Origin of the sequence: Desulfosporosinus sp. Sb-LF, from assembly GCF_004766055.1 — a bacterium.
GTDB lineage: Bacteria > Bacillota > Desulfitobacteriia > Desulfitobacteriales > Desulfitobacteriaceae > Desulfosporosinus.
This window is the reverse complement of record NZ_SPQR01000003.1, coordinates 288,357-390,779: the sequence shown is the minus strand read 5'-3', so window position 1 is coordinate 390,779 and position 102,423 is coordinate 288,357. Positions and strand designations below refer to the sequence as shown.

87 protein-coding genes, 8 tRNA genes, 1 rRNA gene, 3 pseudogenes and 3 riboswitches (1 of these 102 cut by a window edge) are annotated in these 102,423 nt (G+C 42.8%); of the genes and pseudogenes, 71 read left to right on the top strand and 28 right to left on the bottom strand.

Features of this window, described 5'->3' with window-relative positions; translation table 11 throughout:
- The 15 genes from rrf to rbsB all read left to right on the top strand — a co-directional run.
- Positions 1 to 115 (top strand): 5S ribosomal RNA (rrf, locus tag E4K68_RS06470); the annotation flags it as partial.
- 152 nt (positions 116 to 267) lie between these two features.
- Positions 268 to 343 (top strand) — tRNA-Glu (locus E4K68_RS06465).
- Between the two features lie 94 nt (positions 344 to 437).
- A tRNA-Asp gene (locus tag E4K68_RS06460) sits at positions 438 to 513 on the top strand.
- Positions 514 to 539: 26 nt separating this feature from the next.
- Positions 540 to 623: transfer RNA gene (locus tag E4K68_RS06455), tRNA-Tyr, on the top strand.
- Positions 624 to 740: 117 nt separating this feature from the next.
- Positions 741 to 815 (top strand) — tRNA-Met (locus tag E4K68_RS06450).
- Positions 816 to 860: 45 nt separating this feature from the next.
- Positions 861 to 935, top strand: a tRNA-Gln gene (locus E4K68_RS06445).
- Positions 936 to 939: 4 nt separating this feature from the next.
- Positions 940 to 1,016: transfer RNA gene (locus tag E4K68_RS06440), tRNA-Lys, on the top strand.
- An 81-nt stretch (positions 1,017 to 1,097) separates the two neighbouring features.
- Positions 1,098 to 1,172, top strand: a tRNA-Cys gene (locus tag E4K68_RS06435).
- A 9-nt stretch (positions 1,173 to 1,181) separates the two neighbouring features.
- Positions 1,182 to 1,268, top strand: a tRNA-Leu gene (locus E4K68_RS06430).
- Positions 1,269 to 2,022: 754 nt separating this feature from the next.
- Positions 2,023 to 3,012, top strand: a complete 990-nt coding sequence (locus tag E4K68_RS06425) for a LacI family DNA-binding transcriptional regulator (RefSeq protein WP_135378117.1) — start codon at positions 2,023 to 2,025, stop codon at positions 3,010 to 3,012.
- 12 nt (positions 3,013 to 3,024) lie between these two features.
- A complete protein-coding gene (rbsK, locus tag E4K68_RS06420; RefSeq protein ID WP_135378116.1) occupies positions 3,025 to 3,975 on the top strand; it encodes a ribokinase in 951 nt (316 codons plus the stop codon).
- The gene (gene rbsD / locus E4K68_RS06415; RefSeq protein ID WP_135378115.1) at positions 3,947 to 4,342 is read left to right on the top strand and encodes a D-ribose pyranase; all 396 of its coding nucleotides are present in this window, start codon (positions 3,947 to 3,949) and stop codon (positions 4,340 to 4,342) included. The genes rbsK and rbsD overlap by 29 nt, the downstream gene beginning before the upstream one ends.
- A 23-nt stretch (positions 4,343 to 4,365) precedes the next feature.
- Complete coding sequence (locus E4K68_RS06410) at positions 4,366 to 5,862, top strand: sugar ABC transporter ATP-binding protein (RefSeq protein ID WP_135378114.1); 1,497 nt, start codon at positions 4,366 to 4,368, stop codon at positions 5,860 to 5,862.
- A complete protein-coding gene (gene rbsC / locus E4K68_RS06405; protein WP_135378113.1) occupies positions 5,855 to 6,793 on the top strand; it encodes a ribose ABC transporter permease in 939 nt (312 codons plus the stop codon). Before E4K68_RS06410 ends, rbsC begins: the two co-directional genes overlap by 8 nt.
- 195 nt (positions 6,794 to 6,988) lie before the next feature.
- Positions 6,989 to 7,933, top strand: coding sequence for a ribose ABC transporter substrate-binding protein RbsB (gene rbsB / locus E4K68_RS06400; protein WP_135378112.1), 945 nt, complete (start codon positions 6,989 to 6,991; stop codon positions 7,931 to 7,933).
- Positions 7,934 to 8,194: 261 nt separating this feature from the next.
- Here rbsB and E4K68_RS06395 read toward each other — a convergent pair whose 3' ends face one another.
- Both E4K68_RS06395 and E4K68_RS20290 read right to left on the bottom strand, forming a co-directional pair.
- Entirely contained in the window at positions 8,195 to 10,258 is a 2,064-nt protein-coding gene (locus E4K68_RS06395) for a methyl-accepting chemotaxis protein (RefSeq protein WP_135378111.1), read from the bottom strand.
- Between the two features lie 271 nt (positions 10,259 to 10,529).
- Positions 10,530 to 10,775: a hypothetical protein gene (locus E4K68_RS20290; protein WP_158291373.1), complete on the bottom strand. Its 246-nt coding sequence runs from the start codon at positions 10,773 to 10,775 to the stop codon at positions 10,530 to 10,532.
- A gap of 247 nt (positions 10,776 to 11,022) precedes the next feature.
- Here E4K68_RS20290 and E4K68_RS20285 point away from each other — a divergent pair, with 247 nt between their 5' ends.
- On the top strand, positions 11,023 to 11,241 hold the full coding sequence (locus tag E4K68_RS20285) for a hypothetical protein (RefSeq protein ID WP_158291372.1): 219 nt from the start codon (positions 11,023 to 11,025) through the stop codon (positions 11,239 to 11,241).
- Positions 11,242 to 11,255: 14 nt separating this feature from the next.
- On the opposite strand, the gene ilvA is transcribed toward E4K68_RS20285, so the two are convergent.
- A complete protein-coding gene (gene ilvA / locus E4K68_RS06385) occupies positions 11,256 to 12,467 on the bottom strand; it encodes a threonine ammonia-lyase (protein ID WP_135378110.1) in 1,212 nt (403 codons plus the stop codon).
- A 166-nt stretch (positions 12,468 to 12,633) separates the two neighbouring features.
- Here ilvA and E4K68_RS06380 point away from each other — a divergent pair, with 166 nt between their 5' ends.
- Positions 12,634 to 13,809, top strand: coding sequence for a metallophosphoesterase (locus tag E4K68_RS06380; RefSeq protein WP_348982839.1), 1,176 nt, complete (start codon positions 12,634 to 12,636; stop codon positions 13,807 to 13,809).
- Between the two features lie 146 nt (positions 13,810 to 13,955).
- Here E4K68_RS06380 and E4K68_RS06375 read toward each other — a convergent pair whose 3' ends face one another.
- The 12 genes from E4K68_RS06375 to E4K68_RS06320 all read right to left on the bottom strand — a co-directional run bounded on the left by E4K68_RS06375 (position 13,956) and on the right by E4K68_RS06320 (position 28,577).
- The gene (locus E4K68_RS06375; protein ID WP_135378109.1) at positions 13,956 to 15,152 is read right to left on the bottom strand and encodes an anaerobic nitric oxide reductase flavorubredoxin; all 1,197 of its coding nucleotides are present in this window, start codon (positions 15,150 to 15,152) and stop codon (positions 13,956 to 13,958) included.
- A gap of 52 nt (positions 15,153 to 15,204) precedes the next feature.
- Positions 15,205 to 16,410 (bottom strand): diguanylate cyclase, encoded by a 1,206-nt coding sequence (locus E4K68_RS06370; RefSeq protein ID WP_135378108.1) that lies wholly within the window; start codon positions 16,408 to 16,410, stop codon positions 15,205 to 15,207.
- Positions 16,411 to 16,585: 175 nt separating this feature from the next.
- Positions 16,586 to 17,659 (bottom strand): cytochrome c3 family protein, encoded by a 1,074-nt coding sequence (locus E4K68_RS06365; RefSeq protein WP_135378107.1) that lies wholly within the window; start codon positions 17,657 to 17,659, stop codon positions 16,586 to 16,588.
- A 39-nt stretch (positions 17,660 to 17,698) separates the two neighbouring features.
- Positions 17,699 to 18,226: a NapC/NirT family cytochrome c gene (locus tag E4K68_RS06360; RefSeq protein WP_135378106.1), complete on the bottom strand. Its 528-nt coding sequence runs from the start codon at positions 18,224 to 18,226 to the stop codon at positions 17,699 to 17,701.
- A 324-nt stretch (positions 18,227 to 18,550) separates the two neighbouring features.
- Positions 18,551 to 19,099, bottom strand: a complete 549-nt coding sequence (locus E4K68_RS06355; RefSeq protein WP_135378105.1) for a 4Fe-4S dicluster domain-containing protein — start codon at positions 19,097 to 19,099, stop codon at positions 18,551 to 18,553.
- A gap of 22 nt (positions 19,100 to 19,121) precedes the next feature.
- The gene (locus E4K68_RS06350; RefSeq protein ID WP_135378104.1) at positions 19,122 to 21,161 is read right to left on the bottom strand and encodes a molybdopterin-dependent oxidoreductase; all 2,040 of its coding nucleotides are present in this window, start codon (positions 21,159 to 21,161) and stop codon (positions 19,122 to 19,124) included.
- Between the two features lie 308 nt (positions 21,162 to 21,469).
- The gene (locus E4K68_RS06345) at positions 21,470 to 22,375 is read right to left on the bottom strand and encodes a DmsC/YnfH family molybdoenzyme membrane anchor subunit (protein ID WP_135378103.1); all 906 of its coding nucleotides are present in this window, start codon (positions 22,373 to 22,375) and stop codon (positions 21,470 to 21,472) included.
- Positions 22,376 to 22,378: 3 nt separating this feature from the next.
- Positions 22,379 to 22,945, bottom strand: coding sequence for a 4Fe-4S dicluster domain-containing protein (locus tag E4K68_RS06340; RefSeq protein ID WP_135378102.1), 567 nt, complete (start codon positions 22,943 to 22,945; stop codon positions 22,379 to 22,381).
- Positions 22,946 to 22,957: 12 nt separating this feature from the next.
- The gene (locus tag E4K68_RS06335) at positions 22,958 to 25,159 is read right to left on the bottom strand and encodes a molybdopterin-dependent oxidoreductase (RefSeq protein WP_135378101.1); all 2,202 of its coding nucleotides are present in this window, start codon (positions 25,157 to 25,159) and stop codon (positions 22,958 to 22,960) included.
- 18 nt (positions 25,160 to 25,177) lie between these two features.
- Positions 25,178 to 25,825, bottom strand: a complete 648-nt coding sequence (locus E4K68_RS06330; protein ID WP_135378100.1) for a molecular chaperone TorD family protein — start codon at positions 25,823 to 25,825, stop codon at positions 25,178 to 25,180.
- Positions 25,826 to 25,988: 163 nt separating this feature from the next.
- Positions 25,989 to 27,563 (bottom strand): helix-turn-helix domain-containing protein, encoded by a 1,575-nt coding sequence (locus E4K68_RS06325; RefSeq protein WP_135378099.1) that lies wholly within the window; start codon positions 27,561 to 27,563, stop codon positions 25,989 to 25,991.
- 585 nt (positions 27,564 to 28,148) lie between these two features.
- Positions 28,149 to 28,577: an ABC transporter permease subunit gene (locus E4K68_RS06320; RefSeq protein ID WP_243450278.1), complete on the bottom strand. Its 429-nt coding sequence runs from the start codon at positions 28,575 to 28,577 to the stop codon at positions 28,149 to 28,151.
- Between the two features lie 267 nt (positions 28,578 to 28,844).
- Between E4K68_RS06320 and E4K68_RS20975 the strand changes: the two are divergent.
- From E4K68_RS20975 to E4K68_RS06275, 10 genes and pseudogenes are all read left to right on the top strand, one after another.
- Positions 28,845 to 28,943, top strand: a pseudogene (locus E4K68_RS20975) (cob(I)yrinic acid a,c-diamide adenosyltransferase); the annotation flags it as partial.
- A 40-nt stretch (positions 28,944 to 28,983) separates the two neighbouring features.
- Entirely contained in the window at positions 28,984 to 29,064 is an 81-nt protein-coding gene (locus E4K68_RS21620; RefSeq protein ID WP_348982841.1) for a hypothetical protein, read from the top strand.
- A 443-nt stretch (positions 29,065 to 29,507) separates the two neighbouring features.
- Positions 29,508 to 30,059, top strand: coding sequence for a cob(I)yrinic acid a,c-diamide adenosyltransferase (locus tag E4K68_RS06310; RefSeq protein ID WP_135378098.1), 552 nt, complete (start codon positions 29,508 to 29,510; stop codon positions 30,057 to 30,059).
- Between the two features lie 74 nt (positions 30,060 to 30,133).
- Positions 30,134 to 31,816 (top strand): methylmalonyl-CoA mutase family protein, encoded by a 1,683-nt coding sequence (locus tag E4K68_RS06305; RefSeq protein WP_135378097.1) that lies wholly within the window; start codon positions 30,134 to 30,136, stop codon positions 31,814 to 31,816.
- Positions 31,817 to 31,896: 80 nt separating this feature from the next.
- Positions 31,897 to 32,301, top strand: a complete 405-nt coding sequence (locus E4K68_RS06300; protein WP_135378096.1) for a cobalamin B12-binding domain-containing protein — start codon at positions 31,897 to 31,899, stop codon at positions 32,299 to 32,301.
- A gap of 5 nt (positions 32,302 to 32,306) precedes the next feature.
- Positions 32,307 to 33,269, top strand: a complete 963-nt coding sequence (gene meaB, locus E4K68_RS06295; RefSeq protein ID WP_135378095.1) for a methylmalonyl Co-A mutase-associated GTPase MeaB — start codon at positions 32,307 to 32,309, stop codon at positions 33,267 to 33,269.
- A gap of 110 nt (positions 33,270 to 33,379) precedes the next feature.
- Positions 33,380 to 33,805, top strand: a complete 426-nt coding sequence (locus E4K68_RS06290) for a cobalamin-dependent protein (RefSeq protein ID WP_135378094.1) — start codon at positions 33,380 to 33,382, stop codon at positions 33,803 to 33,805.
- Positions 33,802 to 33,999, top strand: a complete 198-nt coding sequence (locus tag E4K68_RS06285; protein WP_135378093.1) for a hypothetical protein — start codon at positions 33,802 to 33,804, stop codon at positions 33,997 to 33,999. The genes E4K68_RS06290 and E4K68_RS06285 overlap by 4 nt, the downstream gene beginning before the upstream one ends.
- Before the next feature lie 347 nt (positions 34,000 to 34,346).
- Positions 34,347 to 36,443 (top strand): sigma-54-dependent Fis family transcriptional regulator, encoded by a 2,097-nt coding sequence (locus E4K68_RS06280; RefSeq protein ID WP_135378092.1) that lies wholly within the window; start codon positions 34,347 to 34,349, stop codon positions 36,441 to 36,443.
- Positions 36,444 to 36,503: 60 nt separating this feature from the next.
- The gene (locus E4K68_RS06275) at positions 36,504 to 37,001 is read left to right on the top strand and encodes a hypothetical protein (protein ID WP_135378091.1); all 498 of its coding nucleotides are present in this window, start codon (positions 36,504 to 36,506) and stop codon (positions 36,999 to 37,001) included.
- A gap of 260 nt (positions 37,002 to 37,261) precedes the next feature.
- Here E4K68_RS06275 and E4K68_RS21375 read toward each other — a convergent pair whose 3' ends face one another.
- A complete protein-coding gene (locus E4K68_RS21375; RefSeq protein ID WP_282432965.1) occupies positions 37,262 to 37,396 on the bottom strand; it encodes a hypothetical protein in 135 nt (44 codons plus the stop codon).
- Between the two features lie 38 nt (positions 37,397 to 37,434).
- A complete protein-coding gene (locus E4K68_RS20970; protein WP_243450277.1) occupies positions 37,435 to 37,932 on the bottom strand; it encodes a hypothetical protein in 498 nt (165 codons plus the stop codon).
- A 303-nt stretch (positions 37,933 to 38,235) separates the two neighbouring features.
- On the opposite strand from E4K68_RS20970, the gene E4K68_RS06265 reads away from it, so the two are divergent.
- Both E4K68_RS06265 and E4K68_RS06260 read left to right on the top strand, forming a co-directional pair.
- On the top strand, positions 38,236 to 40,449 hold the full coding sequence (locus E4K68_RS06265) for a cell wall-binding repeat-containing protein (protein ID WP_135378090.1): 2,214 nt from the start codon (positions 38,236 to 38,238) through the stop codon (positions 40,447 to 40,449).
- Positions 40,450 to 40,503: 54 nt separating this feature from the next.
- The gene (locus E4K68_RS06260) at positions 40,504 to 42,294 is read left to right on the top strand and encodes an adenylate/guanylate cyclase domain-containing protein (protein WP_135378089.1); all 1,791 of its coding nucleotides are present in this window, start codon (positions 40,504 to 40,506) and stop codon (positions 42,292 to 42,294) included.
- A 52-nt stretch (positions 42,295 to 42,346) separates the two neighbouring features.
- Here the strand turns inward: E4K68_RS06260 and E4K68_RS06255 are convergent, their stop codons facing one another.
- Complete coding sequence (locus E4K68_RS06255; RefSeq protein ID WP_135378088.1) at positions 42,347 to 43,483, bottom strand: HD domain-containing phosphohydrolase; 1,137 nt, start codon at positions 43,481 to 43,483, stop codon at positions 42,347 to 42,349.
- Positions 43,484 to 43,502: 19 nt separating this feature from the next.
- A complete protein-coding gene (locus E4K68_RS06250) occupies positions 43,503 to 43,865 on the bottom strand; it encodes a DUF3307 domain-containing protein (protein WP_199241699.1) in 363 nt (120 codons plus the stop codon).
- 494 nt (positions 43,866 to 44,359) lie between these two features.
- Here E4K68_RS06250 and E4K68_RS06245 point away from each other — a divergent pair, with 494 nt between their 5' ends.
- From E4K68_RS06245 to fdhF, 14 genes are all read left to right on the top strand, one after another.
- A complete protein-coding gene (locus E4K68_RS06245) occupies positions 44,360 to 45,520 on the top strand; it encodes an aminotransferase class I/II-fold pyridoxal phosphate-dependent enzyme (protein ID WP_135378087.1) in 1,161 nt (386 codons plus the stop codon).
- A gap of 277 nt (positions 45,521 to 45,797) precedes the next feature.
- Positions 45,798 to 47,141 (top strand): MATE family efflux transporter, encoded by a 1,344-nt coding sequence (locus E4K68_RS06240; RefSeq protein ID WP_135378086.1) that lies wholly within the window; start codon positions 45,798 to 45,800, stop codon positions 47,139 to 47,141.
- Between the two features lie 246 nt (positions 47,142 to 47,387).
- Positions 47,388 to 48,083, top strand: a complete 696-nt coding sequence (locus tag E4K68_RS06235; RefSeq protein WP_135378085.1) for a DUF2225 domain-containing protein — start codon at positions 47,388 to 47,390, stop codon at positions 48,081 to 48,083.
- A 192-nt stretch (positions 48,084 to 48,275) separates the two neighbouring features.
- Entirely contained in the window at positions 48,276 to 50,444 is a 2,169-nt protein-coding gene (locus E4K68_RS06230) for a Tex family protein (protein WP_135378084.1), read from the top strand.
- A gap of 363 nt (positions 50,445 to 50,807) precedes the next feature.
- Positions 50,808 to 51,773 (top strand): DMT family transporter, encoded by a 966-nt coding sequence (locus tag E4K68_RS06225; RefSeq protein WP_135378083.1) that lies wholly within the window; start codon positions 50,808 to 50,810, stop codon positions 51,771 to 51,773.
- Positions 51,730 to 52,935 carry an amidohydrolase gene (locus E4K68_RS06220; protein ID WP_135378138.1) on the top strand — a complete coding sequence of 402 codons (1,206 nt, stop codon included), beginning with the start codon at positions 51,730 to 51,732 and terminating at the stop codon, positions 52,933 to 52,935. The genes E4K68_RS06225 and E4K68_RS06220 overlap by 44 nt, the downstream gene beginning before the upstream one ends.
- Positions 52,936 to 53,427: 492 nt before the next feature.
- Positions 53,428 to 53,904, top strand: coding sequence for a tRNA (adenosine(37)-N6)-threonylcarbamoyltransferase complex ATPase subunit type 1 TsaE (tsaE, locus tag E4K68_RS06215; protein ID WP_135378082.1), 477 nt, complete (start codon positions 53,428 to 53,430; stop codon positions 53,902 to 53,904).
- Between the two features lie 270 nt (positions 53,905 to 54,174).
- A complete protein-coding gene (gene tsaB / locus E4K68_RS06210; protein ID WP_135378081.1) occupies positions 54,175 to 54,900 on the top strand; it encodes a tRNA (adenosine(37)-N6)-threonylcarbamoyltransferase complex dimerization subunit type 1 TsaB in 726 nt (241 codons plus the stop codon).
- On the top strand, positions 54,893 to 55,366 hold the full coding sequence (rimI, locus tag E4K68_RS06205) for a ribosomal protein S18-alanine N-acetyltransferase (RefSeq protein WP_135378080.1): 474 nt from the start codon (positions 54,893 to 54,895) through the stop codon (positions 55,364 to 55,366). Before tsaB ends, rimI begins: the two co-directional genes overlap by 8 nt.
- The gene (tsaD, locus tag E4K68_RS06200) at positions 55,363 to 56,391 is read left to right on the top strand and encodes a tRNA (adenosine(37)-N6)-threonylcarbamoyltransferase complex transferase subunit TsaD (protein ID WP_135378079.1); all 1,029 of its coding nucleotides are present in this window, start codon (positions 55,363 to 55,365) and stop codon (positions 56,389 to 56,391) included. Before rimI ends, tsaD begins: the two co-directional genes overlap by 4 nt.
- A 513-nt stretch (positions 56,392 to 56,904) precedes the next feature.
- Entirely contained in the window at positions 56,905 to 57,486 is a 582-nt protein-coding gene (locus E4K68_RS06195; RefSeq protein ID WP_135378078.1) for a 5-formyltetrahydrofolate cyclo-ligase, read from the top strand.
- A gap of 29 nt (positions 57,487 to 57,515) precedes the next feature.
- Positions 57,516 to 57,998, top strand: coding sequence for an NADH-quinone oxidoreductase subunit NuoE (nuoE, locus tag E4K68_RS06190; RefSeq protein WP_135378077.1), 483 nt, complete (start codon positions 57,516 to 57,518; stop codon positions 57,996 to 57,998).
- A gap of 12 nt (positions 57,999 to 58,010) precedes the next feature.
- The gene (nuoF, locus tag E4K68_RS06185) at positions 58,011 to 59,801 is read left to right on the top strand and encodes an NADH-quinone oxidoreductase subunit NuoF (protein ID WP_135378076.1); all 1,791 of its coding nucleotides are present in this window, start codon (positions 58,011 to 58,013) and stop codon (positions 59,799 to 59,801) included.
- A 56-nt stretch (positions 59,802 to 59,857) separates the two neighbouring features.
- Positions 59,858 to 62,539 (top strand): formate dehydrogenase subunit alpha, encoded by a 2,682-nt coding sequence (gene fdhF, locus E4K68_RS06180; protein WP_135378075.1) that lies wholly within the window; start codon positions 59,858 to 59,860, stop codon positions 62,537 to 62,539.
- Positions 62,540 to 62,605: 66 nt separating this feature from the next.
- Here fdhF and thiC (E4K68_RS06175) read toward each other — a convergent pair whose 3' ends face one another.
- Both thiC (E4K68_RS06175) and E4K68_RS06170 read right to left on the bottom strand, forming a co-directional pair.
- Positions 62,606 to 63,883 carry a phosphomethylpyrimidine synthase ThiC gene (thiC, locus tag E4K68_RS06175; RefSeq protein ID WP_135378074.1) on the bottom strand — a complete coding sequence of 426 codons (1,278 nt, stop codon included), beginning with the start codon at positions 63,881 to 63,883 and terminating at the stop codon, positions 62,606 to 62,608.
- Positions 63,883 to 64,226: pseudogene (locus E4K68_RS06170) on the bottom strand (thiamine phosphate synthase); the annotation flags it as partial. The gene thiC (E4K68_RS06175) and the pseudogene E4K68_RS06170, both read right to left, overlap by 1 nt.
- 147 nt (positions 64,227 to 64,373) lie before the next feature.
- Positions 64,374 to 64,474, bottom strand: a riboswitch (TPP riboswitch).
- Between the two features lie 370 nt (positions 64,475 to 64,844).
- Between E4K68_RS06170 and E4K68_RS06165 the strand changes: the two are divergent.
- The gene (locus tag E4K68_RS06165; RefSeq protein ID WP_348982838.1) at positions 64,845 to 65,453 is read left to right on the top strand and encodes a molybdenum cofactor guanylyltransferase; all 609 of its coding nucleotides are present in this window, start codon (positions 64,845 to 64,847) and stop codon (positions 65,451 to 65,453) included.
- Between the two features lie 76 nt (positions 65,454 to 65,529).
- Here E4K68_RS06165 and fdhD read toward each other — a convergent pair whose 3' ends face one another.
- Entirely contained in the window at positions 65,530 to 66,315 is a 786-nt protein-coding gene (gene fdhD / locus E4K68_RS06160) for a formate dehydrogenase accessory sulfurtransferase FdhD (protein WP_135378073.1), read from the bottom strand.
- Between the two features lie 146 nt (positions 66,316 to 66,461).
- Positions 66,462 to 66,595: riboswitch (molybdenum cofactor riboswitch) on the top strand.
- 73 nt (positions 66,596 to 66,668) lie between these two features.
- Here fdhD and moaA point away from each other — a divergent pair.
- The 9 genes from moaA (at position 66,669) to E4K68_RS06115 (ending at position 73,951) form a co-directional block, all read left to right on the top strand.
- Positions 66,669 to 67,640 carry a GTP 3',8-cyclase MoaA gene (gene moaA / locus E4K68_RS06155; RefSeq protein ID WP_135378072.1) on the top strand — a complete coding sequence of 324 codons (972 nt, stop codon included), beginning with the start codon at positions 66,669 to 66,671 and terminating at the stop codon, positions 67,638 to 67,640.
- A gap of 3 nt (positions 67,641 to 67,643) precedes the next feature.
- Positions 67,644 to 68,111 carry a cyclic pyranopterin monophosphate synthase MoaC gene (moaC, locus tag E4K68_RS06150; RefSeq protein ID WP_135378071.1) on the top strand — a complete coding sequence of 156 codons (468 nt, stop codon included), beginning with the start codon at positions 67,644 to 67,646 and terminating at the stop codon, positions 68,109 to 68,111.
- 138 nt (positions 68,112 to 68,249) lie between these two features.
- Positions 68,250 to 68,684, top strand: coding sequence for an MOSC domain-containing protein (locus E4K68_RS06145; RefSeq protein ID WP_135378070.1), 435 nt, complete (start codon positions 68,250 to 68,252; stop codon positions 68,682 to 68,684).
- Entirely contained in the window at positions 68,684 to 69,187 is a 504-nt protein-coding gene (gene mog / locus E4K68_RS06140; RefSeq protein WP_135378069.1) for a molybdopterin adenylyltransferase, read from the top strand. The genes E4K68_RS06145 and mog overlap by 1 nt, the downstream gene beginning before the upstream one ends.
- A gap of 351 nt (positions 69,188 to 69,538) precedes the next feature.
- Positions 69,539 to 70,366, top strand: a complete 828-nt coding sequence (locus tag E4K68_RS06135) for an NYN domain-containing protein (RefSeq protein ID WP_135378136.1) — start codon at positions 69,539 to 69,541, stop codon at positions 70,364 to 70,366.
- Between the two features lie 277 nt (positions 70,367 to 70,643).
- Positions 70,644 to 70,928 carry a co-chaperone GroES gene (groES, locus tag E4K68_RS06130; protein WP_135378068.1) on the top strand — a complete coding sequence of 95 codons (285 nt, stop codon included), beginning with the start codon at positions 70,644 to 70,646 and terminating at the stop codon, positions 70,926 to 70,928.
- A gap of 35 nt (positions 70,929 to 70,963) precedes the next feature.
- Positions 70,964 to 72,598, top strand: a complete 1,635-nt coding sequence (gene groL, locus E4K68_RS06125; RefSeq protein ID WP_135378067.1) for a chaperonin GroEL — start codon at positions 70,964 to 70,966, stop codon at positions 72,596 to 72,598.
- Between the two features lie 486 nt (positions 72,599 to 73,084).
- On the top strand, positions 73,085 to 73,354 hold the full coding sequence (locus E4K68_RS21615; protein ID WP_348982837.1) for a LysM domain-containing protein: 270 nt from the start codon (positions 73,085 to 73,087) through the stop codon (positions 73,352 to 73,354).
- Positions 73,355 to 73,681: 327 nt separating this feature from the next.
- On the top strand, positions 73,682 to 73,951 hold the full coding sequence (locus E4K68_RS06115) for a hypothetical protein (protein WP_199241698.1): 270 nt from the start codon (positions 73,682 to 73,684) through the stop codon (positions 73,949 to 73,951).
- 95 nt (positions 73,952 to 74,046) lie between these two features.
- Here the strand turns inward: E4K68_RS06115 and E4K68_RS06110 are convergent, their stop codons facing one another.
- Complete coding sequence (locus E4K68_RS06110) at positions 74,047 to 75,261, bottom strand: hypothetical protein (RefSeq protein ID WP_135378064.1); 1,215 nt, start codon at positions 75,259 to 75,261, stop codon at positions 74,047 to 74,049.
- A 333-nt stretch (positions 75,262 to 75,594) separates the two neighbouring features.
- On the opposite strand from E4K68_RS06110, the gene E4K68_RS20280 reads away from it, so the two are divergent.
- Complete coding sequence (locus E4K68_RS20280; RefSeq protein ID WP_158291370.1) at positions 75,595 to 75,762, top strand: hypothetical protein; 168 nt, start codon at positions 75,595 to 75,597, stop codon at positions 75,760 to 75,762.
- Between the two features lie 78 nt (positions 75,763 to 75,840).
- Here the strand turns inward: E4K68_RS20280 and E4K68_RS06105 are convergent, their stop codons facing one another.
- Positions 75,841 to 76,452: a hypothetical protein gene (locus E4K68_RS06105; RefSeq protein WP_135378063.1), complete on the bottom strand. Its 612-nt coding sequence runs from the start codon at positions 76,450 to 76,452 to the stop codon at positions 75,841 to 75,843.
- Between the two features lie 776 nt (positions 76,453 to 77,228).
- Positions 77,229 to 77,399 carry a DUF2892 domain-containing protein gene (locus tag E4K68_RS06095; protein ID WP_158291369.1) on the bottom strand — a complete coding sequence of 57 codons (171 nt, stop codon included), beginning with the start codon at positions 77,397 to 77,399 and terminating at the stop codon, positions 77,229 to 77,231.
- Positions 77,400 to 77,466: 67 nt separating this feature from the next.
- Between E4K68_RS06095 and E4K68_RS21610 the strand changes: the two are divergent.
- Positions 77,467 to 77,695 (top strand): annotated as a pseudogene (locus E4K68_RS21610) (single-stranded DNA-binding protein); the annotation flags it as partial.
- 250 nt (positions 77,696 to 77,945) lie between these two features.
- Positions 77,946 to 78,155, top strand: a complete 210-nt coding sequence (locus E4K68_RS06090; protein WP_135378061.1) for a hypothetical protein — start codon at positions 77,946 to 77,948, stop codon at positions 78,153 to 78,155.
- Positions 78,156 to 79,543: 1,388 nt separating this feature from the next.
- Here the strand turns inward: E4K68_RS06090 and E4K68_RS20590 are convergent.
- Positions 79,544 to 79,693: a hypothetical protein gene (locus tag E4K68_RS20590; protein ID WP_199241697.1), complete on the bottom strand. Its 150-nt coding sequence runs from the start codon at positions 79,691 to 79,693 to the stop codon at positions 79,544 to 79,546.
- A 347-nt stretch (positions 79,694 to 80,040) separates the two neighbouring features.
- Positions 80,041 to 80,508 (bottom strand): ferritin-like domain-containing protein, encoded by a 468-nt coding sequence (locus tag E4K68_RS06085; RefSeq protein WP_135378060.1) that lies wholly within the window; start codon positions 80,506 to 80,508, stop codon positions 80,041 to 80,043.
- Between the two features lie 205 nt (positions 80,509 to 80,713).
- On the opposite strand from E4K68_RS06085, the gene E4K68_RS06080 reads away from it, so the two are divergent.
- The 4 genes from E4K68_RS06080 to E4K68_RS06060 all read left to right on the top strand — a co-directional run bounded on the left by E4K68_RS06080 (position 80,714) and on the right by E4K68_RS06060 (position 84,989).
- On the top strand, positions 80,714 to 81,376 hold the full coding sequence (locus E4K68_RS06080) for a hypothetical protein (protein WP_135378059.1): 663 nt from the start codon (positions 80,714 to 80,716) through the stop codon (positions 81,374 to 81,376).
- Between the two features lie 181 nt (positions 81,377 to 81,557).
- A complete protein-coding gene (gene hpt, locus E4K68_RS06075; protein WP_135378058.1) occupies positions 81,558 to 82,100 on the top strand; it encodes a hypoxanthine phosphoribosyltransferase in 543 nt (180 codons plus the stop codon).
- A 54-nt stretch (positions 82,101 to 82,154) separates the two neighbouring features.
- Positions 82,155 to 83,687: a glutamine-hydrolyzing GMP synthase gene (guaA, locus tag E4K68_RS06070; RefSeq protein ID WP_135378057.1), complete on the top strand. Its 1,533-nt coding sequence runs from the start codon at positions 82,155 to 82,157 to the stop codon at positions 83,685 to 83,687.
- 486 nt (positions 83,688 to 84,173) lie between these two features.
- A complete protein-coding gene (locus tag E4K68_RS06060) occupies positions 84,174 to 84,989 on the top strand; it encodes a CorA family divalent cation transporter (protein ID WP_135378056.1) in 816 nt (271 codons plus the stop codon).
- 130 nt (positions 84,990 to 85,119) lie between these two features.
- Here E4K68_RS06060 and E4K68_RS06055 read toward each other — a convergent pair whose 3' ends face one another.
- Positions 85,120 to 85,623, bottom strand: a complete 504-nt coding sequence (locus tag E4K68_RS06055) for a type II toxin-antitoxin system HicB family antitoxin (RefSeq protein ID WP_135378055.1) — start codon at positions 85,621 to 85,623, stop codon at positions 85,120 to 85,122.
- Positions 85,624 to 86,058: 435 nt separating this feature from the next.
- Between E4K68_RS06055 and E4K68_RS06050 the strand changes: the two genes are divergently transcribed.
- The 11 genes from E4K68_RS06050 to bzaB all read left to right on the top strand — a co-directional run.
- Complete coding sequence (locus E4K68_RS06050) at positions 86,059 to 86,826, top strand: hypothetical protein (RefSeq protein ID WP_158291367.1); 768 nt, start codon at positions 86,059 to 86,061, stop codon at positions 86,824 to 86,826.
- A gap of 248 nt (positions 86,827 to 87,074) precedes the next feature.
- On the top strand, positions 87,075 to 88,766 hold the full coding sequence (locus tag E4K68_RS06045; protein ID WP_135378053.1) for a methyl-accepting chemotaxis protein: 1,692 nt from the start codon (positions 87,075 to 87,077) through the stop codon (positions 88,764 to 88,766).
- 23 nt (positions 88,767 to 88,789) lie between these two features.
- Complete coding sequence (locus tag E4K68_RS06040; protein WP_135378052.1) at positions 88,790 to 89,092, top strand: STAS domain-containing protein; 303 nt, start codon at positions 88,790 to 88,792, stop codon at positions 89,090 to 89,092.
- 165 nt (positions 89,093 to 89,257) lie between these two features.
- A complete protein-coding gene (locus tag E4K68_RS06035; protein WP_135378051.1) occupies positions 89,258 to 91,588 on the top strand; it encodes a PAS domain S-box protein in 2,331 nt (776 codons plus the stop codon).
- A 548-nt stretch (positions 91,589 to 92,136) separates the two neighbouring features.
- Positions 92,137 to 93,828 (top strand): methyl-accepting chemotaxis protein, encoded by a 1,692-nt coding sequence (locus E4K68_RS06030; protein ID WP_243450276.1) that lies wholly within the window; start codon positions 92,137 to 92,139, stop codon positions 93,826 to 93,828.
- A gap of 11 nt (positions 93,829 to 93,839) precedes the next feature.
- The gene (locus tag E4K68_RS06025; protein ID WP_135378049.1) at positions 93,840 to 94,142 is read left to right on the top strand and encodes an STAS domain-containing protein; all 303 of its coding nucleotides are present in this window, start codon (positions 93,840 to 93,842) and stop codon (positions 94,140 to 94,142) included.
- 243 nt (positions 94,143 to 94,385) lie between these two features.
- The gene (locus E4K68_RS06020) at positions 94,386 to 98,114 is read left to right on the top strand and encodes a PAS domain S-box protein (protein WP_135378048.1); all 3,729 of its coding nucleotides are present in this window, start codon (positions 94,386 to 94,388) and stop codon (positions 98,112 to 98,114) included.
- 151 nt (positions 98,115 to 98,265) lie between these two features.
- The gene (locus E4K68_RS06015; RefSeq protein ID WP_135378047.1) at positions 98,266 to 98,436 is read left to right on the top strand and encodes an aspartyl-phosphate phosphatase Spo0E family protein; all 171 of its coding nucleotides are present in this window, start codon (positions 98,266 to 98,268) and stop codon (positions 98,434 to 98,436) included.
- A gap of 82 nt (positions 98,437 to 98,518) precedes the next feature.
- On the top strand, positions 98,519 to 99,379 hold the full coding sequence (locus E4K68_RS06010; RefSeq protein ID WP_135378046.1) for a 3'-5' exonuclease: 861 nt from the start codon (positions 98,519 to 98,521) through the stop codon (positions 99,377 to 99,379).
- 172 nt (positions 99,380 to 99,551) lie between these two features.
- Positions 99,552 to 99,730: riboswitch (cobalamin riboswitch) on the top strand.
- 142 nt (positions 99,731 to 99,872) lie between these two features.
- Entirely contained in the window at positions 99,873 to 101,165 is a 1,293-nt protein-coding gene (thiC, locus tag E4K68_RS06005; protein WP_243450275.1) for a phosphomethylpyrimidine synthase ThiC, read from the top strand.
- A 117-nt stretch (positions 101,166 to 101,282) separates the two neighbouring features.
- Positions 101,283 to 102,423, top strand: partial view of a B12 lower ligand biosynthesis ThiC-like protein BzaB gene (gene bzaB / locus E4K68_RS06000; RefSeq protein WP_135378045.1) — the 5' portion only. 158 nt of this gene lie beyond the right edge of the window; the window shows 1,141 of its 1,299 coding nt (coding positions 1-1,141); the start codon lies at positions 101,283 to 101,285; the stop codon falls past the right edge of the window.

Here is a 102,423-nt window from a genome sequence, read left to right as displayed (position 1 = left end):
TGGTGATCATGCCGAAGGGGTTCCACCCGTTCCCATACCGAACACGGAAGTTAAGACCTTCAGGGCCAAGAATACTTGGGGCGCAGGCCCCTGGGAACGTAGGTCATCGCCGGGTAACAAGCAATAGGCGGCTACCCTTAAGGGTAGCTCCTTTTGTGTCTGTTTACCTTCTTAGAGAAATGCCTTACCATAATTTAATGTTTAATTATAGTAAGGTGCATGATGGGTTGGTTGTGCACATATCTAAGTATGTTGTGCTTGAATTAAGGCCCGTTGGTCAAGCGGTCTAAGACACCGCCCTTTCACGGCGGTTACACGGGTTCGAATCCCGTACGGGTCACCAATAAACTAGTGTGATTACTTCAGCTGGCAGAGCGCCTGCCTTAAAATCTAGATGTTGCCAGTTTGACCCTGTCATTGCCTAACAAAATGAGAATGGCCCCGTGGTGTAGTGGTTAACATGCCTGCCTGTCACGCAGGAGATCGTCGGTTCAAGTCCGATCGGGGTCGCCATAAAAAAATAGTTTCTATAACCGAATGGGTAGGTGGCCGAGTGGTTAAAGGCGACAGACTGTAAATCTGTTCCGCGAGGTACGATGGTTCGAATCCATCCCTGCCCACCATCTACGAAGTTGGATGTTCGAGGTTAGAAGAGTTCGAACCGAGAACTTAATTTTGATAAGAGGAACGCCAAGACGGTTCGAGCAACGGACATTGTACACAGCGCCTCGTATTATCATCGCGGGGTGGAGCAGTGGTAGCTCGTCGGGCTCATAACCCGAAGGTCGTCGGTTCAAATCCGGCCCCCGCAACCAAGGTATTGGGCCCTAGAGCAAATGCTCAGGCATAATATATATGATTGGGGTGTCGCCAAGCGGTAAGGCACCAGACTTTGACTCTGGCATTCGTAGGTTCGAATCCTCCCACCCCAGCCAAAACGGGCCATTAGCTCAGTCGGCTAGAGCACCTGACTTTTAATCAGGGTGTCCCGCGTTCGAGTCGCGGATGGCCCACCAAACAATATTTTGCGGGTGTAAGCAGCCACCTTGCCAAGGTAAAGTCGCGATTCCGAATCTCATCACCACTACAGCATTTCTGGCGGCATAGCCAAGTGGTAAGGCAGAGGTCTGCAAAACCTCTATTCCTCAGTTCAAATCTGAGTGCCGCCTCCAAACAATTTAGCCGATGTGGCGTAACTGGCAGACGCACGGGACTTAAAATCCCGCGGATTAACCCCCGTACCGGTTCGATTCCGGTCATCGGCACCATATAAGTTTGTAACTCAGTTGGTTCGAGTCCTCTCAAAACCACCATACATAAATATAGAAAATCTCGAAGTCCTTGAGTATAACGGATTACGAGGTTTTTATGTTTATACTGGGGATTGAATAATAAAACCTCGTAAGTACCTATTGTAAATAGTGGCTCATTTACTTGGAATTATTCATTTGCATTCTATGTATCCTGGGAAGTAAGAGAACCGTACTGTTATTTCCCCTGGCGCAAAGGCGATGAATTTCTAATTAATTTTGGGAAATAACATTGGGCTAAGAAAAGAGAGCTTTTGTACAGTACTGATGGTATCTGATACTAAAATAGTTTCTTAAGAAATGACGTTTTTCATTTCTTAAGAAACTATTTTTATGTTGGTATTATAAACTTAACAATACTATTTTCTTAAAAGTATTATTTATGAAATATAATTGTCTATTGGAATTATGTGGATTTATATTACATGTTATTTAAATGGTTATTATTGGGCAATCTAAAATCGGGAAAAGGGATTGACAGTGCATTCTGAAAAAGCTAAAATCGTAGTATAAAATGTAACCGTTTACATTATATACTTTAATCATAATATCTATAAAAACTTTATTAAGGCCTAAAGTTACCTAATGGTTCCTTATCAGAATAGGATTATGATGAAAATGTGGACAGTGAAAGTATTCTACAAGTAAGATATAGAATACAGGCGTATACAAATGTAACCGATTACAGAGAATAGATAGAGGGTGTTGTCCATTGGCAACGATTAGAGATGTTGCTCGTTTAGCGGGGGTATCTGTTGCTACAGTCTCCCGAGTGGTTAACAAAACGGACTCTGTGAATCCCGAGACCGCAAGACAAGTGCAGAAAGCAATTGAGCAGCTTCAATATGAGCCAAATGCTGTGGCTCGGGGCTTGGCAGGTAAGAAGATGGGGATTATTGCCTTGATTTTGCCGGATATCTTAAATCCTTTTTTTCCTGCTTTGGCCCGTGGGGTTGAAGATGTTGCTCATAAGAAGGGCCTTACGGTTATCTTAGGCAACTCAGATGATTTGGGCTTAAAAGAAAGTTCATATATTAAGGTTCTTAAGAAAAAGTATGTGGATGGCTTCATCATTGCTTCGAATACGATTCGTGAAGAGGATGTCGAAGCGTTAAGAAAAGAACGAATCCCGATTGTGTTGTTAGACAGAGGTTTGAATACTGCGGCTTGTGCAGTGATACGCTCAAATAACCGTGAAGGGGCGAAGCTTGCCGTTCAGCATCTAATAGAGCAGGGCTGTCAAAGAATTGCTCATATTTACGGACCGCCGGAATTCATCACGGCTCGAGAACGTTTGCTGGGATATGAGGAAATTGCCCGAGAATTAAGTGAGTATTCTCCCAGTCTGATGGTGCCCGGGCATTTTGCTGTTGAGGGTGGCCGAAAAGCTGTAGAAGAGCTTCTTTGTCGTCATCCTGATCTTGATGGAATTTTTGCCGGAAATGATCTCATGGCAGTAGGGGCTCTCAAAGCCTTGCATGAACGAGGGATTAGGGTCCCAGAACAGGTCAAAGTCTGCGGGTTCGATGGGATAGGTTTAACAGAAATTACTGAACCGGAATTGACGACCGTGGCGCAGCCAATTTATGAGATGGGAGGATTAGCTGCGCGTATTTTGTTAGACGAAATCGAGAGCGGTATCCGCCAGAATACGGTCATTGAATTGGATGTCACATTAATTCCTAGAAAATCAACCCAATAGGAGGAGACCTTTATGGACTTACGGCCCAAGATTGTCGTCATAGGTAGTTTGAATATGGATTTGGTGGTTAAGGCCTTGCGTGCTCCTGGGCGTGGAGAAACTGTGATGGGGGAAGAAATTCATTTCATTCCCGGCGGCAAAGGCGCAAACCAGGCGGTGGGCTTAGCCCGTTTAGGGGCTGAGACCGCAATGATTGGAGTGGTTGGCTCAGACGCTTTTGGTGAGGATCTTATGAAGGCTTTGCAGAAGGATGGAGTCAATACTTCGGGTGTTAAAGTACTCCCTTCAGAAGCCACAGGTGTTGCCTCGATTCTTCTAGCTGAGGAGGATAACAGTATTGTGGTGGTTCCAGGGGCGAACGCCCGGTGTTTACCCGAGGATTTGGACCGGTGTGAGGAGAAAATAGCCGAAGCGGATCTTGTTCTCTTGCAATTAGAGATTCCGCTGGTGACAGTGGAGTATGCGGTGAAGTTGGCAAGAAAACATAGGAAGGCCGTGATGCTTAACCCAGCCCCAGCTCAAAACCTTTCTCAGGGGCTACTCAGTAAGGTGGATTATTTAACCCCCAATCGTTCCGAACTGGCTTTGATCTCAGGAATGTCTGTAGAGTCTTCGATTGCCCAAGGGATTGAGCGATTACTGGATCTAGGAGTTTCGTGTTGTGTTACGACTCTGGGAGCGGAAGGAGTCGCTTTTAGAGAAAAGGGTGGCAGCTTGGCTAACGTTTCGGGTCATAAGGTCCCCGTAGTGGATACTACGGGAGCGGGAGATGCCTTTAATGCTGGTTTGGCCTTTGCTCTGGCGCAGAAGAAATCCATTCGGGAAGCCGTCGAATTAGCAGTTCAAGTTTCGGCTCTTGCCGTTACTAAATTTGGAGCTCAGGGCGGGATGCCAACGTTGGATGAGGTAGAAGAATTTTTTGGAGGGACCAAAAATGAAGAAAATTGGCATTTTGAACAGTGATATTTCCCGCGTGATTAGCGAGCTTGGGCATATGGACACTATCGTGATAGCAGATGCAGGTTTACCGATCCCGTCTCATGTTAAAAGAATTGATTTGGCTTTGAAAGAAGGAGTCCCGTCGTTCATTGAGACGGTTGGAACAGTTTTTCAGGAAATGTGTGTGGAAAAGGCTTATGTGGCTCAAGAAATGGGATCGGCAAGTGCTAGCAAAAAGGAAGAACTGATCGCAGTTCTACCCGATGTTAAGATCGAGGGCATTACGCATGAAGAGTTGAAAGCCTTAACTCACCAGGCCAAGGCTGTGATCCGCACAGGCGAGTTCACTGCCTATGCCAATGTCGTACTTGTGGCTGGCGTAATCTTCTAGGAATTTAAAGGAGGGATACAGGTATGGCGGATCTCTTGACGATGGAGGGCATCAGCAAGAGTTTCAGTGTAGTCAAGGTGTTAGAGGATGTTCAATTTTCGCTACGCCAAGGGGAAGTCCATGCCTTGATGGGAGAGAATGGAGCAGGTAAATCGACCCTGATGAAAATCCTTTCTGGAATTTATAGTAAGGATGCAGGCTCTATTCAGATTCACGGAACAGAATCCGTGGCTTCTTCACCTAAAAATGCTCAAGCTTTGGGAGTGGCTATCATTCATCAGGAACTTAACATGATCCCCGATTTATCTATAACGGAAAACATGTTCTTAGGACGTGAGTTCAAATGGGGTAGGACTGGATTCGTCAACTGGAACCGAATGAGTACAGAAGCTAAGAAGTATTTACAGCAACTTGGGATGGATTTGAACCCGGATATTCTAGTGGGGGAACTTTCCGTTGGACAGCAGCAAATGGTGGAAATCGCTAAAGCACTTTCCATGCATGCAAAAATTCTGGTTCTCGATGAACCGACGGCGGCTTTGACTAAACGAGAAATCGAAAAACTCTTCCAGCTCATTGCAAATTTGAAAACCCAAGGGGTGGGAATGATCTACATTTCCCATCGTATGGAAGAAATATTCCAGATCAGTGATCGGATTACTGTGTTGCGGGATGGACGTTATATAGGCACACGGGATACAAACGTCACAACGATGGATGAGTTAGTGCAGATGATGGTTGGTCGGGAAATCAAGGAACGTTTCCCTAAGGTGGAAACCGAGATTGGGGAAGAGCGTCTCCGGGTTGAAATGTTAAATCAAGAAGGAAAACTCTATGATATTAACTTGAGTGTGCGGTCAGGAGAAATCCTGGGAATTGCAGGCTTGATGGGAGCAGGTCGGTCAGAATTGGCCAAAGCTCTGTTTGGCGTAGGGAAGTTTCAAGGGAAGATCTTTGTGAATGGCCAACCCGTGATGATTGGAAATCCAGCGGATGCCATTAAGGCGGGTCTAGCGTTGATTACTGAAGACCGGAAAGGGGAAGGCCTTGTCCCCGATCTCTCGGTTCGGGAAAACTTCGCGTTGCCTAATTTGCGATCCCTGTCGCGATTTGGGTTTATCAGCCACCAGATGGAACAAAATTTTGTGGACGACAGTATTCAAAAGCTAAAGGTTAAAGTCCATCATTCCGGGCAATTGGTGAGCTCGTTAAGTGGAGGAAATCAGCAGAAAGTTGTGATTGGGAAGTGGCTAGCAACTAACCCTAAAGTTTTAATTCTGGATGAACCGACACGGGGTGTGGATATAGGGGCGAAACGAGAAATCTACGACTTAATGAATCAACTTGTTCAAAAAGGGGTTGCTATCATCATGATTTCCTCAGAACTACCGGAGGTACTCGGAATGAGTGATCGAGTCTTAGTCATGCATGAAGGACGAATCACGGGGGAATTTTCACGCGAAAACGCGACACAGGAAACGATTATGATGGCTGCTACAGGAGGGAAAAATCATGGCTAAAGTGCGGGAAAAAAGCGGGATTCTGCAGCGCATGGGGCCCCTTGTGGGTTTGATTCTCATCGTCACCATCTTATCCATTGTCAATTCAGACTTTCTGACCGTCGGTAATATCTTTAACGTCCTTCGCCAGGTTTCTATTAATGCTTTGATTGCCTTTGGGATGACGTTTGTTATTCTTACGGGAGGAATCGATCTTTCTGTCGGTTCGATCATTGCCCTTTCAAGTGCTTTTGCGGCAGGGATGATGGCCACAGGAATGAGCTCTTGGCTGGCGATCGGGGTAGGAGTGTTGTCTGGGACTTTGATGGGAACTGTAAATGGGGTCGTAATTGCTCGAGGAAAAGTCGCACCGTTTATTGCCACTTTAGCGACCATGACGATATTTCGTGGTTTAACGTTGGTTTATACGGGAGCGAAACCGATCACTGGCCTACCAGACGCTTTTGGCCTGATTGGACGAGGGTATCTCTTTCAAATCCCGATGCCCGTGATTTGGATGCTGGTGGCCTTTGGGGTACTCTATGTCATTTTGAAATTTACGTCCTTTGGCCGCCACGTTTTTGCCTTGGGGGGAAACGAAGAAGCGACCCGACTTTCCGGGATCAATACGAGTAGAGTCAAAGTGCTTGTTTATAGTATTAGTGGTCTGATGGCTTCTCTGAGCGGGATTATCTTGACCTCGCGTTTGAATTCCGCTCAACCAACTGCAGGAACATCTTATGAACTCGATGCGATTGCGGCTGTAGTATTGGGGGGTACGAGTCTTTCTGGAGGTAAAGGTTGGATTGTGGGGACCTTAATTGGTGCTATGATCATCGGGATTCTAGATAACGGATTGAATCTCATGAACGTTTCATCCTTTTACCAACAAGTCGTCAAAGGCGGGGTTATTTTGGTGGCTGTCTTACTGGATAGGTCGAAAGGGAAGTAATCAGATCCCGAGTAGATTGAGTTATTTGATGTTTTCCAACTGAAAAGAAAGACGATTTCTTCAGTTGTGGACATAGAGGTTCTTAAGAGGGGAGGATGCGATGATTCAGTAATGATTGTATACTGATAGTTTGCTGGTACTCATCAAAGAATACTTGGCGGCACTTGCCACCAATATATGGAAGGAAGATAAAGAATGAAGAGAAAAAATAGTGTATGGATGATGATCCTCGTGGTTCTTATGGCGGTTAGTCTCATTGGTTGCGGAACAACCCAATCTAATTTAGAAAAAAAGGATGCAGCTAGCACAGCCAAACCTTCAGCTAAAGTAACCATTGGTTTTTCGGTCTCAACGTTAAATAACCCCTTCTTTGTGTCACTCAAGGACGGTGCTGACAAAGCAGCTAAAGCCGCTGGCGCCGATCTACTGGTTGTGGATGCTGGTGATAATACCGCCAAGCAAATCAGTGATATTGAAGACTTGATTCAGAAAAAAGTGAGCGTCCTTCTTATTAACCCAACAGACAGTGCAGCAGTTGTCTCGGCCGTGGAATCGGCTAACAAAGCTAACATTCCTGTCATCACGGTTGACCGGGCTTCCAATGGGGGCAAAGTAGTTTCTCATATCGCATCAGATAACGTCAAAGGTGGAAGCATGGCTGCTGACTATATTATGAAAACCTTGGGTAACAAAGGGAACATTGTAGAGTTGCAAGGAATTGCTGGAACGTCAGCAGCTCGTGACCGGGGTCAAGGCTTCCATAAGGTCGTAGATGGCAAAGACGGAGTGAAGGTTGTAGCATCTCAACCTGCCGATTTTGATCGTGCTAAAGGATTGAAGGTAATGGAGAATATCCTTCAAGGAAATAAAGACATCCAAGCAGTGTTCGCCCACAATGATGAAATGGCTTTAGGAGCTCTCAGTGCTATTCAAGCAGCGGGCAAAAGCAATATTCTAGTGGTCGGTTTTGACGCTACAGATGATGCTGTGAAAGCCGTTAAAGACGGAAAGATGGCGGCTACAGTCGCGCAAAAACCCGATTTGATTGGTAAAACTGCGTTAGAAACCGCCCTGAAAGTAGCTAAAGGGGAGAAAGTTGACGCGAGTATTCCCGTTGAATTACAACTGATTACGAAGTAATAGAGAACAAGGTAAGAGGCCGGAGCAAGCGCTTCGGCCTCTTTTTTAATCACACTGCCAGAACCCAATACGAATTTATGCTGCTAACATAGATGCCAAACCGGGAAAGTCATGGATGTAATAAAAGTATTTCGCATAGCGACACGAAGTAATAGCTTACATATTCATTGAATATGCAAGCGAGTAAAGTTAGGTTAAGTTAAACGAGGTATGAATAAGAGCTACACACATGTGTAGCTCTTATTCATACCAATTTAGTATTTAATCGATTATAAATCTCGTTGTTTCTTCTTTTAATTTATTAGCACTCTCTATGGCCTTCAAAACCTGTTCCTTAACATCATTAGATTTGTTGTTTACCTCGGTAGCTCGATTTGCTATATCGGTAGTTCCGCTCGCACCTTCATTAGCTGCTTGAGCTACCCCATCAATGGCAGCTGAAATATTTTGTATAGAAGCCAGAAGTTGCACAGAGGTAGCACTGAATTCTGATACAAGCTCATCTACAAATTGAGCATCTTCGTTATATTTCTCTGCTACATCCAACATAACCTTATAATCATTATCTACATCGATAGACACGAAAGACAGCAGGCTATTAGAACTATTTGAGAGATTATCTACTGAGCTTGTTACTTTCGTAGTAACATCCTGTATTTGCATAACAGCGCCTTTTGATTGCTCTGCAAGTTTTCTTATTTCTTCTGAAACAACTGAGAATCCTCTTCCAGCTTCACCTGCTCTAGCAGCTTCAATAGCAGCATTTAATGCAAGCAAGTTGGTTTGTTCAGTTATCTGCATGATGGATTCTGTTAATAAATGTATTTGATTAACTACCTTGGATTCTATTATTGCCTGTTCCAACTTCTCTTTAGTATCTATAAATATGTCATAAGCTTTCTTTTGGGCGGCATCAACATTCTTCTTAGTATCTTCTGCTCTCTTTGTGATTTTCTTTGCTGAGACTGCACCTTGTTGAGACTTTTCTGCAATTAACCGAACAGCTTTTTCTATCTCCTGTGAAGTTGCTGACATCTCTTGGGATGCTGCAGAAGTTTCTTCCATACTTGCAGCCAACTCTTCTGTTGTAGCAGATATCTCTTCCAGACTCGTAGTTAGATTAGTAACGTTATTCATTACATCATGTACTTCTTCTTCTATAGTTGAAGATTCATTCTTAATACTATTTACTAATTGTTTTAAAGAATTTCTCATATCATTTATTGCATTAGTAATTGACCCTATTTCATCGTTTCTGGATAGGAACTTAGGGTCAACCTCTCGTGAAAAGTCTCCGCTTGCAACGACTTCTAAATATTCAGAGGATTTTATGATAGGTTTAGTAATTCTTTTTGTGGTGATTGTAATTAATATGATTGTAATGATCAGCATAATTACTGAAATACCTAGAACCATAAGGGATATTCTTCTAGAACCCTCTGTTAATTCGTTCTCTGACATTAATGATGCCAAAATCCAGTCGGTTCCGGAAACTTTATATGGATTAACTATATATTTTATTCCGTCAATAGTTACATCAAAAGACTTTAAGTCTTTTGACAATAGCTTGTCTAATCCCACAATCTTAATCTCGTCTATTTTTTTGAAGTTGTTTTTCGGATTATTTCCATCTGCTAAAATAACCCCTGTATTGTGGACTATCATCGAAAATCCTGTCTTACCAGTTTTCATAGAACTTAACATATTACTAATAACTGACTGCTGCACATCGATTCCTATTGTGCCAATCCGAGTTCCATTAGCATCATTAAAGGACCTAACATTGCTTGTAATCATTGCATTAGAAATACCATCAATGTAGGGTGCTGTTCTCACAATAGCCCCACTTCCGCTTAAGCCGGTTTTATACCAGTCTTTTTCAGGTGGATTAAATTTTTCTGGAATACTGGTTTCAGGCCACTGGAGATAAGAACCTTTTTCTGTTCCGAAATAGACGTACATTGTACCAGGATGAGTATCCGCATAATGTCTAAAGACTTCATAAATTTCTTGCTCTAATCCCCCATTTTTTGAGGGCGTCATTTCAGTTTTTTGACTATTATTTGCGTAAGACGTGATTCCACTGCTTGCTTTCATGATCAATGGGTTTGAAGCCATCATATTGATGTCTTTATCTATTTGATCATAAAAGATTTTAATAGATTTCTCCGCAATTTTCATCTGTTCGTTCGAATGATTATAGTAATCGTTTTTGGTCTGTTGAGTCACCTCGTAGCTAACTATACTACCTACTGTTGCAAGCGTAATTAAAATTATAATTACCGAAATTACTAAAAACTGTGTTTGAATACTCTTAAATTTCATTTCATAAAGTCCCCTCTGCTATAAATGATTGATGAAGTCATTATCGAGAATCTTTCCTTGGCGACTTGGCGAAAGTAATTATAAAGCGAAAGCCTAGGCTTTCGCTTTATAACGTAAATGACTAGGGTTTCGTTGCTTCATAGGTAGTAGGATCATGTGTGCGCTCATAGTGTGTGAAGAGGATCCTATCTAACCAAAAAAATTACATGGCGCTTGTACCATAATCATTATCTGAGGTAACACTTCGTTAACTCGATAAGGCCAACAGCCGTTAACGAAAGAAGGTAGTCGAAGTAACTTCCTTTATACCACTATCAAAATCCGAATACACTATCCCCAGCAACATCTCGTCTAAGCTAAAAGTTGCCACTAATAATCCTATGCTTATACTCTTTTTACAAAGGTTAGTTCCTACTTTTTGTAAATGTAATTGTGTTTTGTAATCCACGTCCATATGCTTTAAAATCTTTATTTTCTGATTTCTTACAACGACAACTGTACCTTCTAAGTAGTTCAAGCAATTCTATTATAAGATTATGTCTAACCCAGTGTAAAATACTTAGTAATTATACCCCCCATAAGTACCATTGAGGCGCGTTCTGCCATTAAGGTTCTTGGACTAAGGCAGTTTAAGGGCTATGTTCAGTGGCAATAATTATATTTTGCCACTGAACTGATAATTGTTGGAGATTCATTCCGCTAGATCCACCGCCTTGGAATGGTGAAAAACAATTAGACAGACGCCACTGGGTGAATCAATTTCAATGAGGTTGAGGAGATTAACGACTGCGCCTGCTGGAATAAAATTCGGAGTATGGTTCCTGGTAATGGACCACATTGACGACTTGGAGGAGTTCCTTGAAGTTCATTACTTACTTCTTGAATTGATAAGGGAGGGTCTCCCGCCACAGCTTAACAACAGTGTTTTTATTGTCAAGGCCTTTAAGAAATATATGGTTATTACTTCAAACAAAGGTTTGTAGTATTCCAATGCAACTCATACCTGAATTTTAACGTGGTAATAGTTTTTCTCAAGTAGTTGCTTAATCGTTTGCACTTGTTCTGCATCCGTGGTCTCTAATTCGAGTTCCACCTTAGCATAACTCACTGGAATATCTAGGGTTTCTCGCCTGTGTGTAACCGCAAGGACATTTGCGCCCATGCTGGCGATTAACTGCAGTAGTTGTGCTAGAGCCCCAGGACGGTCACTAATAACGGTGGTTAGGAAACATTTGCGTCCATTTTTTACAAGTCCCTTGTCGATTGTTCGGGCGAGAATGTTGACATCTACATTGCCACCGCTTAGTATCGCAACCATTTTGCGATTCTTATAATGGGAAAGGCAATTTATGATAGCTGCAACCGGAGCTGCACCGGCACCTTCTGCAACGACTTTGGCACTTTCTAAAAACAAAAGCATTGCACTGGCAATTTCGTCCTCGTCTACAGTTACTATTTCGTCAACATATTTTTTGACGAGTTCAAATGGTATAGCACCTGGCGTTTTAACAGCAATACCATCGGCAATGGTCGGAATTCCGTGGACTGTCATGATTCGGTTCTCCGAAATAGATTCCTGCATCGAAGGTATATTTTTACTTTGAACACCAACAATCTGGACGTCCGGTTTCAACGTTTTGAGTGCCAGGGAAACTCCTGAGATCAATCCACCGCCACCAATGGGTACTACGACGACTTCAACATCAGGCAGATCATCAAGGATTTCCAAAGCAATGGTTCCCTGACCGGCAATCACCAGTGGATCATTAAAGGGATGAATAAATGTTGCATGAGTCTCTTCTTGTATACGCTGGGCTTCCTCGTAAGCCTCGTCATAAACTTCACCGTGAAAAATAACCTCTGCGCCATAACGGCGTGTTGCTGTTGCTTTGGAGAGGGGAGCATATTTGGGCATGACTATGGTCGACTTGATGCCGAAGGCGGTAGCAGCTACGGCTACACCCTGGGCATGGTTGCCTGCAGACGAAGCAATCACGCCCTTTTGCTTTTCCTCCGCAGTCAAATGAGCAATCTTGTTGTACGCTCCTCTTAGCTTGAAGGAGCCTGTATGTTGGAGGTTTTCCATTTTTACAAAGACTTGGTTGTTACACATGGCGCTTATAATGGGGTTATATACTAACGTGGTTTTATAGGTAACTCCTTTTAATGTTTCTCTAGCCTTATATACATCTTCAAGAGAAATATCCATTCCGGTCTTTCCTTTCGTAGCAAACTATTTTTGACCTAGTTTGTTCATTCTTTGTAAGTTCTATGATTTCAGGACCAGATAATTGTGATTATTACGAGGTACGTGAAAAGAGGATTATTCTAACTTTAGGAGAACTTTCAACTGAATATAAAATTATTATTTGGAGGTGAAATTAATTCAGATGGTAACCCCTTTTTATATTTTGGTGGGTAGTGTTATTTTTCTGATTTATGGTGGACTTAACTATTACATTGGTTTGCGTGGGTGGCAGGCCTTATTTAACTTTGTCCCCTTTTTAAGTCCTAGAGTATTTTGGCTAGCTTTTTGGCTGTTGTCCTTATCCTATTTATTTAGCCGATTTAGTCAGAGGTTTCTACCTAAAGTTATATACGAAGGATTGACCCTAGTAGGGGCTTATTGGCTGGCTTTTATGTGGTACTTCTTATTAGCGATCGCAGTGTTAGATTTACTACGATTGATCGACCACTTTTTTCGACTTGTACCACCGGAAATAAAACGGAGCTTAAACCCCGCTTTAGGATTCTTTATTTTTATATTGGTTGTTGGTATTGTAAGTTATGGGGCATGGAATGCTCGCCATCCTCGGGTAAATCATTATGATTTGTCAATTCCTAAACAAGCGGGGCAGCTAAAACAGTTGCATATTGTTATGGTTTCAGATATCCATTTAGGAACAATCGTTCATAACGATCATCTTACAAAAATGGTCAATACGGTTAATAAACTAAAACCCGATCTCGTTCTATTTGCGGGGGATGTGTTTGACGAGAATATTGAATCGTCTAATAAACAACAAGTTTCCGATAACTTTCGAAAACTGAGTGCTCCGTACGGTGTTTTTGCGGTACTGGGTAACCATGAGTATATTGGCGGGAATGCCGAGGAAGCTATAAGGTACCTAGGGGAAGCAGGGGTTAAGGTACTACGGGACAGCTCCCAGGAGATCGACGGAAGTTTTTATCTAATGGGGCGAGATGATCGTTCGGGGGCGCGTTTCAACGGTGTTAAGAGGCAAGACTTAGAAACCATCATGCAAGGAGTAAACCATTCTCTTCCGATTATATTAATGGATCATCAACCATCGCAATTAGAAGAGCCTGCTGAACAAGGGGTGGATTTGCAATTGTCCGGACACACGCACGTTGGCCAATTGTTTCCCATTCGATTTATCACGCACCGTATCTTCGAAGACGACTGGGGACTGCTTCGCAAGGGAAATTTTCAACTTATCGTTTCTTCGGGTTATGGGACTTGGGGACCGCCGATTCGGGTGGGTAATACTCCGGAAATTGTAGATATTATGATTACCTTTAAACAGTAGGCATTATAAGGTAGTTCCATTAAGGTATTAAAAAGGATTCAAATTATTTGTCCCTTATGAAGATTAAAAATGAGTTATTATTAGGAATGAGTATAAAAAAAGCAAGGTAAGCGTTTAAAATGCTCACCTTGCTTTTTTAGTTGTTATTACTTAAGAGCTTCTCCGATACGTCGTCCAAATTCTTCGCAATTCGTTAAAGCATCGTTATCGGGGTTCCAAGTCGCCTTAAGTCCATCATTGAGGACTTCGAACCCGCCTTTGCTTAATTCGGCTGAAATAAGCTTTGTATTTTCACCACTCCAACCATAACTACCAAAGGAAGCTGCTTTTTTATTTTTGAATCCTAATCCTTTAATCATTTCTAGTATCCCGGCAACGGAGAAAAGGATTCCTTTATTAATAGTCGGTGAACCTACAAGGACCGCCTTTGACTTAAAAACTTCTGAAATAATGTCATTTTTGTCGGTATGGGTGGAATTAGAATTAAACAATTTGACAGTAACCTCATTGTCACTTAGTTTGATCCCAGCGGCAATCTTTTCGGCCATTTGCCGGGTGCTGTTCCACATAGTATCGTAGACGATTGTAATTTGGTTTTCTTGGTAATCCTTAGCCCATTCCATATATTTGTTAACAATCTGCAAAGGGTTGTCCCGCCAAATGATACCATGACTCGGGCAAATCATATCGACTTGCAAATTAAAGCTTAAGATCTCATTGATTTTGTTTTCCACAAATTTGCTGAAAGGAGTTAAGATGTTAGCATAATACTTAAGGGCTTCCTGATATAACTCGGCTTGGTCGACTAAGTCATTGAACATGTGCTCAGAAGCTAAGTGCTGACCAAAACCGTCATTGCTAAATAGGATATTATCCCCGGTCATGTATGTAAACATCGTATCAGGCCAATGGAGCATTCTTGCTTCGACAAAAACAAACTCTTTGGATCCAAGGCTTAGTTTGTCCCCTGTTTTGACAGGTACGAAATTCCAATCCTGATGATACTGGCCCTTTAAGGATTTGATGGCATTGGCGGTGCAATAAATGGGGGTGTTAGGAATTTCCTTCATTAATTCGGGTAAAGCCCCACTGTGATCGGGTTCACCATGATTAGCAATGATATAATCGATCGTATTTAAATCGATTTCGTTCTTTAAATTAGTAACAAATTCTTTAGCGAAAGGTGTCCAAACGGTATCGATAAGGGCTATCTTTTCGTCGCGTACAAGAAATGAGTTGTAACTGGAGCCTCGGTGTGTAGAGTATTCATCCCCATGAAACTTTTTTAATTCCCAGTCGATTTTACCAACCCATTGGACACTTTTGTTAATTTCAAAACTCATGATTGAACCTCCTGAAATTTAATCTGTTTAAAATGTAAAATATTGACTGGTACTAAGAGGAACTACTGGCCAATTTGTGACAGTTACGACCATTCTGTTTCGCTTCATAAAGAGCAATATCTGCCGATTCAATTAAGGTTGAAGGTAAAACAGTAGGATTAGCTAATCCAATAGCAACTCCTAAACTAATTGTTACTTTTTGTGTAACAGAGGAAGAGTGATGGGGTATTTCAAGACTTTCGACGTTGGCCCGTAAAGATTCAGCTACTATTAGAGCACCTTTCACATCGGTGTTAGGAAGAACTACAACAAATTCTTCGCCACCGTAACGAGCGGCTAAATCCACTTGACGCTGTAGGGATCTTTTTATAGCAGCGGCTACCTTTTTAAGACATTCGTCGCCTTGGAGGTGACCGTAAGTATCATTATACGCTTTGAAGAAGTCGATGTCACACATAATGAGTGCTATGGGTTCGCTATTGCGAGCAGCTAGAGACCATAGTTGAGCAAGAAATTGATCAAAGTATCTACGATTGGCAATGCCGGTTAATCCATCAATTGAGGATAGGTAGCTTAGTTCCTGATTAGCTCGTTCCAATTGAGCCCTCTCTTCTAGTAAAGTATTGGCTAAAGGGCGAAAAGTATACAGTCCCAGAAAAGTTAGGGTTAAAATAATAATCCCGCCACTGGCTGTTTCCAACATCTGGAGTCGCTGGACTCTTGCCTCACTTTCTCGTTGGTATTGGGATACGATTCGATTGAGGGATTCCAATAACGCTTCCGTATTTTGCAAAAGATAAGTCAAATGAGGATTATCAGGGGTGAGCAAATCAACTGGTTCATTTGCTAAATCTAGAGCTTCAGATGTATAACGTTCAATGCGCACTTGCAAATTCGTGGGTGGGCTAAAATACATCGCCTGCATTTGCCGAGATAATTGTATTGGCAAATTCGATTGTGGAGCACCACTGACTAATTCTTGATGGTTCTCTTGTATTTTCCCAAGGGTACTCTGCAATTGCCTTCTGAATTGATCACGCTCACCAGTAGTAGAGGCATAAACAAGCTGTGTACTAAGAAGGGCTGCCTTTTGAGACAACCAGCGTTGCGACCCACTTACATTTATGAGCCGAGCGCTATCAGACTGAGTTAGTATCAGTTGATGGAGTGCTATGATACTGGCGATGGTAAGAAAAGCAATTAGACTTAAGGCCAAGACGTAGGTACGCGTTAGTTTAGATAGGGAAGGGAGTTTCATAATCTTTACTCCTACACAACACGTATATCTGGTTGCTCGAGAGCTTTACAGATTATTCAACATCTTCTACATTAAAATACTATAATCCTGCTTAAGAATTAAATTGTCTTGGAAAAGATTACGATAAGTAAAGACAAAGAGCCTCATCGTTGAGGCTCTTTGTCTGTTTAAAAGTTTATTTCGCTAGTTCTGGCAAACTTTTTTTGACCAAATCGATAACAGTAGGATTCTTTATCTCAGTAGGCTTAGTTGCAGGGTCATCTCCGAGATCTGGGTATTTGATAGCTCCGAAGCTGTGATCCCTTGTGATGTGTCCATAGGGATCACTCGGGTTTTTCCACATAATGGTATCAGGATCTAAGTTTTTCCCAGCATGACATGTAACACAAATATCTGCTGGTTTATCTGCTCGGAGTAGGGCACCACTGGCATTAGCTTTATGTGGGTTATGACAAGTCAAACATCCATTAACTTGGGAACTCTGAGCATGTTTACTTGCGAAATAGTCACGAGTACCATGATGGTTGTCTGTCGTGAAATTCCCTTGGGCATCTTTTATAGGATCGCTCTTATGACAACCCAAACAGGAAGTGCTAGCGGTTTCAAGGCTCATAGTTCCCTTTTTATCGGTGGCGCTGGCATGGGTTCCACCCGGACCATGACACGATTCGCAGGATAAACCATAATTAGGCGAAGCATTATTGATTCCAGGTGCATGGCATTTCGCACAAGAACTGAAGCTTTCCGCAGTCCAGTCGGGCTTGCCATCCTTATCTACGTCGGCTTGTTTTGCAGGTTGAACCTGCCATTTATCATTTGTCTTTTTAAGGGCGGCAATACGATAGAGCTTTTCTTTGAATCCAGCTGCAGCGGGTACTTCTGCAATAATATAGTCGTTCATCTGAACTCCGTAGATTTTGGCCTTCGATAAATCGATCGTTGTAGACGTTGGCTTTTCGGTGTTGACTGAATCGAAAACGGTGATAGAACCCAAGGGCTTGTCTAGCGGAAAATCAGAAATGGGTTTAAAGGCTTGGTAATGTTGGGTATGAGGGACATTGTCCAATTTTGTAGGGTGACACTGTTTACACGTGTCATCTCCAACATAAGCGATCTTGGTTACTCCGGTAGGTTGAGCCGCTGGTGGGGTGGGAGTTGTGGGAGTTTGAGCTGTATTGCAACCCACTGTTAAGACCGCTAAAAATGCTAGTGAAATTATGGATGTCATAAGATGTTTTTTTCGGATCATAATGGTTCCTCCCTTTGAATTATTTTGAAAGTAGTTATTTTATGGTGTTGACCCTTGAGGTTCACCGTGGGCAACGTATCGATGACAGACGAGACAGGAAACGTTGTTTTGAAGAATTTCTTCATGAGAAGATTTAGGAGCCAATGGCCCAGATGTAAGTTTAATATTTTTAGCATTTGGATAATATCCATTCTGTCCTGTATGACATACGATACAGGTTTGTATGTTGTACTTGGCCACAAGAGTAGTAGGAACTTGATTGGTAAGCTGGAGATAAACTTCTCCTAATCCTTTGAATTTTCGTGATACGTATCCAACGGTACCCGGATTTGCATGGCAATCGAGACAGGTTACACTTTTGTGAGCTCCTACGCTCCAACTAGCCACTGGCTGACGAATTTGATGACAACTTGCACAGAAATTTGGTTGAGATGTAAAATGCATAGTTAAAAACATTAGGACACTTAAAGCGACTATTACAAGAGTTGTTATCAAGATAATTCTTTTCGTACTTCTATGTATAGGTTGTTCCCTTGGTTTATTTTCATTATTTGCTTCTGAAGCCATCTAAATCACCTCCTCAATTTACGTCGTTAGTTTGCTTATAAATCAAAAAAATAATGCCTTGGTTCTTAAGAATATCGAATGATAGTTATGTTAAATAAGGATATATATGGAAATGTATTTTGGAAACAGTATTATAACAGCTAAGAGGGCATTTGCAGCATCACAGACAAAAGGGGCTACAATAAAAATCATTGTAATATTTCACAAAATAATAGAGACATCTTTGTAGGAAATTACAAAGATATCTCTATTATCCCTCGTTCGTGAGCGTCCTTTTCTGCTGGCGCAATGGTAGCTGAGGTTTGGTTCAAGCCAAGTCTTTCTTTATACCTTTGTTTCCCTGGGCGGTTTATAGAAAACAGAGGGACGCGTCAACCGAAGGCTTGGAACGGGGGCAGTGAGCCGTAAGAGTTGGTTCACTGGAATATCGCGTACTTCCTTGAGCTCAAGCGCACCAGTTAGGCAGGCTTGAACACAGGATGGAGACATTCCTTGATCTAATCGCTCATAGCAGAGTTGGCATTTAGTAGCTTTATTGGTTTGAGGATTGATTTGGGGAGCTCCAAAGGGGCAAGAGGCAACGCAAGACTTACAGCCAGTACATTTCTCGGAAAAATGTAAGACGATACCATCGCGGCGTTTAGCATAGGCTCCGGCTGGGCAGACCCTTAAGCATTCTGGATTGCCACAATGATTACAGGCGGTCGATAGGTAAAATTTCTGAATATGGTCTATTGAGAGCTTCTCTACCATACGGACCTGACGCCATCGAAGGAGGGGAGGCAATTGATTTTTATTTTGGCATGCTTTGGCACAAGCTCCACAGCCGAGACAACGATTAACATTAAGCAAGAACCCCAATTGTTTGACCATAAGACGGCACACTCCGTTATGTCTATAGTTTTCTCAAATTCACGAAGGTTTCATTTAATGCAAACCCTGGGGCCCCCAGAGTGATCTGTCCCATATCGGTTGACGGCGTGCCGAGTAAGCGATTAAGGGGAAAATTCGCGTCAACTTGTTCCTGGAAAATAACCACAATATCTGTCGAGAAGCCAAATTCAGGGTGAACGATTACGTTTAACTGACCAAACTCATTCCGAATCTGAGCTCGGTCACCCGCTACTAGATCATAAAGTTGGGCGAGCTCGGGTGCAAGATACAAGATGAAATCAGTCTTACGAGTATCTAAAGCATAAGCCTGAGAGTTAATAGTTGAGTGGTGATGTGGAGTCAAAAGGCGTAACGGAGTATTAATTGAAGGAGAAAGAGGCGGCACGAAGATTGGGAGTGGAGGAAGTTGGGCGTTAGCTGCTTGAGTTGAGAAGAATTCATAGCGCCCAGTAGGAGTAGCGAAGGTTCTATTTTCCCATGCAGTACGGGAGAACTTTGCCCGCACTGGACCTTTTAAGATATCTTCAGGGTTTTCTAAGCCTAGTATTTCTAACATTTGAGGACCGAGTTCGCGTAGGAGGGTTTCTTTTTCATTACCCGAAGTGGGGAACGTACAACTTCCAGGGGTAAGATGATTTAACTGAGAAGAAACATCCCAAGCAATTTGTAAGTCTGAGCGGGATTCCCCTACAGGAGAAATAGCGGGCTCGTTGACCCCCACCCAATAGTGCCAGTACCCGGCATTCACATCCCAGTGTTCATAATGTGTCGTTACGGGAAGGAAAATATCAGCTGCTTCGGAGGACTTGGAATGAAAAAGGTCGCTTACGACGATTAGATCTAGTTGGTTGATAAGTTTTTTCCAGCGCTGTAGATTACCATCCTGGGATAAAGGGTTTCTTCCAGAAATCCAGAGCATTTTAACAGGGGGATCGGTGCAACTGAGTGCTTCATCTGAAAAACGATTAATATTCAAGTTGCGATCCATCGAATTGATCTTGTCTGAAGAGGGCTTATCCCCACTAATCTCCCCAGAAAAACGCCAGGTTTCAAATTGAGCGTATTGAACCCCACCTCCTTGTTTACCAAGGTGTCCCGCGAAGGCCCCTAATGCATCAATAGCGCGTAGGGTTTGCCCACCGTTCGTATAACGCTGTAAGCCAAAGCCTGCCCATATACAAGCTGGGTTGGTTTGACCGTATTCCAGGGCAAGTTCACGAATGGTTGACATAGGAACTCCGGTAACCTCTGAACAATGGCTAAGGGAAATTTTCGTTTCTAGGTAGTGGATGAATTCTTCACACCCTGCCGTATAATCACTAAGATTGGGGTCCATAAGATTTTCTTCTAATAGGACCTTGGCAAATCCTAAAGCCAGAAGCCCATCGGTTCCAGGGCGTACCTGTATAAACTGATGAGATCGTGCGGCTGTGGCACTAAAATGTGTATCGAAGCAAACGACCTTTGCACCGTGATCAATAGCATCAAAAATAATCGGCATTTGGTGAACGGCTGTCCAGACAGGGTTTACTCCCCAGAGCCAAATTAACTTAGCCTGAGCCATATCCAGCGGGTCCGAACAAAAGTACGTTCCAAAGTCTAAAGTCTGGGCTTCGACTCCCGCCGACCAACATGGGGACCCGACAGCTCTTGTGGTGGCTCCGATGCCAGTGAAGAGACCTTCCATAGCATTGTGTAAAATACCGAAATTTCCAGAGTACTTATTCAGAGCGAGCGGTAAAGACGTTCCATACTGCTCCTTGAGACTAAGGATTTTTTCTGAGATTAGCCCTAATGCTTCATCCCACGTAATACGTTCCCAAAAACCGCTATAACGGCCTCGCTGACGCATAGGGTAACGAACGCGCTGAGGACTGTAAACCTTTTTAACATCATCGAGAGCTTTCGAACAGAGTTTGCCCGAGGTGTATTCATGATGGGGATTTCCTTCTACGGAGATGAGGACACCATTGCTGGTAGTGCTCACAATGCTACAGGTATCATAGCAGTTACGAGGACAGATATTGTGATGTAATTTCAAAGGATACCCTCCTCGTCTGCTCAATATCGCTAAAATACTTATTCGTTAGAGTTTACTGAAAAACCTTTAAGTATTATTGAATGATTTTGCTTACGTATATCTGCTAATGTGCTGTTTTTCGGCAATTGTTGCTTTACAGTGAAATCGTGGATGTATTTTTTCTGTAGTATAATCTTTAGCTAGAAAAGGTATTCTACCTTGCTCTGAACTTGCTGACGTTGCTACGTTTAATATAAAAATATGAGCCCTGGATGTCTGCGCGGATATGGCAAACTTCCAGGGCCGTAAAAAGGTTGCAAGATAATAGCTTAGAACAAGGCATTAATATGGATGCCGACGGCGCTTAGGTAGAAAAGCGCTCGACCTAAGACTTCTCCCAGGCAAACTAACAGAGTAACGATTAATATAAGATTAGGTTTTTCAACTTGAGAGTTTCTAAGAAGGCTAACTAGAAGAAGAAGCGGAGCTAGCCAGCCTAGAAGGGCACGGGCCCAAAAAAGAGGGCTGTTCAATAGAAAACTCAAGGTTAGGGATCCTTCAGCGCTTCCGCTGAGCAAAGACCCGTAAACAACATAGAGAAGTAAGCTAAGAATTGTGCATCCGAGTGACCACTTCAGCAGAAGGTTCTTTTGAACAGGTTGAAGCAATTTCGTTCCTAATACCAAGGTGCAGAGAGCACCAAGTAATCCTGTAGTAAGTAGGAAGAAAAGAACGGGGCCTACGTTATTCCAAGCAGGAACACGGGGGAGAACGTAAATCATGGCACTGCTGGCAATGCCCAATAGACCTAGGACAGAAGTGATCCCTAATCCGAGAGACCGGTTATCAGTTTGTTGTACTCCAGCTGCAATTTCAGAAGTCGTGATGGGTGTGGCGCCTGATTCGAGAATTCGGCTAATTGCTTGTTGTCTCGACTGCCAGAAAAGATAGATCCAGGCAAGGAACGTGAGGAGGAACAAGAGAATTTCGCGACTTAACCATGAGGAGCCAAGGTGGGCTAGGGCGCGGTAGGCTGCTTCTGGATGCCCCAAATGAAAAAGTGAAGCCAACAGAGCAAGTGCCAATAGGATCCCAGAAACATTGACACCTTGTTTGAACAATTTCGTATTAAGATGATCACGGCTACGGTCGAGCCACCAGAGCATAAGGATGATCCCGACCGCGATTTGTCCAAGAACGGTAAATAGAATTAAGGGCCATTCCCAGTCTCCCATAGGTTAATCCCTCCTAATTTGTTTGCCTTGTTTCGGTCCGATGAAACGAATCGATGGCGTTGTAATTTTCGGGCTGGGTAGCCCAGGTAAGGTTTTGAGTACACCAGTTTTCTGGTCAAGGCTATCATTGATTTCCACAAGTTCTAGAGCTCCTGGAATGCAGGCGGCGACACAAGCTGGTTTTTCTCCTTTGTCAATTCGCTGGTAACATAGATTGCATTTCTCGACTTTCTTTTTTGCGGGGTTAAATTGGGGACGATCATACGGGCAGGCCATGGTACATAGTCGACAGCCGATGCATCGATTAGGATCATGGATTACAATGCCATCGTCGCGTTTAGTGTAGGCCTCTACCGGGCAGACACGGAGACATTCTGGATGAGCGCAGTGGTTACAGGCCATCGAGAAAAACATTCGGGTAGGAAGCGAGAAGGCGTCTTCATTGAGTTGGAAGACCTTACGCCACTGGGGGGTTGCGTCAGTTTGATACTCATTTTTGCAGGCCATTTCACACCCCCGACAGCCCACACATTTCTCTGAGTTGTGTAAAAAGCCAAGCTGTTTACTCAAAGGGATTCCTCCTTATGCTTTTTCAATCATTACGAAATTATCGTGAAAGGCCAACCCGTCGTTACCGGTCGCCTGCTTTCCCATATCGCTGGGAGTTGCTTTTAAGGTGTAATTAACATTGTAGTTAGAGTTTTTATACCAAGATTCATACGAGACGACCACATTTGGGGAGGTTGTCCGGGTTAGGTGAGCTTTAACCGTAATTGAACCAAGGTCATTGTAGACTTTAACCATGTTTCCTTCCAAGATGCCGTATTTGGCGGCTAGAACTGGGTGAATCTCTACTTTGGGTTCGGGGTTTGTGGTCATCATCCAGTCTAGGTTTTGAAACTGGGAGTGCAAAGCATGCTGCGGATGGGGCGTCATAAATCGGATCGGATATTTCTCGGGGGTCTTCATTTCTTCAACCCATATGGGGAGCGCAGGGAGTCCATTCTTTTTGGCAAGTTCACTGTGAATCTCAATCTTCTTTGAAGGGGTGCGGAATTTTCCATCGGACCATGAAGCAGAAGGCATGTTTGCCTTGCGAGGCCCATCGACGAGTTCCTTATAATCTTTAATGCCAAGCATTTGGTGTATTCCGGGGTTGAATTCTTTGGCTAACCATTCCTCCGGTGTTCCTGAAGTTGGGAAGGTACAAGAACCGGGTTCTAAGGCATTCATTTTCTTGGAAAGTTCTATGGCAATTTCAACATCACTTTTCGATTCATACAAGGGGTTAATGGCGCGTTGGTTGATACCGACCCAATAGTGCCAATAGCTTGCCATGACATCCCAATCTTCAAAATGGGTGGTTGCCGGCAAGACGATATCAGACATCTCGACGGTTTTGTTGAAAAACGAGTCTACGGTAACGACAAATTCCATGGAAGCAAACATTTTTTCAATGGCATGAGTGTCGGGGTCTTGGGAGCCAGGATTCCGGCAAGCAAGCCAGAGCATTTTTACTGGGGGGTTACTTTGGGCGGAGACATCGTGGGCAAAGTTATTCATGTTGATGGAACGGTCCCCTTCTTTGCCATCTGGGCCAATAAATCCTTTAGAGCCCTTGGGAGCAGAGTTCACCATTGCATTATAGTTAAAGCCCCACGTTTCCAAGTGACCGTAGTTAACTCCCCCACCAGATTTTCCGACATTGCCAGTCAGGACACCGAGAGCATCGATGATACGTACGTTCTGACCGCCGTTCGTGTGACGTTGCATGCCGTAACCAACCCACATACTAGCTGGTTTTGCTGTCGCGTATTCGCGGGCAATTTCCATGATGATATCTTTAGGCACACCGGTTTTTTCAGAGGCCCAGTCTAAAGTAATGGATTTTTTGATATAGTCGACCCATTCATCAAACCCGACACTGTTGGCACGGGCATAGTCCCAATCAACCCAGTTGTTATCTATGATATATCGCGCCATGCCCAAAGCGAGAGCCCCATCCGTACTGGGGTTAACTTGGATGTAGAGATCAGCTTTGGAAGCGGTTGACGTTAAGATTGGATCGATGACCACTAGTTTAGCCCCGCGTTCCCGGGCTTTGTTGATGAAGGGGAAGCTGTGAATCGCTGTCCAGGCGGCATTTTGTCCCCAAAGAATAATATACTTGGCATTAACCATGTCTTCGGGGTCGTTACTGTAAAGCGTTCCAAAATCATAGGTTTGAGCATCAATGCCAGCGGGCCAGCAGGGTGTGCCAACGGCACGAGTTGTATAGCCGAGGCTGGACATTGTTCCTTCTATGCCATAGTGAACAATACCAAAGTTGCCAGAGTATTTATCTAAGCAAATTGGGAGTGTCGATCCGTAGCGTTTTTTCAAATCTAGAATTTTCTTGGCAATTGTATCCATGGCTTCATCCCAACCGATGCGGGTCCAGTTACCAGAACCACGAGGGGATTGCTTCATGGGATATTTGATGCGGTCTGGGCTATAGACGCGGCGGGGATAAGTGTACCCTTTTAGGCAAAGTTTACCGTTGGTGTAGCCATGTTTAGGGTCCCCTTCAACCTTTTTAAGGATTCCGTCCTGAACGTAGGTAATCTGTCCACACGTGTCGTAGCAGTTACGGGGACAGACATTTCGAAACGTTTTCATAGTCTCAGAGGTTTGACCCGCAGCAGTGGCAGAGGGAGAACTGGTCAACAAATTAAAATTAAAGAGGGTTAGGCTAGAGACGGCGGCAGCTGCTCCTCCAAGAAATTTGCGTCGCGATAGTTTCATAATGGGCCTCCTTCGTGTTTAATGGTTGTTTTGAGCTGTGATAGTAGCGATTACTTCACTTAATGCAGAGAAGACAGGGTGCTTAGTTGACTCGGAAATGGCTTGGGCAAAGGGTCCTAACCAACGGCCAAGATGTTGAGACCAAAACATGTGGAGTAGGGTTGTGTAGTGTTGACCTTGAACGCCGTCTTTTGCACTCTGCGCGTCGACTATTCGACTCAGGAGGTAAGCCGCGAATTCAAGTTCTGTCGCAATAAAATCATCGGGTTCACGCCCTTGCCTAAAAGCTTGCAAGTTTTCTTGCGTGTAGATTTTGCGGACTGCTAACGTTTGCTCTCCCATAACTAAATGGTCGGGGGATAAATAAACGGATTCATAGGGGGGGGCCTTCGGCGAAGTTGGACCGACGAAGAGGCGATTGAACTCGTAGCCCATAAGAATGTACTCGTCTTTATCCGTATTCGAGTAGTGGGCTAGGGTTTCTTCGGCCAGAAGTAGCTTGTCAAGATTAAAGTGGGCGATAAAGGCCGTACAAGATTTAACGAGTGGGCTCAAAGTTTGAGAGAGATTTTCTCCTCCTTTTGCGAAGAGTAGGCTCAGAGAGAGTAAGAGGCCGGCATGAATTTGCAATACCTGTGGGGGGCAGTCTTCGTAAAATGGTGTCAACAGAATTCCTCCTTTCAGGTAAAATTTCTTGTGTCTTTATTCACTTTATACGCTATAGTTCGGCCTTCGATGTTTTGTTCCTTTAGAGCAGACGATGAATTAAAAGGGCATTCGTTGTAAAAAAAAACAAAAGCCCTTCTCCGCTAAGAGAGAAGGGGTAAACTTAGTCTGACCATAACGTTTTTATCCGACCGATCTTAAGTGCAAGAAAAAGATTAACTTGGTTTTCCAGGGAAGATAAATCACGATCTAAGATCTCTGAGGCTTTTTTGAGACGGTAGCGGAGGGTGTTCGGATGAAGGTAAAGTTTTTCGCCCGCAGCGTTTAGGTCTGTGTTGCAGGAGAAATAAGCTAATAATGTTTCTTCAAGAGCGAGATTGCTTTCCTTATCAAATTTCAGGAGAGGTGCGAGAACTTCAGAGCGATAGTCTTCTAGTTCCTGACGATCTAAGCGGTGTAATAAACGCATGATGCCAAGGTCCTGAAAAGAGACTAAACGATCGGGGCTATTAAATAGTTGACCTAATTCGAGTGCTGTCCTCGCTTCTTGAAAGCTCCGGTGTATGTAGCGTGCAGAGTTATACAAGTTACCAAGACCGTAGTGAAACGATTGTTTTTCGGGGAAATGCTTGGCTTGCTCCATAATTGGCTCAAGAAGCTGGGATGCTTTGTCGTGCCACTCTGATTGAGGAAGCATGTCCTCCAGCGGGAAGAGGAAAACGACTTGACCATTACGTTCAAGACAAATTGTCTTAGGGTGGCGGTTATGCAAAATCGTGGTCATTTCGGTAAATAATTCTTCAAAAAGTTCGCGTTCGGCTGAATCTGGATCATAGCTAGGTATTTCCCCAACCACGACAAAGTGAGGTTTAGCAAAATCCCATCCCCACAATTTTCCTCGTGAAATGATCACTTCAAGGGAATCAAAATTATTATAAAGTAAATCAAAGAGAAAATCCCTATGGTGTTGGCGTTCGCTGTCCTGGATGCTCTGCGTTTTAACAAGTTCGAGTAAGATTAAAGTGGCGGTTTTCTGAAGGAAGAATTGTTCGATACTTCCCATATTCATTTTATTTGCTGCTAACCCAAGGAAGCCCAAGACTCCTTTCGACCCTGAAAGCGGACACCAAGTTAGGGGAATAGTTTGGTAGCCTTTCTCAGTCCATTGCCCTGAATAGAGTGGAGCGAAGGGTGAGGGTAGATTAGGTGATGCGTGCGATTTTGGGGATTTGAAAGAGATGGGATCTAAGGGAAGTGATTTTCCCCCGGCCCATCCTAGAACTTCGAGTTGCTTATTTATAAGGAAGATATCACACTCGAAAATCTCTTGTAAGTTGTTTAGAAATGAAAACCCATTTCCATTTGTTAAGTGCTCAGCGATCATCTGTGAATATCGTTCACTTGCCATAAGGATACGACCCAGTTCACGATCTAACCAATCCGTTGCCCTCTCACAAAATATTGGCCAGGAAGAGGGGGCCTTTTGTGAGAAAAGCAAAGTAAACGTTTCATTTGAAATGTTTAGAGTCAGAGAAATAGACCCATCGCTGGGCTCTAAAGTTACGGCTTCCCCAACAAAGGGTAGGGAGACGGTTTTAATTCCTGTAAAATGGATCGATCGAATGCACAACTGAGAAAAGCTCTGGGCTAAGGCGTTCGTGCCGCCGAGGGCTTGCAAAGATAATGCCTCCTGAAGTCGGTCGACAGTGATTGCTTGGGGTAGATTTGGGTTATCCATTATTCCACCTCGTCTTGTATAATACATTTTAGAATTGACAAACATGTTATATACTTGAGTATAACAACTTTTTACAGGGTCGGAAACATAAGAGGAATTTCTGAAGCCTTTATTTTTAGAAGCAACTTATCAGGGTCATCTCATGTAGCAACAAAGTCAGAGGATCTTGCAGTAGTGACATAGATTATGGAAACGTCAAGACTTCATTTGTTATTGTAACCTAGCAGCCGCTGAATTTATTGGTCCACCTGTCGAGGATATTATAGACAGAAAGTGATGGAAATTGTCTCGAACTCCAAACTTAGTAGCGTGTTAAAGGACGGAGGGCTATACTAAAGGCGTTCTGAAGTTCAAGGTGTGGAAAAGGGAAACACAAATGAATAATAGTTAGACCTGTAGAAGCCAATAGTTTGTTTAAATAGCCGAGAAGAAATACCGTTTTTTCCACCAAAGAGGGAGTAAGAACCTACTTAAATGTAGGTTCTTACTCCCTCTTTGGTATGATCGTGCAGAATCAGTTCTGCTTTAAGAAGCGGGGCTGACGGACTGGACGTTATAAGAGATCGAGACTTCTGTAAAGGATACCTAGGAGTTTAGAATCTTTTTCTTCATGGCTATGAGTCCAATCAAGCCGATCAAGAAGACGCCCACTAGCATCAAATCGGTCTGAGCCATTTCACGACCTTCTTGAATCAAATAGCCGATCCCCTTAGAAGCTCCCAGTAGTTTTGCTGCGACTAAGGAGCGCCAACAATAGCTAAGCCCCAGTCGCATACCGACAAATATGGAGGGAGTGGCTGAGGGAAGATAAACACGGGTCATCATACCCCAAGGGGAAAGGCCGTAGGTGGTGTAAGCTACTTCTTTCAATTTCGGATCTATAGCGGCGATACGGTGTAAAGTATTAAGGAAAATAGGGATAATACCTTGTGTCGAACCATAATAATCACAATCCTTTGCTTTTAGCTTTACTTGCCATACTTTTTGGAGAAGCTTATTCTCTGAGCTTATCATACCAATCTATTAAAAAAATGACTATCATAATCTTCACATGATTCGCTCTTTCTAGTCAAATTTAGCGTTTGACATGATTGAAATTAGGTCTTCGTTATACTAATGGGTCATAAAAAGAATAAAGTCTAAAATTAAATGTAAGAGAATATTTTCATTAAGAAGGTAGTAAAAAGAATATTTCAATTAGTTGGAATTGACAACCGAAAAGAGGGCCAAGTAAAAGTAATCAATTTAATAGAAAGGGGGTAAGGGAGGGATTCAGGACTCATTCTGATTAATACCGGAAATGGTAAGGGCAGGACTACTGCGGCCTTAGGGCTAAGTATGAGAGCGCTGGGACATAACCAAAAGGTCGGATTTCTGCAGTGCTCCAGAGTTCTTAGAAATTGCTGATACTGTCACTGAAATGATGGAGCATCGCCATGCTTACCAAAAAGGGGTTGTGGCAAAGGCGGGGTTAATCAAATTAAGGACGGAAAGTCAATAATTTGTTGCAATATAGCAACAGTATCTTCAAATATGCAACATGGAGATTAAAACAAGTCTGTGCTATATGAAACAGGGTGGGGAGATAAAAATATTGGTGGTTTGACCTCTTTCATCAAAATAATCTGAAAATTACGACAGATGCAAGCTGAACTGCCTTACTATAACAAAGTTGCAACAGGCAATAGAAGGTTATTGTGTTGCAGTAATGCAACGATATTAGACTTAGTTTTCTTTTCTAAGTTATTCTGATACGGGTATTTAGGCATAATTCTGAATTATTTGATATTGGCATCATTCTTGCTATGCTATATAAAGGAGTAAGAGATGCGAAATTAATTTGATTCAAATTGATTTCAACACAAAGTCTGATAAGTGGAACCCCCCCTACCTTCGGCTGCCCTTTGACTTGACGGGGAAGAGTAAAGAAAAGAGGTGAATACATTGAGTGTGATGCAGTCCACAGCGAGCATAGCCAAGCGTGGTTTGGTGATGGTAATTACGGGTAACGGCAAGGGCAAAACAACGTCATCCTTTGGCCAGGCCTTACGGGCTATTGGACAGGGCTACAAGGTATGCATTATTCAATTTATGAAGGGACGTAAATATGGAGAGGTGATTGCCGCGGAAAAGTACCTCCCGGACTTGCAAGTCTATCAATTTGGACTGGATAGTTTTGTCATGCGGAACAATCCTGCGCCTGTAGATGTGGAGATGGCCCAGCAAGGTTTGGAAAAAGCCAAAGAGATCATCGCCAGTGGTGAATATAACATGGTCATCCTGGATGAGATTAATGTGGCATTAGACTTTAAGCTCATTCCGGAGGAAGAAGTGCTAGAGATGGTTAAAAATAAGCCGGCAGAATTGGATTTATTGTTAAGCGGCCGGTATGCTTCCGATAAGCTGAGAGAAATGGCTGATTTGGTAAGTGAAGTTACCGAGGTAAAACATCACTATAATGCAGGTATTAAAGATAGAGCAGGGATCGAGTACTAGTGCCCTATCAACGTCACTGCTTCAACGTCTTAATTGACGTATAAAACTATAAACTATTTAGGAGGGAATAACTTTTGATTAATGAAGATTTAGTAAACAAGTCAAGCGCATTAAGACAAAAATGGGAAGACGAAGTTAAAAAAATTGTGGCTAAACACCCTGACCAAAAAGAAAGCTGGACCACGGTTTCCGATTTAGGAATCAAGAGAATATACGGCCCCGAGGACATTAAAGATATGGATTTTGAGCGGGATATAGCTTATCCGGGACAATATCCCTATTTGAGAGGCTGCCAGCCATCCGGTTACCGTGGAAAATACTGGACCTTCAGAATGTTCTCCGGTATGGGTACAGCTGTTGAAACCAATAAACGCTGGAAATACCTGTTGGCTACCGGCCAGACCGGCCTGAGTACTGCCTTTGATTTCCCGACCCTGATGGGTTATGATACTGATTCCCCCAAAGCCAGGGGTGAGTGTGGAAAAGTAGGGGTGGCTATTGATTCCATCGCAGATTTCAGAGACCTGATCAGTGGGATTCCTCTGGATAAGATAACCACCTCTATGACGATTAACCCACCTGCAACTATATTATGGGCCATGTATATTGCCTGTGCCCAGGAACAGGGAATCCCTCTGAACAAAATCGGCGGTACCATTCAGAATGATATGTTAAAAGAGTTTATTGCCCAGAAAACCTTTATGTGCCCGCCCGAGCCATCAGTAAAATTAATTAGCGATACCATAGAGTTTGGGACCAAATATGTACCCAAGTGGAATACCGTCAGTATCAGCGGTTATCACATCAGAGAAGCCGGGTCAACCGCTGTACAGGAACTGGCCTTCACGTTAAGAGACGGTATGGAATATGTAGAAGACGTGATCAGACGTAAAGGTTTACAGGTTGATGAATTTGCTCCCAGATTATCCTTCTTCTTTAACTCGCATAGCGATTTCTTTGAGGAAATTGCTAAATTAAGAGCTGCTCGCCGGATCTGGGCTAAGGCAATGCGTGAGCGTTATGGTGCCAAGGACCCGCGTTCCTTATGGATGAGATTCCATACTCAGACTGCCGGCTGCTCGCTTACCGCCCAGCAGCCCTATAATAACGTGGTGCGGACTGCTCTTCAAGCTCTGGCCGGCGTTCTCGGCGGCACCCAGTCACTGCACACCAACTCACTAGACGAGGTTTTGTGTCTGCCTTCAGACCATGCAGTACAAATTGCCCTGCGGACTCAGCAAATTATTGCTGAAGAAACCGGTGTGGCCAGCACTATTGACCCGCTGGCTGGTTCATATTTCGTGGAAGCGCTGACCAATGAAATGGAAGAAAAAGCTTGGGAATATATCCATAAAATCGACGATATGGGTGGTATGGTTGCTGCTATCGAGAAGGGCTTCCCGCAGCTGGAAATTTCCGATGCTTCTTATAAATTCCAAAAGCAAATTGATGCTCAGGAAAAAGTCATGATCGGTGTGAACAAGTATGTTCAGGAAGATGAAAAGGTTGACATTCCAATCGTAGAAATAGATGACTCCGTTGAAGAAGAACAGCTCAATCGTCTGGCTGAAGTTAAGAGAAAGCGCGATGGCCGTAAAGTTGCCGAAACACTTAAAGACATCGAGGCTGCTTGTAAGAAAGGCGAAAATGTTATGCCTTATTGTATTGAGGCGGTTAAGAACTATGCCACTGTTCAGGAAATCTGCGATGTTTACAGGGGAGTTTTTGGGGAGTACCGCGACCCTGGCATTTACTAAGATTGAGTTGGAATTCTTAGGTAGCCGGTATTTTTTTAAATGGAAATGGTTTTTCGCTAAAATTGAAGGAGGTAAATGTGATGGCAGAGAGGAAAATTCGTATACTGTTGTCTAAACCCGGACTGGATGGCCATGATCGCGGGGCTAAGGTGTTAGCCAGGTGTTTCAGGGATGCCGGCTTTGAGGTAATTTATACCGGTTGTCACCAGACTCCGGAGCAAATAGCTGCTGCTGCTATTCAGGAAGATGTTGATCTTGTAGGCTTAAGCTGTTTATCAGGTGCACACAGGTACCTGTTCCCGCAAGTCGTTAATCTTTTGAAGGCGGAAGGTGCCGATGATATCTGCGTTATCGGTGGAGGGATTATTCCGGAGCAGGATATGCAGCCTCTTTATGACGCTGGACTAAAAGCATTATTTACACCGGGAGCCAAACTTGATTCACTGGTGGAATGGATTAATACAAATGTAACTCCAAGGGCGTGAGTGCGATGAAAGAATTAGGTCAAAAAGTATTGGCAGGAAATGTGCGTTCAGCCTCCCGCCTCATCAGAAACCTGGAAGATCAGATACCCGGTACCCATGTTGCTATGCAGCAAATTTTTACTAAAACCGGTAATGCCCATGTCATAGGCATTACCGGTGCCCCGGGAGCCGGTAAAAGTACCTTGACAGATGAACTGGTTTATTCCTGGCGTCAGAGAAACAAGACGGTCGGTGTTCTGGCAGTAGACCCCACCAGCCCCTTTACCGGGGGAGCGCTTTTGGGAGATAGAATCCGTATGTTGCGGCATGCTGAGGATAAAGGGGTATTCTTGCGCAGTTTGGCTACCAGGGGTTCTATGGGCGGTATATCCAAGGCTGTGGGAGAAGCCATCCATGTCATGGATGCTATGGGCAAAGACACCATAATCGTCGAAACTGTAGGGGTGGGGCAGCAAGAGGTAGAAATCATTAATCATGCTCATACTGTAATCGTTGTCCTGGTGCCCGGTATGGGGGATGAAATACAGGCTCTTAAAGCCGGTTTAATGGAGATAGCAGACATCTTTATCATTAATAAGGCAGACCGTGACGGTGCCGCGAGCCTGTATAAAGAAGTCTCGAATATGGTTCATATGTCTGTTACTGAAGGTGGTTGGGAGATACCTGTATTACTGGTGGAAAGTGTACAGGAACCTAAAAAGTTTGCCGAGAGTGTGTCAGTTGTATGCGATAAGATAGAAGATCATTACCGCTTCCTGATGGATAATAATCTTTTGTCTGAGCGTTTGCGCCGTAAGACTGCTGCAGAATTTAATGAAGCTCTGTGGGGAGCAATCCTCCAGCCGGTATTAAATGACCTGGATGCGGGCGGAGAAATGGAAAAAATGGTTGATCAGTTATTGAAAAAAGAAATAGATCCATATACTCTGGCAGCGGAAGTAGCCGTCAGGTATAAAAACAAGGTCTAAAGGTACAGCTGCAGAGCACCTGTCCTTTCTGAGTTAACTTTGCTGTGGAATGCCTTGTTATATCAGAAGGGGCGGTGCTCATTTAACACTGGCTTGAAGGATGTTAGAGCATGAATAAGAGAGCCATAAAGATTCTACTGGCCAAGGCCGGGATGGATAATCAGGATAAGGAAATCCGTATTCTAGCTCGCGGTTTAAGAGAACAGGGCGGCATGGACGTTATTTATACCGGTTTGTATTGTTCACTTGAGGAAATAGCTGCAACAGCACTGCGGGAAGCAGTTGATCTGGTGGGGTTATTTGTGCATAACGGTTCCCACCTGGATTTATACCCGCGCTTGCATGAGTTGCTGGTTGCCCAAAATGTTGGGCATGTCCCGGTTTTCGGAGGGGGCTTGATACCCGAGCGGCATCGGCAGGAGCTTAAAGCTCAAGGGGCGGTAACTGAGATATTCGGGCCTGGCACCTCCACCGGAAGCATAATTGCCTGGATTAATCAGGTGCTAACTGCCGGTGAGGGAGGAGAAATAGTATGAGAATATTAAAAGAAAATGTTATCATTCCGCTTGGCCGCATGTATTTTATACCTAAAGAAGACGGCCTGAAAGCGGAGGATTTAATCATTGAAACGGTGGGTAAATACAAGGTATTTGATAAGCCCGATTGTATTGCCGTGCATAATGACGACTGCTGCAAGAGTATTAAGGTTACTATAAAAATTAAAGATTAAAAATAAACCTCTGGCATCCCTATATGTATGCCGGGGGTTTTTCTATAGAGTTAACTATCGCAAGTTGACCGAGAATCCATGATTAATAATAGCATTGATAAGTGCCGATCAGCTTAATTGCAAGAGTCAAAAGCTTTAACGGAGCACAATCCGAGGAGAGCTATTGACTCTTAAGTTATGAGGCAGCAGTCGAAATATTTATCTGAAAAGAGGATAAATTCAAGCAATATGGAATCTATTCAGATATCAAACGATATTTGAATGACAATGGACATTAATTAATAATTCTGAGGTACAGAAATGTTGAATTCATAACTAACATACAATCAGTTAGGATGTGAAACTAAATGAAGGTTCGGGAAATAATGACCCCTGATCTCTTAACCATAAGTCCCAATCATAGGATTTGCGAGGTAGTCAATATTTTTATAGCGAATAAGATAGACGGTGTCCCGGTATTAGACGAAAACGGTAAATTGGTAGGCCTTTTTACCAAGAGTCATATTTACCGTGCGATAAGCAGGGGCATGGATATGAATACGAAGGTGGAAGCCTTAATGACCCGGAAGATTCTCACGGGCCATCCTGAGGATGAGTTTGGAGACGTAGTCAATGCTACGGTGCCCCGGCTGCCTGTTGTGGATGAAAACGGGCGGGTAGTGGGGATCGTTACCCGCGGCGATATTGCCAAAGCTTTCTTTAATTCTTACAACAACATTTCCCTGGAACTTGATACGATTATCAATTCGACTCATAATGCAATTATTTCGGTGGATGAAAAAGGCATCATTAAGGTCTGGAATTTGTCAGCCGTCAAGTTGCTGGGTATTGAGGCAGAAGTTGTTGCCGGGAAAAATATACTGGATGTACTTCCTACCAGTGACATAATGGATGTAATTAAGACCGGAAAAGTTGAAACTTTAAAGAAAGTAAAACTTAAAAACCACTACTTTATATCTAACCGTTCTCCGATTAAAAAAGACGGTAAGATTATCGGTGCCGTTGCGGTGCTCCAGGATATCTCCGAGTTGGATAAGATGTCCAAGGAACTGAGCTATGTGAAGGAATTAAATGAGGAACTGGATGCTATAGTGGAATCATCGTTTGACGGGTTATTTATAACTGACGGTAAAGGAAAAATCCTGCGCTACAATAAGGCCTTTGAACAGTTGACGGGCATCAATGCCCATGAATACCTGGGGCTAAGTGTAGAGGACATTAGAAGAGACGGTATTATTTCTGAACCTGTAACCTGCCATGTCTTGGAGAAGAAGAAATCTATCACGATTATGCAGACAAGCAAAACCGGTAAGCTTACGCTGACTACGGGAAATCCAGTCATCGACGCAAGTGGTGAAATAATCAGGGTAGTCTGTAATGTCAGGGATGTCACAGAACTAAATCTGTTAAAACACAAGCTGAAAAAAGCACAGGGGCTAAGCCAGCACTATGAAACCCAGCTTCGCACTTTGAAGCTGCGCTATGATAATTCCGAAAACCTGGTCGTTAGCTCGGCCAAGATGAGGCACCTGTTGGAAATGGTGGTAAGGTTGGCCTCAGTTGATTCTACTGTTTTAATCACCGGTGAATCAGGTACCGGTAAGGAACTGATAGCCGAGACAATTCACAGCAATAGCCCACGCCGAGATAAGCCGTTTATTAAGGTGAACTGCGGTGCTATTCCTGAGAATTTACTGGAATCCGAATTATTTGGCTATGATGGCGGGGCCTTTACCGGAGCCAAAAAAGAGGGCAAATCAGGATATATTGAACTGGCTTCCGGAGGGACTTTATTTCTAGATGAAATTGGTGAAATGCCACTGAATTTACAGGTCAAGATGCTGAGGTTTTTGCAAAACAAAGAAATTATCCGGGTCGGGGGATCAAGTTTTATTAATGTGGATGTGCGCATTGTCGCCGCTACAAACAGGGATCTGTTAGAAATGTTGCAGCAAAAGCAGTTTCGCGAGGATCTATATTATCGGTTAAATGTAGTGCCGGTGCATGTCCCGCCCCTACGCGATCGCAAAGATGATATACCCCCACTGGTGGCACATTTTGTAGAGGTATTTAACTACAAATATAAAAAGAATAAAAAGATGACACAGGGAGTGGTTGATATTCTTATGCAGTATGACTGGCCCGGCAATATCAGAGAATTGGAAAACCTTATTGAGAGAATGGTTGTTACTACCATAGATGATAACATCATCGGCGAGGATCTACCTTCCTACCTGCGGGATAAAGTAGGGATAAGCTCCTCATATATTATTGTTTCGGGGATAGTGCCATTAAAGGATGCTGTAGAAAGTGTGGAGAAGCAGTTGTTGGAAAGAGCCTATGCCAACTATCGTACTACTAGGCAGATGGCTAAGGAATTAAAAATTGATGCCTCTACTGTTGTCAGGAAAGCGGCAAAATATCACATTATTAGAGATTCTTGACCACGACACTTTTTTAGTTTTAATTAGCGGTTACGGATTCCAGCATGATATGTAGTTACTTTGGTATTCACCCACTATTGCACTCGCAAAGAAAAGGAAACTTCATGGTGGGTAGGTAGTTGGGTAGGCGATGAAGATGGAAGAGGTTATGATGGATATTGGAAGAGTGGTAGCATGCATGGCTCAGGAACTTACAATTGGCCTAATGGCGATAATTATGAAGGGAATTGGGTTAAAGGAACTAGAACCGAGTATGGAACACTAACTTATTCTAATGGAGATGTATATAAAGGAAATTGGAAAGGTGATAAAAGAAATGGTCAAGGAACTGCTATTTGGTTCCTAGGAGATGAAGATACATATGATACTTACGTTGGCAATTGGACCAACAACCTAGAAAATGGAACTGGTCTTTACATATGGTCCTCCGGAGCATCTTACAATGGTAGTTGGAAAAATGGAAAACTTAACGGTAAAGGAACTTACACGTTTTCTGATGGCAGTTATTTTATTGGCACATTTGCCAATGGAAGATTTTCAAAAGGAACCTTACTATGATGAATTTGGGAACAAGATTGATGATTGAACCTGCAATGGTTGGGTGGGTTTATGTATTTACGTCCTCAAAGGTCACCCCTACAGGGTGGCCTTTGAGGACGTAAATATATAACCTGAATTCCCGAGTTTTTATACCTATGAAGGTGGGTTCACGCCAAGGGCAGTATAAAGTTCGGTTTGCTTCTTTGTCATTTCGCCTAGTCGATGTCTTTTCCCAGATTGCTCATAACGTTCTATGACATCCAGATCATCCAACAGCTCTAGGTCGTGTATTTTTTTTGCAAATCTTTTTCAGACATCACTTTCTTGATATATGAAAGGTAGATCAAGGCAATGAATTGCACGAAAAGCTTACCTTCAAGATTTTCAGACGAAGATACCGATGTGCGTCGCATGTTCAAACGTTCCTTTAGATTGCCAAAAGCTTTCTCAATCACATCTTTCGAACGGTAGATTCCAGTGCATCTAATGGATTCTTAACGGCATTCGAAACCAAGGTAAAGTAACCGAAATTTTTCTTCACCGTTTCGATTGCCTCCTGCTTGTGGATCAAGGTAATTCCACGAACGGGAGTTTCCTTGATTTCATAGTATTTGGAATAAAGCCTTTCATGATGTGGATTTCTTTTTTTAGACATTAGCTCCATTTCCAGAGTGTCAAGCAAGTCATTGAATTCGATTTTGTCATCAGTAGCCTTTTGGTCATTATAGAAGAGAAGAAGGTACATCCTACGTTCACCAGTAACCACTTCACCGCTTCGTTTTTTGCTCTCTGTATAGCTCCACTCAATAGTGCTGGAATGATAGTATAGTTTGTACTTAGAACTATAGTAAGGTCGCGACACCATCGTGTGACGCACTTCATTCAAGGTCTTCTGCACGAATTTTAGAGACGTTTTAGCAGCAATCATGATTTTGTGATATGACTTCATTTTTTTATATACGACTGACTAAATGTAACGTTTTGGTGTTTGGTTATTTATAGGGGTCTGTCTATGGAATTATACATATATTTTTATGAATTCTAATGAAGTATTTTTATATCAAGCCTTGTCTGTAGGATAATAAGGAATAGGGTTTTTAATGGATTCAAACTCATAAAATAACAATTTTATTAAAATTCGGTTTAGTTCTTTATTTTTGCAAAAGTTTAACTTTTATGAAATTGTTTGAAAGGAATTTACAGTTTTATAGAGAATATCCTAGTTAAAACATATATTTGGAGGGATATTCTAGTGAAGAGGCGCTCTTATATTAAGGCTTTGAGTCTGTTGGTCAGTATCTTTGTTTCTTGGGGCGTACAACCCAGTCTAGTCACAGCGAGCCAACCATCTGATCATATCGAACGGTTATCCGGCAACAGCCGCTTTCAAACTATGGTGCAAATCGCTTCAAAGTTCCCTGGAATGGTTGACAATGTTGTTCTCACCACCGGCAATAATTTTCCAGATGCTTTAGCTGGTGTACCTTTAGCTCATCAAAAAAAAGGTCCTCTTCTCTTATTAGATAGTACGCCAGAATTAAGCCTGGAAGCTTTAACATACATAAACGAGCATCTCAATAAAAAAGGCAATATTTACATTCTAGGGGGTTCGGTCGCTGTTCCCGATAGTTTTGTCACCGCTTTGGCAAACTTAGGCTTTAATACAGAAAACATCCATAGAATCGCCGGGAATGATCGCTATGAGACAGCTTTGGCTATTGCCAAGGAACTTAAGCATAGCGGGTCTGAATTTTATCTTGTTCAGGGCGACAATTTCCCGGATGCCTTATCAGCTTCAGTGCTCGCAGCGACAACAGGGTACATCAGCGTCGAAAAGTCCAATTATCTTAAGACGAACGGTCAGACTATTCCGGCGACTATTGGCGGAATACCTTTGATTTTATTGCCTTCCAAGGGCCCTATACCGGATTCTATCATTAACTATTTCAATTCAATACCTGACAATACCGATGCTTTAAAGCAATCATTTCACGTGATTGGTGGAACGGCCGTTATATCGGAGGAGAGTCTGAACCAGCTTCAATCTCAAGTTAAACGGATTGCCCTGGACGGCGTAAACCGTACGAGTGGGGATAACCGCTATGGCACTATGGAGAAAATCAATGACCTTGAAACTAATTTTGACTCATCATGGCAAAACGATGGACGAGGGCTTCCTATTTCGCATATTTATTTAGCATCTGGAGAAAATTTCCCGGATGCACTTACAGGCGCGGTACTAGCTGCCCAAGAACAGGCTCCTCTTGTTTTGGTTAATGACTCCATGCCGCAGGAAACGATCGATCTGCTTATGAGATACTGGAATCGCAACCAAAAGGGAATTGATAATGGCACGACTGTTACAGCCCTAGGCGGGTCAAGTGTTATCTCAGATAAAACGATTACCTCCGTTAGCTACATTTTGAACTATGGACAATCTATCGCTAACAAGCCGCTGGTGCAGACCTTTGCTGGTTCGGGCAACCTCGGCTATATTGACGGTCAAAACCAGGTGGCTGAATTTGCGATGCCTTCAGGAATTGCGCGAGGAAACGATGGAACGGTGTATGTTTCTGATACCCAAAATCACAGAATTCGTGCTATATCAGGTGGGAGTGTCTTAACCGTAGCGGGTGTTGCCACTGGTAAAGATGATTATGGTATGCCTGTAGGAGGTTTTCTCGACGGCCCAGCATCGCAGGCGATGTTTAATCAACCAAAGGGTCTAGTCGTGGATCAGGACGGAACAATTTTTGTGGCCGATTCTGCTAATGGTGCAATTCGAATGATTGATAAGTCTGGTCTTGTTAAAACGTTGGTAAAGGGGTTAAATTCCCCATCCGATCTTGTCGTGGGGAACGAGGGAGAAATCTATGTCACGGAGACCCTGAATCATCGAATCTTGCGAGTTGATAAAAATGGAACTTGGAGTGTTTTAGCAGGCGGTGGATATGTAACAAGACAGAATTGGCTCTTTGGTGGGTATGCGGACGGACTTGGGGAAAAGGCACAATTTAACGAACCTTCTGGTCTCGCTTTAGGACCAAATGGCTACTTGTATGTGGCAGATACAGGGAACCAAAGGATTCGGATGGTTTCCTCGCAGGGTGAAGTAACGACCCTTGCCGGATCTGGGACAACTCCGATAGTAGACACTACTTATTTCAAAGGAGGTTTCCAGGATGGTCCTGGGGTGACCGCCAAATTTAACTTTCCGAGTGGTATCGCCGTTTCCTCTGATGGAACCGTGTATGTGGCTGATACTTACAACCATCGTCTAAGACAAATCAGCAAAGCAGGAGAGGTCAAGACGTTAGCGGGTAATGGTGTGCATGGCAAGCAAAACGGGTTCCCGGAACAAGTCCAGTTTGATGACCCTTTTGCTGTCAAGCTTAATAAGGAGGGCAACCTTTTAATAGTAGATCAGCTTAATAACTCCATTCGACTACTGGAATGGCAACCTTAGGATTTGACACGAAAGAAGGGTTAGCCACTGTGGAGGATAGGGGTGTGTTGAGTATTGAAAAGGATTTATGCCGTGATCGTTATTATCCTGGTAATCGCTTCTATGTACTATAACGAAGTTCTCTATAATGCGGAACGAAGCATGACGGATCGTGTTACGAACGAACCCAGAGTGGTCGATTCAAGGATAAAGATCTTGGCGATTGATGATGAAAGCCTTGCTAAAATCGGCAAGTGGCCTTGGCCACGCAACATTGTCGCGGAATTATCGGACAAACTCTTGGCCAATGGGGCTCTAGCAGTTTGGCCTGATATCTATTACAGTGATAAGAGTCAGAATCCGGCCGAAGATAAGGCCTTGGCAGACGTGGTTGCCAAATATCCAAATTTTTACCTCCCAGTTTACTTTGATTTTCAGACGAGAAAAGTAAACGATCAAGCGGTTATCGAACGCATGGGAAAACCTGTGATTCCGATAGATCCTAAACGGATAGGGCATATCAACGTTATTCCAGATGACGATCGGGTTGTCCGTAAAGTCATGCTGGGGATTTCGGACAAAGAAAACCGAGTCCCAGCAATTAGTGTGCAATTGGCAAATTTACTATTGCCAGAGAATCGTAAGTTGGTTTGGACTGAAGATAACCGTTGGCTGAGGGGTAACACTCTCCTCTCAACTGGATCACAAAATGAGGTTTGCTTTTCCTATGCCACAAAACCATTGGATAAAAGTATTGAGACTATTTCGATTGAAAAAGTGCTTAATGGGGAAATAAACCCAGCACATTTCACCGGTTCTGTGGTACTGATTGGACCCTATGCCCTCGGATTAGACGATATGTACTATACACCTGCGAGTAAGGTGTTAAAAATGTATGGGGTCGCGATTCACGCTAATATTATCCAGAGTCTGCTCGATGGGAAGTTTTATCAAAGGGCTTCTCAACCTGTGGGCTTATTAATCATTCTTGTTCTTGGGTTATTAGCCTATCTCATCATGGAGCGCGTGCGTGCTAAATGGTCGATCTTGATTATGGTGGCTTTTCTGGTGATTTATACCGTGGCCGAAGCCGTCGTTTTTAAGGTGTCGAATAGTTTACTTCCTTACATATATCCTGTTCTCACTATTATTGCCTTATATATTTTTTCAGTCGTATCTCAATACCTTAAAGAACGAAAGGAACGTGGCCGAGTGACAGGGATCTTCGGTCGTTATGTATCTAAAGCCGTGGTTCAAGAAATCTTGTCCTCGAAGGAAGAAATTAAAGTGGGCGGTGTCCGTAAAGATATCACGCTGATGTTTGTCGATATCCGCGGGTTTACCCCCCTTTCGGAAAAGATGGAACCAGAGGATATTATTAATATTCTTAATGAATATTTGGACCTTTGCTCTCGTGCAGTGTTTGCCTATGAAGGAACGATCGACAAGTTTATTGGAGATGGAGTTATGTCCATTTTTGGTGCACCGATTGAGCAAAACGACCACCCTGTAAGAGCGGTTCGTGCCGCCTTACAAATGCAGAGGGAGTCTGGCAAACTGGTCGAGGATCTCCTGGCACGTTACGGTCGTTCGGTAAGTTTCGGTATTGGTCTCAATTCCGGACCAGCAGTCGTGGGAAATATCGGTTCCCATGAACGCTTGGATTATACTGCCATTGGGGATACCGTGAATCTAGCCGCTAGGTTGGAATCTAATGCTAAGCCAGGGCAGATTTTAATCAGTAAAGAAACGTATGAGCGAATAAAAGGATCTTTCAAGGTAACTGCGCTAGACGCCATTAAAGTTAAGGGAAAAGAACAATTGGTTGAAATTTACCAAGTAGAGGGTGAGCTTGAAGACACTTAATAAAGGTCCTGTCAGGGATAACCCTGACAGGACCTTTATTTCTCAACAACCCTCAATCCGCATATTCCTCTTTCAAAGCCAGAATTTCATCCAAACAGTCCAGGAAAACCTCGACAAGTTTAGGATCGAATTGGATACCCCGTTCCTCTTTAAAGAGGTTAATCACTCGATCGAGTTCCCAGGCTTTTTTATAACAACGATCACTGACTAAGGCGTCAAACACGTCGGCTATGGCGGTTATTCGTCCGTAGATATGAATCGCTTCCCCTTTTAGGCCTTGGGGATACCCTGTACCATTCCATTTTTCATGGTGTTGGTGAGCAATAATTGCTGCAGAGCGAAGAATTTGGCGATTGGATTCTTTGAGGAGTCCATAACCAATTTCGGAGTGTGCCTGCATCATACTGAATTCCTCATCGGAAAGCTTTCCAGGTTTCTTTAAGATGTCATCGGGAATGGCTACTTTGCCAATATCATGCATAGGGGAGGCTACTTTGATAAGCTCTGATTCTTTTGGACTTAATCCATAATTAAGAGCGAGGACTTTCGAGTATTCTGCTACTCGTTTCACATGGTTGCCTGTTTCTTTAGAACGACTTTCCCCAATCTCACCCATTGTAAAGATGATTTCCTTCTGAGTTTGCTCAATCTCTTGATCAAGTAAGGCAGACTCTAAGGCTTTGCCACTATAAGAAGCGGCAAGGGATAAAAGATTCATATCTTGAAGTTTGAAGACACCATCTGGGGTTAATTTATTAATCGCCTGATACACCCCCATGATCTCGCCATTTTGATTGAGGATCGGAATCACCAGAACTGACTGTGTGTGGTAGCCAGTTTTCAGATCTATTTCCGGATTAAATCGTGGATCCCGATAGGCATCTTCAATGAAAATGGCTTCGTTTTTCATCATGGCATAGCCAGCTAATCCTGTATCAGCTGGCATGGTTAAAGCTTTGACCCCATGGGCAACTCTGGTCCAGAGCTGGTGGTTATCCTTGTCAAAGAGCCATAAGGAACAACGATCCGCCAAAATTAGATCCCGTCCCATATCCGCCATATGTAGCAGAAGTCGGTCGAGATCCTTTTCCGATGCTATTAAGGAAACGTAATGAAAAATGATGCGTAACATCTGCTCAGGAGCAAGTTCCTCTTTTAGCTTAGGCGTTATGTTCTGGAGTTCGTGCATGGTGTAGTTTCACTCTCCTTTACTTTACCTGCAAAATTAAAGCTAAGATGGTCACATGGAAAACTTGATCGACCATTATTCCTAGCCATTGGTTTTTAGAGAGATCAGTATGCATGATATGCTGTACCCACCAGGCCACGGACGTACGGCGGTCAAGGAGAACATGACCAAGAAAAATAATAAAAAGCTGCCATGCGGCGAAACCACCAAAACCCACGAATGAAATTATTCCTATTGTTCCGGTATACAAAATAGAATGGGTTAAAAGAGGTAGCCACTTGTTCGCTTTGTTCATCGCCATCCAACTAGTTTGCAGGGGGAAATCTCCAAGGAGATGGGCTACTAATAAGAAATCAAAGGGACTCATTTTAGTCTGCCTCATTTCTTTTCAGCTACGTTTATTCTATATAATACCATTCTCGTATTTATATGTACATATTTTGATTTAACCCCAGTTAGTTCCCAAATGGGGCGTTGCAAAGGCATGAACCTTGTGCTCTTCTTGTCAAAAGGAACAAGGATACTTAAACATTAAGTTTACAGGAGGTAAGATTGAACTCTGTTATGCGAAAGATAGGCGATTGACAAGGATTTTGTCCATGTTATTATACAGAAAAGGGTGGAAGGCTGTCATCTCATAGAGGTAAGGTGCTAGTAGCATCCTAACGATCAAGGGGTGCGGAACCAGGACTCCCAAAAAATGCCGATCTGCAATCGACCAAGAAAGCGTGACAGTGGATACTCTTGAAATAACGCACCAGGAAAGAAACATCTAAATGACACACTAACCGAAATATTAACGTTCAGGTAGTACAAATAGCTTAATTAAGTTATTAAGTAAACAGCAAGAAATTGGAGAATGGAGGCGGGCGGATCATGCCCTCAAAACGTTTGGCAGGTTTAGGAGCATCAGTTTTTACAGAGATGGACAATTTGAAGAGGGACTTGGAGAAAGCAGGAACGCATTTAATAAATCTTAGTATTGGAAGTCCTGATCGAGCCCCAGCTGAAGAAATCCGCAGGGTTCTCAGCCAAGCAGTATTGGATGGGACCCAATATGGCTATACATTGACTCGCGGACCGGGGAACTTTCGGAAGGTATGTGCAGGGTGGTATCAAGAACGTTTTGGGGTATCGTTGGATCCTGAAACAGAGGTCTTACCCTTAATGGGATCCCAGGATGGGCTGGCTCATATTTTCCTAGCCTATATTGATCCTGGTGATTTGGCCTTAATCCCCGATCCGGGATATCCAATTTATTCGGCGGGTCTATTGCTAGCGGGGGGAGTGAAAGTTGCGGTGCCTCTGTTAGAGAAGAATGGTTTCTTACCGGATCTGCGGAAGATTGATCCGGATACAGCCCGTAAGGCGAAACTCATGTTCTTAAATTATCCGAATAACCCCACTGCAGCTGTGGCCCCGCTCTCATTTTTTGAAGAGGTTGTAGAGTTTGCCAAAGCGTATGATGTGCTCATCTGCCATGATGCAGCGTACTCCGAATTAGCGTTCGATGGATATAGACCTGTGAGCTTTTTACAAGCACGGGGGGCAAAAGAAGTGGGCATTGAATTCCATTCCGTCTCTAAAACGTACAATCTAGCAGGGGCTCGGTTAGGGTTTGTAGTAGGGAATGCCGATGTTATAGGGAATCTCTCTCAACTTAAATCAAATATTGATTATGGAGCATTCGGCCCAGTTTTGACGGCTGGTGCCTTTGCGCTTAGCTTTGCGCAGGACACGATCGATGAAAATCGCAGCGCTTATCAGAGGCGAAGGGATCTCTGGATCGAGGGTTGTGCTTCAGCTGGTTGGAAAATGTCGATACCTCAGGGTTCTATGTTCATCTGGGCGCCAGTTCCAACAAACCAAGACTCAGTAGCTTTTGCAACGGATTTGGCTCGCGAAGCGGGCGTGATCGTGGTTCCAGGGGTTGCCTTTGGAGACCATGGCGAAGGATATGTACGGGTGGCTTTGGTTCAAGATGAGGGCGTAATGCAGGAAGCAGTGCGGCGAATTCAGCAGTTTTTAATACGCTAGTTCTAAAGGGCACGATTTAGCGAGAAGATTACTGCCATGTTCGAGGGAGTGGACCTAAGATATACGTCCCTAAATACCAAAATCCCGAGAGCCTTCACACATAATCCCGTTCATTATGTGTGAAAGGCTCTTGTTTTTGAGGTTATGTTATCCCCGCTATTACATATCGCGCTAAAGAAATAATTTAAGGTTGATTTACTAATGAAATTGGTTTAAGACGCAGATACTAAAAAAATATGCTCGATAGATTTGGCACACTAGGTGGAGGAGAGATAGAATGAACCGTTCCCAACAACTTGGAGAAGAAAAAGTTGGAAAACTTCTACTTAAGTTTTCCATTCCAGCAATTATCGGAATGCTGGTTAATGGACTTTATAATATCGTCGATCGCATTTTTGTGGGCCGAGGGGTGGGCTCCTTGGCGCTTTCTGGAATTGCGATTAGCTTTCCTATCTCATTAGCCATTATGGCGTTTGGAATGTTGATCGGACTTGGTGCAACCTCTGTGATCTCGATACGTTTGGGTCAGCAGAAAAGGGAGGAAGCGGAACAGATTGTCGGGAATGCGTTTATCCTGCTGCTGGGGATTTCGTTGATGATTATGGTATTAGGCTTCCTATTTATGGATCCACTTTTAGTTGTCTTTGGGGCGAGTTCAGAAGTTCTTCCCTACGCGAAACAATATCTTAACGTTCTGCTGTGGGGCGCTGTCTTCCAGACAATCGGTTTTGGCATGAACAATTTTATTCGTGCAGAGGGAAATCCAAAAGTTGCCATGTACACTATGATTTTGGGTGCTGTTTTAAACACGATCTTAAATCCGATTTTTATCTTTGGTTTACACCTGGGCGTAGCAGGTTCCGCTCTTGCTACGGTTATATCCCAGTTCATTACAGCCATTTGGGTGTTATCTTATTTCCTCGGAAATCGGGCGTTACTTAAAATTCGATTGCGAAATCTTAAACTTCGATGGGTTTTTGTCAAAGATATTCTGGCAATTGGAATTTCACCGTTCTCCATGCAGCTGGTAGGCAGTGTCGTGGCCGTGCTTTTCAATCAAACACTGGTCAATTACGGTGGAGACCTCTCGATTGCAGCTATGGGAGTTATAAACAGTATCACTATGCTCATATTTATGCCCATTTTCGGGATTGGACAAGGGGCTCAGCCCATTCTTGGTTATAATTATGGTGCCAGGAATTATGATCGAGTTAAACGGACGTTGCAGCTATCCGTGATGGGTGCAACGGGTGTGATGGTTATAGGTTTTCTGATGGTGGAATTATTTCCTACCGCCATAATGAGCCTTTTTAGTCAGGACCCAGAACTCATCCAGATCGGGTCTTTTGGATTAAGAGTTTTCTTAGTGATGCTACCCGTTATTGGTTTCCAAGTGGTTGTTGTGAACTATTTTCAAGCAACGGGTAAGCCCCGGAAATCGTTGTTTTTGAGCTTGTCTCGTCAGCTTATTTTTTTGGTTCCCACGCTTTTAATTTTGCCGAAGTTTTGGGGACTAACGGGTGTATGGTTAGCGGGGCCAGTTTCCGATTTTGCATCGTCTGGTCTTACAGCCATTTGGTTGCTTAGGGACCTTAAACAGTTAGGCTCTACAAAAGGGTGAGTTTCCTTGAAACGAGGGGGTTACAGCAATCCTATAAATGGTATCTTTATCTTTGCCTGAAATAATCTGAGGGTTCTGATATAATAAAACTACTCAAAGGCATAACTTACATAAAGCACAAATCAGTGTCTCTTACTGAGGCACAGGCTTTTAGACGCTCCGATTTAATGTAATAACTTCATCTAAGAACGGAAAGCGGCAGAATTTAAGTCTGAGCTTTATGTATTTAGCGCGAGGGGGATTCTTATGCAATCATTAGAACCTTTTTACGAGAAGAAACTCACGTGTATATTTTGCGGAAAGCCGTTTACTACGCTGAGGGTGCGATCGAGGTTTTCAATACCGCATCAAATCGATACCGACTTTTGCCCCTACTACCGTGTAGGGAATTATAACCCTCATTTTTATTATGTCAATGTCTGTCCAGAATGTGGTTTCGCCTTTTCCGAAGAGTTTTCAGATCAATTTCCCAGAGGCTCCAAGGAAGTCATCCATGCACAAATCACCAAGCAATGGATCAAGCGGAACTTCGGTCAGGTAAGGGATATTCAACAAGCTTTGGAATCTTATAAATTGGCTGTTTTAGCTGCATCCATTAAAAAAGAGAAAAATGCCATTCTTGCAGGGCTTTGTTTACGCTTAGCATGGCTCTACCGGATTGAAAACAATGCTGAACAAGAAAAGCGATTCATGGGTCTGGCACTCAACGCATATGAAGCATCTTATGTTCATTCGGATTTTGCCGGCACATCGATGTCTGAATTGAACGTGTTGTTTATGATTGGGGAGTTAAGCCGTCGCCTAGGGCAATATCAAAAGGCTGTTTTATATTTTTCCAAAATCATTCAACATAAGGATGCCAAAGACAATCAAAATATTGTCAACAGAGCGCGAGAACAATGGAGCGTGGCAAAAGAAGAAAACAGTCATAGTCGGGGCTAAACTAAGCTGTGGGGCTGCAAGATGCAATCCACAGCTTTTGTATCCTGAGGAATTCGAAATATGGTAATATAATACAGGAGCCGATTTTCTTCGGAGAGATAAGGATGGTATAATAGTTTCCAATGTGTTATTCAAGTGGTTTGAGACCCGCAATAGCGATTTTGCAATAGGATTTTTAGGAGGTATCAACCTTTGGAATTTAATCAAGTTATTGCCAATGAACTAGGAATAAAGATAACTCAAGTCAAAGAGGCTGTTAACTTACTGGATGGGGGAAATACCATCCCATTTATAGCGCGTTACCGTAAGGAAGCAACTGGGGAACTCGATGAGAATGTTTTGCGCGATATCGTAGAACGTTTAGACTATTTGAGACGTTTGGATCAACGGAAAACGGAAGTCTTACGCCTGATTAACGAACAGGGAAAGCTGTCGGAAGAACTGGAGGCGCAAATTACGGCGGCAACCGTGCTTCAGGATGTTGAAGACCTATATCGGCCTTATAAGCAGAAACGTCGGACGCGGGCGACGATTGCTAAAGAAAAGGGTCTTGAACCATTAGCAACATGGTTATTAGTTCAGTATATCAGAGCGGACCCTCAAGCAGAGGCAGAAAAGTATCTAAACACCGAGTTAGAGGTGAATTCAACCGAGGAAGCGTTGACTGGCGCGATGGATATTATCGCGGAAACCCTTGCAGATGATGCGTCCCTTCGTAAACGAATCCGGGAAGAAACCCTACGTCTTGCGGATGTGGTGGCTTCTGCAGTGGCGAAGAAAGCTAAGGAACGCTCCCCCTTTGAGATGTATTATGATTATCGGGAGCCTGTCCGCAAGATTCCCCCGCATCGAATTTTAGCCCTGAATCGCGGGGAGAAGGAAGAGTTTCTATCTGTTAAGATCGAAGCTCCGCTAGAAACCCTACATAGACTGATTGAAGTTCGTTATGTCAAAACAGGACCGTGTGCTGCTTACGTTCAAAAGGCAGCTCTTGATGCCTATAAACGATTGATCGAGCCTTCAATTGAACGGGAGGTGCGTGCCGAACTCTCCGCGCAAGCGGAAGAACAGGCGATCAAAGTGTTTGCAGCTAATCTTCGCCAGCTTTTACTTCAGCCACCTGTTAGGGGAAAAATGGTTTTGGGGCTTGATCCGGGATTCCGAACAGGGTGTAAGTGGGCTGTGGTGGATGAGACGGGAAAGCTCCTAAAGGTTGGGGTAATTTATCCGCATCCACCTCAAAACAAACGAGAAGAAGCCAAGCATAGTATGCGTAAGGCGATAGCCGAGTTTAATGCCAATATTATTGCGATTGGGAATGGCACAGCCTCCAGGGAAACGGAAGAAGTTGTAGCAGAAATGATTCGCGAAGATGGGATTGCCGCTGAATTTATTCTCGTCAGTGAAGCTGGGGCGTCTGTGTATTCTGCTTCAAAAATAGCAGGGGATGAATTTCCAGACTTTGATCTTTCCTTACGGAGTGCAGTTTCTATTGCCAGGCGACTTCAAGATCCCCTGGCAGAACTGGTGAAAATCGAACCGAAGGCCGTCGGCGTTGGTCAATATCAGCATGATGTCCAGCCCAAACGGTTAGAGGAATCCTTGAATGGGGTCGTGGAATCCTGTGTTAATGTCGTAGGTGTTGATTTAAATACTGCCTCTGCTTCTTTACTCCAATATGTGGCAGGGTTAAAGCCGGCGGTTGCTAAGAATATCGTGGCTTGGCGGGATGAACATGGGAAGTTCAGCCATCGTGATCAGCTGAAGAAAATTCCACGACTGGGAGCTCAAACGTATATCCAGTGTGCTGGGTTCATTCGCCTGCCAGATGGAATTAATCCTCTGGAAAATACGCCTGTTCATCCCGAATCCTATCAGCTCGCTGAAGACATCCTAAAAAAGATCGGACACACCTCTGAGGATTTACGTGATCACCTTACGGACGTGCGCAAAAAACTGGCGATTTTAGAAGCTAACGAGCTGGCGGAAGAGTTCAGCGCTGGGGTTCCGACAGTTCGCGATATTCTGGATGCTCTGCAAAGACCGGGTAGGGATCCCCGAGAAGATTTGCCGAGGCCGTTACTCCGGCGGGATGTCACGCACATGGAAGATCTTAGCGAAGGAATGGTCTTAGAGGGAACCGTGCGCAATGTCGTGGACTTCGGTGCATTTGTTGACATCGGAGTGAAGCAGGATGGGCTTGTTCATATTTCTCAGCTGTGCGATAAATTTATCAAACATCCGATGGAAGCAGTCGCCGTAGGGGATATTGTCAAGGTGCGCGTGATTGGACTTGATAAGGCGAGAGATCGAGTTAGCTTATCAATGCGGGATCTAGCGAGCAACGTTACGACTGCATAATCTGGCTTTGGGGACAACACCATGGTTTCAAATGCTATGAATGAAATAATCACGCGGAAATCGTGGTTGGTTATTTGAAAGGATGAGAAATTGACTGAAATAAAGGGGTAACCTCCTTTCCCTTGAGGAAGAAGGTTACCCCTTTCCTTAATTTTTGTGATCTGTGTATTAGGGCTGAAAGTCCTCTTCAGTGTCTGGCGTTTAAGATTACCGCAGAGTAACTTATCTCCGGCAGTATATGTGCAGTGTATGAAAACTCAAACTCATTATTATTCCTAAGGCTGTGATAATAGAAAGAGTCTGATATAATGTTAAATGGTTTTATTAGCGCTTACAGCGATAGCGGTGTAGAATGATATTTTAATGCGGAAAAAGAATGGAAGAGAGGGTTATCAAACGTTGAACGTTCAAAAAATGCGTTTGCAGGGAGTTGGCGCTGTCCTTGCGGCAGGAACGGGCTACGCCTTAATGTCCATCCTGGTCAAGGGGGCTTACCAACTTGGAATCGGTCCAATGCAGGTGATTGCCCTACAATCGTGGATGGCCTCGATCCTTCTTCTGCTCTATGCTGTGATCTTTAAGCGGGAGATATTTAGGATTTCGCTTCGGACGTTGGGGATTTTAGCCTTTCAAGGCGTGGTCGGGACCTTGGGAACGAGCCTCTTGTACGCATACTCCCTCAAATTTCTTCCGGTTTCTGTGGCTATTCTACTTCTTTATCTCTATCCGGCGTTGGTTTTAGCGGCTGGAGTCATGATTTGGCATAAAAAGACTAGTCGGCAAGAAATGGTCGCCTTATTCCTTACCTTGGCCGGAACCACACTAGCAAGCGGAGTTCTCTCGGGAGTGAGTGGAGTCGCTTGGGTTGGAATCATCCTAGGTTTAGGCGCAGCAATGGCCTATGCCACTTTTAACCTTGTTGGGGAATGGGTCTTAGCTAAGGTATCCCCTTTGGTCGCAATGTGTTATTCACAGTGGGTTTGTGCTATAGCGCTGTTGTTGATCTTAAAGGGAGATATAATGAGTATTCCCTGGCAAAACGCACAAACTTGGCAAATAGGCCTCTTGTTGGCGACATTTGCTTCGATTATACCGTTTTACATGGTTTTAGTGGGTATTGAGCGGCTGGGAGCGGATCAAGCGGCTATTCTCAGTACGTTTGAGTTGCCGATGACGTTTATTATGGCAGCTCTTTTCCTTAATGAGTTTCCCACACGGGATCAATGGATTGGCGGAGGCTTAGTTTTGGTTGGAATTTTATTATTAAACTGGAGGAGAAACAATGATGAATGTAGGAACGAAACTCTTGATAAAGAACGGTCAGATTAAAACGATGACCGGACGTGAATTTCCCGGGTTTATCCTTATCGAAGGAACAAAAATAGCGGCGCTCGGAGAGACATTAAACATGGACATTCCGGCGGATACAGTCGTGATCGATGCTATGGGTTGTCTCGTGATGCCAGGGTTGATCGATGCCCATTGTCATGTCGGTATTGGCGAAGAAATTTACCGGTGGGAAGGGGAAGACTTTAACGAAATGACAGATCCTGTGACACCGGATATGCGAGCGATCGATGGAATTAACCCAGAAGATGAGGGTTTTCGTGATGCTCGTTTGGGTGGAGTGACGGCCGTGTTTACGGTTCCGGGGAGTGCCAATGTGATTGGAGGAACGGGGGTCGTTATGAAGACGGCTGGGAAGATCGTCGATAAGATGATTGTCCGTGATCCTGCTGGTTTAAAAGTGGCGTTTGGGGAAAATCCCAAAATGGTTTACGGCGAGCAAAAGAAAATGCCTATGACTCGGATGGGAACGGCAGCACTTCTACGTCAGGCCTTAGTGGATGCGCAGGTGTATCGAGATAAATTAGAGGAAGGAAAAACAGACCCCGATAAAGTTCCAGAACGGGATTTGGGTTTAGAGACTCTTGTTAGGGTGATTAACCGCGAAATTCCTATGCGGGCCCATGCCCATCGTGCGGATGATATTATGACCGCGATTCGTATTGCCCGAGAATTCGAGGTTGACCTAGTAATAGAACATTGTACGGAAGGACACAAGATTGCCGAGGAACTTGCAGAGTTAGGATATCCAGCGGTAGTCGGGCCTTTGCTCACTAATCGTTCAAAGGTTGAGCTTAAAGATAAATCCTTCAAAACTCCCGGTATTCTAGCCAAAGCTGGGGTAAAAGTGGCGATCATGACCGATCATTCTGTCACGCCGATTGAACAGCTCCCGCTGTGTGCGGCCTTAGCGTGCAAAGCAGGGATGGACATTGAGGATGCTTTGCGGGCTATTACGATTAATTCCGCTGAAATCCTGGGTGTTTCTGATCGAATAGGGTCTCTTGAGGTTGGGAAAGATGCAGATCTGGTCATTTGGAGTGAACATCCCTTTATAATCACCTCTCGTCCGCTCTATGTGATTATTGACGGCAAAATTGTAAGCCCGGAGCCTAAATTAGGTGAAAGCATCCATGAGTGCTAGACATACCTAGAGCCACTCCAAGCAACGAGTGTATTGTGTGTATGCAACCTTGCCCGTTTCTCAAACAGCCCCGATTTTAAACCTTATTACGGTCGTGTCGGTTTTTTTGGGTAGTTTTCAGGGGAGAGCAGGTTGGGTGGATTAATGCTGTTGAGATTACTCTGATTATTTTAGGAGTTTGGGGTACGAATAGTTTCGGAAGAATTACCTTGCCTCCCCTCATGGAAAGTGCATAGGGTAACATTAATACAATAAGGTTTAATTCTATATTCGAACAGGATAGACTAAGTTTGACAACAATACCCATCTCTATCAACAAATGAAGGGTTTTAATCAAAGAAGGGTAGGAACTAGAGAAGTATCGATCAGTGATTGCATTCGAGGAAGTCATCCATAAGATACTCAAAGATCTTTTGCAAACTTGGAGAAGGTGCCAAAACTCTTAAGGAAGGAAAAGGTTAGGATTGTCCAAGTTTTCTTAACCAGATAAGTATGGACTATAGAGTTGAGAGTTTATCGGCTGAGCAAACTCGAGCGTGGGGAAAAGAACTGGGAAGGCATTTACGGGGTGGAGATGTCGTAGCACTATCTGGAGATCTGGGTGCAGGAAAAACGGCCTTCGCGCAAGGGGTTGGCGAGATGTTGGGGGTCACAGGCCCCATGACCAGCCCAACATTCACGTTTCTTCATGAGTACATAGGACAAGTTCAAGGAACAGGGACAAAGGTTCGTTTGATTCATATGGATCTTTACCGACTTCAACATCCCGAAGAAGTCGAAGTGATCGGGGTAGAAGATGCGTTCGTAGAGGATGCGATTTGCTTAATTGAATGGCCTGAAATTGCAAAGGATTATTTGCCGGAGGATCGTTTGGACATAGAGATCTTGGGCAGCGGAGAAATGCCACGAGAGATTATCTTACGTGCTCAAGACAATGACTGGGAACAGCGGTTAAAAGACATGATTTAACTCATTGGACGACCGGCACGAAAAGCACCGCTAAGGGGGCAGGACAATGCTCGCAAACTAGTCGGTTTGCGCCGTCCTTTAGAGCTCAGGCTTGATGAACCCTGGTTCGTTTCCTAGAATCATAATAATGCTCTCCAATTTATTGAGAGTGGTTCACATGGAAGCGTACAAGTGACGAGTAAACTGATAAACAAGTAGTTTAGCTATTAAGTGGAGAAGTTAATAAGTAAATGCGATTCGAAGTGAAAATGGAAGGGTTCGGAGGATCCGATGAAATATTTGACAATAGATACGACGACTAAAGTAACTGCGGTGGCCTTGGCTGAAGATGGACGGCTTACTGCTGAGGGATTTTTACACACCACAAAGACGCACTCGGAGCGTCTTATTCCGATGCTTGAACAACTACTCACAGCCTCAGCTTGGACTCTTCAGGAGTTAGACATGATTGGGGTGGTGCGAGGGCCAGGTTCGTTTACTGGAATTCGGATCGGAATCGCGACCGCACAAGGATTAGCTCAAGTGTTGAATCTTCCACTCATTGGCGTGGTGTCTCTTGATGCCCTGGCCTGGGCAGGTTCGGGGAGAGAGGAAGACATTGTTCCTATTCTAGATGCGCGCAAGAATGAGTGGTACACGGCACGTTATCGTTGGACGAGTGGGGAAGAAAAGGCAGAATGTTTAACCCCTCCTCAGGCTCTACCTACGGACCAATGGTTAGAACACTTGAAGGGACTAGAACGTCCCATATGCTTCGTCGGCGATGCAGTGGTAAAAGCTAAGGAGCGAATCGAGGAAATCTTGGGCGACCGAGCTGTAATTTTACCCGAGTATGCATGTTTACCACGAGGTGCTTATGCAGTAAAAGCGGTATGGCTGCGTTGGCAAGAAACGAGCGTAGGGGAACGGGTTGAACCCTACTACATTCGCTATTCTGAGGCAGAGGTTAATTGGGCTAAGAAAGAGGAAGCCCGGAGGAGAGAGGGGCATGAATAAAGGGATTGTGCGTCCTATGCAGATAAACGATCTCCAGGCCATCTTGGAAATCGAGTATGCTTCTTTCTCTACCCCATGGTCTTTGCAAGCTTTTAAGACTGAGCTTAAAGAGAACGAGTATGCGCGTTATTTCTGTTTAGAGTTTGACGGTCTTGTGATCGGGTACATGGGACTTTGGTTTATTCTTGATGAAGGGCATATCACGAATATTGCCATTGCTCCGAGCCATCGTGGTCAACATTGGGGGGAGTTTATCATGCGTTCTGTCATGGAAATGATGGCGGAACAGGGTATGGAACGAATGACCCTAGAAGTTCGTGTATCCAACGATATAGCCCAGTCTTTATACAAGCGGTTGGGCTTTATTGCAGCTGGGGTTCGCAAGGGATACTACGCGGATACCCAGGAGGATGCGATGATTATGTGGGCTGAATTAGGAACGGAAATGGAAGTGAAGGCAACTTGACAGGAGATCCGAAAGATAAGGTCGTAATTTTAGGAATTGAAACAAGCTGTGATGAGACTTCAGCTGCTGTTTTAGTGAACGGAACGGATTTGCTTAGTCATGTCATTTCGTCCCAAATTGCGACACATCAGAAATATGGCGGAGTTGTACCAGAGATCGCTTCTCGAGAACATAGTCTTCATCTTCAACCGGTCGTGCAACAAGCCTTGGACGAAGCAAAGGTCGGTTTTACTGATTTATCGGCCATTGCGGTAACCTATGGTCCTGGACTTGTCGGATCTCTTTTAGTGGGGGTTTCTGGAGCGAAGGCTATGGCGTATGCAGCGGGAATCCCACTGATTGGCATCAATCACTTGGAAGGACATATTTATGCCAATTTCTTGCATCATCAGGATTTAGAATTTCCATTCTTGGCTCTGTTGGTTTCGGGAGGACATACTCATTTAATTCTATTTAAAGCTCACGGTCAGTACCAAGTTTTAGGACACACCCGAGATGATGCCGCTGGTGAGGCACTCGATAAAGTGGCCCGCACCTTAGGTTTAGGCTATCCTGGAGGGCCCCAAATTCAAAAGGTTGCTCTGGAAGGGGATGAGCAAGCGTTTAAGTTTCCGCGAGCCATGTTAGAGCCGACCAGTTTAGATTTTAGCTTCAGTGGCATGAAATCTGCTGTTTTAAACACCTTGAATACGGCACGTATGCGAGGAGAAACCCTCAGTGTTCCAGATCTTGCTGCATCGTTTCAACAATCAGTGGTAGACGTACTAGTGAGAAAAACATTGATGGCTATCCAGCAGACTGGGGTCAAAACTCTACTGCTTGCAGGGGGAGTTGCAGCGAACCGTTTATTGCGTGAAACGTTAGATTATGAGTTATCTCAGCGAAGCATCCGTTTAGTTTACCCGCCCCCGATTTTTTGCACGGATAACGGGGCTATGATCGCTATAGCGGGGTATTACCATTATTTAGCCGGGGATTTCGCTCCTTGGACACTTAACGCGGTTCCTGGTCTGAATCTAACGTAATGCCTAGAAACGAAACGTAAATTAAAGTAATTAATAAACTAAATAGTAAACATGTCCGAATTAATATAAAACAGACATTCTGCAACGAAACGAAGCGAGGAATTGGATTTCCAGGCTTCGTTTCATTGCATCTTGAACCATTTTGCCGGATAAAGAAGGGTTTGTTCTGTGGATAAGATGGAGTTGTGGATAATGTGGATAAGTCTGTAGATAACTCATTGAAGCGGTTTAGCGCTTTTCAACCGACTTATTCGTTTTGGGATAATATTGTCCACAGGTCATGTGGATAATGTGGATAAGTTAGGAACATGGCGTAATGACTAGATTTAAAGTGTGGATAAATCTGTGAGTTGAAATGCTAAGTGGTTTGTCTATAATTATCTTATCCGCAAGAATTATTGGATGATTTCGCGAATTATATGAGTTTATAGAAAATTTAAATTATAAGCAGGAAATTTACGTTGCTAATCGAATGTTCTTAATAAGCGATCTTTACAAAGGGGTAGTACTGACATGAGTGAAGATAAACAGTCTATAAAGGCCGAGGTGCGCAAAGCGTGTCTCTCTCAGCGGGCCAAATTAGGAGAGTTGGAAAGAAAAGGCAAAAGCCGGATAATTCAACAAAAACTTCAGAATTTACCGGAGTTTCATCAGGCGCAAACAGTGATGTTATTTCTTAACTTTCGAGATGAAGTAGAGACGACGGCCTTGGCGGAGGAAACGCTTGCGTGTGGAAAGAAGCTTATATTACCCCGTTGTGCACCCCATGGGATCTTGCTTCCAATCGAGGTAAGCAATCTAGCGGTAGATATTGAACCAGGGCTTTGGGGGATTCGGGAGCCTAAATTGCAGCTTGGTCAAGTGGGCCCCTCAGAAATAGATTTAGTCATCGTGCCTGGCGCGGGATTTGATCTGCTGGGGAATCGTCTAGGGTATGGGGGCGGCTACTATGATCGCTTTTTCATGCTCATGGATCCCAAAGCACCCAGAATTGCAATTGCCTTTGAATGTCAAATTATTGCACAGGTACCCATTGACAAGCATGATGCCAAAATGACCATGTTGATCACAGAAAATGAAGTATACAATTTTTAGAACGACAGGAATTAGTAGGGGGGATTTATTTGAGCACAGCGTGTGAGGAATTAGTAGACCCAAAGCAAATTATGTTGGATGAAATTATTATCAAGTATCGACATGAGAACGGCCCTCTCATCCCTATCTTGCAAGGAGCCCAAGAAGTATATGGGTATTTACCCGCTCATGTTCTTAAACGCATTAGTAAAACGACACGTATCCCGTTAGCTAGGATCTATGGCGTGGTTACATTTTACGCCCAGTTCCGGCTCACTCCAGTGGGACGAAATCTGATTAATGTATGTTTGGGAACCGCTTGCCATGTTCGTGGCGGAGCCAAGGTATTGGAAACCATAGAAAAAGAGTTGAAGATTAAAGATGGTGCGACGACGGAAGATGGGCGATATACCTTGGAAATCGTGGCTTGCATAGGAGCGTGTGGTCTGGCACCGGTGATATCTATTAATAATGAGGTTCATGGACGATTATTACCGGAGAGCATTGCCGGGATATTGGCCAAATACGAGTAGGGGGATAAAGTGATGGCTGAGAACCAACGGATTCTAGTTTGTGCAGGGACGGGTTGTGCATCTTCGGGAGCACTTCCGATCATCGATATCTTGAAAGAGGAGATCAAGCGGCAAGGACTTGAAGAAACCGTAAGCATCGTTGGTACAGGGTGTCAAGGGTTTTGTGAAAAAGGACCGACGCTCGTTATTGAGCCACAGCATATATTATATACCCGTGTAACAGGGGAAGATGTTGCGGAAATCGTAGCTCAGGATATTATGAAAGGCGAACGAGTTGAACGCCTTCTACTTTTAGATCAAGAAACTCAAAAACCAGTAAGTACTTTATCCGATATCCGTTTTTTTGCGAAGCAACACCGAATTGTTCTTCAAAATTGCGGAGTTATTGATCCCCAGAAGATTGAAGACTATACCACACGAGAAGGGTACAAAGGTTTACAAAAGGCTCTCGCGGAGATGTCCCCCGATGATGTGATTGAAGAAGTTAAGAAAGCGGGACTCCGCGGGCGCGGTGGTGCCGGTTTTCCAACGGGGTTGAAGTGGGGTTTTTGCCGTCAAACACCAAACGATAAGAAGTATATTATATGTAATGCTGACGAAGGAGATCCTGGGGCGTTTATGGACCGCAGCGTGCTTGAGGGGGATCCGCATTCCGTGATCGAGGGAATGCTCATCGGTGCCTATGCAATCGGGGCAGACGAAGGATATGTTTATTGTCGTGCAGAATATCCATTGGCAATTAAGCACCTTGGAATAGCAATTAAGCAAGCGGAGGAAGCAGGCTTCCTTGGAGATAATATTTTGAACTCGGGCTTTAACTTTCACTTAAAAGTTTTTGCCGGGGCAGGAGCCTTCGTTTGTGGGGAAGAAACCGCTTTGATGGCATCAATTGAAGGAAAACGTGGAATGCCGCGTGTAAGACCACCCTTTCCCGCTGTTAGTGGACTATGGGGCAAACCAACCAATATTAATAACGTGGAAACCTGGTCGAATATTCCTCATATTTTGCGTAACGGGGCGGAATGGTATGCCCAGTTCGGAACTGAGAAAAGTAAAGGTACGAAAATCTTTGCCCTGACTGGGAAAGTCAATAATACGGGCCTGGTGGAAGTTCCTATGGGAACGACGCTGCGGGAGATCATCTTTGATATTGGGGATGGAATTCAGAGCGGTAAGGCCTTTAAGGCAGTGCAAATTGGAGGACCTTCAGGTGGGTGTTTGCCTGAGAACATGCTTGACCTTGCAGTGGATTATGATACTTTAACGAATGCCGGGGCCATGGTTGGTTCGGGCGGTCTTGTGATCATGGACGAGACCACCTGTATGGTGGATATCGCACGTTTCTTTGTTAATTTTTCCCAGAAAGAGTCTTGTGGAAAATGTACCCCATGCCGAGAAGGAAATAAACGGATGTACGATATTCTGGATAAAATCGCCAAGGGGGAAGGAAAACCGGAAGATCTCGACATATTAGAGAATCTTGCTCTAACCATCAAGGAAACATCCCTTTGTGGATTGGGTCAAAACGCACCAAATCCGGTACTGGCAACTCTTAAATATTTTAGACATGAGTTTGAGGCGCACATTCTAGAGCATAAATGTCCAGCACATGTATGCTCAGCTTTACTGAGCTATACAATTGATGAGGAAAAGTGTAAGAAATGTGGACTCTGTGCTAAAAACTGTCCAGCTAATTGTATTTCGGGAGATAAGAAGACATCGTATAAGATTAAAGAAGAGGAATGCATCAAATGTGGAACATGTATTGAAAAATGCAAATTTGGTGCTGTTAGCCGAGCCTAATAAGGTCGTGAACCTAATCCCATATGGGATGGACAAACTGAGAGGAGTGAAAACTTTTGGAGTGGCTTACAATAAAAATTGATGGACGTGAAGTTAGCGTTCCCAAGGGAACGACTGTCCTTGAAGCCTGTCGAATGAACAATATTCCAATTCCAACTTTGTGTCATGCCCCGGAGCTTACTTCTGCTGGCGCTTGCCGTTTGTGTGTAGTTCAAATCGAAGGCATGCGAAATCTTCCCCCGTCTTGCGTCACTCAAACAACACAAGGGATGAAGGTAGAAACACAAACTACAAAAGTTCGCAATGCACGCAAAACGGTCTTAGAGTTATTGGTAGCGAATCATCCGTTAGATTGTATGACCTGCCAGAAGATGGGAGACTGTTCTTTAGCTGAGTATGCCTATGAATATGGTGTAACAGGTGAGGTTTATCAAGGGGAGAAACGTAATCTTCCCATTGATAGCGGGAATCCTTTCATTTTAAGGGATCCTAATAAATGTATCTTGTGTGGAAAATGTATTAAAGCGTGTACTGAAATTCAGGGGAAAAGCATTCTGGACTTTTCCTTCCGTGGCTTCGATACCCAAGTGGGTCCGGCATTCAATCTCCCCTATCACGAATCTGATTGTGATTTCTGTGGTTCATGTGTCTCAGTCTGTCCAGTAGGAGCCCTGACTGAAAAGCAAATGGCCGGTAAGGGACGCCCCTGGGAAGTGTCGAAAGTCCAAACCACTTGCCCATTTTGTGGGGTAGGCTGTAACTTCGACCTAAATGTTAAAGACGGAAAAGTTATTGGAGTGACATCGAATCCCGATGCACCAGTCAACGGAAAAGCCTTATGTGTCAAAGGTCGGTTCGGGATGGATATGATTTATAGTTCTAATCGCTTGACGACCCCTTTGATTCGGAAAGATGGAGTGTTAGTCCCTGCAGAATGGGATGAGGCCTTAGATTTAATCGCCACCAAGTTCCGTGAGATTAAAGAAGAGAGTGGCCCTAATGCTATTGCGGCATTAAGCTCTGCCCATTGTACGAACGAAGAAAATTATCTGATGCAAAAATTCATGCGCGCAGTGGTTGGTACGAATAATATCGACCACTGCGCAAGGACCTGACACGCTCCCACTGTGGCCGGTCTGGCCACTTCATTTGGCTCGGGAGCGATGACTAACTCAATTAATGAAATCCCAAATACTAAGGTTATGTTTGTAATTGGTTCAAACGCAACAGAAGCTCACCCGGTGATTGGAACCAAAATGAAGCAAGCGTTAGCTAATGGCGCAAAGCTGATTGTAGCTGATCCTCGGTGTATTGATCTTGCTGAGCATTCGGATATTTGGTTAAGACTTCGTCCTGGGACAGACATTGCCCTGATCAACGGGATTATGAACATTATTCTTGCGAACGGATGGGAAGACCGCTCGTTCATTGAGGAACGCACGGAAGGATTCGAACAATTCCGAGCAACGATTCAAAAATTCCCTCCTGAGGTAGTTAGTAAAGTAACTGGGGTTCCCGTGGAACAACTTGTGGAGGCGGCTAGAATCTATGCGACGGCGGAACGAGCACAGATTTTCTATACGCTAGGGATTACGGAACACACCTGTGGTACGGATAATGTCATGAGTTTAGCGAACCTAGCTATGCTCACAGGAAATATTGGTAAAGAAAGCTCAGGCGTTAACCCCTTACGCGGACAAAACAATGTCCAGGGTGCCTGTGATATGGGAGCACTGCCAAATGTATATCCAGGATACCAACAAGTCTCAAACCCAGAAGTAAAGGCGAAATTTGAAGCCGCTTGGGGAGTTCCTTTAGATCCTAATCCCGGGTTTATGATTCCTGATATGTTTGACGCAGCAGTCAGCAAAAATCTACGGGCACTGTACGTTTTGGGAGAAGATCCAGTGATGACAGATGCTGATGCCAACCATGTGCGTAAAGGTCTGCAGGCCCTCGACTTCCTCGTAGTTCAAGAAATCTTTATGTCTGAGACCGCTAAACTGGCGGATGTAGTGTTGCCAGGGGCTAGTTTTGCAGAAAAAACGGGTACATTCTCGAACACGGAACGTCGAGTGCAAATGGTTAATAAAGCGATCGAGCCTATTGGAAACGCAAAGGCTGATGGGGACATCATTTGTGAATTGGCTAACCGTATGGGTTACTCCTTCCCATATCAGTCTTCGGAAGAAGTTATGCAGGAAGTGGCGAAGCTGACTCCCCAATTTGCAGGGATTACCCATGCTCGTTTGGGTACGCAAGGATTGCAATGGCCGGTGCCGCATGCTGAACATCCAGGAACCAAGTTCTTACATGAAGGAAAATTCAACAGGGGTAAAGGACTGTTTGTGTCAGTAGACCATCAGTTACCTGGGGAACAACCTGATGAGGAGTATCCGTTCTTACTCAATACGGGGCGTAAACTTTCCCATTATAATGTTTTCACGCAAAATTCGAAGGGGTTAGAGGATTACTCACCTGAAGAGTTAGCAGAGATTAATCCTTCTGATGCCAAACGGCTCGGACTAGAAGACGGTGAAGTCGTCAAGGTGGCATCCCGTCGGGGAGAACTGGAAACAAAAATAAAGCTGACGGAACGAGTACCCCTTGGAATGGTCTTCATGACTCTGCACTATATGAAATCCCCCACCAACGTCTTGACTAATGGGGCGTATGACAAAGTCACTAAGACTTATGAGTACAAAGTCTGTGGGGTAAAGATTTCAAAAATTAGTTAATACAAAAAAATGGGCCTTCTCTTTAATGAAGGTCCATTTTTTTTGTATTATCGCAGTTCAATAAACTTATTTGTCCATAATGCGGTTCATGAGGCGCATCGAACACATTTCTCCGCACATGGTGCAGCTGTCTTGGTGCTCGGGGGCGGACTCTTTACGATAACGCTCCGGTTTTTCCCGGTCCAAGGCTAGGTCAAACATTTTTGTCCAATCCAAAGCCTGCCTAGCCTCGCTCATCTCTCGATCCCATGCTGCAGCGCCGGGTACTCCTTTGGCGATATCTCCGGCATGAGCTGCAATCTTGGCCGCTACGATCCCTTCACGCACGTCGTCCAAAGTAGGTAGACGAAGGTGCTCAGCTGGTGTCACATAGCAGAGGAAATCCGCTCCTGCGGAGGCGGCTAAAGCTCCACCTATAGCACTGGTGATGTGATCGTAACCTGGCGCAACATCCGTGACCAACGGTCCCAAGATATAAAAGGGTGCACCGTGGCATAGCTTTTTCGCTATCTGGACATTTGCTACAACTTCGTTCAAGGGAACGTGGCCAGGTCCTTCAATCATGACTTGAACATTGCGTTTCCAAGCCTTCTGAGTTAGTTCTCCAAGGACAATCAATTCGGAAATTTGAGCTCCGTCTGTAGCATCCCCGATACTACCAGGACGGCAAGCATCCCCTAGGCTCAAGGTAACGTCGTATTCTGCGCATATATCTAGAAGATCATCAAAATACTCATAAAAAGGGTTTTCCTTCCCGGTTAATTCCATCCAGGCATACAGTAGGGAACCACCCCGGGAGACAATGTTGGTGACGCGGGAGGTCTGTCGGAAGTGCTGGGCGGTTTCTTGGTTGATGCCGGCGTGGATTGTTACAAAATCTACACCGTCTCGGGCGTGCTGTGCTACCACAGCTAAGAACTCTTGGGGTGTAATGTCTTCCAATTTTTTGTCCAAGTAACCAAGGGCATCATACATAGGAACCGAACCGATCATAGCTGGGGACATTTCGATGAGCCGGTGGCGAAATTCAACGGTTTTACCGTAGTTGCTGAGATCCATAATCGCTTCAGCTTTCATGTCCAGAGCCATGCGTACTTTGGCCAGTTCACTGTCGAGGTTGGCACAATCTGGGGAGATACCCAAATTGACATTAATCTTTGTCTTCAGTCCCAAGCCAACACCCTCCGGACTTAAAGAGGTGTGATTGTGGTTAGCTGGGATGACAATACTGCCCGCCGCTACTCGAAGTCTAATTTCCTCAGCCGTCAGCCCTTCTTTCGCGGCGACTGTTTGCATTGCCGCTGTGATGACCCCGTTTTTGGCTTGTTCCATCTGTGTACTCATCAAATCACACTCTTTCTATATGCTTCATATTGCGAATAGGTCTGTGTCTCCATAATACGTTGTAAACTCTTTATCTTACCCGGAATGTCTAGATTGCCCACAATCTCGGTGACAAGGCAATGGTCCGAGCTCCCGCCTTAACAACTTCGGCCAGATTGTGCTCCTTGATGCCGCCAATTGCGACGAACGGGATCTCCAAATTCTTGACGACGTAGTCTAAATAGTCCAGTCCTACTGGATCACACACATCGATTTTGGTATGGGTGGCAAATGAAGGTCCTACTCCGATGTAATCTGTGCCATCCTTTACAGCAACCTGTGCTTGAGCAGGCGAATGGGTGGAACAATTTGCATGGAACAGCCTTCCTTTCACTTGATCACGTACGTGTTTACTGTGGTTCCCGTCTTACTGCCATGGTACCAGGGAGGGCTTAAACTATAAAAAAAATGAGAACTGCGGTAAGCAGTTCTCATTTATATTCCTAAATATAAGTAAAACGATTAGCTTTCCTCCGCTGGTATTACCCAGATCAGGTTCAAAGGGATCGAGTTTCCTCATCTCAGCCCCGAAGGGCACCCCTAGCAAACGACGTATTTAGTTGAGTGGGCATTAATACTTGTCCAGTTAAGTATTAATATCATTATATAACTAAACGATAGAAGTGTAAATTAAATAGATCATTCCCACTTTTCCTGCCTGAGGTGTCTTCCATACGAGAGACGCAAATGCCTGAGGAGGAGAGAGCAGGTCGATCGTATCATGAGCTATTCAAGATTACTAATGTGACAGTAAAAGTTTGATGTGGTACATTAAGGTATATGAAAAATGAAAAGTGACCGATGCGATCAGAGTCCCGTAACTATTATTAAGAACGGATTCGGACACGCTTCTCGTCTGCTGAATACGAGGAGGTCTTCAAAAATTACTAAGTCACTACAGAAACCCAAGGAGCAACTTCCAATGTTGAACGCTACCGGGATTTTATTAGCCGGTGGGAAAAGCTCACGAATGAATAAAGATAAGGCCTTCCTTGAACTGGAGGGCAAGCCTTTAGTGGAGCGGAGTTTAACTGTCTTACAAGGAGTATTTGCAGAAGTTTTGATTAGCAGCAATAAGCCTGAACTGTATGCAGGCTATGAAGTACCGGTCATTTTAGATGAGATTCTTGGCCGAGGCCCTTTAGAAGGTCTTTATCAGGGTTTAAAAGCGGCGACCTATGATAAGGTTTTTTTCGTGGCCTGTGATATGCCATTTTTAGAAGTAGATCCCATCCGCTTTTTGGCAAAATGGATTCCGGAGTATGATGTTGTTGTTCCACGGCTTCAATTCGGCCTCCACCCACTACACGCCTTTTATCATCGACGTTGCCTTCCCGCAATCAAAAATAATCTCGAGGCAGGTTGCCTCAAGATTATTGATTTTTATCAAGCTTGTTCAGTGAAATATGTGGGAGAAACGGAACTAGAAGCCTTTTCAAATTTGAGCGACGTCTTCTGTAACGTGAATACACCTGAAGAATGGACTGCTATCCTTAAACGAAAAAGGACACTTACATCAAATGACTATTAAACTCAATGTGCTTATTAACTGGACTCGTTTAGGTACCTAAGCGAGATTCGACTTCAAACCGTGAAAAGCGAAATTATCAGCGAAGAATTCGCTCAGGGCAGGTATAAATATTAAGGCGTTGCTCTCTGGCAAACCCCACAACGGTGATATTTAGAGCGGTAGCTTGAGAGAGGGCCATGTCCGTAGGTGCACCACGGGCAATGAGAATGGGCACCTTCATTTTGGCAACTTTGAGTAGTATTTCGGAAGAGACTCGGCCACTGAAGAAAATTACATGGTTTTCAAGATTTAAGTTTGATTGAAAGGCCTTGCCACTAAGTTTATCAAAGACATTATGTCTGCCGATATCATAGCTTGTTAGGAGTACATTGCCCTGAGAGCCCACTCCGCCACTGTGTATTCCGCCGGTTTCTTGAAAGAGCGGAAGATAGGACTGCAAAAACTTAGCATAATCATAGGCTACCTGGAGTGGTATGCGTAGGTTCGATGTAAGCGGTTTAACCATCAGGACATCATTTGCAAAGCAAAAGGAGGCTCTACTTTTGCCACAACAGGCGGAAACAAATCGTTTGCTCATGAGTTCTTTTTGCAACAGACATGGTTTTCCTTCCACCCAAACCAAGTGGTCTAAAGGATCGTGGCGCAGCTCATAGACGTCTTCAGGTACACGGATAAATCCTTCATTCAGTAAAAATCCGAGGGTGAGTTCTTCAGTTTGGGAAGGGGAGCATAAAAGCGTCGCAATCTCTTCACGGTTGTAGTGAATGGTTAAGGGAACTTCTCGAACTACTGCGTCTTCCATATTTTCGAGTAGTGGCCCGTTTGCTTTAAGAATGGAAAGGGTAACCGTTTCGTTTGGCATATAAACCTCCCATAAACATTTCTTTCTTCTAGTTTACAATATTTTCAGAGGAACCTGAATTGTTTTTTAATAAAAAGATAAAATGTATTTGAATAGAAAAAGGAATTCCGCTCTTTATAACGAATTAATCATTAACAGATTAAATTGAATCGTCATCGCTCCGAAACTGGATCCCCTAACGCATAAGCTATGGTGACCAGACTGGTGTCTTAAAGGCACTCGGGTATTATGGGAAACTGTAATATCTCCTGTTGGAAAGGAGTCTGTCGGCAGGTGGAATAAAATTCCCCGGTTGTTTACAGACCGCGGGTTTTTTTATTTGCAAAAATTTAATCTTGAAATGAGGCGTCGCAATGCAGGATCAATTTCTTAGACAAATTGACTATCTACGAATCTCAGTGACGGATCGTTGTAATTTACGCTGTAAATACTGTATGCCAGTGGAAGGAATACAGTGGATGCCACATGACTCCATTCTTTCGTTTGAAGAAATACTGCGGCTCATGAAGATAAGTATACAATTAGGATTTCGCCGTTTTCGTATAACGGGGGGAGAACCATTAGTTCGGAAAGGAATTTTAGACTTTTTACGTGAGGGAGCTCAACTTCCAGGGGTTGAGGATCTCATGCTGACAACCAACGGTATGCTACTTCCGGAAATGGCCTTCGATCTGAAAGCTGCTGGAGTACACCGCGTCAATATCAGTTTAGATACGATGGATCCGGAACGTTTTCGTGATAATGCCCGTGGGGGTGATGTATCCAGTGTAATCCAAGGGATTTTTCGTTCGCTTGAAGCGGGTCTCAATCCTGTTAAAATTAATGTGGTAGTTGTTCGTGGGTTTAATACGGACGAGTTACCGAACTTCTTGACGTTAGCTAAACAATATCCGCTTCATATTCGTTTCATCGAACTTATGCCGATTGGAATTAGTTCAGAGCATCGAAACGATTTTGTCTCCATCCAGGAAATGAAAGAACTTTTAGAAATCCAGGAATACCATCCAACACAAGACATTACTGGTGGAGGGCCTGCGGAATATTTCCGTCCAAATGGTTTTAAAGGAAGTATCGGTTTTATTAGTGCCATGAGCCGCCATTTTTGTGGTACGTGCAACCGTGTGCGATTAACAGCAGACGGAAAGCTTAGACCTTGTTTACATAGCAAACATGAAGTGGATTTGCGAACAAGTTTGCGAAATGGAAGCACGGATGCAATGATCCTCGATCGCTTTGCAAAGGCAATATGGCATAAACCAGCGGAGCATCATATGAATGACGAAGCATGGCAAGGTGAACGCGTAATGTCACAAATCGGAGGGTGAAGCATGGATTTAACGCATTTTGATGAAGAAGGACGCGCTCGTATGGTGGACGTCAGTGACAAGGCTGAAACAGCCCGTATCGCGGTTGCTCATGGAAAAGTGCTGATGAAGCCGGATACATTGGAGCGTATTCGATCAGGCCAAATCGCTAAAGGAGACGTATTGGCAGTGGCCCAAGTTGCGGGGATCATGGCAGCAAAGCAAACGTCTCAGTTAATTCCTATGTGTCACCCGTTGGCGATTACGGGGGCGAAACTTAAGTTCAAGCTTATTGAACCGGGTGAGGTAGAGATTGAAGCCCGTGTGAAGGTTCATGGAAAGACTGGCGTGGAGATGGAAGCCCTAACGGCTGTAAGTGTTGCAGCTTTAACAATCTATGATATGTGTAAAGCGATCGATAAAACAATGACAATCGGAGAAATCTATCTCGTGGAAAAATCGGGGGGTAAAAGTGGCCATTTTATTCGATGATCGATCAAGTTCAACTAAATAGTTTAGTATAACTTTGTAATTTCTTATCTATGATTAACTGCATAAGTCGCGATAAGGTTTTATGTTAAAAGAACTAGTAGGAAAGTAGAATAGTTTTGAATGAAAGAAGGTATTAACATGGGTAAAATAATTGCTGTTTGCACAAGTGAACGAAAAGGTATGCGCAAGAAAAATGTAGGTGAAGGGATTCTAAAAGTTAACTTTGGCCTTGAAGGAGATGCCCATGGAGGGGATTGGCATCGCATGGTTAGCTTACTAGCGATGGAGAGTATCAAAACTATGCAGGATAAAGGATTAAATGTAGGACCGGGAGATTTTGCGGAGAACTTGACGACTGAAGGAATCGAATTATTCACTCTTCCTATTGGAACAAAGCTTAAGATTGGGGAAACAAGTGTTGGGGAGGTCACACAAATTGGCAAGGAGTGCCATACGAAATGCGCGATCTTTTACCAGGCTGGGGACTGTGTAATGCCGAAAGAGGGAATCTTTATTCGGTTGTTGGAAGGTGGACCTGTTCGCGTTGGAGATAGCATCGAGGTGATGGATTAATGCTTCGAGTGGGAGTGATTACAGCAAGTGACAAGGGTTCGCGTGGAGAACGGGAGGATCTATCCGGCCCAACTCTTGCTAAGCTTGTTGAGGGCATCGGCGGGGAGGTTATTGAATATGTTGTGCTCCCAGACGACCAAACTAAGCTTGAAGAAACGATGCGCCAATGGGCTGATGAACTTTGCTTAGATTTGATCTTGACAACGGGTGGAACAGGATTTTCAATGCGCGATGTCACGCCAGAGGCCACGTTAGCAGTGGCAGATCGGATGGTGCCGGGTATTGCTGAAGTGATGCGGATGGAAAGCCTAAAAGTGACACCTAAGGCTATGCTAAGCAGGGCGATAGCAGTCCTTCGGAAACGAACGCTTATTATTAATATGCCAGGTAGTCCTAAAGCGGTACGTGAATGCTTCGCCGCAATTGCTGCAGCAATTCCCCATGGAATCCAAATTCTCAAGGGGGAAGCCAGTGAATGTGCAACTCCGTTAAAACATAATTAGCGACTACTATATAACGTTTAAGTACAAAAAAAGGTTCTGCAGGGATGTTAATTTACTCTCAAGTGAGGTTAAGTCAGTCAAATGTCGTCTATAAAGTTAATGAGATATAAGGGGTTGTAACAAAAATTATTGCCAGTTTGTTACAGCCCTCTCTTTGTTTTGGGATTTCCATTTAATCCCAAGGAATATTACATTTTCATAGGATCTTCCAATTCTTCATTACTGTAAGACGTATCTGAAAACAGGCTAGAACTCGAACCTTTTATACTCCTTTTTAGAGGTAGCTTGTCACGTTTGTCTTAGTTCTGCGTAGGATGGTATTAAAGAGAAGTGGCTTGTGAGGTGAACAAATTGAAAGCCATCGCATTTGTAGATTACGAAAACATTTGGACAGGGTTACTGGAACGAGGGTATGAATTAACGCCAGAGGAGTTAGTAGAATTTATTCGGTTCTATTGCACGAATATACAGGCAGATTTATTGGCCATCTATCTTTACGCCAACTTCGACCGAGAGGAGTTTTGGAGAACACAAACGACGTTTGAGAAAACGAATGTCTTTACACGTCATGTCTTTGGAAAGAACAATTACTCTAGTACCGGACTTCGCCATAATGCCGCTGATTTGGAGTTGATGCTTGAAGCTCAGGAAATTTTGCTCACACGGGCGGCAACGTTTGACCTATTTTTGTTGCTTACGGGGGATGGAGATTTTCTTTCACTCTTAAGAAAAGTTCGAGCTTGGGGTAAGGATGTAAAGGTGATAGGAATAGCAGGAAGTGTTCATCAGTCGCTGCACCCTTATTGTGAAGGAGATGATCTTTTACAGTGGGTCCTCAATGAAAAGCACGAAGCGGAGTATCATCCAGAGCAAGATCTGGAACAAGGGATTCGAGTTTTAGGAAATCTTCAGATTCGCCTACCCTACGTTGCGTCAACAAAGGCCAGGGCCGCCTTGACGGAATCACTGGGACGATCTATTCCACAGGTAAAAGAATTTATCCGGTACACGATAAAAGAAATTATGCTCATTGAGAGAGAGCATTCAGATCCAAAACTAAAAATTGGCAAAACCAAAATATATCTGCTTAATTTGCAGAATGTTACGGTTCAGAAAGCGTTAGGATCTATGTGCGAAGAAATATCTGAGAGACAATTAAAGTTAATTTTAAAAGAATAGGTATGCATAGAAGGGCAACAATCTGGTAACTATAGTGTTAGACGAAGTACGAATGCGTCTGGGAGGGGGCCTTGTGAGTATTAAATATCTAACGGGCCTAAAATAGTAAGCAAAGACTCGATTTCTAGAGGAAGTTATAGTTATTTGCTTGTTTTTGGAGTATATGGGGGGTTGCTTTCCCGCAGCCCCTTGCATATTATTATAGATATATTGTTAGCACTCAATTGAGGCGAGTGCTAACAGATATTTAACAAAACATTAAGGAGGGACTTTCTTCATGAACATTAAACCTCTCGCAGACCGGGTGATCATTAAAGCACTCCCAATGGAAGAAAAAACTAAGAGCGGAATTATAATGCCGGATACCGCTAAGGAAAAGCCACAAGAAGGCGAAGTTGTTGCTGTAGGTCCTGGTAAAATGGAAAAGGGTACTCGCCTAGCCCTTGATGTTAAAGTAAGTGATCGTGTAATTTATTCCAAATATGCAGGTACCGAAGTAAAGTACGATGGTGAAGAATACTTAATCCTGAAAGAAGCAGATATTTTAGCAATTATTGGCTAGTTCATTAAATTTAAATTTTAAGGAGTGAATATACGTTGGCAAAACAAATTATTTTCAATCAAGATGCACGTCACGCTCTAGAACGTGGTGTCAATGCTCTTGCTGAAGCTGTTCGTGTAACCCTAGGACCTAAAGGTCGGAATGTAGTCCTTGACAAAAAATTCGGATCTCCTCTGATTACGAACGACGGTGTAACAATTGCCCGTGACATCGAATTAGAAGATCCGTTTGAAAATATGGGAGCACAACTTGTTAAAGAAGTGGCTACCAAAACTAATGATGTGGCCGGAGACGGGACAACGACGGCGACTGTTTTGGCACAAGCCATCATTCGTGAAGGTCTTAAGAATGTCGCAGCTGGTGCAAATCCAATGGGCATTAAGCGTGGGATTGAGCTAGCAGTCGAAGCTGTTGTTGCAGACATCAAAGCTAATGCAAAACTCGTTGAGACAAGTGAGGCCATTGCTCAAGTAGCCTCGATCTCTGCCAGCGACAATAATATTGGCCAACTTATTGCTCAGGCCATGGAGAAAGTCGGTAAAGACGGCGTAATCACGGTTGAAGAAGCTAAAGGTATGACGACCGAACTCGAAGTGGTTGAAGGAATGCAATTTGACCGCGGATATATTTCTCCTTACATGATTACTGATACTGAAAAAATGGAAGCTATACTTAATGATCCTTTCATCCTGATTACAGACAAGAAGATTAGTGCAATTCAAGATGTCTTACCAGTGTTGGAAAAAGTAGTACAAGCGGGTCGACAATTGATGATCATTGCTGAAGACATTGATGGGGAAGCACTGGCAACCCTCGTTGTCAATAAGCTTCGCGGAACGTTCGTATGTGTTGGAGTGAAAGCACCAGGCTTTGGCGATCGCCGTAAAGCGATGCTTGAAGATATTGCCGTACTCACAGGTGGAACAGTCATCACTGAGGATCTTGGCTTAAAACTGGAAAACACCACCATTGATATGCTGGGACGATCCCGTCAAGTTCGTGTCACTAAAGAAGAAACCACGCTCATTGAAGGATCTGGTAATACAGAGGACATCAAGAAACGTGTAGAAGCTATTAAAAGACAAGTCGAAGATACCACGTCAGACTTTGATCGTGAGAAGCTCCAAGAACGTTTAGCAAAATTAGCCGGCGGTGTTGCGGTTATTCAAGTCGGTGCAGCAACTGAAACAGAAATGAAGGAGAAAAAACTCCGCATTGAAGATGCCCTCGCTGCGACCCGTGCCGCTGTTGAAGAAGGAATTGTTTCCGGCGGTGGTACGACTTTGGTTGATGCCGTTCACGCTCTGGATCAACTCAACCTAGTTGGTGACGAGAAAACGGGTGTTGATATCATTCGTCGTGCTCTCGAAGAGCCCCTCCGTCAAATTGCCAACAACGCTGGTCACGAAGGTTCTGTCGTCGTTGAGAAAGTTCGTTCCTCTGCAAGAGGCACTGGCTTCAATGCACTAACTGAAGTGTATGAAGACATGATTGCCGCTGGTATTGTTGACCCAGCGAAAGTCACACGTTCGGCCCTGCAAAATGCAGGTTCCATCGCTGCTATGCTCCTAACCACTGAGTGTTTGGTTTCCGACATTCCATCAAAAGATGGCGGAGCTGCTGGCATGCCTGGAATGGGTGGCATGGGCGGAATGGGCGGCATGATGTAATAGATGTCAAAAAACCCGCGTATACCAAGGGTTTAGGCCTTGCTTGAACCCTATACTATCCCCAAAGATAACGAAAAGGTAACGCAATGGAATAAAGGATATCCATACCTGATAAAGGTATGGCTTCTGGTTAGAGGCTTTTCATGAGTTTACTGAACTTTTGGAAAGCCTCTTTCTTCATTGTTTTTGTGGTGTGCATATAGACATGTTTTATACTGGACAATGGAGCAGGGGTGTTGAGTTCAAACTATGTCCCTATCATAGAGGCTAAGGTCGCAGAGTGGGAGGCGGAATTCGATTCGGCTGAAGCAACTAGACAAACAGAATTTGACTCAATAAAGTCTGCTTATGAACTTGCACTGCATGATAATACCAACGTTGAGATCATTGTAGCAATGCTAGGCCCTTTATATTTGCTCAAGATATCAAGAAGTAATAAATTGCCAAAATACTATTTGACACAAATATGTAAATATATAGTATAATATGTCGACATCATTTAGTCCTTCCGTTTTATGGCCGGAGGGACTTTTTTTATTTTTTGCACAAGCACTAAGAAATCATCTTTGGCATAATCTGGAGTGTAGTCAAAAAGAGGGGGTTTATAGTATGTATCATCATGTACGCAAAGGTGAAACTCTGCATCATATAGCTAGACATCACAGGACACACGTTCATCATCTGATTTCCTTGAATCCACACATTAAGAATCCGCATCTGATTTATCCTGGCCAAAAAATTAGAGTTCATAAATAGGCTGAGTGGCTCGTATAGATGTGAGAAAAGGAGAGCAATTGAGCTCTCCTTTTTTTATTTTAAATGGAACGAACTTCTTGCAAGTTGGCGGTTTTATTTCTTCAAGACGTTTATTTACTATTCTGGGTCTTATTATATCCATGTGCTGAGTTCATAAGCTGGCATGTATTGTCTATTGACTTTCTATATACATCCTCTATTTACATTCGTTCCCCTCATCGTTCAAAACGGTGGGGGCCCTTCTCCTGTGCCCTAGGTATCTGTATAAGATGTAGGGGGGAGGGGCAGGCTAAACGTTGAGGTGAGAGCGTTATGGTTGTTTATAGTGTGTGGAAGGATCTAATCAAACCAACAATATTTGGATATATTATTGTGTGCGCGATTCTAGCTGAAATTGTTGGTGTGTATTACTTGTATAGTAACTATCCTATTATGGTAGATATTTTTGCTTCCATGCAACCGCGTTATGCAGTTCAAACCGCGACGTATCATGGAAGTGCGAAAAATGTTGGCATGGAAACTTTTGATAAACTATATAATTACATAGGCGTGGAGACCAGGGAATTGTTGGATCACATCATAGACGCCGTGGATTAACTTCGGTGTCTATGATGACACGCTGAAGGAGAGCTTAGCTGCTCTCCTTTTTTATTTCTTAAATAAGTATACGGTTAATGTTAACGATGCTCTCTTTAGGTTTGTTGAGTGTTTGACGTAATATTATCCAAGGTTCCTTCTGTATAGCCAATATGCCAAGCTTTTTCCTTCGAGCAGGCAGAATACCAGATGCGAAATTTAGGAGCATCTCCAGGTTCCAGAACAAAACTGCTTCGGTAAATGTAACCATTGTCCCATTGATCACTGGCACCGGCTACAAGTAATGATCCCAGAAGTGGCATTGTAATTTCTTTCGGTTGTGACATCGGTGCGGTTGCATAGAGCAATTGACAGTCTTTAATCGTTCCTTGTTTAGGCCATCCAGCAACTAAAAAATCAATTGTTTGTTTAATGGGATTAGGCTTAGCTGCAATATGCCAAGGAATATACCCGCCATTCCATGTATCCCAAGGAACACTACAAGGTTGTCCTGAACTCCATGTTATACCATCTGTCGAAGCATATAAATGCATTGTCAAATTTCCGTCAGTAGTCCACATATACCACTCATTTGCACTTTTTCTCCAAACCGTCGGGGATAGAACTAAACCTGTTTTTTTGTAGTCCCAAGCTTTTTCAAAACAGAGGATTTTGTCGCTTTGCTTATAATCGGAACTAATTTTTTTAACCCAAATTTTTTCAAAAACATTCCCGCTATATTCGCGCCAGTATAGGATTAATGTATTTTGATCCGGGTCATAAACCAACTCCGGGTCAGAATTATAGTTACCGTTTAAGGAGCCTAGCGGCTTTAGGGCTAACGGATTTTTAATGTTTGGTGGGTCAATCCAGGTTAATCCATCCTTGCTGACCAAAAGGCTAGGATTTTCAAAAGCACTATTGAAGTTGGGATAAGGGGTAAAGACCATCCAATAACGGAATTCTCCCCAAGTTTCAATACCATACTCTGTTTTGAAATCGATTACGCTCGGATGAACTGCTTGACCAGAACGATCATAGGTAGGGGTTTCTATGTGATTAAATGCATTAATAAAGGGCTTATTAATTATAGGCTGAGGCTGGGGAGATTGGACTTCGTCCGCAATAACTAAAGCTGGTTGATGACGTACTAGCTCTGTATCATTTTTTAATGAGAAAAGACCAAAAAAGTGAAAACCTGCAGCCGCCCCGATAAATGTTTTTAGGAAAGTTCTTCTTGTTATTATATTGGTTGAGCTAGGGTCCGGATTTATCATTTTTAATACCTTTGAATTACTTTTAAATGCAGCAAGCATTTTTTTAACCAGCATCTCTTCTTCCTCCCAACAATTACCACCCCGGTGCACTGACCAATGTTGACTTAGTTAAAAAGTATGTGGAAAAGCTTTGCATAGAGACAGAAATACGTATAATTCATGATATGTCTTAAAGGTCTAAATATCTATTCTAAAGTTTAATACACCCTAATATTTTAAGAAACAAGTAAAGGCTAGCTTGGATCATCCTTTATAAAAAAGCCCTCAAGCGGACAATAAAATAGCCCTTAGCCTTGAACTAAGAGCTTATTGATACGTCTATTCCTTCGCCTTTTTTATTTCTTAGACTGACTTCTGGATTTACCTCACTGATTCAATCAACCCCGATTGGGCCTGCTGTACGCCGTTTCGGACGGCTGCCTTGATGGTGTATGTGTGTCGTTAAGTTATCAAGCTCCCGATCTGATTGCACCGGTAGTAGCCACAAAAGACCCTGCACCCGGGGTTGATGTGGTTCACAATCGGCATAAGAAGGCAACTAAGGCCCCAGCATAATGCTGGGGCCTTAGTTGCCTTCTTATGCCGGGATTTTATTATCCTGTCGTTTAGCATAGAAATTCCATAGGCATCTAATTAATGTCCTGCATGATGGGGTTGTGATTGATCAAACTCATTACTATACCTGAATGAATATGGATAACTTGCCGCTGACTTAACTTGTCTGTACGGCTCATTATTGGTTTCTTTAGGTGATGCAAATATTGTTGGATCTGCTAACAAGGTTATGGCCTGTGCTGAAACTAACCCATAAACAAGATGGTTCCATATAGCAGAGTAAAACGTCTTTGTCAGACCGAACTTCTTTAATACACCAAATTTTTGCCCACCTATAAGACTACCTAGAGAAAGTGCCGAAATAAGCGCACCTTTAAGTAAATGATGATCCTTTCCAGTTTTTCTTAAGATATAAGTTAATGGAATTCCCCAAATTGAACCTATTGCTAAATGTGTTATTTCACCTAAAATAAAATTCTTCCTTTGTTTTGTTCTGAAAGGAGCTACAAATAATCCACCAGCAATATGTCCATATAAAGTTTCTGTTTTTCCTGCCTTAAATATTAACAGATTAGATATATCCATAAAGATTGCCCCCATTAAACCTCCTAGAAGTCCAATTGTAATTGAGTCCTTCATCTTGCCAATCTTTTGTAACGAATCTGTTAATTTCATAAATAACCTTAACATTTTAAAACCCCCTTTATGCTGTTAGATTGCTCCTTATTAAGGTAATCTAATAATGTTGATTTTTACCAAAATCATTATCCCGTACATTTATTATCGATAGTATTTACATACTCTCTCCCTCCATCCATCCTAGTGAGGGGCTTTATTTCTCAAAGAAGCCCTATCTGCCATTTCTATTCTATTATGTCCAAGTAGAAAGTCTGAAAGCAGTTAGATATTTATATGGAGAGAGGTCGCTGAGTGCATCAAACATAACCGAACCCAAGCTCTATCTCGTATAGCTTGACCACAAAAAGACCACGGAGGCATATAATAATAAAAAATACTACATCTTAAGCACTACATGAATTCTATAAATCCTTCTATACTATAGGTTTTCCCCTATTGTAAAATCGTTTGCTGAACTTCGAGAAGCCTCTTACTTCATTGCTTTTGTATGCATATTACGTATTTTTAGTCTTACCGAGCAGCTCAACCGAAGGGCCGTTAAAGCCATTGCTTAGTTCAAGCAGTCGCTTAAGTAACGACCAGAACTCAGATACATCCGTGTAAATCTCGAGAAAAGTTTCATCCTTAGGATCGTCGGGACACATCATAAAGGTAAGTTTTCAAGGTGCTGATTCATAGACTTGAAGTAAATTTTTATCATCAACTATTTCAATCTTTAGCCTTCCAGACATTAGGCACATCCCCAATCCCCTTGTTCAAGTGTGTGATCAAAGTTAATGTAGATCAATTCGCTCATGGGTTGACCAACCCATTATGTCATAAACAATTCAGTAGCCTATCGTAGCCTCGAAAATGATAATACCAGCAAGGTAAATAGCAGCGGGGTACATCCAACCCTGGGCGATACGCATCATAACTAAACTTAATAGAACTAACCCAATTACAATGCGAATGGCCCGATCCTTTACGCCAAGATTCCTTTGAAACTCAAGTTGCACAATTCGTCCCTCACAATCAATAAAGATAAGTTAATCTTTCCCCAAAAATATCAGGGTATTCCTTAGGCTAGCAATCGATCGAAACTTTAAAAATGTTCAGAGAGAACGAGAGGGAGACTTCATTTACTGTGTGGTGTAAGGACTGCTTGCCAGCTTTGTTTCAAATTATCTCGCTAAGGGGAAATGGCGGCACTGGATGTACGTATTCAGATTGAATATATACGGGACAAGGTGGGCAAAAGCGTTGGGTTACGCGGTGGAAGTCGGAAGAGTTCGGAAAGTTCGCTCGGGCATGAAGTTACCTAGACGATGACATCCCATTTTGAGTGATTACTAAGCTGAATGCTAATGGTCTATGCGCGCAAGGTTTGTGCTAATCGATACATTTAAGCATTTTGGGCAGACATAAACAGGGTTTTTTGCGGCTGGAATAATGTTCATTTTCAGGGTTTCAGCCGTGTATTGAATCCACTTACTTAAGTGGTCCATACTCTGGCAATTAGGGCAACTCAATAACACTGTCGTTTCACCACCTCGGGTTAGCTTATGAACGACAGGAGACAAGTGTTACAGGGTAGAGAGGAAGACGAGATGGGCAGAGATATTAAGTTCAGGGCTGAGGATAAAACGAACCAAATGTTCAAAAATCAAAGATTTACTCGAGCTAGGGGCAATCATGAGAAATCTATTAACCGATATATCCTGATGCTCCGGATGCACAAAACGCAAAGGGGGGGGGTTAATGCTCAGCATTGATAAATGTCCAAAAAGTACTGGTAAGAATTGAACGCACCACGCTTTAGGCTCGGAATGAACGAAAGATTATTGAACTTAGATTTGGATCAAGACCTGAAACGTGGCAACGAATAGACAGCCAAGTTGGGTACGCCGAAAGGCAGTGTGGGAGATTCATACAAAGGCTTTAAGGTTTGCGATAATAAGCTTTATGCACTTAATTCAGTATTTGGTCAAAATACACAAAAATGATGTCCATTTTATGTCCAACCTTCAGGGCTGAAAATGGTTAAAAATAGTAATATTATCAAAGCTGTTCCGAAAGGGGCGCCTTTCTATTGCACAAATAAAGAGCCGCCCTTTCGGACGGCAGGTTCTTATCTTATTCGTCAGCATCTCCCCAAGCCTTACCCAGCCAAACTGCACCCGCAATGCCAAGAACGTGGAGGGCTAACCAACGTGGCTCCATTAAACTGTATTTGCTTTTATTCATTCTCATCATTTAGATTACCTCCTCATGCTTTTGTATTAACAAATCTAGTTTTTGTTATTTCAAACGTAAAGATACACGTTAAAATTTGTAAGCAAAAAGATATTAAGCGAGGCGTGGAGAAATCCACATCCTTTCTTTATTCTCTCAAAGGCAGTGACTACCTTGGACAATCCTAAGTATTGTCACTATAATACGTTAGATCCAACAGACAAGGCTAACTGTCCTAACTGCAGCCATTAGGGTGGAGAGAGATGTAAGGATGATACACTACTAATTGAGCATTATCAAGAGAGCAAAGCGTTTAAGACGTTTGGTCATATGATGCGGGGTAATAAGAGAATACCAGGGTCAATGTAAAATAAAAAAACGCCTAGGTGCAAAATACCTAGGCCGAGTCCCTATAATCATACATTCAGCCCCCATAGTAGGCTCACATAAGAATGAAAGGGTTCTTGAGATAGTCTATTTAGCATGTCCGTTGGATGTTCATAGGGCAATAATGAATGGCCAAGGCCCATGGGACATTGCGCAAAAGACCTCTGGACGCGGGGGTTTTTTAAATGGAATGGTAATATGGTTTATGATAACAAATGAAGTAAGAGGAAAATCCTGTATAGTTGAAGCCCCTGGTTGTCATACCAAGGGCTAACGCTTGTCCTATTAGATCACTGAAAACCTATCATACATCTTCGTCTGTTCGTCTAGCATGAAATTGATCTAAGACAAGAGCCTATAAGATCAAAAACAGAAGAAAGAGCTGCAGGACGTTAGGCTTGCTTCACACATATAATATATGTTAGTTTGTTTGTCCAATAAGGTACTTTTTATTTTATAAAATGTAACGGAACCTCGTGTAAGTTGGTGACGTTTAAAGGCTACCACCTTTTCAGATGATAGCCTTTTTAATAATAGTTCTTTAGAATATAACCCCTAAAGCAATAAGAATCAGAATCGCTACTGCAATGATACCAACACCTACGCCACGACCAACGCCATAAGCAGCGACTGGGGCAACTGGAGCGACAGGGGTAGGACAACATGCCCCACCATAACCCATTCCGTACATTTAATTTCCTCCTTTCAAATTAGAATACAATTCCCATTGCGATAAGAAGTAGAATAATTACCACTACGGCTGCGATTCCAGCTCCTAAGCCATGACCTGCTCCGCAAGCCACTCCATCAACACCACCGAATGCCATTTGCATTTCCTCCTTTATTAAGAGATGGTGTATACTATGCATAGTGTGGAATATATGTAACAATATGGTAAATAAAAATATTATGAGGACTTGTTTTATAATGGGTAATATCTAGTTTTAGATGAGATGTAGAAAGAGGCTTTTCATAGTTCGCTGAACTTGTGAAAAGCCTCTTTCTTTTGGCGATTTTGGATGTGACGAGATAATCCGATCAACGATTCGATTGTCTCTCTGCCGGTATACGATGGGTCATGTAGTCACTAAGCCATAGTGTATGAAATTCTTCATCAAGAAGATATTCCATGAGTGTCGTCCGAAGTTCAGTGTAATGCTTACTTTTACTCTCCATAATAAAGGTTCGATACGTTTCTATTGCCTTGTTTTCCAGGGCTACGCCTAGCTTGCAAGTATTATCAGGGCCAGTGGAGCCTACCATTTCACCGACAAAATTTCCAGCTAATTTAAATATCGATCCTACAAAGGTGGGGACCTCGATTTGTGCCTTTTCTAAAACTTGGGCGAAAAAATCCGCGTGGCCTCTTTCAATTTGGACCATTTTTTCGAATGCCTTGTTATAGTATTCGTCGGTCGATGCTGAAACCTGCGTTTCGTAAAAAGCTACCTGAAACGTTTCTAAGGTATAGAATTCTTTAAGGCGAAAAATTAATTTGTCATCCATTGACTCAACCTCACATTCCGAAATAAACGGTTATGTCTATCATTCATCGGCTCGGGTCTTTTTATCCTGCGTAAATGTGTATCATTATTTCTGACAGTAGCTGGATGTTTGGTGTTAACTTAGAATACATTTGGTACACCAAGTGGAATAGGGCAAGCTAATAACACATATTAGTAGGGTAAGAACTCCGCCAGGGGGGCATGAGATGAAGAAAAGAGGATTATGGTTACTTATCGGAATCAGCATCGTGTTGATAGGGGGACTCTTAGGAAGGTATTTTTGGCAACCAGACCCCACTAATTTGGTGACACAAGGCTTAGAACGATTGAACGGAGCGACCTCTTTTCGCTACAGTCTAACCCAACATCAATGGGTCGAGGGAAAAGATCGCGTACTCACTCAGATTCTAGGAGAAAAGGATGGTGGGAACACTCGAATCTTAGGGCAGCTGGTCGGCAGCGAAGTCGAGATTATCCAAGTCGGAGATTCAACCTATAACAAAGACCCCTTCAGCAAGAAGTGGATCCGGTATGCCAATGCTCCAGCAGCTCAGGAAGTCTTTCTGGCGGAGTTAAACCCTTTGTCTTCGCTACAAATGAAAGAACTTGGAGAGGTGATGCTTAGCGGCCAGGAGAAAGTCAATGGAGATAGGGTATGGGTATGTCATTTAAAACCTAGTGTTCAGAATCAAATGATGGAGGCATTTTGGACCGATTTCCAGTATACGCTTTATATTCGTAAGTCCGATAAAACGCTCGTCAAAGCCACGATCGAAGCGAAAAATAAAGCTAAGTCCGACCCCATGACGATGACACTTGAGTTTAAGGATATTGGAAAGAAGCTTACTATACAAACACCTAATATTTAGAAGTGGAACGAGGTGGGATTATACCCAGTAACGGGTTATATCCTTCCTCTTTATTTTTAACTTTAAATTCTATTTTATGTTTAAACCATAATTGATTTATAAAAGCGTTTGCACAAAGGACGAGCCTCTGATATAGTTTTGTAATAAGTTTTAGAATGTTTGAATACTGGAGGGGTCCTGAATGGAAGAATATATTGAGAAGGTTTTAATCTCACGAGAAGATCTTTCAAAACGCGTTGCTGAACTAGGGGCTCAAATAACTAGAGATTACGAAGGAAAGAAAATTTTGGTTCTCGGAATTCTGAAAGGTGCAGTTCCTTTTATGGCGGACCTCATCCGAGAGATCAAATTGCCTTTGGCGTATGACTTTATGGCACTATCTAGCTATGGGGCGTCAACGCAATCTTCTGGCGTGGTGCGAATTCTCAAAGATTTAGAACGTAGTGTCGAAGATGTGCATATTTTGATCGCTGAGGATATCGTGGATACAGGATTGACGCTAAAATACTTAAAGGAGAACCTAAAAGCGCGAAATCCCTTGAGCGTGAAGGTGGTTACCTTATTAGACAAAGCAGCTCGACGTCAAGCAGATGTTTTTCCAGACTACAATGGATTTTCGATTCCCGATGAATTTGTAGTGGGGTATGGTTTGGACTTCAACGAAGAATATCGCAATCTGCCCTATGTTGGTGTGTTAAAACAGGAAGCCTATGAGATTATCTAAGAAATAATTTGATGATTTATTTTTAAATATAATAGGAAATGGTGATGATAAATAGTGACACAGGAAGTCGTTTTGGTATTGGATTTTGGTGGACAGTACAATCAACTTATTGCTCGCCGTGTTCGTGAGGCCCATGTGTATTCTGAAATGATTTCCTATAAGACTTCGGTCGAGGAAATTAGGCTCCGTCGACCAAAGGGCATTATCTTCTCGGGTGGTCCGGCTAGTGTCAATCAACCGAACGCGCCCAAGGTAGACCCGGAAATTTATAATTTAGGGATTCCTATACTGGGAATATGCTATGGTATGCAGCTGATGGCTGAACAATTGGGGGGATGCATCGAACACCCAGAAGCTAGCGAATATGGGAAAGCGATGATGTCAGTTAATACTGCCACAGCTTTATGGGAAGGCCTGGGTGGAGAACGTCCTTGTTGGATGAGCCACGGTGACTCTGTTAAGACGCTTCCAGAGGGCTTTGTGGTAGCAGCTCAGACGGCACATACTCCAGTTGCAGCGATGATGAATGTCGAGCGACATTTTTATGGTGTTCAATTTCATCCAGAAGTTAAACACACTCCAGATGGACAAGCAATGTTAGAAAAGTTTCTTTTCGATATTTGTAAATGTGTTGGGGACTGGACCATGGAGTCCTTTATTGAGTTGCAAGTTGCTGAAATCCGAGCCAAAGTCGGAACTGGGCGTATCCTCTGTGCATTGAGCGGGGGAGTTGATTCTTCCGTAGCGGCGGCTTTGGTACATCGAGCAGTAGGAGATCAGTTAACCTGTGTTTTTGTGGACCACGGATTTATGCGCAAAAATGAGGCTGAACAGGTCAAGAAAATTTTTACAGAGCAGTTCCAACTTAATCTAGTGTTTGTCGATGTGCATGAACGTTTTATGCAAAAAATTGCAGGGGTATCTGATCCCGAAACGAAACGCAAGGCAATTGGCAATGAGTTTATCCGTGTTTTTGAAGTAGAAGCGCTGAAGATTGGCAAGGTTGATTTCTTAGTACAAGGGACTCTTTATCCAGATATCGTCGAGAGTGGCACGGAAACAGCGGAAACGATTAAGAGTCATCATAATGTCGGTGGTTTGCCAGAGGATATAGAATTTGAACTAATCGAGCCATTGCGGATGCTCTTCAAAGATGAAGTGCGTGAACTAGGAATGGAATTGGGGATGAGTGAGGAGATCGTCTGGCGTCAACCGTTCCCAGGACCAGGTCTGGCGATCCGTATTCTCGGAGAAGTAACTCGTGAGAAACTGGACATTTTACGGGAAGCGGATGCTATCATTTTAGAAGAAATTCGTCGTTCAGGAATGTACCGTGATTTGTGGCAAAGTTTTGCTGTTCTCCCCTCAATCAAGAGCGTCGGAGTGATGGGGGATGGTCGTACCTATGAGTATCCCATTATCCTGAGAGCAGTCACGAGTGAAGATGCTATGACAGCTGATTGGGCAAAGCTTCCTTATGAACTCCTGCAAAGCATATCTTCGAGGATTGTAAACGAGGTGCAGGGAGTCAATCGTGTTGTTTATGATATTACCTCGAAACCTCCTGGGACGATTGAGTGGGAATAGGAAGGAATCCTTGAGAATGCAGGATTCATAAGGGTTTAAGCGTGTTTGAGTATTTGGTAGGTGGTTATGATTTCAGCCATTTTTTGGTGGCATCGTAACCACCTGTTTTTGTCTTTATCGGCTACTGATTTAGATTATGAGTTGGTAAATGAGGACGAAAAATGGATTGAATAGAGAAAAAGCCATTGATCAAGTCAATAGCTTAAAGGAAAACAATGTTGAATCATCCTTTTTAGGTAAACGATAACTTCATAACCTACAAATACGAAAACTTCTTAACCAGTAAGCCTTCGCATAAAGGCTTACTGGGAGATGGCCGTACCTGCGCGAGTATTCCATTATAACTCAGAGCAGTCACCAGTGAAGTGCTCTGACGGCTGATTGGGCAAGACTTTCGTATGACCTATTAGAAAGCATATCTTCCAGGAGTGTGAACGAAGTGCAAGGAGTCAATCGTGTTGTGGTTTAAGATGGGAGATTTTTTCCATGGAAATAAAAATGATAGATTTCGATTCCTGGAAAGAGGTTAATAGTTACCTAGAGCATTCCTTACAAAAAATAGATGAAATTAGCTTTAAGCAGTTAAATGATATTAGATCAAACAAAAGCTTTTCAAAGCAGTTAAATGATTTAACATTCTTCGTGAACCTTAAAGATGATCTTTTCCAGGCTAAGATCTTAATGGTCAATGATTTGTTTTTGTTTCACAAGAATAGCAAGTTAGACCGAAAGATAGAGAGCTGGAAATCAGGAAAACTGATCCAAACTGTACACGATATATTGTGTCTCATTGGATTTGAAGCTTTGGAAACAATCCAAAACAAAATCGAAGCCTTAGAGTCGTCTATGGATGCACTGGAAGAAGAAATTTTAGAAAACCCAAACAAGTCTCAACAGATGAGGATTATTAAACTACATAGAAAAGCTATAAAATTCAAGAGGCAAATCAATGAGCATTTGTCTATATATATTCGTACTAAACAAGATACTCCGCTATGGAACGAGCTTATGATGAATGTGCAGCGTGAACTGGATAACGCAAGGCAACTAGTAGAGCTAATGGAAAATCTCAGAGAAGCATATCAGGCATCTGTGGATAATAAATCAAACGACATAATGAAATTTCTAACCATCTTAGCTACGGTATTATTACCTATTAACATATTGACCAGTTTCTTTGGAATGAACTTCGAGTGGATGCCATTAATTCATAATCAGTATGGGATGTACGTACTCTACGCTTTAATACTCATCCTAGTATCGATAATAGTTATAGTATTAAAACGAAAGAAATGGCTCTAACACCCGGATAGAAAGTAATACGAATATACAAAAGCCCCAAGCCTAACGGCTTGGGGCTTTTGTATATTCGTATTTTGGGACAATAGGGCAATCAATTTGGAAATGATCCAGATTCAGGAACATGGCGCAGTTAGGCCGTTTCCTCGTCACCATTCCATTTATCCTTCCATCCATCCCATTTGGGCGCGGTGTCCAGTTGTCTTTTCATAGATTTACACTGTATAGTCCAAGGGCCAATACTAAGGGTAGAAATCTCCAGAGATAAATGAGTCATCATAATCCCTAAGTGTCTTCTAAATGCCTTATTACCTCTATCTACTGCATTGTCAAATTCCTCGATAATCCCTAACACTTCACTGATATCAGAGCAAATAGATCCATTTGATTTATTCTTATGTGATACAAAGTACCCTAGAACATTGAAGTCGTTCTTCTCTTGCTCATCCTCTGTTTGCTCCTCCTCCATAAATTGAAGTCCGTTAATTGTATCAAGTGCTTCTCTCAACTCTTCTGCTCTTTGGATTACCTCTAGGAGATCCTTTCCTTGTGTTTTACAACCTTTAACTTCAGGTATCTCTGCTAACCAAAGTCCTTCCTCATCAAGTGGGCTTGCAATTAAAGTACGGTTTTTCATATCTCAAACCTCCAAATAAAGAATTTGTGAGTTAACAGTTCAACACAAAACATGGAATACCCTTCCATAATTAAAAGTACTTTAGTCTTATTATGACTGATCATGCTTCGTTGTTACTATGTTTTAGCTTGTCAGACATTTTTCCCTAACATTAGAATATTATCATGGCACTTAGCAATATTAAATTTGCTATTTTTAAAGTGTTAGAACATACTATTGTTCCAAAACAGTTTTAGGAAAAAGAAGGATAGAGGTTTGGGAGTTTATATACAAATTATTACAGATTAAGAGGAAGATAGGGTTGAATGGACATATTTTCAAATAAACTGAAAATAAGGCAGGAATAAATTCCTTTATGTTGAAATAAGTATTCAACTTGTAATTTTATGAGGGGGATTATTTTGCTTATTTAGAAACAAGATTCGTAGATTAGGTATGTTAAAAACTACATACCTTGTCATTGCTTATCTTTTGATACTAATGACTATAATTATGTCCTTCGGATTTTACTACACGGCTTTAAAATATAAATTGAGCGAACGACGGCTTGAAGTCATGTCAGAAGCGATGCGCCTAAATATCGATCTCAAAACTTTTTACAGAGATATTATTTTGCAAGCCGATGATACAAAAGCCTCTTCCACTGAAAAAGTAATAGCTCTAAACCTAATTTTGCAACCTTTATTTAATGAAATTTCTGCACAATATCCGAACTACGGAATTGGATATTATGATGCAAGGTTTGATTCAGTGGTGGCAAAGGCACCCAATTTCGAACCTTCGATGCTACAAAGTATCCCAAGGAATTATCCATATTTCAATTCCTACAAAAGTGGTAAGCTCGAATTCATTGAAGAGGACTACACCTCAGTTTGGTGGAATCGCAAAAAGGTTATCTCTGTGACAATTCCATTTAGTGTGAGTGATAATTTAATCGGTCATGTATGGGCTAATATCAAAACGGATGATGTGTATGAGAGTGTATTCAGATATTCTTTGGTTTTTTCTGGAGTACTATCGGTCATTTTCTTCGTCCCTTTTGCGGTAACTTGGTTTATGACTGGCAAACTAAGAAAACAACTGAGTACATTTGCTCAATCCATACTGAAGAATGATGGTGCGCACATAGTAGCATCGAAACAGGTTCTGATGGTACAACATTCGCCGTTAAATTACCGATCAATCGTACTCCAACTACTTTAGAAAATGAGTTCGTTTGATAAGATATACTATATGTTGTAAAGTATTTGAATTGATTCATAAATTTTAAAAATTTAAAGGAATTAAGATAATTTTGTTTAATATATTAGCATAGATAATTCCTAATTATGGTGGTGTAGGTAAAGCAAGAATAAACTTTAAGGTTTTTACTTCTTAATGCTTTCCAAGAACCGCTTAACTAGAATTACAAGGAGGGAATCTGATTCTACTCGTGTAGAATTAGGCAATGAATGAAAATGACTTTAGCAAAGAAAATGGTAGCCTACTTCATTTTAGTAATTCTAGTGGCGTCAGTGGGATTTGGTTACACCATCCATGAGGGCACTCAGGCGGAAGTGTATGTCAACGATCTTAAAGGTAAGGTTCCAAGAATGCAGGTAAATAATGATATTGCTTATAATGCTGTTGCAGAGTCTTCCAACCTTAGGGCTTATTTGCTCTATGGAAAGGAACAATATCTGAATGAATATAAGCGATTAGCTGAGTTGAACGTGAAGCTTGAAGATGAGCTCATCAGGGATGCAGTAACGGAAGCTTCGCGTAAATTATCCACGGATACTAAAGTGCTGGATCAAAAATACACTGAAATTGTTAATACCAAGTTTATGCCTTTGTTGAAGGCTGGCAACAAACAAGCAGCCGTGGAAGTTGCAATGAATGAATTAGCACCGCAAGCCAGTACTTTGCTTGCAAAGATTGATGAGGCGAAGAGCTATCGAATCAATACGATTGCCCTGGCAATGAATAATACGAATAACGCCACGAAACTAGCGAAGGAAGCGTCCGTTCTGGCAGCAGTCTTAGTAGCAATTTTGGGGATTGTTATCGGACTTTTTGCAGCCCACAGAATTACAGCGCCTATCAAGGTGTTGCAAGGTTTGATGGCTGAGGCTAGTAATGGAAATCTACTGTTAAAAGCAGCTGTTAAAACAAAGGACGAAATTGGTCAGCTTTGCGAATCGTTTAATTCTATGATTGCTGCCCAATTAGAAATTGTAAAAGCGGTCAAGACCAGCTCGGTCGAACTCTCAGCCGCTTCAGAGGAAATGGCTGCTTCTTCGACGGAAGTAGCGGTAGCAACAACTAGTGTCTCTAAAAATATACAAAAGGTAGCTCAATCAATGGAAGACGCCTCCAATTCAAGTATGGAAACGTCACAAGTTCTCATCGAACTTTCAGCTCTGATTCAAATAGCAAAAGATAAGGCTATTTCAGCCAGTACTAAATCGGAAATTTCCATCAACGCTGCTAAAGCGGGAAAAGCTACTGTGAACGTGGTAATGCAGAATATGAATACGATCCATGAGAAGACAAGGGAAGCGGAAAAAGTGATCACGCTCCTCAATGAATACTCTCAAAAAATTGGGATGATTAATGAAACAATCACAGGCATTGCACAACAAACTAATCTACTGGCACTTAATGCAGCTATCGAGGCAGCTCGGGCTGGTGAGTCAGGCAGAGGCTTTGCCGTTGTTGCGGAGGAAGTTCGAAAATTGGCAGAACAATCTAATGCCGAGGCCAGAAATATTTCACAGCTTATTTCCAAGATTACTGAAAACACCGATAGTGCGGTTGTCGCTATGAAGGAAAGTTTGGCCGAGGTTGAAGTAGGCGTGGAAGAGGTCAATAAAGCGGGGGAATCCCTGGAGAACATTTTATTAGCTGTAACGGAAACTGTCAGCGATATTGACGGAATTGCCAAGGTTACTAACGATGAGGTAGCCTCGTCAGATAAGATAGTACAGCTAATCGAGGTTGTTGCTGATGAAATTGAAGGCACAAGTCATGACGCTCAAGAGGTATCTGCAGCTGTTGAGGAAACTACAGCAACCATCGAAACTGTAGCGGCAAGTTCCGAACAGGCCAGTTCTATGGCCCAAAGCTTGCATAGTCTAATTGCAAGATTCAAAATTGATTGAGTAAAGGAGGAGAGGAACATATCATGAAACATTCGATTACAGTCAATGGCAATCATGCTACGGTTCTATTAAAGGATAAAATATACGTTCACGATGCTTCACTGCTTAGAGATGAGTTAATTGAGCTTATAGAACAAGGGGTTACCGATATAAGAATGAATCTTTCTGGGCTCATCTACATAGACAGTTCAGGATTGGGGACGATGGTGACGATTCATAAACGCACTAAGGAGAAAAACGGTAGGCTCGTGCTTTCGGGTGCTCAAGGGCTGCCCTATGATCTAATCAAACGCACACGACTTGATAGGGTGTTCACCATTGAATAAGTTGACTCTCGGTGGGGTGGAACAATAATATTCGGTACGATAAGGGATTCATAAGATGAATTTCCTTGATGAGGCTCTAGGCTAAAAGATTGATAATCTGTGGGCCTAGGGCTACTTGTATTTGAGGTATTGTACTTCATTAATCGATAAAGGGGGTAAACCATTATGATTCATGAAAAACCTGAACACGCTGGAACGGGAGTTGTCGAAAAGCCAAAAGTTGCGAGTGATATTGTAGAATGGGAAAGATTAGAACTGGAGCTTGCTAACCAAAAAAGATTTTTGAAAAAAATGCTAGATACTATACCTGACCTCATAGTCTATAAAGATATCAACAGTGAATTTCTAGGATGTAACAAAGGATATGCTGAAAAGGTTTTAGGGATGAACGAGGACGAGGTTTGTGAGAAAAAAGTTTTAGACTTCACGGAAGACCGCGAGCGAGCTAAATTATGTCGGCAGAAAGACCAGGAGATATTTGTGACGGGTAAATCTCTGAAGTATGAAGAAAAATTTCACTTGATAAATGGCAGTGTTATGGACACTGAAACTGTAAAGACCCCCATAGTAGATGAAAAGGGAAAAGTTACGGGACTTATTGCGATATCTAGGGATATTACAGAGCGGAAAAGACTGGAAAAACAACTATGGGGACAGATGAAATACGCTGAGTTGCTTTTTAGAACGGTTCCAAGTGCTGTCCTTTCAGTGGATAAGAATAGAAAGATCATTCGATGGAACAAAATCGCTGAGGAAATCACGGGTTATACAGAATCTGAAGTTGTGGGTAAAGAGTGCTCCATGATACTACATGGAGTAGGTATTGAGGGTTGCGAACTGTGCCGCAACGCCAGTGACTCGCCCTTAATAAATCAGATGTGCAAGATTGTAACGAAAGAGGGTCAAAGCGGGCATGTTTTAAAGAGTATTGCCGTATTAAAAGATGAATTTGGGGAAATTAGCGAAAGGATGGAGTGTTTCGAAGATATTACAGGAATGATTGAAATGGAAGCAGAGCTGAGAGCGAGCGAAGAGAAATTCAGACAGCTTGCTGAAACCATCAATGAGATCTTTCTCATCACGGATAAAGAGAGAATCGTTTATGTCAGTCCTGCCTATGAAAGAATTAGTGGGATGACCTGTCAGAGTCTGATAGATGATCAATCTTCATTGGTTGAGTTGATTCATCCGGCTGACCGTGAGAGGATTCGAGCCTCTCTTTTTCAGGGCTTTGAGAGTATGAACGAGGTAACGAACGTGGAGTTTAGAATTATTAGACACGATGGGGAGATGCGGTGGCTCTGGCTTCGAAGCTTTCCGATATTGGCTGAAGATAACAATAGCCCGCTGAAAGCGACGAGTATCGTTGATATCACAGACCGAAAGAGGGTCGAAGATAAGCTCCGAGAGCGAGAACGGCAAACTCAGATGGAACTTTTATTAGCTGCACGAGTGCAGCAGGATTCTTTACCCCACCCTATTTCTGGAGATAAGGTGCGTGTTAGTTCGATTTTTGTGCCCCATAGTACGGTTAGTGGGGATTTCTTCAACTACAAGTGGTTTGAAGAACAAAAGATGCTATGTGGTTACATCATAGATGTGTGTGGACATGGCGTGGCTACAGCTATGCAAACCGCTACATTCAAAATGATGCTAGATAATGTTCTACTAACGGGTGAGGAAATTAAGGAGGGTGACATTCAGACTATTAATCAGAGAATCATGCAATATCTGTATGAGGATTCTTTTGTAGCCCTATTATATTTTGAGTTCGATCTACTAGCTGGTGTGCTAAAACTTATCTGCGCTGGAATAACGTTATTCTTGGCCGCTAAGCCGGATGAGTGTACTTTGGTTCCCTTATCGGGTTGCTATCTTGGTATTGTGAATGTACCAGAAATTGAAACGTACATAATACCCGTCAAAGCTGGAGAAATCTATTGCATGATGAGCGATGGGGTATCAGATCTGATCGAGTTAAACGGAATAAGTAAGCAGGAAGGGTTAACAGGATATATGCGTTGGTTTGAGGAACTAGCAAAATGTCCCGAAAGGAACGATGACTTTTCCGCTGTTTGTATTGAAATCCTCCAGGATCGCAAGGAAACAGATGTTTTAGATATAAAAGATGAAGAGGAACTCCAACGTGCCCAGGTGATTATCAGTGAGTTTCTGGAACGGAATGTACCAATGCATGCGCCCATGCTGGAGGTTGCTGTCAACGAAGCGATGAACAACGGTTTTGGTACTTGCGGGCGGGTTCGTGTTAAAACAAGGCGAATGGGTAGCAGACTAATCATAAGGGTTAAGGACGATGGTCCAGGCTTTAACGCGGGAGAAGTTACTGCAAAACGAGTGGCGGGCAATTATGAAAGTGAGTTTGATGGTCTGCTGGAGGCTGAAGGTGGACGTGGTATTTTCTTGATGAGATCATTTTGTGACAAAGTGATCTATAACGCCAAGGGAAATGAGGTACTCTTGATGAAGATTATTTAATCCCAAAAAGTATGTATGTAGAAATTAAGTCTTAAGGCCCTTAGGAAGAACCAGCAGAAAGGAAGTCCCCTGGAAACGTTTAAGTGGGAATACGGACCTGGAAATGCTGGATGAGTAAGAACTTTTTAGTTGTGTGTTTAAACGGCGATTTAGAAATCCTATATTAGGGACTTCTAAATCGCCGTCCTTGTTTATTAACCACAAAATAACAGAACCAGACTGTTTCCTAATTATCTTATCTAAGGCTAAAAACATTGTTTAATGTCGGAATTCAATTAAATAAAGGGATTTGGTTAATTATTGTCGAATAGCAACGCAAGCTCTTTATAAATGTGTTTTGTTAAGCGAGGAACGAAGACACTCGTCAATTGGTTATCTGAGGCGTCGTGACAAAGGCTTGTCCGTGACGATGATGAAGACCCTTCCATTTAATGGGAAGAAGCATCCCTTTACGTACGATTGTGGTGCGCGAAAACCGAGAGTCAATTTAGAAATCAAAAGGAGGGAAATCTGGTTTCTACCTATGTAGAATCAGGAAGCAAATGAAAATGACATTAGCAAAAAAAATGATAGCCTACTTTTTGTTAGTAATTTTAGTGGCGACCGGTGGATTTGCTTATACCATTTATGGGTGTTCTAATGCAGAGGTGTCAGTCGATAATCTTCAGGGATATGAAATTCCGCGCCTGCAGAAAACCAATGATATTGCGTATAATGCTACGGCGGAGGCCTCTAATGTCAGAGCTTATTTGCTCTATGGAAAAGAAGAGTATCTTAACGAATACAAAAGACTTGCTGATTTGAATTCAAAGCTTGAAGCTGAGCTCATTACAGAGGCGCGTACGGAAGACGCGCGTATTCTATCCGTTAATATTAAAGAACTGAATGATAAATACTCTGAGATCACTGAGAAAAAAGTCACCCCTTTGTTTAAGGAAGGCAAAAAAGATGCAGCCATGGAGATTGTGGTTAACGAATTAGCGCCCCTGTCTAGTCAAATGAGTGCTAAGGTTGTTGAAGCCAAAACTTACCGAAAAAATGTGATTGATCAAGCTATGAACGATACGTATAATGCCACGAAACAGGCTAAAATGGTAGCCTTAATAGCAGCAGTTCTGGTAGCTATTTTGGGAATTTTAATTGGACTGTTTGCCGCCCGCAAGATTACAGCCCCGATAAAGGTGTTACAAGGGTTAATGGCTGAGGCGAGTGGAGGAAATCTGCTAGTAAAAGCGGTTGTGCAGACTAAGGATGAAATAGGGCAACTTTGCGAGTCGTTTAATACCATGATTGCTTCGCAGCTGGAGATTGTTAAGGCAGTGAAAAACAGCTCTCTCGAGCTAACCGCAGCATCACAGGAAATGGCGGCCTCTTCGACAGAAGTATCAGCGGCGACGGTAATTATTTCTAGCAAAACTCAGATGGTTGCACAGTCAATGGAAGATGCCTCCAACTCAAGCACGGAAACTTCACAGGTTCTGATCGAACTTTCAGCCCTTATTCAGATCGCGAAGGATAAGGCTGTATCAGCCGGCATTAAATCTGAAAGCTCTATAAACGCGGCCGAGGAGGGAAAGGCCACTGTCAACGTAGTTATGCAAAGCATGAATACTATTTACAACAAGACCAGAGAAGCAGAAAAAGTAATCGCACTTTTGAATGAATACTCTCAACAAATTGGTATGATTAATGAAACCATAACGGGCATTGCCAATCAGACTAATCTGTTGGCACTTAATGCTGCTATTGAAGCTGCTCGGGCCGGTGAATCAGGCAGAGGCTTCGCGGTTGTTGCAGAGGAGGTCAGAAAACTGGCGGAACAATCTAATGCCGAGGCCAGCAATATTTCACAGCTTATTTCTAAGATCACCGAAAACACTGATAGTGCGGTTGTAGCAATGAAGCATAGCTTGTCTGAGGTTGAAGTAGGGGTAGAGGAGGTCAATAAAGCGGGGAAATCGCTGGAAAACATTTTGTCAGCTGTAGCGGAAACAGTAAGTGATATAGACGGGATTGCTAAGGTAACTAACGATGAGGTCGCCTCATCCGATAAAATTGTGCAACTAATCGAGGTTGTAGCCGAAGATATAGAGGCAACAAGCCGGGACGCACAAGAGGTTTCATCAGCAATTGAGGAGACCACAGCAACAATTGAGACCGTAGCGGCGAGTTCCGAGCAGACAAGTGCTATGGCTCAAAACCTGCACAATCTTATTACTAGGTTTAAAGTTGATGATTAAGGAGATAGATTATGAAACATTCGATTAAAATCAGCGAAAACCATGCGACTGTATTTATAAATGGCAAAATATATGTTAGTGATGCTTCCTTACTAAGGGATGATCTCTTAGAAATAATTGACCAAGGAATTACGGATCTTATGATGGATCTCTCCGGACTTACCTATATTGATAGTTCGGGATTGGGAACGTTAGTGACTATCAATAAACGTACTAAGGAGAAAAACGGCAGGTTTGTGCTGACTGGTGCTCGGGGGTTACCAATGGATCTGATCAAACGTACACGGCTCGATAGAGTTTTCACCATTGAATAATTAAATCAATTCGAAGACCATAGAATATATGCGAAAAAGAATTGAAATGGGATACCCTCCATGAGGCTCTAGGCGAGATTGATAGTCTGTTGATCTAGAGCCTAATTTGTATTAAGAGCAATCCGTTAATTATCTAAGTGATCATCCAAGTACTTCTAAATTGAAATGTCGGCAGGTTTGTTAATAGATTGTGGGACAGAAGGGGCGGCCATGCATGGTAAAAGATACAGGAGGTAACTCGTTATGATTATTGAAAAAAATGATCACACTATACAGTATAATCAATATAGGGACAGCTTTGATTTGCTGTTTAATAAAATAGAGGATTATCTTTTCATTTTAGATGAAACAGGTAGAATCATACGGGCTAACAAAGCTGCCTTAGAAAAATTGGAATATACCTTAGAAGAAATAATAAGCCTGAATATTAAGATGATTCATCCTTCGGTAAGACGTGAAGAATTACTGGAAATGGTAACAGGCATGTTGGTTGGGGATATATCCAAATGTTCAATACCGCTTTGTACTAAATCAGGAAGGCATATACCTGTGGAAACCCGTGTGTTCAGGGGAAAGTGGGAAGGAACCGATGTATTATATGGTATAAGCAAAGACGTTTCTGCGGTTAAAAAGGCAGAAGATCAATTAGCCAAAGCTTTACGATGTAAGTTATCCATGACGGCTCTCAGTAGGGTGGATACAGGAGAATATGTTGACATTAATGATGTCCTTGTCCAGACTCTTGGTTATGAGCGAGAGTATATGTTAGGCAAAAGTGCTAAGGATTTAAATATTTTTCTTGATCCGAAATTTAGAGATAATGTTATAACAAAAGTAATTGAACATGGGTGTGTTATAAATAGTGAAGTAAGGATTAGAGATAAAACGGGGAATATTTATAATAAATTATTGTTAGCTGAAATAATTGAAATTTCAAATAATAAATATTTGTTAACAGCGACTAGTGATATAACAGAAAGAAGAAAGCAAGAAAGGATGGAACAGGATTTAAAGAACATCCAGTTAATAATTGAAAGTATGCCGTTTTTAATTTGGTTTAAAGACAAAAACGGCAAGTATATTATTGTAAATAGAGTTTTCGAGGATTTTTACAAAATTAGTAATACGGAAATTGTCGGCAAGACTGATTTTAATATTTTTCCTTATAAAATTGCGCTGGAACATAAAAAGATAGAAGAAGAGTTAATAACGTCAAAAAAGAGATTATTGAATCCACTGAATTCTAATGAAGTGGGTGGCAAGTGGTTAGAAACCTTTGTTGCGCCGTTTTTTAGGGATGATGGCGAAGTTGCTGGAACCTTAGGAGTTGCGAATAATATTACAGTTCGGAAGCAACTAGAAATGGAGCTTGCTAACCAAAAGAGATTTCTCAAAACAATGCTTGATACCATTCCGGATTATATTTTTTATAAAGATATGAACAGTGCGTTTTTAGGGTGTAATAAAGCAAATGCGGAAAATGTTTTAGGTGTAAATGAGGATGAAGTTATAGGTAAAACAGATTTAGATCTTATAAAGGATATTGAACTGGCTAAATTTTATCGTCAAAAAGATCAAGAAGCTTTTCTGGCCGGTATAACGCTGAAGAATGAAGAAAAAATTGTTCTGACTAATGGTAGTGTAATAGACGCCGAAACAATAAAAACGCCTTTTCTGGATGAACAGGGAAACGTAGCCGGACTTATTGGGGTTTCCAGAGATATTACTGAAAGGAAATGGCTCGAAAAACAACTAAGGGAACAGATGGAATACGCGGAGTTGCTTTTCAGAACTGTTCCTAATGCTGTCCTTTCAGTCGCCAAGGACGGAAAGATCAATAGCTGGAATAAGATTGCCGAGGAGATAACCGGTTATGCTGCAGCAGAGGTAGTGGGTAAAGAATGCTCAATGGTCTTGCATGGATTATGTAGGGATAGTTGCGGGTTGTGTGGAAATGCCATCGACTCGCCGTTAATAAATGAGAAATGTAACGTTGTAACTAAAGACGGCCAAATCAGGCATGTTTTAAAGAGTATTGCCGTTGTAAAAGATGAATTCAGCGAAATTGTTGAAAAAATGGAGTGCTTTGAAGATATTACAGAAATGACAAATATGGAGATTGAGCTTAGGCAAAGCAATGAAAGATATGCAGCAATTGTAAATAATGCCCCCCAGATTGTAGTTATTCATAATAAAGGTATTGTTAAATTTGTGAATGATGCGGGCGTAAAAGTTTTGGGATACAAGGAAGATGAATGTATTGGGCGCCATATTAAAGGTTTTATGACTGAAGATTCTTTCATAATCGTTTCCTCAGCTCTGTTAGATAGAGCTAAAGAAACGACTGGTATCCCTTATGAAATAGAGCTTATTAAAAAGTCTGGTGAAATCATTAATGTGCTTTTGAAGGGTACAGATATAATTTTTGCACGTGAAGAGGCTACCCTGGCGGTTATGATGGATATTACAGAAAGCAAACAATTAAATGCAAAGCTGCGAGCGAGCGAAGAGAAATTCAGGCAGTTTGCTGAAACAGTCAATGAGATCTTCCTCATTACAGATAAAGAGAGAATTGTTTACGTCAGTCCTGCTTATGAAAGAATTATTGGGATGACCTGTCAAAGTCTGCTGGATAATCCACATTCACTTGTCGAGTTGATTCATACGGCAGATCGTAAGAGGATGCGGGATTCTTTTCCTCAGAGTTTCCGAAATATGAACGAAGCTACAAACGAGGAGTTTAGAATTTCGAGATCAGATGGGGAAACGCGCTGGCTCTGGCTGCAAAGCTACCCTGCACAGGGTGAAGATAACAATAGCCCCCTGAAAGCGACGAGTATCGTTGATATTACGGATCGAAAGAGGGTCGAAGATAAGCTCCGAGAGCGAGAACGGCAAACTCAGATGGAACTTTTATTAGCTGCACGAGTGCAGCAGGATTCTTTACCACACCCTTTTGCTGGAGCCAAGGTGAGTGTCAATTCGATTTTTGTGCCACATAGTACAGTTAGTGGGGATTTCTTTAACTACAAGTGGTTTGAAGAACAAAAGAAACTATGTGGTTACATTATAGATGTATGTGGACATGGCGTGGCTACAGCTATGCAAACCGCTACATTCAAAATGATGCTAGATAATGTTCTACTAACGGGTGAGGTAATTAAGGAGGGTGACATTCAGACTATTAATCAGAGAATCATGCAATATCTGTATGAGGATTCTTTTGTAGCCCTATTATATTTTGAGTTCGATCTACTAGCTGGTGTGCTAAAACTTATCTGCGCTGGAATAACGTTATTCTTGGCCGCTAAGCCGGATGAGTGTACTTTGGTTCCCTTATCGGGTTGCTATCTTGGTATTGTGAATGTACCAGAAATTGAAACGTACATAATACCCGTCAAAGCTGGAGAAATCTATTGCATGATGAGCGATGGAGTATCAGATCTGATCGAGTTAAACGGAATAAGTAAGCAGGAAGGGTTAACAGGATATATGCGTTGGTTTGAGGAACTAGCAAAATGTCCCGAAAGGAACGATGACTTCTCCGCTGTTTGTATTGAAATCCGCCAGGATCTAGAGGAAATAAATGTGTTAGATATTAAAGGCGAAGTGGAACTCGAACGTGCTCAGGTGATTATTAGTGAATTTCTGGAAAGGAACTCACCAATCCACGCACCGATGCTGGAGGTTGCTGTCAACGAAGCGATGAACAATAGTTTTGGTTCTTGTGGGCGGGTTCGTGTTAAAACAAGGCGAATAGGTAGCAGACTAATCATAAGGGTTAAGGATGATGGTCCAGGTTTTAACGCGGGAGAAGTTACTGCAAAACGAGTGGCGAGCAATTATGTAAGTGAGTTTGATGGTCTGCTAGAGGCTGAAGGTGGACGTGGAATTTTCTTGATGAGATCATTTTGTGACAAAGTGATCTATAACGCTAAGGGAAATGAGGTACTTTTGATGAAGATTATATAAAAGAGAGAAAAGTAGGTTTTCTTATGCCTCGTGCTACTTGTATTTCCATATTACGACAAATGATTACCTATTAATGGATATTATTTTCTTGCCATTTCACCAAAAAAGCAATAAGATTCTCCTTGAGAATGACATTTCGGGAGGAATCTATGTGGAAAAGAAACTTTTGAAAAGAATAGAGGAATTGCGGAAGAAACTCAATAAATTCGGGTCAACTCATGACCTTGTTGACAGTGAAGTTGTGAAAGTGAGCCAGCAGTTAGATCATTTACTCAACCAATACCAAAGGATTTCTTCTTATCAGCAGCTAAGCTTTTGGTAAACTCGAAGGGCGAAACGATAAAATTCTTTGTGCGTTTATTCGAAGGAGGGATTATAATAGGAGAATAACATGGGAGGGCAATATGAATTATATTGTATTTGATCTAGAATTTAATATGTTTTTTCCATTTAGAGAAGGCGAATCGGCTAACCCTGATCTAAAAAATGAAATTATTCAAATCGGTGCAGTCAAATTAAATGAAAAATTAGAGACCATTGCTGAGTTTGATTTGCTGATTAAGCCGGTAATTTATAAGAGAATTAACCCCTTTGTAAAAAGAAAAACAAATATTAACACGAGTCAGGTTGCTCGCGGAACACTTTTCCCAAAAGCGATTGAGAGTTTCAATACTTGGATTGGAAATGAAGCGGTATTATGCTCTTGGGGGCATGATGATATTCTGGCGTTAAGAGATAATTGTCTTTTTTTTGGTTTCAACTCTATTTCTTTTGACAAATTTATTAATATTCAACAAATTTATATGAATTATGAGAGTCTAACTCAACAACCAAGTCTAGAAGGCGCGGTAGAAGGCCTTGAAATTGAAATAAGTTCTCCCTTTCACGATGCCTTGAGCGATGCATCTTATACTGCGAAGATCTTCAAGAAGGTTTATGATTCTTCTTCTAATCCAATCATAAATTGGGAAAGAATTCAGAAAGAAAATGAAGAGAAGTTAGAAGATCTGAAAACTTTACTAGATAAAGCTGATATAAGGTGTCCAGGCTGTGGCAGATTCGTGCCGAAAGATACGGAAGTCACTAAATTGAAAAAGTATTTTGCGTTTGGTTATTGTGCTGAATGTAAGATTCATATAAGACATGTTTCAAGAATTACACATAAAGATGGTGAGTATAGTATTTTTTCGAAAAATGCTATTTATAAAACAGATGAATTAGGATCAGACGAAAAGATAACACCAGAATTGCCGAATATCGAATAAGAAGGATAGCGTAAATTTGAGGCTACCCTTCTTATTTTTCGGCATTTGTTTCTGCCAAGGAAAAAGAGAAAGTCTTAGTTTGTGGAAGTGGATAAATAATTTCGGTAACAGTATCGGTCTGAATTTTAAGAAAACTCTTGTCAAACACAAGTTTATTGGTTATACTACGCTTAGAAAACTTAAAATTACAGGTGCCTCACTTAAGAGGAGAATAGGGAAGTCGGTGTAAGTCCGGCGCGGTCCCGCCACTGTAAACGGGGAGTAAGAAGTATAGCCACGGGGTAGTTCCTGGAAGGTGCTTCAGACATTGATCCGTAAGCCAGGAGACCTGCCTGTAGTTTGCCCAAGCCTACCTTGTCGAAGAACCAAGAGTAGTGTGGATGAGATTATGGAAAAGTCTCTAGTCACTGTGTGATTAGAGACTTTTTTTATTTTTTTACCACTGCCGAATGTTTTTGTCAAGGTAATGACTCTAAACAGAGAAGGGAGAGTTATGGTGTTGACATTAATGGAAATGGCCCAAAAGGGTCAGGAAATCCCGTTGTTTACCTTGGTAGCTCAAAATGAACAGATGAATGTCCAGCTCCTGATGGAAAGAGTTGCTACCGGACGGATTGTTATTCCCTATAACACTCATCACAAGCCACAAAAACCCCAAGGGTTCGGGTTGGGCCTAAGTACCAAGGTTAGTGCCAGTATTGGCCTAGCCGCAGACGAGGATAGTCTTGCTGATGAACTTTTTAAAGTGGATGAGGCAATCAGGGCAGGAACAAATGCTGTCATGGATCTGAGTACGGCCGGCAATATGGACGAGGCAAGGCGGACAATTATAAAAAGAGTACCGTTGCCCTTGGGTACACTACCCGTTTACCAGGCTTTTGCTGAAGCTGTAAATACCAGGGGTTCAGCCTTAGCGCTTGAGCCAGAAGACTTTTTCAAGGTTATGGAACGCCAAGCTGCCGATGGCGTGGATTTTATGGCTCTCCATAGCGCCCTTCACTACGGACTCTTTAAAACGGCGAAGGAAGATCAGCGAGTCCTTAATCTGGTGAGCCGAGGCGGGTCCTTATTGATGGGCTGGATGCTCTATCATAATAAGGAAAACTTTTTGTATACTATGTTCGACCGCATCCTGGAAATTGCCAAAAAGTACGAAGTTACCTTAAGTTTAGCAGATGCCATGCGACCGGGTGCAGGTGCAGATTCATTATGTCGTTCGCAGGCTGAAGAACTCGTCGTTTTAGGCGAGTTGGTAAAGCGTAGCAGACAAGCAGGGGTTCAAATCATGATTAAGGGACCCGGTCATACTCCACCAAATCAAATTGCTACAACTGTTAAATTAGAAAAACAAGTATGTCAAGGTGCTCCGTATTTTGTCTTTGGTCCGGTATCGACAGATGTAGCCCCAGGATATGACGAAATTACAGCTGCTATTGGAGGAGCCATGGCAGGTGCTGCTGGTGCAGATATTCTTTGCTACGTCACACCTGCTGAACACATAGCTTATCCCAACGCGCAGGATGTTTACCGGGGAGTAGTAGCTTCGCGTATTGCTGCTCATGTAGCTGATCTTGCAAAAGGGTACCCAGGAGCAGAAAAATGGGACCTTCAAATGAGTCAAGCACGACGGGAGCAGAATGTAGAGGCCCAAAAAACGTTAGCCTTAGATCAAGAAAGGCTAACGGATTTCCACTCGAGCGAGAAATCTTTCTGCAAAAAATGTGAAAAGGGTTGCGCCATGGCTGTGGCTGGCGAGTTCTTTCAAGAACTGCCGTGGGAGTGCTGACAGAAGGCCGAGGCCAAAGGTCAGATAACTGATATGATAAGTTCAGCTAAGTTAAGCGTAACCAGTAGTACCATTGTAAAAAAAGAAAAAATTTTAATTTAGAATGGAGAGATTAAAATGACACAACTTATCAAAGCAAGACAAGGAATTATTACGCCTGAGGTAGAAAGATTAGCAAAAGTAGAAGGGCTTACAGCGGAAGCGTTATGCGAGAAGGTAGCGCAAGGCCGGGTCGTGATCATAAAGAACAAACAACACAAGAACTGTAACGCGATTGCGGTAGGGGAAGGACTTCGTACCAAAGTAAATGCCAATATTGGGACGTCACCGGACTGTGTGGACTTTTCAGATGAGCTCCATAAAATAAAGGTTGCCGTTGCGGCTGGCGCGGATACGATTATGGAATTAAGTATTGGCGGAGATGTTGATGCTTTCCACCATCAGGTGATCGAAAACTTCACTCTACCTGTCGGCTCTGTTCCAAGCTACCAAGGTGGAATGGAAAGTATTGACAAACACGGAAGTGTTGTAGGTATGACGGCTGAGGATATGTTCGAAATGATTGAACGTCAGGCAAAGCGTGGCATCGATTTTATGGCAATTCATGCTGCTTTAAACATGTCTATTATTGAAAGATTAAAAAATCAAGGACGAATTACTGATATCGTGAGTCGTGGAGGGGCCTTTATAACAGGCTGGATGTTCCACCACGAGCAAGAGAATCCTCTCTATGCTCAATTTGATCGAGTTCTTGAAATTTGTAAGAAATACGATGTAACGCTTAGTGTTGGAGATGCTATCCGACCTGGTTGTATCGAAGATTCACTAGACCGCGCCCAAGTCCAAGGATTGATTGTGGCTGGAGAATTGGTGCAACGAGCCCTGGAAGCTGGAGTACAAGTTATGGTAGAGGGACCAGGTCACGTTCCATTGGACCAAATCCCAGCAACGATCTTGCTCCAAAAACAACTTTGCCACCACGTGCCGTACTATATTCTTGGCAATTTAGTCACGGATATTGCGCCGGGCTATGACCATATTACAGCAGCCATCGGAGCAACAACTGCTGCTATATCAGGTGCAAACTTCATTTGCTATGTTACACCTGCCGAACATCTACGCTTACCAACCGCTGAAGATGTACACGCAGGGGTAATTGCTACGCGCATTGCCACTCATGCAGCAGATATAGTTAATGGTGTTAAGGGTGCACGGGAATGGGACTTAGCCATGGCCCATGCTCGTAAAGCATTAGATT

Bases quoted from the DNA above. Each gene is read 5' to 3' on its own strand.
- groES (WP_135378068.1), top strand. From the start codon at position 70,644: ATGAACATTAAACCTCTCGCAGACCGGGTGATCATTAAAGCACTCCCA.
- E4K68_RS06045 (WP_135378053.1), top strand. From the start codon at position 87,075: ATGAAAATGACTTTAGCAAAGAAAATGGTAGCCTACTTCATTTTAGTA.
- hpt (WP_135378058.1), top strand. From the start codon at position 81,558: ATGGAAGAATATATTGAGAAGGTTTTAATCTCACGAGAAGATCTTTCA.
- E4K68_RS06290 (WP_135378094.1), top strand. From the start codon at position 33,380: ATGAATAAGAGAGCCATAAAGATTCTACTGGCCAAGGCCGGGATGGAT.
- ilvA (WP_135378110.1), bottom strand. From the start codon at position 12,467: ATGGATATTTCTCTTGAAGATGTATATAAGGCTAGAGAAACATTAAAA.
- rbsB (WP_135378112.1), top strand. From the start codon at position 6,989: ATGAAGAGAAAAAATAGTGTATGGATGATGATCCTCGTGGTTCTTATG.
- mog (WP_135378069.1), top strand. From the start codon at position 68,684: ATGCTTCGAGTGGGAGTGATTACAGCAAGTGACAAGGGTTCGCGTGGA.
- rimI (WP_135378080.1), top strand. From the start codon at position 54,893: ATGAATAAAGGGATTGTGCGTCCTATGCAGATAAACGATCTCCAGGCC.
- E4K68_RS06410 (WP_135378114.1), top strand. From the start codon at position 4,366: ATGGCGGATCTCTTGACGATGGAGGGCATCAGCAAGAGTTTCAGTGTA.
- E4K68_RS06335 (WP_135378101.1), bottom strand. From the start codon at position 25,159: ATGAAACTATCGCGACGCAAATTTCTTGGAGGAGCAGCTGCCGCCGTC.
- E4K68_RS06365 (WP_135378107.1), bottom strand. From the start codon at position 17,659: ATGATCCGAAAAAAACATCTTATGACATCCATAATTTCACTAGCATTT.
- E4K68_RS06225 (WP_135378083.1), top strand. From the start codon at position 50,808: ATGCGGAAAAAGAATGGAAGAGAGGGTTATCAAACGTTGAACGTTCAA.
- E4K68_RS06165 (WP_348982838.1), top strand. From the start codon at position 64,845: ATGTTGAACGCTACCGGGATTTTATTAGCCGGTGGGAAAAGCTCACGA.
- E4K68_RS06235 (WP_135378085.1), top strand. From the start codon at position 47,388: ATGCAATCATTAGAACCTTTTTACGAGAAGAAACTCACGTGTATATTT.
- rbsC (WP_135378113.1), top strand. From the start codon at position 5,855: ATGGCTAAAGTGCGGGAAAAAAGCGGGATTCTGCAGCGCATGGGGCCC.
- E4K68_RS06250 (WP_199241699.1), bottom strand. From the start codon at position 43,865: ATGAGGCAGACTAAAATGAGTCCCTTTGATTTCTTATTAGTAGCCCAT.
- E4K68_RS06255 (WP_135378088.1), bottom strand. From the start codon at position 43,483: ATGCACGAACTCCAGAACATAACGCCTAAGCTAAAAGAGGAACTTGCT.
- meaB (WP_135378095.1), top strand. From the start codon at position 32,307: ATGAAAGAATTAGGTCAAAAAGTATTGGCAGGAAATGTGCGTTCAGCC.
- E4K68_RS06355 (WP_135378105.1), bottom strand. From the start codon at position 19,099: ATGGTCAAACAATTGGGGTTCTTGCTTAATGTTAATCGTTGTCTCGGC.
- E4K68_RS06090 (WP_135378061.1), top strand. From the start codon at position 77,946: ATGAACGACAGGAGACAAGTGTTACAGGGTAGAGAGGAAGACGAGATG.
- E4K68_RS21615 (WP_348982837.1), top strand. From the start codon at position 73,085: ATGTCGACATCATTTAGTCCTTCCGTTTTATGGCCGGAGGGACTTTTT.
- E4K68_RS06080 (WP_135378059.1), top strand. From the start codon at position 80,714: ATGAAGAAAAGAGGATTATGGTTACTTATCGGAATCAGCATCGTGTTG.
- E4K68_RS06370 (WP_135378108.1), bottom strand. From the start codon at position 16,410: ATGAAACTCCCTTCCCTATCTAAACTAACGCGTACCTACGTCTTGGCC.
- rbsK (WP_135378116.1), top strand. From the start codon at position 3,025: ATGGACTTACGGCCCAAGATTGTCGTCATAGGTAGTTTGAATATGGAT.
- thiC (WP_135378074.1), bottom strand. From the start codon at position 63,883: ATGAGTACACAGATGGAACAAGCCAAAAACGGGGTCATCACAGCGGCA.
- E4K68_RS20285 (WP_158291372.1), top strand. From the start codon at position 11,023: ATGAGGTTGAGGAGATTAACGACTGCGCCTGCTGGAATAAAATTCGGA.
- E4K68_RS06085 (WP_135378060.1), bottom strand. From the start codon at position 80,508: ATGGATGACAAATTAATTTTTCGCCTTAAAGAATTCTATACCTTAGAA.
- E4K68_RS06300 (WP_135378096.1), top strand. From the start codon at position 31,897: ATGGCAGAGAGGAAAATTCGTATACTGTTGTCTAAACCCGGACTGGAT.
- E4K68_RS06010 (WP_135378046.1), top strand. From the start codon at position 98,519: ATGAATTATATTGTATTTGATCTAGAATTTAATATGTTTTTTCCATTT.
- E4K68_RS06110 (WP_135378064.1), bottom strand. From the start codon at position 75,261: ATGCTGGTTAAAAAAATGCTTGCTGCATTTAAAAGTAATTCAAAGGTA.
- rbsD (WP_135378115.1), top strand. From the start codon at position 3,947: ATGAAGAAAATTGGCATTTTGAACAGTGATATTTCCCGCGTGATTAGC.
- E4K68_RS06060 (WP_135378056.1), top strand. From the start codon at position 84,174: ATGGAAATAAAAATGATAGATTTCGATTCCTGGAAAGAGGTTAATAGT.
- E4K68_RS06280 (WP_135378092.1), top strand. From the start codon at position 34,347: ATGAAGGTTCGGGAAATAATGACCCCTGATCTCTTAACCATAAGTCCC.
- E4K68_RS20970 (WP_243450277.1), bottom strand. From the start codon at position 37,932: ATGAAGTCATATCACAAAATCATGATTGCTGCTAAAACGTCTCTAAAA.
- tsaB (WP_135378081.1), top strand. From the start codon at position 54,175: ATGAAATATTTGACAATAGATACGACGACTAAAGTAACTGCGGTGGCC.
- nuoF (WP_135378076.1), top strand. From the start codon at position 58,011: ATGGCTGAGAACCAACGGATTCTAGTTTGTGCAGGGACGGGTTGTGCA.
- E4K68_RS06320 (WP_243450278.1), bottom strand. From the start codon at position 28,577: ATGATAAGCTCAGAGAATAAGCTTCTCCAAAAAGTATGGCAAGTAAAG.
- E4K68_RS06245 (WP_135378087.1), top strand. From the start codon at position 44,360: ATGCCCTCAAAACGTTTGGCAGGTTTAGGAGCATCAGTTTTTACAGAG.
- E4K68_RS06240 (WP_135378086.1), top strand. From the start codon at position 45,798: ATGAACCGTTCCCAACAACTTGGAGAAGAAAAAGTTGGAAAACTTCTA.
- thiC (WP_243450275.1), top strand. From the start codon at position 99,873: ATGGTGTTGACATTAATGGAAATGGCCCAAAAGGGTCAGGAAATCCCG.
- tsaE (WP_135378082.1), top strand. From the start codon at position 53,428: ATGGACTATAGAGTTGAGAGTTTATCGGCTGAGCAAACTCGAGCGTGG.
- E4K68_RS20590 (WP_199241697.1), bottom strand. From the start codon at position 79,693: ATGTACGGAATGGGTTATGGTGGGGCATGTTGTCCTACCCCTGTCGCT.
- E4K68_RS06035 (WP_135378051.1), top strand. From the start codon at position 89,258: ATGATTCATGAAAAACCTGAACACGCTGGAACGGGAGTTGTCGAAAAG.
- E4K68_RS06050 (WP_158291367.1), top strand. From the start codon at position 86,059: ATGTTAAAAACTACATACCTTGTCATTGCTTATCTTTTGATACTAATG.
- fdhD (WP_135378073.1), bottom strand. From the start codon at position 66,315: ATGCCAAACGAAACGGTTACCCTTTCCATTCTTAAAGCAAACGGGCCA.
- E4K68_RS06360 (WP_135378106.1), bottom strand. From the start codon at position 18,226: ATGGCTTCAGAAGCAAATAATGAAAATAAACCAAGGGAACAACCTATA.
- E4K68_RS06025 (WP_135378049.1), top strand. From the start codon at position 93,840: ATGAAACATTCGATTAAAATCAGCGAAAACCATGCGACTGTATTTATA.
- E4K68_RS06345 (WP_135378103.1), bottom strand. From the start codon at position 22,375: ATGGGAGACTGGGAATGGCCCTTAATTCTATTTACCGTTCTTGGACAA.
- E4K68_RS06020 (WP_135378048.1), top strand. From the start codon at position 94,386: ATGATTATTGAAAAAAATGATCACACTATACAGTATAATCAATATAGG.
- E4K68_RS06145 (WP_135378070.1), top strand. From the start codon at position 68,250: ATGGGTAAAATAATTGCTGTTTGCACAAGTGAACGAAAAGGTATGCGC.
- E4K68_RS06285 (WP_135378093.1), top strand. From the start codon at position 33,802: ATGAGAATATTAAAAGAAAATGTTATCATTCCGCTTGGCCGCATGTAT.
- E4K68_RS21620 (WP_348982841.1), top strand. From the start codon at position 28,984: ATGATGGAGCATCGCCATGCTTACCAAAAAGGGGTTGTGGCAAAGGCG.
- E4K68_RS06325 (WP_135378099.1), bottom strand. From the start codon at position 27,563: ATGGATAACCCAAATCTACCCCAAGCAATCACTGTCGACCGACTTCAG.
- E4K68_RS06055 (WP_135378055.1), bottom strand. From the start codon at position 85,623: ATGAAAAACCGTACTTTAATTGCAAGCCCACTTGATGAGGAAGGACTT.
- E4K68_RS06030 (WP_243450276.1), top strand. From the start codon at position 92,137: ATGACATTAGCAAAAAAAATGATAGCCTACTTTTTGTTAGTAATTTTA.
- E4K68_RS06195 (WP_135378078.1), top strand. From the start codon at position 56,905: ATGAGTGAAGATAAACAGTCTATAAAGGCCGAGGTGCGCAAAGCGTGT.
- E4K68_RS06040 (WP_135378052.1), top strand. From the start codon at position 88,790: ATGAAACATTCGATTACAGTCAATGGCAATCATGCTACGGTTCTATTA.
- E4K68_RS06395 (WP_135378111.1), bottom strand. From the start codon at position 10,258: ATGAAATTTAAGAGTATTCAAACACAGTTTTTAGTAATTTCGGTAATT.
- moaC (WP_135378071.1), top strand. From the start codon at position 67,644: ATGGATTTAACGCATTTTGATGAAGAAGGACGCGCTCGTATGGTGGAC.
- E4K68_RS06375 (WP_135378109.1), bottom strand. From the start codon at position 15,152: ATGAGTTTTGAAATTAACAAAAGTGTCCAATGGGTTGGTAAAATCGAC.
- E4K68_RS06105 (WP_135378063.1), bottom strand. From the start codon at position 76,452: ATGTTAAGGTTATTTATGAAATTAACAGATTCGTTACAAAAGATTGGC.
- moaA (WP_135378072.1), top strand. From the start codon at position 66,669: ATGCAGGATCAATTTCTTAGACAAATTGACTATCTACGAATCTCAGTG.
- E4K68_RS06220 (WP_135378138.1), top strand. From the start codon at position 51,730: ATGAATGTAGGAACGAAACTCTTGATAAAGAACGGTCAGATTAAAACG.
- E4K68_RS21375 (WP_282432965.1), bottom strand. From the start codon at position 37,396: ATGCGACGCACATCGGTATCTTCGTCTGAAAATCTTGAAGGTAAGCTT.